The 112,556-nt window shown below is 69.8% G+C and carries 104 protein-coding genes and 3 pseudogenes (2 of these 107 cut by a window edge); 42 read left to right on the forward strand and 65 right to left on the reverse strand.

Annotated features, from left to right (window positions below; genetic code table 11):
* The 5 genes from OG303_RS19010 to OG303_RS19030 form a co-directional block, all read right to left on the reverse strand.
* Window positions 1-422: the start of an ABC transporter permease gene (locus OG303_RS19010; RefSeq protein ID WP_405869592.1), read on the reverse strand. 559 nt of this gene lie to the left of the window's left edge; the window shows 422 of its 981 coding nt (coding positions 1-422); it begins with the start codon at window positions 420-422; the stop codon falls past the left edge of the window.
* A 92-nt stretch (window positions 423-514) separates the two neighbouring features.
* Window positions 515-2,320, reverse strand: coding sequence for an ABC transporter substrate-binding protein (locus tag OG303_RS19015; RefSeq protein WP_405869593.1), 1,806 nt, complete (start codon window positions 2,318-2,320; stop codon window positions 515-517).
* An 86-nt stretch (window positions 2,321-2,406) separates the two neighbouring features.
* Complete coding sequence (locus tag OG303_RS19020; RefSeq protein ID WP_405869594.1) at window positions 2,407-3,441, reverse strand: ABC transporter permease; 1,035 nt, start codon at window positions 3,439-3,441, stop codon at window positions 2,407-2,409.
* Window positions 3,442-4,082: 641 nt separating this feature from the next.
* Window positions 4,083-5,990, reverse strand: coding sequence for a translational GTPase TypA (typA, locus tag OG303_RS19025; protein WP_405869595.1), 1,908 nt, complete (start codon window positions 5,988-5,990; stop codon window positions 4,083-4,085).
* Between the two features lie 137 nt (window positions 5,991-6,127).
* Window positions 6,128-8,248, reverse strand: coding sequence for an ABC transporter family substrate-binding protein (locus tag OG303_RS19030; RefSeq protein ID WP_405869596.1), 2,121 nt, complete (start codon window positions 8,246-8,248; stop codon window positions 6,128-6,130).
* A gap of 334 nt (window positions 8,249-8,582) precedes the next feature.
* Between OG303_RS19030 and OG303_RS19035 the strand changes: the two genes are divergently transcribed.
* From OG303_RS19035 to OG303_RS19050, 4 genes are read left to right on the forward strand one after another with little or no spacing between them, the layout of a single operon-like run.
* The gene (locus OG303_RS19035; protein WP_405869597.1) at window positions 8,583-8,873 is read left to right on the forward strand and encodes a hypothetical protein; all 291 of its coding nucleotides are present in this window, start codon (window positions 8,583-8,585) and stop codon (window positions 8,871-8,873) included.
* Between the two features lie 19 nt (window positions 8,874-8,892).
* Complete coding sequence (locus OG303_RS19040) at window positions 8,893-9,714, forward strand: hypothetical protein (RefSeq protein ID WP_405869598.1); 822 nt, start codon at window positions 8,893-8,895, stop codon at window positions 9,712-9,714.
* Complete coding sequence (locus OG303_RS19045) at window positions 9,714-11,657, forward strand: fumarate reductase/succinate dehydrogenase flavoprotein subunit (protein WP_405869599.1); 1,944 nt, start codon at window positions 9,714-9,716, stop codon at window positions 11,655-11,657. Before OG303_RS19040 ends, OG303_RS19045 begins: the two co-directional genes overlap by 1 nt.
* Window positions 11,654-12,424: a succinate dehydrogenase/fumarate reductase iron-sulfur subunit gene (locus OG303_RS19050; RefSeq protein WP_405869600.1), complete on the forward strand. Its 771-nt coding sequence runs from the start codon at window positions 11,654-11,656 to the stop codon at window positions 12,422-12,424. The genes OG303_RS19045 and OG303_RS19050 overlap by 4 nt, the downstream gene beginning before the upstream one ends.
* Here OG303_RS19050 and OG303_RS19055 read toward each other — a convergent pair.
* A complete protein-coding gene (locus tag OG303_RS19055) occupies window positions 12,405-12,746 on the reverse strand; it encodes a hypothetical protein (RefSeq protein WP_405869601.1) in 342 nt (113 codons plus the stop codon). The two genes, OG303_RS19050 and OG303_RS19055, sit on opposite strands and share 20 nt — an antisense overlap.
* A gap of 91 nt (window positions 12,747-12,837) precedes the next feature.
* Window positions 12,838-14,151, reverse strand: a complete 1,314-nt coding sequence (locus tag OG303_RS19060; protein ID WP_405877352.1) for a hypothetical protein — start codon at window positions 14,149-14,151, stop codon at window positions 12,838-12,840.
* A gap of 674 nt (window positions 14,152-14,825) precedes the next feature.
* Between OG303_RS19060 and OG303_RS19065 the strand changes: the two genes are divergently transcribed.
* The gene (locus OG303_RS19065) at window positions 14,826-16,334 is read left to right on the forward strand and encodes a hypothetical protein (protein ID WP_405877354.1); all 1,509 of its coding nucleotides are present in this window, start codon (window positions 14,826-14,828) and stop codon (window positions 16,332-16,334) included.
* Here OG303_RS19065 and OG303_RS19070 read toward each other — a convergent pair.
* The 6 genes from OG303_RS19070 to OG303_RS19095 form a co-directional block, all read right to left on the reverse strand.
* Window positions 16,317-19,094: a SpoIIE family protein phosphatase gene (locus OG303_RS19070; RefSeq protein WP_405869602.1), complete on the reverse strand. Its 2,778-nt coding sequence runs from the start codon at window positions 19,092-19,094 to the stop codon at window positions 16,317-16,319. The genes OG303_RS19065 and OG303_RS19070 overlap by 18 nt on opposite strands.
* A 306-nt stretch (window positions 19,095-19,400) precedes the next feature.
* Window positions 19,401-19,799 (reverse strand): ATP-binding protein, encoded by a 399-nt coding sequence (locus tag OG303_RS19075; protein ID WP_405869603.1) that lies wholly within the window; start codon window positions 19,797-19,799, stop codon window positions 19,401-19,403.
* Between the two features lie 156 nt (window positions 19,800-19,955).
* A complete protein-coding gene (locus OG303_RS19080) occupies window positions 19,956-20,408 on the reverse strand; it encodes a (deoxy)nucleoside triphosphate pyrophosphohydrolase (RefSeq protein ID WP_405869604.1) in 453 nt (150 codons plus the stop codon).
* Between the two features lie 30 nt (window positions 20,409-20,438).
* Window positions 20,439-20,639: an SPOR domain-containing protein gene (locus OG303_RS19085; protein ID WP_405869605.1), complete on the reverse strand. Its 201-nt coding sequence runs from the start codon at window positions 20,637-20,639 to the stop codon at window positions 20,439-20,441.
* 352 nt (window positions 20,640-20,991) lie between these two features.
* A complete protein-coding gene (locus OG303_RS19090; RefSeq protein ID WP_405869606.1) occupies window positions 20,992-21,744 on the reverse strand; it encodes a GntR family transcriptional regulator in 753 nt (250 codons plus the stop codon).
* A 147-nt stretch (window positions 21,745-21,891) separates the two neighbouring features.
* Entirely contained in the window at window positions 21,892-23,094 is a 1,203-nt protein-coding gene (locus tag OG303_RS19095; RefSeq protein ID WP_405869607.1) for a DUF4190 domain-containing protein, read from the reverse strand.
* A gap of 126 nt (window positions 23,095-23,220) precedes the next feature.
* Between OG303_RS19095 and OG303_RS19100 the strand changes: the two genes are divergently transcribed.
* A complete protein-coding gene (locus OG303_RS19100) occupies window positions 23,221-24,402 on the forward strand; it encodes a serpin family protein (protein ID WP_405869608.1) in 1,182 nt (393 codons plus the stop codon).
* A gap of 75 nt (window positions 24,403-24,477) precedes the next feature.
* Here OG303_RS19100 and OG303_RS19105 read toward each other — a convergent pair whose 3' ends face one another.
* Window positions 24,478-26,703, reverse strand: a complete 2,226-nt coding sequence (locus OG303_RS19105; protein WP_405869609.1) for a DEAD/DEAH box helicase — start codon at window positions 26,701-26,703, stop codon at window positions 24,478-24,480.
* A gap of 82 nt (window positions 26,704-26,785) precedes the next feature.
* Entirely contained in the window at window positions 26,786-27,616 is an 831-nt protein-coding gene (locus OG303_RS19110) for an oxidoreductase (protein ID WP_405869610.1), read from the reverse strand.
* Window positions 27,617-27,783: 167 nt separating this feature from the next.
* Here OG303_RS19110 and OG303_RS19115 point away from each other — a divergent pair, with 167 nt between their 5' ends.
* Both OG303_RS19115 and OG303_RS19120 read left to right on the forward strand, forming a co-directional pair.
* On the forward strand, window positions 27,784-28,692 hold the full coding sequence (locus OG303_RS19115; RefSeq protein ID WP_405869611.1) for a LysR family transcriptional regulator: 909 nt from the start codon (window positions 27,784-27,786) through the stop codon (window positions 28,690-28,692).
* A 95-nt stretch (window positions 28,693-28,787) separates the two neighbouring features.
* On the forward strand, window positions 28,788-30,482 hold the full coding sequence (locus tag OG303_RS19120; RefSeq protein WP_405869612.1) for an APC family permease: 1,695 nt from the start codon (window positions 28,788-28,790) through the stop codon (window positions 30,480-30,482).
* On the opposite strand, the gene OG303_RS19125 is transcribed toward OG303_RS19120, so the two are convergent.
* Genes OG303_RS19125 through OG303_RS19135 form a run of 3 tightly spaced genes read right to left on the reverse strand, consistent with a single transcriptional unit; the run spans window position 30,463 to window position 33,552 of the window.
* Window positions 30,463-32,211, reverse strand: coding sequence for a hypothetical protein (locus OG303_RS19125; protein ID WP_405869613.1), 1,749 nt, complete (start codon window positions 32,209-32,211; stop codon window positions 30,463-30,465). The two genes, OG303_RS19120 and OG303_RS19125, sit on opposite strands and share 20 nt — an antisense overlap.
* Window positions 32,208-33,236: a hypothetical protein gene (locus tag OG303_RS19130; RefSeq protein ID WP_405869614.1), complete on the reverse strand. Its 1,029-nt coding sequence runs from the start codon at window positions 33,234-33,236 to the stop codon at window positions 32,208-32,210. The genes OG303_RS19125 and OG303_RS19130 overlap by 4 nt, the downstream gene beginning before the upstream one ends.
* Window position 33,237: 1 nt before the next feature.
* Window positions 33,238-33,552, reverse strand: coding sequence for a hypothetical protein (locus OG303_RS19135; RefSeq protein WP_405869615.1), 315 nt, complete (start codon window positions 33,550-33,552; stop codon window positions 33,238-33,240).
* A 246-nt stretch (window positions 33,553-33,798) separates the two neighbouring features.
* Between OG303_RS19135 and OG303_RS19140 the strand changes: the two genes are divergently transcribed.
* A complete protein-coding gene (locus tag OG303_RS19140; protein ID WP_405869616.1) occupies window positions 33,799-34,785 on the forward strand; it encodes an NADPH:quinone reductase in 987 nt (328 codons plus the stop codon).
* A gap of 6 nt (window positions 34,786-34,791) precedes the next feature.
* Here OG303_RS19140 and OG303_RS19145 read toward each other — a convergent pair whose 3' ends face one another.
* Window positions 34,792-35,061 (reverse strand): hypothetical protein, encoded by a 270-nt coding sequence (locus OG303_RS19145; RefSeq protein WP_405869617.1) that lies wholly within the window; start codon window positions 35,059-35,061, stop codon window positions 34,792-34,794.
* Window positions 35,062-35,995: 934 nt separating this feature from the next.
* Here OG303_RS19145 and OG303_RS19150 point away from each other — a divergent pair.
* Together OG303_RS19150 and OG303_RS19155 are read left to right on the forward strand one after the other, a co-directional pair.
* Window positions 35,996-36,262, forward strand: coding sequence for a type II toxin-antitoxin system Phd/YefM family antitoxin (locus tag OG303_RS19150; RefSeq protein WP_405869618.1), 267 nt, complete (start codon window positions 35,996-35,998; stop codon window positions 36,260-36,262).
* Entirely contained in the window at window positions 36,255-36,518 is a 264-nt protein-coding gene (locus OG303_RS19155) for a type II toxin-antitoxin system RelE/ParE family toxin (protein ID WP_405869619.1), read from the forward strand. The genes OG303_RS19150 and OG303_RS19155 overlap by 8 nt, the downstream gene beginning before the upstream one ends.
* Window positions 36,519-36,735: 217 nt before the next feature.
* Here the strand turns inward: OG303_RS19155 and ychF are convergent, their stop codons facing one another.
* A complete protein-coding gene (gene ychF / locus OG303_RS19160; protein WP_405869620.1) occupies window positions 36,736-37,824 on the reverse strand; it encodes a redox-regulated ATPase YchF in 1,089 nt (362 codons plus the stop codon).
* A gap of 200 nt (window positions 37,825-38,024) precedes the next feature.
* Here ychF and OG303_RS19165 point away from each other — a divergent pair, with 200 nt between their 5' ends.
* Window positions 38,025-38,621: a DUF6542 domain-containing protein gene (locus OG303_RS19165; protein WP_405869621.1), complete on the forward strand. Its 597-nt coding sequence runs from the start codon at window positions 38,025-38,027 to the stop codon at window positions 38,619-38,621.
* Here the strand turns inward: OG303_RS19165 and ppgK are convergent, their stop codons facing one another.
* Together ppgK and OG303_RS19175 are read right to left on the reverse strand one after the other, a co-directional pair.
* Window positions 38,622-39,365 carry a polyphosphate--glucose phosphotransferase gene (gene ppgK / locus OG303_RS19170; RefSeq protein WP_405869622.1) on the reverse strand — a complete coding sequence of 248 codons (744 nt, stop codon included), beginning with the start codon at window positions 39,363-39,365 and terminating at the stop codon, window positions 38,622-38,624.
* A 29-nt stretch (window positions 39,366-39,394) separates the two neighbouring features.
* The gene (locus OG303_RS19175; protein WP_405869623.1) at window positions 39,395-40,405 is read right to left on the reverse strand and encodes a 4-hydroxy-3-methylbut-2-enyl diphosphate reductase; all 1,011 of its coding nucleotides are present in this window, start codon (window positions 40,403-40,405) and stop codon (window positions 39,395-39,397) included.
* 105 nt (window positions 40,406-40,510) lie between these two features.
* On the opposite strand from OG303_RS19175, the pseudogene OG303_RS19180 reads away from it, so the two are divergent.
* From OG303_RS19180 to OG303_RS19195, 4 genes and pseudogenes are all read left to right on the forward strand, one after another.
* Window positions 40,511-41,889 (forward strand): annotated as a pseudogene (locus tag OG303_RS19180) (APC family permease).
* Window positions 41,890-42,083: 194 nt separating this feature from the next.
* Entirely contained in the window at window positions 42,084-43,292 is a 1,209-nt protein-coding gene (gene xseA / locus OG303_RS19185) for an exodeoxyribonuclease VII large subunit (protein ID WP_405869624.1), read from the forward strand.
* Window positions 43,293-43,301: 9 nt separating this feature from the next.
* On the forward strand, window positions 43,302-43,535 hold the full coding sequence (locus tag OG303_RS19190; RefSeq protein WP_405869625.1) for an exodeoxyribonuclease VII small subunit: 234 nt from the start codon (window positions 43,302-43,304) through the stop codon (window positions 43,533-43,535).
* Window positions 43,536-43,679: 144 nt separating this feature from the next.
* Window positions 43,680-44,270, forward strand: a complete 591-nt coding sequence (locus OG303_RS19195) for a malonic semialdehyde reductase (protein WP_405869626.1) — start codon at window positions 43,680-43,682, stop codon at window positions 44,268-44,270.
* A gap of 104 nt (window positions 44,271-44,374) precedes the next feature.
* Here OG303_RS19195 and OG303_RS19200 read toward each other — a convergent pair whose 3' ends face one another.
* Window positions 44,375-44,896 carry a DUF4245 domain-containing protein gene (locus tag OG303_RS19200; protein WP_405869627.1) on the reverse strand — a complete coding sequence of 174 codons (522 nt, stop codon included), beginning with the start codon at window positions 44,894-44,896 and terminating at the stop codon, window positions 44,375-44,377.
* 127 nt (window positions 44,897-45,023) lie between these two features.
* On the opposite strand from OG303_RS19200, the gene glpX reads away from it, so the two are divergent.
* Window positions 45,024-46,058, forward strand: coding sequence for a class II fructose-bisphosphatase (gene glpX / locus OG303_RS19205; RefSeq protein ID WP_405869628.1), 1,035 nt, complete (start codon window positions 45,024-45,026; stop codon window positions 46,056-46,058).
* 79 nt (window positions 46,059-46,137) lie between these two features.
* Here the strand turns inward: glpX and OG303_RS19210 are convergent, their stop codons facing one another.
* Together OG303_RS19210 and OG303_RS19215 are read right to left on the reverse strand one after the other, a co-directional pair.
* Window positions 46,138-46,515 carry a WhiB family transcriptional regulator gene (locus OG303_RS19210; RefSeq protein ID WP_405869629.1) on the reverse strand — a complete coding sequence of 126 codons (378 nt, stop codon included), beginning with the start codon at window positions 46,513-46,515 and terminating at the stop codon, window positions 46,138-46,140.
* A gap of 174 nt (window positions 46,516-46,689) precedes the next feature.
* Complete coding sequence (locus tag OG303_RS19215; protein WP_405869630.1) at window positions 46,690-47,391, reverse strand: DUF1707 domain-containing protein; 702 nt, start codon at window positions 47,389-47,391, stop codon at window positions 46,690-46,692.
* Window positions 47,392-47,555: 164 nt separating this feature from the next.
* Here OG303_RS19215 and OG303_RS19220 point away from each other — a divergent pair, with 164 nt between their 5' ends.
* From OG303_RS19220 to OG303_RS19230, 3 genes are all read left to right on the forward strand, one after another.
* Complete coding sequence (locus OG303_RS19220; RefSeq protein ID WP_405869631.1) at window positions 47,556-49,223, forward strand: fumarate hydratase; 1,668 nt, start codon at window positions 47,556-47,558, stop codon at window positions 49,221-49,223.
* Window positions 49,224-49,403: 180 nt separating this feature from the next.
* Complete coding sequence (locus tag OG303_RS19225) at window positions 49,404-49,982, forward strand: SH3 domain-containing protein (RefSeq protein WP_405869632.1); 579 nt, start codon at window positions 49,404-49,406, stop codon at window positions 49,980-49,982.
* A gap of 226 nt (window positions 49,983-50,208) precedes the next feature.
* Complete coding sequence (locus OG303_RS19230) at window positions 50,209-51,000, forward strand: DUF2690 domain-containing protein (RefSeq protein WP_405869633.1); 792 nt, start codon at window positions 50,209-50,211, stop codon at window positions 50,998-51,000.
* Between the two features lie 88 nt (window positions 51,001-51,088).
* On the opposite strand, the gene OG303_RS19235 is transcribed toward OG303_RS19230, so the two are convergent.
* Window positions 51,089-51,592 (reverse strand): hypothetical protein, encoded by a 504-nt coding sequence (locus OG303_RS19235; protein ID WP_405869634.1) that lies wholly within the window; start codon window positions 51,590-51,592, stop codon window positions 51,089-51,091.
* Window positions 51,589-52,104, reverse strand: coding sequence for a SigE family RNA polymerase sigma factor (locus OG303_RS19240; protein ID WP_405869635.1), 516 nt, complete (start codon window positions 52,102-52,104; stop codon window positions 51,589-51,591). Before OG303_RS19240 ends, OG303_RS19235 begins: the two co-directional genes overlap by 4 nt.
* A gap of 137 nt (window positions 52,105-52,241) precedes the next feature.
* Between OG303_RS19240 and OG303_RS19245 the strand changes: the two genes are divergently transcribed.
* The 3 genes from OG303_RS19245 (at window position 52,242) to OG303_RS19255 (ending at window position 56,781) form a co-directional block, all read left to right on the forward strand.
* Entirely contained in the window at window positions 52,242-53,627 is a 1,386-nt protein-coding gene (locus tag OG303_RS19245) for a class II fumarate hydratase (protein WP_405869636.1), read from the forward strand.
* A gap of 72 nt (window positions 53,628-53,699) precedes the next feature.
* Window positions 53,700-54,401 carry a DUF402 domain-containing protein gene (locus tag OG303_RS19250; RefSeq protein WP_405869637.1) on the forward strand — a complete coding sequence of 234 codons (702 nt, stop codon included), beginning with the start codon at window positions 53,700-53,702 and terminating at the stop codon, window positions 54,399-54,401.
* A gap of 310 nt (window positions 54,402-54,711) precedes the next feature.
* Window positions 54,712-56,781, forward strand: coding sequence for a SpoIIE family protein phosphatase (locus tag OG303_RS19255; protein WP_405869638.1), 2,070 nt, complete (start codon window positions 54,712-54,714; stop codon window positions 56,779-56,781).
* A gap of 86 nt (window positions 56,782-56,867) precedes the next feature.
* On the opposite strand, the gene OG303_RS19260 is transcribed toward OG303_RS19255, so the two are convergent.
* Window positions 56,868-59,237, reverse strand: a complete 2,370-nt coding sequence (locus OG303_RS19260) for a transglycosylase domain-containing protein (protein WP_405877356.1) — start codon at window positions 59,235-59,237, stop codon at window positions 56,868-56,870.
* A 256-nt stretch (window positions 59,238-59,493) separates the two neighbouring features.
* Here OG303_RS19260 and OG303_RS19265 point away from each other — a divergent pair, with 256 nt between their 5' ends.
* The 5 genes from OG303_RS19265 (at window position 59,494) to OG303_RS19285 (ending at window position 64,390) form a co-directional block, all read left to right on the forward strand.
* On the forward strand, window positions 59,494-60,411 hold the full coding sequence (locus OG303_RS19265; RefSeq protein WP_405869639.1) for an SPFH domain-containing protein: 918 nt from the start codon (window positions 59,494-59,496) through the stop codon (window positions 60,409-60,411).
* Window positions 60,408-60,665, forward strand: a complete 258-nt coding sequence (locus OG303_RS19270; RefSeq protein ID WP_405869640.1) for a hypothetical protein — start codon at window positions 60,408-60,410, stop codon at window positions 60,663-60,665. The genes OG303_RS19265 and OG303_RS19270 overlap by 4 nt, the downstream gene beginning before the upstream one ends.
* A gap of 187 nt (window positions 60,666-60,852) precedes the next feature.
* Window positions 60,853-61,377, forward strand: a complete 525-nt coding sequence (locus OG303_RS19275) for a PadR family transcriptional regulator (protein ID WP_099934379.1) — start codon at window positions 60,853-60,855, stop codon at window positions 61,375-61,377.
* A complete protein-coding gene (locus OG303_RS19280; RefSeq protein WP_405869641.1) occupies window positions 61,374-62,060 on the forward strand; it encodes an ABC transporter ATP-binding protein in 687 nt (228 codons plus the stop codon). Before OG303_RS19275 ends, OG303_RS19280 begins: the two co-directional genes overlap by 4 nt.
* A complete protein-coding gene (locus OG303_RS19285; RefSeq protein ID WP_405869642.1) occupies window positions 62,057-64,390 on the forward strand; it encodes an ABC transporter permease in 2,334 nt (777 codons plus the stop codon). Before OG303_RS19280 ends, OG303_RS19285 begins: the two co-directional genes overlap by 4 nt.
* 54 nt (window positions 64,391-64,444) lie before the next feature.
* On the opposite strand, the gene OG303_RS19290 is transcribed toward OG303_RS19285, so the two are convergent.
* From OG303_RS19290 to OG303_RS19320, 7 genes are all read right to left on the reverse strand, one after another.
* Window positions 64,445-64,873: a hypothetical protein gene (locus OG303_RS19290; protein WP_405869643.1), complete on the reverse strand. Its 429-nt coding sequence runs from the start codon at window positions 64,871-64,873 to the stop codon at window positions 64,445-64,447.
* Window positions 64,874-64,877: 4 nt separating this feature from the next.
* The gene (locus OG303_RS19295) at window positions 64,878-65,264 is read right to left on the reverse strand and encodes a roadblock/LC7 domain-containing protein (protein ID WP_405869644.1); all 387 of its coding nucleotides are present in this window, start codon (window positions 65,262-65,264) and stop codon (window positions 64,878-64,880) included.
* Between the two features lie 34 nt (window positions 65,265-65,298).
* Window positions 65,299-66,123, reverse strand: a complete 825-nt coding sequence (locus OG303_RS19300) for a MarR family transcriptional regulator (protein ID WP_405869645.1) — start codon at window positions 66,121-66,123, stop codon at window positions 65,299-65,301.
* 160 nt (window positions 66,124-66,283) lie between these two features.
* Window positions 66,284-67,633: an AI-2E family transporter gene (locus OG303_RS19305; protein ID WP_405869646.1), complete on the reverse strand. Its 1,350-nt coding sequence runs from the start codon at window positions 67,631-67,633 to the stop codon at window positions 66,284-66,286.
* Between the two features lie 139 nt (window positions 67,634-67,772).
* Window positions 67,773-68,462 (reverse strand): transglycosylase SLT domain-containing protein, encoded by a 690-nt coding sequence (locus OG303_RS19310; protein ID WP_405869647.1) that lies wholly within the window; start codon window positions 68,460-68,462, stop codon window positions 67,773-67,775.
* Window positions 68,463-68,881: 419 nt separating this feature from the next.
* The gene (locus OG303_RS19315; protein ID WP_405869648.1) at window positions 68,882-70,207 is read right to left on the reverse strand and encodes a PhoH family protein; all 1,326 of its coding nucleotides are present in this window, start codon (window positions 70,205-70,207) and stop codon (window positions 68,882-68,884) included.
* Window positions 70,208-70,543: 336 nt separating this feature from the next.
* A complete protein-coding gene (locus OG303_RS19320) occupies window positions 70,544-71,317 on the reverse strand; it encodes an isoprenyl transferase (protein WP_405869649.1) in 774 nt (257 codons plus the stop codon).
* A gap of 844 nt (window positions 71,318-72,161) precedes the next feature.
* Between OG303_RS19320 and OG303_RS19325 the strand changes: the two genes are divergently transcribed.
* On the forward strand, window positions 72,162-73,325 hold the full coding sequence (locus OG303_RS19325) for a winged helix DNA-binding domain-containing protein (protein ID WP_405869650.1): 1,164 nt from the start codon (window positions 72,162-72,164) through the stop codon (window positions 73,323-73,325).
* Window positions 73,326-73,354: 29 nt separating this feature from the next.
* On the opposite strand, the gene OG303_RS19330 is transcribed toward OG303_RS19325, so the two are convergent.
* The 5 genes from OG303_RS19330 to OG303_RS19350 all read right to left on the reverse strand — a co-directional run bounded on the left by OG303_RS19330 (window position 73,355) and on the right by OG303_RS19350 (window position 77,172).
* Entirely contained in the window at window positions 73,355-74,158 is an 804-nt protein-coding gene (locus OG303_RS19330; RefSeq protein WP_405869651.1) for a methyltransferase domain-containing protein, read from the reverse strand.
* Between the two features lie 71 nt (window positions 74,159-74,229).
* Entirely contained in the window at window positions 74,230-74,868 is a 639-nt protein-coding gene (locus OG303_RS19335) for a nucleoside deaminase (protein ID WP_405869652.1), read from the reverse strand.
* Window positions 74,865-75,737, reverse strand: a complete 873-nt coding sequence (locus OG303_RS19340; protein WP_405869653.1) for an LLM class flavin-dependent oxidoreductase — start codon at window positions 75,735-75,737, stop codon at window positions 74,865-74,867. Before OG303_RS19340 ends, OG303_RS19335 begins: the two co-directional genes overlap by 4 nt.
* A 41-nt stretch (window positions 75,738-75,778) precedes the next feature.
* The gene (locus OG303_RS19345; protein WP_405869654.1) at window positions 75,779-76,357 is read right to left on the reverse strand and encodes a dihydrofolate reductase family protein; all 579 of its coding nucleotides are present in this window, start codon (window positions 76,355-76,357) and stop codon (window positions 75,779-75,781) included.
* A 62-nt stretch (window positions 76,358-76,419) separates the two neighbouring features.
* The gene (locus OG303_RS19350) at window positions 76,420-77,172 is read right to left on the reverse strand and encodes a prepilin peptidase (RefSeq protein ID WP_405869655.1); all 753 of its coding nucleotides are present in this window, start codon (window positions 77,170-77,172) and stop codon (window positions 76,420-76,422) included.
* Between the two features lie 123 nt (window positions 77,173-77,295).
* Here OG303_RS19350 and OG303_RS19355 point away from each other — a divergent pair, with 123 nt between their 5' ends.
* Window positions 77,296-77,673, forward strand: a complete 378-nt coding sequence (locus OG303_RS19355) for a DUF192 domain-containing protein (RefSeq protein ID WP_405869656.1) — start codon at window positions 77,296-77,298, stop codon at window positions 77,671-77,673.
* Between the two features lie 140 nt (window positions 77,674-77,813).
* On the opposite strand, the gene OG303_RS19360 is transcribed toward OG303_RS19355, so the two are convergent.
* The 7 genes from OG303_RS19360 to OG303_RS19390 all read right to left on the reverse strand — a co-directional run bounded on the left by OG303_RS19360 (window position 77,814) and on the right by OG303_RS19390 (window position 85,785).
* Window positions 77,814-78,344: a hypothetical protein gene (locus OG303_RS19360; protein ID WP_405869657.1), complete on the reverse strand. Its 531-nt coding sequence runs from the start codon at window positions 78,342-78,344 to the stop codon at window positions 77,814-77,816.
* Window positions 78,341-79,177 carry a hypothetical protein gene (locus OG303_RS19365; protein ID WP_405869658.1) on the reverse strand — a complete coding sequence of 279 codons (837 nt, stop codon included), beginning with the start codon at window positions 79,175-79,177 and terminating at the stop codon, window positions 78,341-78,343. The genes OG303_RS19360 and OG303_RS19365 overlap by 4 nt, the downstream gene beginning before the upstream one ends.
* Window positions 79,174-81,195: a Flp family type IVb pilin gene (locus OG303_RS19370; RefSeq protein ID WP_405869659.1), complete on the reverse strand. Its 2,022-nt coding sequence runs from the start codon at window positions 81,193-81,195 to the stop codon at window positions 79,174-79,176. The genes OG303_RS19365 and OG303_RS19370 overlap by 4 nt, the downstream gene beginning before the upstream one ends.
* A 321-nt stretch (window positions 81,196-81,516) precedes the next feature.
* Window positions 81,517-82,113 (reverse strand): hypothetical protein, encoded by a 597-nt coding sequence (locus OG303_RS19375; protein WP_405869660.1) that lies wholly within the window; start codon window positions 82,111-82,113, stop codon window positions 81,517-81,519.
* Between the two features lie 175 nt (window positions 82,114-82,288).
* Window positions 82,289-82,729 carry a hypothetical protein gene (locus tag OG303_RS19380; RefSeq protein WP_405869661.1) on the reverse strand — a complete coding sequence of 147 codons (441 nt, stop codon included), beginning with the start codon at window positions 82,727-82,729 and terminating at the stop codon, window positions 82,289-82,291.
* A 7-nt stretch (window positions 82,730-82,736) separates the two neighbouring features.
* Window positions 82,737-83,465: a hypothetical protein gene (locus tag OG303_RS19385; RefSeq protein WP_405869662.1), complete on the reverse strand. Its 729-nt coding sequence runs from the start codon at window positions 83,463-83,465 to the stop codon at window positions 82,737-82,739.
* Between the two features lie 19 nt (window positions 83,466-83,484).
* Window positions 83,485-85,785, reverse strand: a complete 2,301-nt coding sequence (locus OG303_RS19390; protein WP_405869663.1) for a Tox-REase-5 domain-containing protein — start codon at window positions 85,783-85,785, stop codon at window positions 83,485-83,487.
* A 543-nt stretch (window positions 85,786-86,328) separates the two neighbouring features.
* Here OG303_RS19390 and OG303_RS19395 point away from each other — a divergent pair.
* The 3 genes and pseudogenes from OG303_RS19395 to OG303_RS19405 all read left to right on the forward strand — a co-directional run.
* Window positions 86,329-86,574 (forward strand): annotated as a pseudogene (locus OG303_RS19395) (Scr1 family TA system antitoxin-like transcriptional regulator); the annotation flags it as partial.
* Between the two features lie 109 nt (window positions 86,575-86,683).
* A complete protein-coding gene (locus tag OG303_RS19400) occupies window positions 86,684-86,947 on the forward strand; it encodes a Scr1 family TA system antitoxin-like transcriptional regulator (RefSeq protein WP_405869664.1) in 264 nt (87 codons plus the stop codon).
* A 13-nt stretch (window positions 86,948-86,960) separates the two neighbouring features.
* The gene (locus OG303_RS19405) at window positions 86,961-87,152 is read left to right on the forward strand and encodes a hypothetical protein (RefSeq protein WP_405869665.1); all 192 of its coding nucleotides are present in this window, start codon (window positions 86,961-86,963) and stop codon (window positions 87,150-87,152) included.
* 106 nt (window positions 87,153-87,258) lie between these two features.
* On the opposite strand, the gene OG303_RS19410 is transcribed toward OG303_RS19405, so the two are convergent.
* The 14 genes from OG303_RS19410 to OG303_RS19475 form a co-directional block, all read right to left on the reverse strand.
* Window positions 87,259-87,906: an OmpA family protein gene (locus OG303_RS19410; protein WP_405869666.1), complete on the reverse strand. Its 648-nt coding sequence runs from the start codon at window positions 87,904-87,906 to the stop codon at window positions 87,259-87,261.
* Window positions 87,907-87,914: 8 nt separating this feature from the next.
* On the reverse strand, window positions 87,915-88,493 hold the full coding sequence (locus OG303_RS19415) for a hypothetical protein (protein ID WP_405869667.1): 579 nt from the start codon (window positions 88,491-88,493) through the stop codon (window positions 87,915-87,917).
* Between the two features lie 31 nt (window positions 88,494-88,524).
* Window positions 88,525-89,139, reverse strand: a complete 615-nt coding sequence (locus OG303_RS19420; RefSeq protein WP_405869668.1) for a pilus assembly protein TadG-related protein — start codon at window positions 89,137-89,139, stop codon at window positions 88,525-88,527.
* On the reverse strand, window positions 89,139-89,372 hold the full coding sequence (locus OG303_RS19425; protein WP_266520909.1) for a hypothetical protein: 234 nt from the start codon (window positions 89,370-89,372) through the stop codon (window positions 89,139-89,141). The genes OG303_RS19420 and OG303_RS19425 overlap by 1 nt, the downstream gene beginning before the upstream one ends.
* A gap of 253 nt (window positions 89,373-89,625) precedes the next feature.
* Window positions 89,626-90,579 (reverse strand): response regulator, encoded by a 954-nt coding sequence (locus tag OG303_RS19430; protein ID WP_405869669.1) that lies wholly within the window; start codon window positions 90,577-90,579, stop codon window positions 89,626-89,628.
* A gap of 46 nt (window positions 90,580-90,625) precedes the next feature.
* On the reverse strand, window positions 90,626-92,311 hold the full coding sequence (locus OG303_RS19435) for a sensor histidine kinase (RefSeq protein ID WP_405869670.1): 1,686 nt from the start codon (window positions 92,309-92,311) through the stop codon (window positions 90,626-90,628).
* 19 nt (window positions 92,312-92,330) lie between these two features.
* Entirely contained in the window at window positions 92,331-93,218 is an 888-nt protein-coding gene (locus OG303_RS19440) for a DUF5936 domain-containing protein (RefSeq protein ID WP_405869671.1), read from the reverse strand.
* A 32-nt stretch (window positions 93,219-93,250) separates the two neighbouring features.
* Window positions 93,251-94,195 (reverse strand): type II secretion system F family protein, encoded by a 945-nt coding sequence (locus OG303_RS19445; protein WP_405869672.1) that lies wholly within the window; start codon window positions 94,193-94,195, stop codon window positions 93,251-93,253.
* A 74-nt stretch (window positions 94,196-94,269) separates the two neighbouring features.
* A complete protein-coding gene (locus OG303_RS19450) occupies window positions 94,270-95,607 on the reverse strand; it encodes a CpaF family protein (protein WP_405869673.1) in 1,338 nt (445 codons plus the stop codon).
* A 31-nt stretch (window positions 95,608-95,638) separates the two neighbouring features.
* Window positions 95,639-95,998: a TadE/TadG family type IV pilus assembly protein gene (locus OG303_RS19455; RefSeq protein WP_405869674.1), complete on the reverse strand. Its 360-nt coding sequence runs from the start codon at window positions 95,996-95,998 to the stop codon at window positions 95,639-95,641.
* 1 nt (window position 95,999) lies between these two features.
* Window positions 96,000-96,386 carry a pilus assembly protein gene (locus tag OG303_RS19460; protein ID WP_405869675.1) on the reverse strand — a complete coding sequence of 129 codons (387 nt, stop codon included), beginning with the start codon at window positions 96,384-96,386 and terminating at the stop codon, window positions 96,000-96,002.
* A gap of 2 nt (window positions 96,387-96,388) precedes the next feature.
* On the reverse strand, window positions 96,389-97,645 hold the full coding sequence (locus tag OG303_RS19465; protein WP_405869676.1) for a CpaE family protein: 1,257 nt from the start codon (window positions 97,643-97,645) through the stop codon (window positions 96,389-96,391).
* 9 nt (window positions 97,646-97,654) lie between these two features.
* Complete coding sequence (gene cpaB / locus OG303_RS19470; RefSeq protein WP_405869677.1) at window positions 97,655-98,365, reverse strand: Flp pilus assembly protein CpaB; 711 nt, start codon at window positions 98,363-98,365, stop codon at window positions 97,655-97,657.
* A 129-nt stretch (window positions 98,366-98,494) separates the two neighbouring features.
* Window positions 98,495-99,304, reverse strand: coding sequence for a hypothetical protein (locus OG303_RS19475; protein ID WP_405877358.1), 810 nt, complete (start codon window positions 99,302-99,304; stop codon window positions 98,495-98,497).
* Between the two features lie 399 nt (window positions 99,305-99,703).
* Between OG303_RS19475 and OG303_RS19480 the strand changes: the two genes are divergently transcribed.
* The 8 genes and pseudogenes from OG303_RS19480 (at window position 99,704) to OG303_RS19515 (ending at window position 106,397) form a co-directional block, all read left to right on the forward strand.
* Complete coding sequence (locus tag OG303_RS19480) at window positions 99,704-101,221, forward strand: hypothetical protein (protein WP_405869678.1); 1,518 nt, start codon at window positions 99,704-99,706, stop codon at window positions 101,219-101,221.
* Between the two features lie 20 nt (window positions 101,222-101,241).
* Window positions 101,242-101,796, forward strand: coding sequence for a hypothetical protein (locus OG303_RS19485; RefSeq protein WP_405869679.1), 555 nt, complete (start codon window positions 101,242-101,244; stop codon window positions 101,794-101,796).
* Window positions 101,797-101,798: 2 nt separating this feature from the next.
* Window positions 101,799-102,230 (forward strand): DUF3592 domain-containing protein, encoded by a 432-nt coding sequence (locus OG303_RS19490; RefSeq protein WP_405869680.1) that lies wholly within the window; start codon window positions 101,799-101,801, stop codon window positions 102,228-102,230.
* A complete protein-coding gene (locus OG303_RS19495; protein WP_405869681.1) occupies window positions 102,230-102,625 on the forward strand; it encodes a hypothetical protein in 396 nt (131 codons plus the stop codon). Before OG303_RS19490 ends, OG303_RS19495 begins: the two co-directional genes overlap by 1 nt.
* 208 nt (window positions 102,626-102,833) lie before the next feature.
* Window positions 102,834-102,902 (forward strand): annotated as a pseudogene (locus tag OG303_RS19500) (helix-turn-helix domain-containing protein); the annotation flags it as partial.
* A 208-nt stretch (window positions 102,903-103,110) separates the two neighbouring features.
* Window positions 103,111-104,106, forward strand: a complete 996-nt coding sequence (locus OG303_RS19505) for an RNA-guided endonuclease InsQ/TnpB family protein (protein ID WP_405869682.1) — start codon at window positions 103,111-103,113, stop codon at window positions 104,104-104,106.
* Between the two features lie 429 nt (window positions 104,107-104,535).
* A complete protein-coding gene (locus tag OG303_RS19510) occupies window positions 104,536-105,048 on the forward strand; it encodes a SigE family RNA polymerase sigma factor (protein ID WP_405869683.1) in 513 nt (170 codons plus the stop codon).
* 107 nt (window positions 105,049-105,155) lie between these two features.
* A complete protein-coding gene (locus OG303_RS19515; protein WP_405869684.1) occupies window positions 105,156-106,397 on the forward strand; it encodes a hypothetical protein in 1,242 nt (413 codons plus the stop codon).
* A gap of 45 nt (window positions 106,398-106,442) precedes the next feature.
* On the opposite strand, the gene OG303_RS19520 is transcribed toward OG303_RS19515, so the two are convergent.
* The 4 genes from OG303_RS19520 to OG303_RS19535 all read right to left on the reverse strand — a co-directional run bounded on the left by OG303_RS19520 (window position 106,443) and on the right by OG303_RS19535 (window position 111,712).
* Window positions 106,443-107,783 (reverse strand): Nramp family divalent metal transporter, encoded by a 1,341-nt coding sequence (locus tag OG303_RS19520; protein WP_405869685.1) that lies wholly within the window; start codon window positions 107,781-107,783, stop codon window positions 106,443-106,445.
* A 43-nt stretch (window positions 107,784-107,826) separates the two neighbouring features.
* Entirely contained in the window at window positions 107,827-108,309 is a 483-nt protein-coding gene (locus OG303_RS19525; protein ID WP_405869686.1) for an ATP-binding protein, read from the reverse strand.
* A gap of 91 nt (window positions 108,310-108,400) precedes the next feature.
* On the reverse strand, window positions 108,401-109,312 hold the full coding sequence (locus OG303_RS19530) for an anti-sigma factor RsbA family regulatory protein (RefSeq protein WP_405869687.1): 912 nt from the start codon (window positions 109,310-109,312) through the stop codon (window positions 108,401-108,403).
* 48 nt (window positions 109,313-109,360) lie between these two features.
* On the reverse strand, window positions 109,361-111,712 hold the full coding sequence (locus OG303_RS19535; RefSeq protein WP_405869688.1) for an ATP-binding protein: 2,352 nt from the start codon (window positions 111,710-111,712) through the stop codon (window positions 109,361-109,363).
* Between the two features lie 354 nt (window positions 111,713-112,066).
* On the opposite strand from OG303_RS19535, the gene OG303_RS19540 reads away from it, so the two are divergent.
* On the forward strand, window positions 112,067-112,556 hold the 5' end (the start) of the coding sequence (locus OG303_RS19540) for a M14 family metallopeptidase (RefSeq protein ID WP_405869689.1). It continues 854 nt past the right edge of the window; the window shows 490 of its 1,344 coding nt (coding positions 1-490); the start codon lies at window positions 112,067-112,069; the stop codon falls past the right edge of the window.

The following is a 112,556-nucleotide window of genomic DNA, read 5'->3' on the forward strand; positions in this document are numbered from 1 at the left end:
TCCAGCAGCGTGCCCCGCCTCCAGGCGGCGATCACGCCGGTGCCGAGACCCACGATCAGGAAGACCACCGCGCCGCCCAGGGTCAGCGAGATCGTGATGGGCAGCCGGTCCATGAGCGTGGCCCAGACTTGGTCGTTGGTGTGGTACGAGTACCCGAAACAGGGGGCGGGGCAAGGGCCTTGGGCGAACTGGCTGCTGCCGAAGAGAACGTTGTGCAGGAAGATCCCGTACTGCTCGGGGATCGACTTGTCGAGGCCGAGCACATGGTGGATGTTCGCGAGGCTGGTCGGGTTGCACGTCTTGCCGCACATCAGCAGCGCCGGGTCACGCGGCATCCCGAAGAACAGCAGGAACGTCACGATGCTCAGCAGGAAAAGGATGACGACGGCACCGAGGAACCGGCGGAAGAGGAAGCGCAGCATGACAGGGGCAGCTCTCTGACGTCGACGGGCCGGGCGGTACCCGGTGCGCCCGCCCCGCGGGGCTCACACACCGGGTACCGGTCGGACACGGGCTACTTGATGAACAGACGACGCGGGTCGACGCCGCCGATCACGTCGTCGTAGACGAAGCCGCCGACCTTGGAACCGGCGATCTGGGTCTGCTTGTAGTACGCGGTCGGAACCTCGTTCACCACCTTGGTGAGGAGGTACTTGTCGAGCTTCTCCCACTCCGCCGCGGACTTGACCGGGTCGGTGATCTTGTTGATGCGGTCGATCTCGCTGTTCACGTGCTCGTCGTTGACCTGCGAGTAGTTCGACGAGCCGTCGGCGATCAGCCTGCCGTCGTACAGCGGCGGGATGACGGTCGAGGAGGACGGCCAGTCGGCGCCCCACGCGGTGTGGAAGATGTCGTAGTTGTTGTTCACCTTGCTGACCTGGTCGTAGTACGACTCGGCCGGGATCTCCTGGCGCTGGACGTCGAAGCCGGCCTTCTTGAGGCCCGCCGCCATGGCCGTGGAGTACTGCTGGCCCTCAGGGGTGTTGATGTAGCCGAAGGTCAGCTTCATGTTGAGCTTGCCGGCCTTCTTGAGCAGCGCCTTGGCCTTGGCCGGGTCGCCCGCGGGCTTCTTCTTCTTGCCGTACGGGTCGAATTTCGCGTCGTAGCCACTGACGGTCGGGCTGATCAGACCGCCGGCGACCTCCATGGCGTCGGTGCCGCCGTAGGCACGGACGAACGGCGTGACCGGCAGAGCGTAGGCGATGGCCTTGCGGATGTTGATGTCCTTGAGCTCGGGCTTGTTCAGGTTGATGTTCATCTGGCCGACGTACGACTGGTAGCCGGAGATCGTGCGGGCCTTGAGCTTCGGATCCTTGAGGACGCTGGACAGGTTGCCCGCGTCGACCTGGTTGCTGAGGCTGATGCCGGCCTGGTCGGCGCCGCTGTCGGCGAGGAGCGCCTTGGTGGACTGCTCGAACTGCTGGTTGAACGTGAAGTCCCACTGGTTCACGTACTGGTTGCGGATCGGGTCGCTCTTCGGGTCCCAGTTGGTGTTCTTGACGAGCACCATCGACTTGCCGGACTTGAACGACTGGATCTTGTAGGGACCGGTCGTCACCGGGTTCTTGTCGTACTTCTCCTTGGTGTCGCCCTTGGCCGACACGACGGAGTAACCGGCCATGGCCAGCGCGTACGGCAGGTCCGGGTGCGGCGACTTGAACTTGAAGACGATGGTCTTTTCGTCCGGCGTCTGCAGGACGCTGTCCGGCAGGTGCTTGCCCTTGTACGGGCCGTCCGGCAGCAGCTTGCGGTACTCGGTGCCGGAGGTGTTGGCCAGCCACTGCTGGATGTAGGTCGGGCCCTGGTTGATGAAGGACGCGAACTGCCGCTCGAAGGTCTGGCGGACGTCCTTGGACGTGATCGCGGTGCCGTCCGCGAACTTGAGACCGTCCTTGAGCGTGTACTTCCAGGTCTTGCCGCCGTCCGTGGTGGTCCCGGAGTCGGTGGCCAGGTCGCCGACGACCTCGTGCACCTTGCCGCTGTCGCTGGCCTTGTAACCGGTCAGGCCTCTGTGGATCAGCTGCGCGACCGCCATCTCGTCGGAGACATAGATCTGCGCGGGGTCGAGGTGGGCGAAGCTGTCGCGCTGCAGCACCTCCATCGTGCCGCCCGACTTGGCGCCCTTCACGGCAGCAGCGGGCCCCTGGGAATCCGCCGCGTCGCCGAACTTGATCGACGACTGCTGCCGCTTGGCGTTCTCCTGGTCCTGCTTGTTGTTGTCGCTCGCGTCGCTGCCGCCCTTGCTGCAACCGGTGAGCACGAGTGCCCCGGCCGCGAACACGGACAATGCGGCGTATGCGTGGCGTCCGCTCCTACTCATCACTCAGTTTCCACCCATCTGTGTGTCACCAGTGCAAATCAGGAATGGCCGTGCGGATCCGGGCGAGACGCCCTCGAACTGTCCGGTCAGCGCGACGACTTGGGATCGAAGGCGTCTCTGACCGAGTCCCCGAGCAGGTTGAACGCGACGACGAAGATGATCATCGAGATGCCGGGGAAGAACATGTAGGTGATGTCGTTCTGCAGCACGAGCTCGGTGGAGGCCTTGGCGAACATCTGACCCCAGTCGGGCGTCGGTTCGACGATCCCGACGCCGAGGAACGACAGACCGGCCTCGATCGTCACGAAGTTCGGCAGCAGATACGTGGACTGCACCAGCAGCGGTGTCACCACGTTCGGCAGGATCTCCTTGCGGATGATCCGCCAGGGCGACGCCCCGCTCACCTTGGCCGCTTCGATGAACTCCCGTTCTCGCAGGGCGAGCGTCGTGCCGCGCAGAATGCGGGCGAGGCTCATCCAGCCGAGGACCCACTGCACCACGATCAGCGCGAGCACCCGTACATACGTCGGCGTCTCGTCGCGCGGACTCACGAACAGCGAGACCACGACCGGCATGCTGGCGATGAAGAACAGCTGCGAGGGGAAGGCGAGCAGGAAGTCGATGACGCGGCCGATGGCGTAGTCGGTCTTGCCGCCCGCGTAACCCGCCGTCACTCCGAGGAGGATGCCGGTGACGACGACGGCGAGGGTGACCGCGACGGAGATCATCAGCGAGGTGCGGATGCCGTAGATCAGCTTGGTGAACACGTCGTAGCCGTTGCCCGGTTCGAGGCCGAACCAGAACTCGCCGCTGATGCCGCCGTTGGGCTGCACCGGCACACCCGCGCTGTCGAACAGATCCGGGCGCTCGTCGGCGTACACGGTGTAGGGGTTCTTGCCGTACGCCTTCGAGATCAGCGGAGCCGCCGCCGCGACCAGGAAGAAGAAGATCACGACACAGGCCGAGATCACGCCGGTGCGGTCGCGCTTGAAGCGGATCCACATCAACTGGCCGGGAGACCGGCCCTCCAGCGCCTTGGCCTCGGGTGTCCCCGGAGGCCGTGCCGCGCCGTCGACCACGACCGACGTACCGCCGCCCTCGACGTCGATAGGACTTGTCACAGTTCGCCCATTTCACAGGTGTGGGTGTGCCGAGCCGGCGACCGGCGCAGGGTGTGCGCGATCGCGGACCGGATCATGAAGAAGCGTCAGGGCACCCGAGGATGGCGGGAAACCCGCAGCCGGACGCGCGTAGGCGTAAGCCCGCACTGAGCGGCCGGCTATTTCCTCAGACTGAACCGCCGTATGCGGGAGGGCAGTTGCGTGCTACGGACGGCGTGACCCACCTGGTGTTCGTGACACCGCGCATGGGGCTCCTCCTCATGACTCCACGTGTTCACCAACAGGAGGGGGCACGTGTCTGCCCTCCGACACCCCTGACGGAGGGTCAAACGCCCCCTGGTGCTCGTGAGTCGGCGCTGTCCCCACAGCGCGAGACCCATTGACCCGAGCGCTACGCGGCTAACTATCTGCCATGAGCCAGGTACCGACCACCGTCTTTAAATCTCAATTCAGTCACAGCTGGCTCCTACACCTTCCAAAACTTGGACAAACTGTTCGGGAGGAGAAGGCCACGAAACGGACGTGTTACATGGCTATCGGGCGCGAGGGTCCGCATTACGGACACAGGGCGCCAGAAAATGGGTTGCAAAAAGCCCGGGCACCCCCAAGATGGGGGCGCCCGGGCCTCAAATGGCTTGTTGTCAGCCGTGCTTGGCGCGGCTCGCGGAGCGACCGCGCTCCTTCTGGTCGAGGACGACCTTGCGGATGCGAACGGACTCCGGGGTCACCTCGACGCACTCGTCGTCGCGGCAGAACTCCAGGGACTGCTCCAGGGAGAGCTTGCGCGGCGGCACGATCGCCTCGAACGAGTCGGCGGCGGCCGAGCGCATGTTGGTGAGCTTCTTCTCCTTGGTGATGTTCACGTCCATGTCGTCGGAGCGCGAGTTCTCGCCGACGATCATGCCCTCGTACACCTCGGTGCCGGGGTCGGTGAACAGCACACCGCGCTCCTGGAGGTTCGTCATCGCGAACGCGGTGACGGCGCCGGCGCGGTCGGCGACCAGCGAACCGTTGTTCCGGGTCGTCAGCACGCCGAACCACGGCTCGTGGCCCTCGTGGATGGAGTGCGCGATGCCCGTGCCGCGCGTACCGGTCAGGAACTCGGTACGGAAGCCGATGAGACCGCGGGACGGAACGACGAACTCGAGGCGGACCCAGCCCGAGCCGTGGTTGGACATGTTGTCCATCCGGCCCTTGCGGACGCCCATGAGCTGCGTGACCGCGCCCATGTGCTCCTCGGGCACGTCGATCGTCATGCGCTCGACCGGCTCGTACGTCTTGCCGTCGACCTGCTGGGTGACCACCTGCGGCTTGCCGATGGTCAGCTCGAAGCCCTCGCGGCGCATCTGCTCCACCAGGATGGCCAGCGCCAGCTCACCGCGGCCCTGCACCTCCCAGGTGTCGGGGCGCTCGGTCTCGAGCACGCGGAGCGAGACATTGCCGATCAGCTCGCGGTCCAGGCGGTCCTTGACCTGACGGGCGGTGACCTTGCGGTCCTTGACCGCGGCCTTCGCGCTGGCGCCCTTGCCGGTGCCGCCGCGGCCGACCAGCGGCGAGGTGTTGGTACCGATGGTCATCGAGATCGCCGGCTCGTCGACCGTGATCAGCGGCAGCGGGATCGGGTTCTCGGGGTCGGCGAGCGTCTCGCCGATCATGATGTCCGGGATACCGGCCACGGCGCAGATGTCACCGGGGCCCGCCATCTCGGCCGGCTTGCGGGTGAGCGCCTCGGTCATCAGCAGCTCGGTGATGCGGACGTTGGACATCGTGCCGTCACGCTTGATCCACGTGACGGTCTGGCCCTTGCGCAGCTCGCCCTGCTCGACACGGAGCAGCGCGATACGGCCGAGGAAGTTGTCGGCGTCCAGGTTCGTGACGTGCGCCTGGAGCGGGGCCGCCTCGTCGTACTCGGGAGCCGGGACGTGGGACAGGATCGTGGAGAAGAACGGCTCCAGGCTGTCGCTGTCGGCCGGGACGGTGCCGTCCTCCGGCTTGGTGAGCGAAGCCACACCGTCACGCGCACAGGCGTAGACGATGGGGAACTCGATCTGGTCCTCGTCGGCGTCGAGGTCGAGGAAGAGGTCGTAGGCCTCGTTGACGACCTCGTCGATGCGCGAGTCGGGGCGGTCCGTCTTGTTGATGCACAGGATGACGGGCAGGCGGGCCTGCAGCGCCTTGCGCAGCACGAAGCGGGTCTGGGGCAGCGGGCCCTCGGAGGCGTCGACCAGCAGGACCACCGCGTCCACCATCGACAGACCGCGCTCGACCTCGCCACCGAAGTCGGCGTGGCCCGGGGTGTCGATGATGTTGATGGTGATGACGTCGCCGCCATCCTTCGGGTGGTACTTCACGGCCGTGTTCTTGGCCAGGATCGTGATGCCCTTCTCACGCTCCAGGTCGTTCGAGTCCATCATGCGGTCGTCGAGCGACTCGGCGGCGTGCGCCGCGAAGGCACCGGCCTGCTTCAGCATGGCGTCGACAAGGGTCGTCTTGCCGTGGTCGACGTGGGCGACGATGGCGACATTGCGGATGTCGTGGCGCGTGGCCATATTGCGGCGTACTCCCGGAGTGTGAGGAAGGCCTGTGCGTACGTCCGTGTGACGCGGCCTTGCCGGGCTTGACACGCCACGGCCTTACCCCATGGTACGTGGCCCTGGGAGAGGCAGCCTCCGCAGGGCCACGCGGCTCAGTCTCCGGACGGGCTCGCGGAGGGCTTCGCGCCCTTCTTCAGGAAGCCGATGTCCTCGTAGAGCGGGGTCTGGAAACCGAAGGATCCGGCGTTCACCAGGTCTTTCTTCGTGGCCGTCAGCTGGGGGCGCTGGTAGAGCGGGATGGAGCCGGCGGCCGCCCAGATCCGGGAGTCGGCCTTGCGGAGCAGGGAGCGGTTCTCGTCGCCGTCCAGGGTGGCGGCGGCCTGGTCGAAGAGCTGGTCGACCTGGTCGGTGCCGATGCGGGTGTAGTTCTGCTCGACGTCGAGCGAGCCGTCGGCGGCCGGGACCGGCTTGGCGTAGACGGGCCGGGAGTCCGTGGCGGGGAAGGCGGAGGCGGGCCAGGAGTACAGGGCGAGGTCGAACTGACCGGACGCGATGTGGTCCTTGAAGTAGCTCTCGTCGGAGACCTTCTTGATCTCCGTGCTGATGCCGACCCGCTGCAGCATCCGGCTGATCCGGTCGGCCACGGTGCGCAGGACTTCCGAGCCGGCTCCCGACGGGAGCACGAAGCGGAGGCTGAGCGGCTTGCCGTCCTTGGCGAGCGCACCGGCCGCGGCACCCGCCGGGGCGGCGGTGCCCTTGGGGGCGTAGGCGCCGGGTGCGCCGCCCTGCTGCAGCTGCTGCTCGGCGTACTTGCCGTCCGCGAGGTGCTTGCCGCCCTCCTCGCTGCCCTTCCTCTGGTGGTCCCGGGGGTCCTTGTCGTCCTCCCCCTTGTTGTCCGCCTTGTTGTCCTCGTTGGCCTCGCCGACGATGTACGTCCCCTCGTCGCCGCCCTCGGACTCGTCGTCGGTCTTCCTGCCCTCGGCGCCGGCGGCCTTCTCGCCCTTCTTCGCCTGCTCCTTGACGGGACCGCCGCGCACCCACCCGGCGTCCGCGAGCAGTGCCTGCGCCTCCTTGGTGTCCTGACCGCCGAGCGCGCCGCTGTTGTCGGCGTAGACGGCCTGCCCGGACAGCGCGAGGTGGCTGCCGACGGGCACCGCGGGCAGCCCGAGCGGCTTGAGGACGACCTCGGCGAGCGCCTCGCGGTCGAGGGCACGGGCGACGGCGCGGCGGACGCGCTCGTCCGCGAGGGCGCCCTGGGAGCCGTTGAGGGCGAGCTGGGTGTAGGCCGGCTCCAGCGACTTGCGGACCACGAGACCGTTCAGGGCCTTCGCCGCGGTGCGCCCCGCGCCCGGGCCCATGAGCGGCGTGGCCGTGCCCTTGGCCCGGTCGGCCACGGCGATGCGCTGGGCGTCGGAGGGGTCGATCTCGGCCAGGTCGATCTTCCCGTCGGCCAGCGCGGTGGCCCGCTTGTCCAGCGGTACGGCCTTGAAGTCGATCTCGGTGAGCTTCGCGGGCCGGCCCCACCAGCGCGGGTTGCGGACGAGGGAGACCTGCTCGTTCTTGCGGTCGACCTGCTTCAGCGCGAAGGGCCCGGCGGTGACCTTGAGCTTGGTGCGCGCCCCGTCGTTGAAGGCGTCCGGCGTCCCCATGACGTCCTTGGGGTACAGCGGCGAGAACAGCGACTTCCAGTCGGCGTACGGCCGCGCGAAGGTGACCTTGACCTCGAGGTCGTTGGCGCCGCGCTCGATCTTCTCGATGCGGTCGTAGCCGGCGTTGCGGGCCGTCCAGTACGAGCTGTCCTTGCCGGACAGGGCGCGCCACTGGGCGACGAAGTCGGGGGCGCCGATCTCGCGGCCGTCGCTCCAGACGGCCTGCTGGTCGAGCTTGTAGAGGACGACCTGCTTGGGCTCGGTCTTCACGACCTTGGCCGACTCCAGGTAGTCGGCGTTGCGCTGCGGCCGCCCGTTGACGTCCAGCCGGTACATGGAGGGCAGGACGGCCTGCGCGATGCGGCTGGTGGCCGCGTCGGCGTCCGACTGGAAGGTGTTCAGGGTGTCCGGCATGTCGTCCACGGCCCACCGCAGCGTGCCGCCGTCGACGACCTGGCCACGGGCGGCTGGGGCGATGTCCTGGCCCGCGAGGGGCTTGCCCGCCTTGTCCTCGGAGGCGCAGCCGCCGAGTGCGGGCACCACGAGCACACCCGCGGTGAGGAAGGCGACCGAGCGCATGACCGCGCTGCGACCGGGCCTGGGGCCGACGCCGTGGTGGGACATCTCTGCTACCTCCGGGGAGCCGCTCCCGCCGGTGACATGGGTGGGGGTCTGATCACATTTGGCGGTATTTTGGAGTTGATCAGATCTACGGCACCACTGAAGAGGAAAGGGTTCGCCTACCGGGAGCGACACGGCGACAGGCGCGGGGAAGCTCACCCGTGCGGCGCAACACGCGCCCCCGGCGCACACAGAGCGCTTGCGGGCGTGCACTGGAGGCGTTCAATCCGCCAATCGCTGCACATCCCTTCCCACCGGCAGGTGTGACGCGCAACACTCGCAGGCGCATGAACGTTGCCACCTGGGGCCTGACGGCCCATGGAAGTGAGGTCACGTCATGTCCGTGCAAGACGACCTGACGACAATGCAGCGCTGCCTGGACGACCTGTCCCGGTCCGTGGGCCGCCTGGAGAAGCAGCTGGGCAGTGGCGGGCTCGACATGCGCCGCGTCCGTGCCGACGCCGATCACCTGCGGGAGAGCGTCGCGCTCCTGCGCGACGCGGCATCGACTCCGGCTGCGCCCCGCAAGCCGGAACTCGTCACCATCCCCGACACCCCCTACGACCCCTCCCTGTGGGTCGACACGGACGACGAGGGACTCGGCGCCCGCGACCGCCACGCCCCCTGAACCCGACCGGAGTCATGAGTTGGCCACTGGTACGGAACCACATCTGAACAGCGGCGGCGTACGGACCGGTACGCGCGCCGCGATCGACGCCCCGCATCTGCGGACCGACCGCTGGTGGCTGGCCCCGGCCGCCACCGCGGCCGGTCTGCTGGCCTTCATCGTGTACTCGACGTGGCGGGCCTTCGCGAATGCGGACTACTACTCGGCGCCGTATGTCTCGCCGTTCTACTCGCCGTGCCTGGCGGAGAACTGCAAGAACATGCCCTCGGGCCCGAACGCCGACCTCTTCGGCAGCTGGTGGGCGATCTCCCCGGCGATCATCATCCTGATCTTCCCGCTGGGCTTCCGCCTGACCTGCTACTACTACCGCAAGGCCTACTACCGCGGCTTCTGGGCATCGCCCCCGGCCTGCGCGGTGGCCGAGCCGCACAAGAAGTACTCCGGTGAGACCCGCTTCCCGCTGATCCTGCAGAACATCCACCGGTACTTCTTCTACGCGGCCATCCTGGTCGCCGGCATCCTGACGTACGACACGGTGCTGTCCTTCCGGGACACGGACGAGAACTGGGGCCACATGGGCCTCGGCACTCTCGTGTTCCTGGTCAACATCACGCTGATCTGGGCGTACACGATCTCCTGCCACTCCTGCCGGCACATCGTCGGCGGGAAGCTCAAACACTTCTCCAAGCACCCCGTGCGCTACCAGGCGTGGCAGTTCGTCGGGAAGCTGAATGCCCGTCACATGCTGCTTGCCTGGGCGTCGTTGGTGAGCGTGGCGCTCGCCGACTTCTACGTCTATCTGCTCGCTTCAGGCGCCTTCGACGATCCGAGGTTCTTCTGATGTCCGTGGTCGACCGCCAGGAGTGGGACGTTGTCGTGGTCGGCGCCGGGGGCGCCGGACTGCGTGCGGCCATCGAGGCGCGCGAGCGCGGCGCTCGTACGGCCGTGATCTGCAAGTCGCTGTTCGGCAAGGCGCACACCGTGATGGCCGAGGGCGGCATCGCGGCGGCGATGGCCAATGTCAACGAGCACGACAACTGGCAGGTCCACTTCCGCGACACCATGCGCGGCGGCAAGTTCCTCAACCAGTGGCGGATGGCCGAGCTGCACGCGCAGGAGGCCCCGGACCGGGTGTGGGAGCTGGAGACCTGGGGTGCCCTCTTCGACCGTACGAAAGAGGGCAAGATCTCGCAGCGCAACTTCGGCGGCCACGAGTACCCGCGCCTCGCGCACGTCGGCGACCGCACCGGCCTCGAACTCATCCGCACCCTCCAGCAGAAGATCGTGTCGCTCCAGCAGGAGGACAAGAAGGAGACCGGTGACTACGAGTCGCGTCTGAAGGTCTTCCAGGAGTGCACCATCACGCGGATCCTCAAGGACGGCAGCCGGGTCTCCGGTGTCTTCGGATACGAGCGTGAGACCGGCCGTTTCCTCGTCCTCGAAGCCCCGTCCGTGGTCATCGCGACCGGCGGCATCGGCAAGTCCTTCAAGGTGACGTCGAACTCGTGGGAGTACACGGGCGACGGACACGCGCTCGCGCTGCTGGCCGGGGCGCCGCTGCTGAACATGGAGTTCGTGCAGTTCCACCCGACCGGGATGGTCTGGCCGCCGTCGGTCAAGGGCATCCTCGTCACCGAGTCCGTCCGCGGTGACGGCGGGGTACTGCGCAACTCCGAGGGCAAGCGGTTCATGTTCGACTACATCCCCGACGTCTTCAAGGAGAAGTACGCCGAGTCGGAGGAGGAGGGCGACCGCTGGTACGAGGACGCGGACAACAACCGGCGTCCTCCGGAGCTGCTGCCCCGCGACGAGGTGGCCCGTGCGATCAACTCCGAGGTGAAGGCGGGCCGCGGCTCCCCGCACGGCGGCGTCTTCCTGGACGTGTCGACGCGTATGCCGGCCGAGGTCATCCGGCGCCGACTGCCGTCCATGTACCACCAGTTCAAGGAGCTGGCGGACGTGGACATCACCGCGGAGGCGATGGAGGTCGGGCCGACCTGTCACTACGTGATGGGCGGCATCGCGGTCGAGTCGGACACCGCCGCCGCGCGCGGGGTGCCGGGGCTGTTCGCGGCCGGCGAGGTGGCCGGCGGCATGCACGGCTCCAACCGGCTCGGCGGCAACTCGCTGTCCGACCTGCTGGTGTTCGGGCGCCGGGCGGGCTGGCACGCGGCCGAGCACTCGGCGGCCCTGGCCTTCGAACGCCCCGCCGTCGACGAGGTCCAGGTCGACACGGCGGCCGCGGAGGCGCTGCGCCCCTTCTCCGCCGAGGGCCCCGCGCCCGGCGCGGACGACGGACGCCCGCCGGAGAACCCGTACACCCTCCACCAGGAGCTCCAGCAGACCATGAACGACCTCGTCGGCATCATCCGCCGCGAGGCCGAGATGGAGCAGGCACTGGAGAAGCTGGCGAATCTCCGCGTACGGGCCCGCCGGGCCGGCGTCGAGGGGCACCGCCAGTTCAACCCCGGCTGGCACCTCGCCCTGGACCTGCGCAACATGCTGCTGGTCAGCGAATGCGTGGCCCGGGCGGCCCTGGAGCGCACGGAGTCCCGCGGCGGCCACACCCGCGAGGACCATCCGACGATGGAACGCGAGTGGCGCCGCCTCAACCTGCTGTGCCAACTGACCGACCCCACGGGCGGTTTGGCGGCCACGGACCCCGTCCGCGGCCAGATCGCCCTGACCCGTGAGACCACCGACCCCATCCGCGCCGACCTGCTCGCCCTCTTCGAGAAGGAGGAGCTGGTCAAGTACCTCGCCGAAGAGGAGCTGTACGAGTGAGCAGCTACGAGGCCCGTTTCAAGGTGTGGCGGGGTGACATCAAGGGCGGCGGCCTGGAGGACTTCAAGGTCGAGGTCAACGACGGTGAGGTGGTCCTCGACATCATCCACCGCCTCCAGGCCAGTCAGGCTCCCGACCTCGCCGTGCGCTGGAACTGCAAGGCGGGCAAGTGCGGTTCGTGCTCGGCGGAGATCAACGGGCGGCCGCGGCTGTTGTGCATGACGCGCATGTCGGTGTTCACGCGGGAGGAGACCATCACCGTCACGCCGCTGCGCGCCTTCCCCGTCGTACGCGACCTGGTGACGGACGTCGGCTTCAACTACACGAAGGCGCGCGAGGTCCCGGCCTTCGTCCCGCCGGAGGACCTCGGCCCCGGCGAGTACCGGATGATGCAGGAGGACGTGGACCGCTCGCAGGAGTTCCGCAAGTGCATCGAGTGCTTCCTGTGCCAGGACACCTGCCATGTCGTCCGCGACCACGAGGAGAACAAGACGGCGTTCGCCGGCCCGCGCTTCCTGATGCGGGTCGCGGAGCTGGACATGCACCCGCTGGACGCGGCCGCCGAGGACGGACTCGACCGCAAGAAGGCCGCCCAGGACGAACACGGCCTCGGCTACTGCAACATCACCAAGTGCTGCACGGAGGTGTGCCCCGAGGGCATCAAGATCACGGACAACGCGCTGATTCCCTTGAAGGAGCGGGCAGTCGACCGCAAGTACGACCCGTTGGTGTGGCTGGGGTCGAAGATCAGGAGGCGGTCTTCGTAGGGCGCTGACCAGGGTCTTGAGGGGTGCGGCCCCGGCGGTAGGACAGCCGTTGCAGGGACAGGCCGACGAAGGCCACGGCCATGCCGGCCATCGAGGGCAGGAAGTGGGCGGTGGCCGGGCCCTGCAACGGGCCGAGGTAGAGGAACGTCCCGAACCCGGCCATGGTGGTCAGGGTGCCGTACCCCCACACCCGGGGCCGGAGCACCTTGGCGCGCCCCGCCCCCGGGGGCAGCCAGCCGATGGTGATCGCGAGGACGCCGAACACCACGCCGGCCGTCACGACGACGGCACCGACACCGCTCAGCAGATGCAAGTTGCTCACGAGCCCCCCTCATGACCGCGCCCGGAGCCTCGTCCGCACGCCAGGGGCATGATGGCACGCGAACCTGGGTGCCCCGCTTGCGGCGAGTCCTTTAGTGCACCCAGTCGTCCCGGTACGCCGTCCAGTCCGCCTCCGTGGCCGCGAAGTCGACGTAGAGCGCTACTCCGAAGCGTTCGCGGTCCGCGTCCGTGCGGGACAGGCCGAGGCGGACGCCGCGGACGGCGGCGGGGACGGTCTCCGCATGGTTCCAGTGGCCGAACCGGTTCTCGTGGTAGAAGGGCAGGCCCATCAGCAGGTCCGTCGACTTCGGGGTGACCTCCAGGGCGAGTGAGGTCTGCTGGGCCACGTAGCCGCCGTACAGGCTCTGCAAGGGCTGCATGGTGTCGTACGACATCACGGCGATCTGGTCGACCCGGCGGGCGACCTGGCCGAAGAACTTCTGCGACCACCACTTCGGGTGTCCGGCGACCGTGCCCCAGAAGGAGTGGAACCCCGGGAGCGGGTCTATCTGGTGGGCGGCCACGGACAGCTGGGCGTGGTGCGCGCGGGTGACGGCGTGGAGCGAGTCGAGGAGCGTGAGGTAGTTGCGGTCGCCGGAGTGGAGGGGCTCCAGGTCGAAGTGGGCGCCGTCGAAGCCGGTGGCCAGGATCTGGCGGGTGGAGGCGACGACGGCCGCGCGGGTCGCCGGGCGCTCCAGGCGCATTCCGGTCGGGCTCTCGGTCGCGAGTACGTCGCCGAGCCAGGCCTGGACTCGGATTCCGGGGGCGGCGCGGTGTACGGCGGCTATCAGCCAACGGGCCTTCGGGTACGCCGACTTGGGGAGTGTGCCGTTGTGTTCCAGCGGGCCTGCGTGGACGTACAGGTCGCGGATGCCGGTGGTTTTCAGGCGGTCGGCGAGGGCGGTGACGTCGGCGTCGGTCTTGCGGCCGTCGACCCAGGCGTGGCCGAGCCAGATGGCGTCTCGGTTTCTGGTGTAAGTGCCCTGTTTCGGGTCGCCGGTGTAGTTCAGGCGGAGGGCGGATTCTGCGGTGAGGGTGGGGAGGAGGAGGGCCAGGAGGAAGGTGAGGGTGAGGCGTCGCAGCCGGCGTCGCCCGGGTGGGGGCTTTGTCGCCTCGGCTTCGCCATCGGCTTTGTCGTTCCCACCCGCACCACCTGTACTGCCTTCGTCGTCGGGTGCGGGTGGCCCCTGCGGGGGATCCTCACCATCGGCGACTGCGGGTCCTCGCGTGCGAGCGGGGGCATCTTCGGCGCCGGACGCGGGGGCGTCCTCTGCGCCGGGCGCGGGTGGCGGGTCCTCCGCGCCGGTTCCTTCGGGGTTCGTACCCGCCGCGCCGGTTCCTTCCCCGGTCGTCCTCTCCGCGTCGGCTCCTTCGGGGGTCGCGCCCTCCGCGTCGGCTCCTTCCATGGACGCCCCCTCCATGCCGGTTCCTTCGGGGGTCGCCCCCTCCGCGTCGGCTCCTTCGACCGCTACCCCCTCCGTGCCGGCCCCTTCCATGAGCGCTCCCTCCATGCCGGTTCCTTCGGGGGTCGCCCCCTCCGCGTCGGCTCCTTCGACCGCTACCCCCTCCGTGCCGGTCCCTTCCATGAGCGCTCCCTCCGTGCCGGTTCCTTCGGGGGTCGCCCCCTCCGCGGTCGCCGCCTCTGCGGTCGTCCCCTCCGCGGGCGCTCCCTCCGCGGGCGTTCCCTCCCCGCCGGCGCCCTCCGAGTCGGCCCGTTCCGCACCGAGCCCTTCCGCACCGGCCCCCTCCCCGCCGATCGCCCCGTCGCCCATTCCGCTCCCCGCCTTGGCCCTCTCCCCCGTCCGCCCCTTCCCCGCATCCGCTCTCATCTGCCCCGCCCGTTCCATCCCCGCTCCCCCCTCGTCCGTCCCCGTACGGCCCAGTCCGCTTCGTGCGCCGCTTCTCCCCCACCCCTGCCGCGCCCCGGTCGCGCGGCCGCATTCCTGCTCATACGCTCCGAAATGTGACGTCATCCTTGATCCGGGGCCGGCCGCGGCGCGCCACCTCTCGCATATCCGTGCGCGTGCTGCACACCCTGGTGGGCGGGCTGGCCGGGGTGGTGTGGCTCGTGTTGCCGTGGATGACGATCAACACAGACATGCCGGTTCCGGTCACCCGTGCGCATCCGGCCGCCGCGAGCGCCGCCTCGGCACAGCAGGACGGGACGTCGGCCGCCGACCTGGTGCTGCCGCTCGCGGTGGTGGCCGTGGCGGGTGTGCTCGCGGGGTACGGGTATGTGCGGCGCACGCGGCGGGCCAGGACGCGTACGACACCGGGCGGTGCGACCGTCCCCGCCGGGACTGCCGTACCACCGCTGTCCGAAGTCGACGAACGGGCGCGGGCGTTGCTGGTCGAGGCCGACGACTGCGTGCGCACCAGCCGGGAGGAACTCGGGTTCGCCGAGGCGCGGTTCGGGGCGGAGGCCGTGGAGCCCTTCGCGCGGGCCGTGCGGGACGCCGCGTCCGAGCTGTCGGCCGCCTTTCGGATGCGGCAGCAGTACGACGACGGCGTGCCCGAGGACGAGACGTCCCGGCGGCACACGCTCGCCGGGATCGTCGGGCGGTGCCAGGAGGCGGGGCGCCGGCTGGACGCGGAGGCCGCGGGGTTCGACCGGCTGCGGGCGCTGGGGCAGGGCTGTCCGGACGGGGCGCTGGAACTCGCGGAGGCCCGCTTCCGTGAGCTGACCGGGCGCACAGCGGTCGCGGAGGCGACACTGGCCGACCTCGGCAAGCGGTACGGCTCCCCCGCGATCGGCACCGTCACCGGCTACGCCGAACAGGCCAAGGACCGCCTGGTGTTCGCCACGACCCGTCTCAACCAGGCCCGTCAGACGGCCGACTTGGGGGAAGGGGAGGGTGCGGTACGTCATCTGCGGGCCGCCGAGGGTGCGACAGCCCAGGCCGCCGTGTTAGTGAGCTGTGTCGAACGGCTCGCTGCCGACCTGCGCGCGGCCACCGCCCTGGTGCCGGCCGCGCTGACCGGGGCGGAGGCGGAGCTCGCGGGCGTGAGGGCCGCCCGCGCGTCGGCCTTCCCCGACCTCCCCGCCGGTGAGCTGCACGCCCTCGCCGCGCACGCCGACCTCGTCCTGGCCGCCGTACGAGAAGAACTGAGCTCCGGGCCTTACGACCCGCTCGACGCCCTGCGGAGGATCACGCGGGCGATCGCGCCGGTCGCCGTGGGGCGGGGCGGTGTGCTGCCGGTGGCCGCGCTGCTCGTCGCGCGCGGTGCCGTCGCCGCCGCGGACGGTTTCGTCACGACGCATCGGGGTGCCGTGGGCAGTGCCGCCCGCACCATGCTGGCCGAGGCGGAACGGCTGCTCGCCGCCGAGCCGCCCGACGCCCTCGCCGCCGACGCTCTGGCCCGGCAGGCCCACGGGCTCGCCACGCAGGACGTACGGGTGCACGGCAACCCGGTCGCCGGTGCGGCCGAGCACGCGAGCGGAGCCGCCGGAGCGGTCCTCGGTGGAATCCTCCTGGGCTCGGACCCGGACGACGGCCCACCCGTGAGCTTCGGCGGGCCGCACACCCGGGCCCGCCGGGCGGAAGTCCCCGGGCAGAACTCCGGGTGGGCGTCAGAACAGGCTCAGTAGTGCCTCCGCCGGATCCGCCAGCCCCGTCTCCCCGTCCGGCAGCGGGAGTTCGAACCACACCGTCTTGCCACGCGGCGTCCGGCGGGAGCCCCAGGCCGCGCTCAGGAGGCCGACGAGCTGGAGGCCACGGCCGCCCTCGTCCGTGTCGCGGGCGCGGCGGCGGCGGGGCTGGACGAGGCCCGAGTCCCAGACCTCGCAGACCAGGGTGCGGTCCAGCAGGAGCCGCAGTCTGATCTCGCCCTCGCCATAGCGCAGGGCGTTGGTGACCAGCTCGCTGACCAGCAACTCCGTTGTGTCGACGAGGGGTTCGAGATCCCAGGACAGCAGCTGGCCGCGGGCGTACTCACGGGCCCGGCCCACACTGCGCGGCTCGCGCGGCAGCGTCCAGTCACCGACGGAATCGATGGGCAGGCCCTGGACACGTGCCATCAGCAGGGCGATGTCGTCCTCGCCGTGGTGGGAGTCGAGGGTGGACAGGACGTGGTCGCAGACGTCCTCCAGGGGGAGGGTGGGGTCGGTGAGGGCTCCTACGAAGGCCTGGAGGCCCTCGTCCAGGGGATGGTCGCGGCTTTCGACCAGTCCATCCGTGTAGAGCGCCAACAGTGCGCCTTCGGGTAGTTCGACCTCCACCTCCTCGAAGGGCTCACCGCCGACGCCGAGCGGCATGCCGGGCGGCACGTCGAGCATCAGCGCGTCCTCGCCGGGTTCGACCAGGACAGGGGGCAGATGGCCCGCGTTGGCGAAGGTGCAGCGGCGGGTGACGGAGTCGTAGACGGCGTACACACAGGTCGCGAGGTACACCTCGGAGAGGTCCGCCTCGCGGGGGCGGCGGGCCGCGCGGGTGGCCTGCTGGACGCCGCCCGGCGCGCCGAGACCCCGCGCGATCTCGTCCAACGCGCTGAGGACTTCGGCCGGTTCGAGGTCCAGGAGGGCAAGTGTTCTGACCGCCGAGCGGAGTTCGCCCATCGCCACCGCGGCGCGCAGGCCGCGGCCCATGACGTCGCCGACCACCAACGCCGTGCGGTGGCCCGGCAGTTCGATCACGTCGAACCAGTCGCCGCCGACCTCGCTGGGACGGTCGGCGGAGGAGTTGCCCGGCAGATAGCGGCAGGCGATGTCCAGGCCGGAGGCCACCGGGTCGCCCGGCGGGAGCAGCGACCGCTGCAGTATCAGGGCGCGTTCGTGCTCACGGCGGTACAGGCGCGCGTTGTCGATGCAGACGGCGGCCCGCGCCGCGAGCTCCACCGCCAGATCCCGGTCCCGGTCCCCGAACGGCTCACTGCCCTTGGCACGGGCGAACTGCGCGAGTCCTACGACGGTGTCGTGGGCGACCATCGGCACGGCCAGCGTGGACTGGACGAGGCCGCCCTCCTCGGCGGGGACGAACTGGGTGCGGGCGGTGCGCAGGGCGTCCGCACAAGGGGAGTTGAAGGGGTAGTGGTGGACGGCGCCCACTGCCACAGGCGCCCCGCCCCCGACGAACGGCGCGTCGGAGACCGCGCTCGCGAAGGCGACCCGGCGCAGCTCCGCGCTGCCGTCGGCGAGGCCCGGCGGGGTCTCGTCGCCCGCCAGCAGACCCTGGTAGAGGTCGACCGTCGCGAGGTCGCAGAAGCCGGGGACGACGACGTCGAGGAGTTCGCGGGCCGTGGTCTCCAGGTCGAGGGAGTTGCCGATGCGGGCGCCGGCCTCGTTGAGAAGGGCGAGATTGCGCCGTGCCGCGGCGGCCTCGCGGGCGGCGGCGCGACGGGAGGTGATGTCGGTTCCGAGCCATGCGACGCCGATGGGGCGGCCGGAACCGCTGTGCACGCGGTAGAGGTTGATGGACCAGTGGCGGCGGCCCTCCGAACCCGGCACGAAGCCCGTGACGTGCATGTCCGTGATGGAGTCGCCGGTCTCCAGGACCCGGCGCAGCGTGGCCGCGACCCGCTCGGCCTCGGACCGCTGCAGGTAGTCGTGGACACCGCGGCCGCGGTGGTCGTCGGGCGTACCGCCGAAGGTGGTGGCGAACTGCTGGTTGGCGCGGCGGATCCGCAGATCGGTGTCGATCAGCAGGAAGCCGAAAGGAGATTGACCGAAAATCGACTGCGATGCGGCAAGGTCGGTCTCGATGCTGCGCAGCGTGCGAACGTCCACGACGATGCAGACGGCGGCCTTCTCGCCGCCCTCGGTCCGCGTCGGCATGACGTAGACCTCGGCGAGGCCCTCCCGCCCGCTCTCCCCCTCTGCCGCCCCGGGCGCCCGGAACGGGACCACACCGGTCCACTCCCGCCCGTCCAGGATCTCGGCCATCTTGCGCTGACCCTGCTCGCGCAGGTCGGGGTCGATGAACGCCTCGATGGGGTCCATGCCGACCGCGTGCTCGGCGCGGATCCCGAAGAGCTGCTCGGCGCGCAGGCTCCACTGGTCGACGAGACCGTCGGGGCCGATGGAGAAGGACGCGACCTTGATGTAGTCGTAGATGGAACCGGGCGGACTGCTCTGCCACATGCCGTCACCGGGGGGCATGTCACCGAAGCCGATGTCCCGGGGCCCCGCGCCGGAAGAGTCCCGCGTCCCCGTACCGGAGGAATCCCGGGTCCCCGTACCGGAGGAATCCCTCATCCCCGCACCGGAAGTGGAGCGCCCCCCACCGGTGGAGGACAGGCCCGTCCCACCCGCCGTCCCGCTCGTCACGTCGGCCTCGGCATCACCCGTGGCCTCCGCCCTCGCGCCGTCCGACGGGTCCTCGGACTCCGTGGCCTTCGCTGGTATCTCGCTCACGCGAACCGTCCCCTCCAGCTCACCGCATCCGGCACCGGTCACCGGGGGCGGCTGCCCGCAGTATCCAGCACTACGGCGCCGCACAACACGGTGTTCACGATCACAGCACGGTCCCGACGGTTTTCGGTCCCGGCTGCGACAACACTTCCAGTCTTCTAACCAGCCAACACCTCCTCGAATCACGCCCGCCGAACACTGCCACTGGCCTGAACCAATCGGTCGACAGGGCGGAGGGCCACGTACAGCGCCCCGCGGGCACGCCCTGACCGGACGTACAGCGTCGGACGGACCGGGAACGGACCCGGCTCAGCCCGGTACGGCGAGCTCGAACCACACCGTCTTGCCCGCCTCGCCGGGCCGCGTTCCCCAGCGGCGCGAGGAGTGGGCGACCAACTGCAGTCCGCGGCCGCTCTCGTCCTCGGGTTGGGCGACGCGCTCGCGGGGCGGGTCCGGGAGCGGGTCGGAGACCTCCACCAGCAGGACGTCGATGAGGCCCACGGGGCGCACGAGGCGCACGCCGATGGGTCCGGTGGCGTGCCGCAGGGAGTTGGTCACCAGCTCGCTGACGAGCAGGACCGTGAGATCACCGAGGGCGTCGAGCTCCCAGTGGTGCAACTGGCCGCGGACGGCGGCGCGGGCGTTTCTGACAGCGCCCGGTTCCGCAGGAAAGCTCCACTCGGCGCAGTCGCCTTCAGTGTCGATCACGGTCGATCACGCCGATCACTTCCCAGGCCAGAAGCCCACCCATGTCCGGTTTCATGGGGTTAATGGGCACATACCCGATATCCAGCGCCCAGTACCGTCGGGGGCGGCGCACTGTGGCGCGAACGGCGTAGGCGCTGCGCCGGGTGCGCCGTGCGCCTAACGGCTCGGGAGGTGTGGCGGCCGGGCGGCCCCGGGTCCGTTACGGCCGGTCGCGCCCCAGTGGGCGGCCACCTCCTTGACCGCCGGGACGTCCTGGTCCAGCCAGTCGACGTGCCAGAGCTCCTCGGGCCCCAGCCACCGCAGTTCGTCGTGGTCCTCGAGGGGCTCGGGGGTGGCGGAGGTGGGGAGCAGCCGAGCGGTCCAGACCTGGAGGACGTACGGCGGCTTCAGGGGCCACTCACCCGCTACGCGAGCGACGGCCTCGGCATCCACGCCGAGTTCCTCGCGCAGTTCACGCACGAGGGCCGCGTCGGGGGCCTCGCCCTGCTCGACCTTGCCGCCGGGCAGTTCCCAGCGTCCGGCGAGTTCCGGAGGTGCGCTGCGGCGCGCGGCGAGCAGGCGGCCGGCGTCGAAGAGGGCGGCCCCCACCACCACGATCCGTTCCGTCATGCGCGGGAGCCTAGCGGGGGCCCGCGGGGGTCAGTTGACCGAGGGCGTTCCGTTCTGCCCGTTCTGGCCTATGCGCTCGACCCAGTACAGCTGCTTGTGTCCGCGGTCGTCGAGGCTGTCCGCGATCTTCTGGGCCTCGGCCCGGGTCGCGTACCTGCCCACGCGGTAGGTGTTGCCGTTGTCGTCCTGCCTTATGACGAGCCAGGGAAGAGTGATCGTGCCGTCGTTCATCCCGCCCCACCGCTCCTTCCCACCCCGGCCCGACCGCTGCCCGCCCGCGGTTCGTGCCGTGCCCCGCCCACTAAGGAAACCGCAATCCGCATATGCCCGAGCCTACGCCTAACCTTCACGCAGCGAATACGCGTTTTCACAAAGAGGTACGCAACCGGCCAGACCGAGGGGGGCGCACAACCTCGAACACGCCGTCCGGACACGTCGACGCATCCGGTCAGCGGCATGGTGAAGACGCGTGGGGCGACCTGCGAGAACGGCCAGATTCCACCGGCGGACGGGCAGGCTCCGAGACTGCCCAGAGGGGGCCCCGGGCGAGGCCGCCCGGGGTCAACTGCCGTAAAGGTGTGCGCTACTTCACTGGCAGGTGGTACGCGACCCGGTAGCGGTCGGCGGGGATGACGACGTCGGCCGTCTCGACGGGGCGGCCCGAGGCGAAGAAGGTGCGCTGGACGACCAGGACGACATGGCCGGGGACGCCGCCCAGGGCGAGCAGCTCCTCGGCAAGGCCGGGGCGGGCGCCGACCTCCTCGGTGACGTTGTCCACGATCACGTCGATCGCCGCCATGCGTTCGACGACGCCCATGCCGCCGAGCGGGCCCTCCTCGGGGAGCATCACGGGGGTGCGGCCGGTGACCGCGAGGGGCTCCCAGGAAGTGGAGAGCATCATCGCCTCGCCGGCCTCACGGAAGACGTATCTCGTGCACATCACGCGGTCGCCTGGCTTGATGCCGAGCCGCTCGGCGACACTGCTGCTCGCCTCGGCCTGCGCGCTGCTCGACTCCCAGGTGCCGCGCCCCTCGCCGTCGGCCTGCTCCTGACGGAAGGGTGTGGCACCGCCGGCCGGGCGGTAGCCGGAGCGGGCGACGCTGCGGGGCACCGGGCGCTCGCGCACATACGTCCCCGACCCGGAACGGCCCTCCACCAGGCCTTCTGCCATCAGCACCTTGCGCGCCTCCAGCGCGACGGTGTCCGAGACGCCGTACTCCTCGCGGATTCTGGCCTGGGAGGGCAGACGGGTGTGCGGCGGCAGCGAACCATTGACGATCTTCTTGCGGAGATCACCCGCGACGCGCAGGTACGCCGGCTGCTCACCGAAAGTCACTGGCCGCTCCCATCAGGTTGTACAGACAGCTACAGCCTGGCAACCGTGGGTTGTGCGGTGCAAGCAAAGGCCAGAGAATCACTCGATGTGATGACATGTGCCTGGGGAAGCCTTTACGCAGGCACTTTCTCCCCGCTATGGCCGCGCTCACACCTCGAGCGCCGAGCCGCTTCCGCCGCCGCCTCCTCCGCTGTCCCGGTCCTCGGACGAGGGCGGGGTCGTGGCCAGGCCCAGAGCCTTGCGGGCGGTGACGGCGGTGTCCGGGTTCGAGAGCACCATGGCGCGGTCGTAGGAGTCGTAGTAGCTGTTCGCGTCGTCGGCCGCGGCGGCCCGCGCCCACTCCCGCCGTACCGCCTCGACCTGCGCGACGACCTTGGCGACCGGCTTTTTCGCACCGGCCGGCCACGGGTGGTCGCGCAGCTTCGCGGCCTCCTCGGTGAGCGCTCCCGACATCTGCGCGGCCCACTCGCGGCTGCCCCGCAGGTCGTCGTCGGGGCTGTCCACGGGCTGCCCGTCCATGGCGGCGTTCTCGACATTGACGGCCTTGAGGTAGGCGACCTGGTCGGCATCCAGCGTCCGGCCGTCGTTGCGCAGCGAACCCTTCAGACCGGCCTTCTCGTGCGTGTTGCCGAACAGGCAGGTCACCTCGCGGTCGCCGAGCCGCCAGCTCTGCCGGGTCGGCGTCAGGAAGTACACGTCGACGTCCTGCGGCACGGCCCAGGCGTCCATGGCGTAGTCGTACCGGAGCGCGTAGCACCTGGCGTCGGCGGCTTCCGTGACCTTGCCGTCCCCCGGGTAGCCGACGCCGCCCGTCAGCTTGAACGCGGCGAAGACCTCGGCGTCGTGCTGACGGTCGCAGGGCACCTTGTCGACGTCGTAGGTCACGCCCCCCAGGGACCCGCTCGGGGAGTCGAAGCACTGGCCCTTGGTGAGGGAGTAGGCGCTGCCCTTGTCGCCCGCGGCGTCCCTGAAGCCGGACCAGACGTCGAGCAGGGCGCCACTGGCGAGCGCCGCCACCCACAGCGCAAGGCCGAGGGACGAGAGGACCGCACCGGTGACGGCCATGCTCCTGCCCCGCTCGCCGTTCCTCCTGATCTGACCGAGCGCGATCAGCCCCAGCACCAGCCCGGCGGCCGGAAGGAGACAGAGGATGCCGAGGACCAGGGAGGCGACGGCGACCCCGTTGACGGGCGCGGGGCGGTTGTACGGGCTGTATCCCTGACCCCAGGGCTGGTACGGGTACGGTCCGGGAGCGGCGTGGGGCCCCTGCGGGTCCCCGTACTGGCCCTGCGGATACGGCCCTTGGGGGTCCTGGGGCCGGTGGGGCCCAGGGGGCGGGGGTGCGGACACGGGTACCGTGCTCCTGGTTCAGGGGTGGCGCGCAGGCTGCGCGGAGGCGTGCTCGGACGTACGCGCTGACGTGCTGGATCCGCGTACGACTGGGCGCATCGTAAGCACGGGGTGAGTGGGGGCGGAATGGGGATCACGGATTGGACGATCCGGGCGGTGAACGACCTGACCGCGAGGTGGGCCGGGGCGGCGGACGGCGGCACGGTGTTCTCGGCGGCGGGGGTGTGGCCGCTGCTGGCGTTCCTCGCGGACGGGGCGCAGGGCGCGGCGCGGGCGGAGCTGGCTCAGGCGCTGGGAGTGCCGGCGCATCAGGCGGCCACCGGGGCAAGGGAGTTGCTGGCCTCGATGGAGTCCACGCCCGGCCTGGAGTCCGCTCTCGGGCTGTGGACCGACCGTGCGCTGGAGCTCCGGGAGGAGTGGCTGACGGGGCTTCCCGCTGAGGCGCACGGGGTGCTGACCACCGATCTCGAGGCCTCCCAGGAGGCGCTGGACGCGTGGGCGGCGAAGCGGACCGGCGGGCTGGTCGAACGGATGCCGGTCACGTTGACCGAGGACGCCCGGATGGTCCTCGCCACCGCACTCGTCCTGCGCACGGACTGGCCGCGGCCCTTCACGGAGGTGATGCAGAGCCCGGACACCGGTCCGTGGCAGGGCCGGCGCCTGCTCGGGCTGTGGCGCAGGGGCGTCCGGCCGGACCGGCTCGGCGTGACGAGCACGCCCGAGGGGCACGTCACGGCGCTGAAGGTGCCCGGCGACAACGGCATCGACGTCCACCTGCTGCTCGGCGAGGAACGGATGGCCCCCGGGCAGGTACTGAGGGCGGGCGTCGGCGTCCTGGAGGGCGCACTGCCGGTCACCGGAGGCGGTCAACTCCCTTACGGGCACGTGGGACCGGGCCTGCGCGTGGAACGGATACCGGCGGTCGCTCCGGAGCCGGTCAGCCTCGACGTCAGCACCGTGGCGTTCGACGTGCGGGCGGACCACGACCTGCTGCGGCTGCACCGCCTCTTCGGACTCACGACGGCACGGGACACCTCGCAGGGGCACTTCCCCGGCATCAGCGCCGCCCCGCTCGCCATCGGGGGCGCCGGGCAGTCCGCCGTGGCGCAGTTCGGCGCGCTCGGCTTCCGGGCCGCCGCGGTGACGGCCGTCATGCCGGTGGCGGCGGGCGGCGTCCCCGAGTTCCGGTACGAGAACACTGTCGTCCGGGCGGTGTTCGACCGCCCCTTCGGCTTCCTCGCCGTACACCGGGAGACGCGCCTCGTACTGACGGCGGGCTGGGTCACGGACCCGACGCCCTTCCGCTAGGACGCGTAGGAGGCGTAGGAGGCCAGGACGTGTAGGACAACCCAGGACACCGTGCGGGCGGACAGCGCCCGACGGTCAGGTCTTCGTCGCCTTCGTCGCCTTCGTCGCCTTCGTCGCCTTCGTCTTCTTCATCGCTTCTGCCAGTCTCCGCTGCTCCTCCTCCACGATGCGCCGCGCGAGGCTGCCGTCCGAGACGTCGACCGCGTCCGGGGTGGCCTCGGCGGTGTCGCTGCGGCGGGCGTAGGCGTCGAAGAGGCGGTCCTTGTTCTTGAGGATGCGCAGCAGGCGTTCGTCGACGCTGTCCGTGGCGAGGAGGCGGTGCACCTGGACCGTGCGGATCTGGCCCATGCGGTGGGCGCGGGCCACGGCCTGGTGTTCCAGGGTGGGTTTGACCTGCGGTTCGCAGAGGATCACCACGGACGCCGCCTGGAGGTTGAGGCCGACGCCGCCGGCCTCGATCTGCGACAGCAGCACCGCGTGTCCCTCGGCGGCCGTGAAGTCGTCGACCAGGCGCTGGCGCCGGGCGGCGGGGACGGAGCCGGAGATCGGGCCGAAGGCGCCTTCGCCCAGGGCCTGTTGGACGGTGGTGAGGACGTCCCGGAAGTACGAGAACACCACCACCTTCAGGCCGTTGTCCGCCGCCTCCGCGACCAGTTCGCGCAGCCGCTGCAGCTTCGCGGACTTCTCGGGGTCGGCGTACGCGGCCCTGCGCATCGCCATGAAGTTCCCCTCGGCGACCGCCGTGCGGTACGCGTCCTCGTCGGCCGCGCTGAACTCCTCCCACTCGTCGACCTGCAGCAGCGCGGGCAGTTCGGTGAGCACGTCCTGCTGGTTGCGGCGCAGGTAGGCGGGCGCGACCGATCTGCGGAAGACGTGCGGACCGGCGACCGCCGCGCTGTCGCGTATCTCGGGGACCAGCTCCGGCCGGAGGTAGCGGACGAGGGTGCGGAACTCCTCGACGCGGTTCTCCATCGGCGTGCCGGTGAGGAACAGGACGCGGTCGGCCGTCTTCGTCCAGGCCGCGATCGATCTGGCGCGGCGGGTGTCGGGGTTCTTCACGTAGTGCGCCTCGTCGACGACGAGCATGCCCGGCTTGGTGCCGTCCGGCGCGGGCAGGGTGTGCAGCAGGTCGAAGGTGGTGAGGGCGACGCCGCCGTGCTCGCGCCACTCGGCGTACGCGTCCTGCCGGTCCGGGCCGTGCACCGGCACCGCGCGCAGGGCGCTGCGCGAGCGGATCTCCCGCGTCCAGTTGATCAGCACGCTGGCGGGGCACACCACGAGGAAGTGGCTGTGCCCCTCGGCCGCGAGATGGGCGAGCGCGGCGATGGCCTGGACGGTCTTGCCGAGCCCCATCTCGTCGCCGAGGACGACCCGGCGCTGGGCGAGGGCGAAGCGGGCGCCGAAGGACTGGTAGCCGCGCAGCGAGACCCGGCGGTGCGTGTCGTCGAGCGGCTGGGCGTGCACCCGCTCGGCCACCTCCGAGGGCAGGAACCCCTCGGCGGCCGCCTCGTCCGTACGGTGCTCGGAGACCTCTGCGAGCTGGCTGTAGTACTCGGCGGAGCGGAGCTCGAAGTCGACCCAGGCCTCGATGTCGGAGGCCGGTTCGCGCAGCAGGTCGGTGGCGGCCTGGGTCAGCTGGAGCCGGGTGCCCTTGGCGGCCGCCTCCGCCGTCAGCGCGCGCAGCTGTGCCGTCGCCGCGAGGGCGGCCTCCTTGCGGCGCCGTCCGGTGAGCGCCAGACGCAGCCGGCCGGTCGCCGGACGGGCCGCAGGCAGCAACTCGCGCAGGCGGCGGTCGAGTTGCTCGGCCGTGTCCACCGCCCGGCGCAGCTCGGGCCCGGCCTCGACCAGTCGGTGCAGCGCCACGACCAGCGCGGCGGTCCGGGGTTCGGGGTGGTCGACGTCGATCCGGACCGAGACGGTCTCCTCGACCGCCCGCGCGATCTGCCGTGCGGCGGCCAGGGCCTGGTCGGCGGTCTGGGCGCCGACGCCGGGGATCTGCCGCAGCTCGTACCGGCTCGCCTCGTACACCGCGCGCACCGAGGAGAGCCCGGCGGCCTCGACGGCCGTCAGGCGCAGCCGGCCCTCGGTGGCGTCCTTGAGCCGGGCGACCGGGATGGACTCCAGCTCCTTGGCGACGAGTTCGTCCCTGAGCGGGGCCAGCGCCGAGCGGACCGCTTCGAGGGCGCGGGCGTGGTCGGCGAGTACGGTGCGGGCGGCGTCGTACAGCCGCAGGCCGTCCGCGCACAGGTCCCGGGCCCGCCGCCCCACGGGCGGCAGCTGCACCTCCCCGACGTCCACCATGCCGCCCCTCACGTGCCGTCCACCCCACTACGCACATCTTTGCACCGGGGTCTGACAACGGGGGGCGCACCGGGAGCGGAGCTCAGTCGTCGAAGGCCGTGGCGCGGGTGCGCTTCTCCCAGGCCGCGATCTCCGTGCGCACCTGGTCGAGCTTGCCGAGCACGGCGTCGACGCCGTCCTCGCCGAGCGGCAGGTGCAGCGGGGTCTCTTCGGCGTCGAGGGCGGCGAGGACGAGGGCGGCGGCCTTGGCCGGGTCGCCGGGCTGGCTGCCGTCGCCGCCGGCGATGGCGCCACGGGTCTCGCTCACCTTGGCGTACACGCCGCTGTCCGCGCTGACCCCGGCGCGGCTGCTGTCGAACAGCGAGGTCCGGAAGGAGCCCGGCTCCACGATCAGCACCTTGATGCCGAAGTCCCGCACCTCGTCCGCGAGCCCCTCCGACAGGCCCTCCAGCGCGAACTTGGTTCCGCTGTACGCCGAGAAGCCCGCGAAGGACATCTGCCCGCCCATGCTGCTCATCTGCACGACCGCCCCGGAGCGCCGCTCCCGCATGTGCGGCAGCACCGCGCGCGTGAGGGCCACCGGCCCGAAGACGTGCAGGTCGAAAAGTTCGCGCAGTTCGGCGTCGGTGGTCTCCTCGAAGGCGCCGACGTGGGTGCGGCCCGCGTTGTTGACCAGGACGTCGATCCGCCCGTGCCGCGCCACCACGTCCCGTACGGCCGCCTCGGCGGCAGCGGTGTCGGTGACGTCAAGGCGCAGCGCCTCCACCTGGTCGGGGTGGGCGGCCACCAGGTCGTCCAGCGCCTCGGGCCGGCGGACGGCGCCGACGACCACGTCCCCCACGGCGAGGGCCGCCTGCGCGATGGCCCGCCCGAAGCCGCTGCTCGCACCGGTGACCAGCCAGACCTTGTTCATGACTCCTCCTGTGTTCTCTCCGTGCCGTGTTCTTTTCGTGCCGTGTTCTCTTCGTGCCGCGGTCTGTCCGTGCCGCGGTCTGTTCCTCGGCACACCAGGTCGTCCGCACACCAGGCTGCCGCCGGTCCCTGTTGCCCGTCCAAGACCTTTGGTGATAACCGATGGGCATGACCACCGACGTACACGTGCGTGCCCTGCGCTACTTCGTCACGGTCGCCGAGGAACTGCACTTCACGCGCGCGGCCGAGCGGCTCTACGTCTCGCAGCCCGCGCTGAGCAAGCAGATCCGGGCGCTGGAGCGGCAGTTGGGCGTGGAGTTGTTCCGCCGGGACCGGCAGGGCGTGCGGCTGACTCCGGCCGGCACGGCGCTGCTGCCGCACGCCCGGCGGGTACTGGACGCGTGGGCGCAGGGCGCGTCCGCGGTGGAGGAGGCCCGCGCGGCACAGCGCAGCACGCTGGTGGTGGGTATGAGCACCAGCCCCGGCCGCGGCGGACTGCTGCCCGCGGTCCGCTCCCGCTTCACGGCCGCGCACCCCGAGGCCGCGGTCCGGCTGCGCCAGGTGAGCTGGGAGGACCCGACCGCGGGCCTGGCGGACGGCGACGCGGACGTGGCCTTCGTCTGGCTGCCCCTGCCCGACCAGGACCGCTACGCGTGGACGGTCGTCGCCGAGGAACCCCGCCTGGTCGCCCTCCCCGACACCCATCCCCTCGCGCCCCGCACCGAGATCGACTTCGAGGATCTGGCCGACGAACCCTTCCTCGCCCTGCCCGAGAGCGCGGGCCCGCTGCGGGACTACTGGCTCGCCCTGGACGAACGCGCGGGCCGCCCGCCGCGCATCGGCGCGGAGATCGCGAGCACCGAGGAGACGTACGAGGCCCTGGTCGCGGGGCTCGGCGTGTGCCTGGTGGCGGTGGGCAACGTCCCGCTGATCACGCTGGGCGGCGTGGTGACCCGTCCGGTGCGCGGGGTGACGCCCAGCCGGTACGTCCTGGCCTGGCGCAAGGGAGACCGCAGACCGCTGGTGCGGGCGTACGCGGAGGCGTGCGGGGCGGCGGCCGGCGCCGGCCCGAACTGACAATGCGATCAACCCAAGCGCAACAGAAAGCCCTCGCTGTACCCTGTCGCCACTGTGCGTGAGGAGCTGCCGACGCTACGCGGGGGATAGGGCGGATGAGTCTCCGGGCATTGCCGTTCGAGGACGAGGACGAGCAGCGACGGCTGTCGATGTTCCATCTGGTCGGTCTGGCGGCCGGCGGTGCGATCGGTTCGGGCTGGATGCTGGGCGCGAACGACGCGTTCCTGAAGGCCGGTTCCGACGCCTATCTCGCCTGGCTGTTCGGTGGCCTGCTGATGCTGCTGATAGCCGGAGTCATGGTCGAACTGGGCACCGCGGCGCCCAAGACCGGCGGGTTGATCTTCCTGCCGCTGCAGAGCAGCGGCGCGCTGGTGGCGACGGTGGCCGCGGCCGGCCTGTGGCTCGTCTACGCGATCAACCTGGCCAGCGAGGCGGTCGCGATGACCAAGGGCCTCTCCTGGAAGGTCCACGGGCTCCTGGACTCCTCCGACGCACTGACCACCAAGGGCTGGTACTACGCGCTGGTGTTCATGGCGGCGATCTCCGCGGTGAACCTGATCGCCCCGCGGATCTTCTTCAGGATCAACTCCTGGCTGACGGTACTGAAGGTCGTCATCCCCGTCCTCACCGTCGTCCTGCTGATCGCGGCCGGCTTCGACCAGCACGGCCTGCGGGCGAGCGACGACAGCAGCGGAAAGGGCGCCGCCGCGGCGCTGAGCGCGGTGGTCGGCAGCGGCGTGATCTACGCCTACGTGGGCTTCCAGGGGCCCCTGGACTTCGCCGGGAACGTCAAGCGGCGCGGGATCGGCGAGGCGGCCCGGCTGCGTCGCGCGGTCTTCGGGACGATCGCCGGCTCGATGGTGCTGTACACGGCGCTCCAGGTGGTCTTCAGCAGGTATCACGAGTACGGCTGGAGCGCCGACAACATGGCGTCCTCGCCCTACGCCCACTTCGCGTTCGCCGCCTCACTGTGGTGGCTCGGGTGGCTGCTCAGGATCGGTGCGGTGGTCTCGCCCATGGGTGCGGGGCTCGTCTTCGCCCATTCACTCACCCGCGAGGTCGCGGCACTCAGCCGCGCCCATCTCACGCACCGGGGGCTGCAGACCGCCCGTAAGGCATCCCTGAAGCGGCGCTACGACGTCTACTGGCTGGTGCTGGTGGTCGACCTGGTCGTCGCGGCGATCGCGTTGCGGGCGGTCGGCGGCAGCTGGACCACCCTCGTCGCCGTCACCGGAGTCCTGACCCTGGTCGTCTACGCCGTTCCCGGCGTGGCCCTGGTGTCGCTGCGCGATCACCTGCCCGGCTACTCCCGCCGGCGCCGCGACGCCCACGAGGTCCTGGCCCGGTCGAGTTTCGCCCTGATCGCGCTGATTCTCTACGGGGCGGGCTGGGGGCCCCTGTGGCGGGGCATGACGGCCCTCGCCGTGGGTTGCGTCCTGTTGCTGTGGCTCCCGAGCCTGGCCCGGTGGCTGCCCGCATTCGGGCGAATATACGACGCCAAGGTGCATGTGACGCTGTTCCGCGAGTGGCGCACCAGCCCCGCGGCCCAGGCGGCGCTCTGGCTGATCGGTCATCTCACGGTGCTGGTGCTGCTGACACTGCTGCTGGGCGACTCGCCGGTCGGTCTCCACAAGAAGTTCCTGGGCGGCTTCCTGGCCGTCGCGGCGGCGCTCGTCTCCTTCGAGGGGCTGGTCAGGGCATCCAAGCGCCACATGACCGAAGTGGCACCCATGCTGCCGACTCCGGGCACGGGCGGTCCCGCCCCGGTCGTCAGCGCAGCGACCGAATGACCTCCCTGGCCTCCGCGTCGAACCCCTTCCTGCTCAACTCCTCGACCGCCTCTTCCCGGCGGTGTGCGTCGGACCAGCGCCCCACCGTGGCCCGCAGCAGGAAGTGCCGGTCCTCCTCCTGCATCACGTGCCCTTCCCGCGCCGCCTCCCCTTCTCGCACCGTGTCGGCGCGCAGCCGGTCGACGATCGACGCCACCTCCTGCGGGGTGACCCGCTGCTCGTTCTCCAGGCAGCGTTCGAGCAGGTCCCAGCCGTCGCGGCCCAGACCCACGGCGTACAGACGCGCCGCGATCTCGGCGATGACCGCACCCGACCCCTCGGGCGGCCGCACGGGGTCGGACGGATCCGCCAGCTCCTTGCAGGACAGATAGACGGCCTCGGCGCGGCCGGAGTCGCGCAGCCCCCTGACGTACTCGACGAACACGTCGGCTTCGGCGCCGTCTTCGAGGACGCGTGCGGCCAGTCTCCGGGCGATCGTCTGGGCCGCGCGGTTGCGGTCCCGCGGCCGCTCGACCTTGTCCAGCAGGGCCACCAGGTCGGCCCCGGGACGGCCGTCGGTGTGCACCGCGGCGGCGATGCGCAGCAGGCGTCTGCATTCCGGCGGGGCGTTGACGTTGCTCAACGCCGTGTCCAGGCGGTCGAGTTCCTTGGGGGAACGCGGTCCGGCGTCCTGCGCCGTCCCCCTGGCCACGATGTCCGCGAGCAGTTCCCTGGTCGTCCTGCTGAGGGCGTCGGACTCGTACCAGATCCTGACGATCTCGGCCAGGTCCTCCATCTTGTCGCGCGACGCGGCGTGCCGACGGATCGCCGCGCACTTCTCGGAGTACGGCGGCTTCGTCAACTGGCCGCATATTTCCGCGATGTCGTAGCGGCTGCGCCTCTTGCCGACGTGTTCCACGAGGGTGTCGGGGCTGTCCGTCCTGGTGGCGATCAGCTGCGCGATGATCCGTCTCGTGTCGTGCACGTAGTCGTCGTGCTGCAGCTGTGCGTCGACCCACTCCTCCAGGATCCGCTCGGAGGGACTGAGGTGGTGGAGCGCTCCGGCGAGATCGTGGAACTCCCTCGGTACGGTGTCCGACGCCTGCAGCGAACCGTTCCGGGTGATCGCGACAAGGGCCTGGCGGAGGAACTCGGCCGCCTCCTCGGCGCACTTCTCGTCGCGCAACGCGATGTAGAGCAGCGCCTTGTCGAGGTTGGTGCGCCCCGAGCCCGGTTCGGTGAACGCGCTCATCGTCCGGTCCACCAGGTCGCGTTTGCCGGCTCGACGGCACTCCCGGATGAACACGGCGACGTCCAGGACCGTCCGCTGGCACGCGATGTCGTGGATGACCCCGTCGGTGAGCCGGGGACGCTCGTCCTCGCTGTCCCGCTCGGCGTCCCACTGCCTGATCGCGAGGTCCGCGGCCTGCATGATGTTCCGGGCCAGCGCCGCCGTGGCCAGCACGTTGGCGGCGTCCCGGTAGTCGAAGTACCGCGCGGATTCGATGAGTTGGTCGATGGGGCGCCTGACGGCGAAGGCGTGCAGGACTCGGATCGCGGTGGCGGGCCGCGGCTTCTCACCGCCCTCGGTGCCCTGGTCCTCGCCCTCCCGCATGGCCTGGACGCGCTTGACGAAGGCATCGACCCGGCAGGTGGTCACCCACTCGTAGCCGAAGCTCCATGCCTCCCCGTCCTCGCTCTCGGAAGCGTTGAGCGTGTCGGAGCCTCCGGCCGTGTGACCGTCCGTCATACGCGCAGTGCCTTCTCCACCTGGTTCCAGTAGCGGGCGAAGGCATGGGGCTCGCTGAACGCGTTGTTGGCCCTGGCGTCTATGTGCCGCGCGAGGTGCCTGCTGGCCTCGTCCGGCCTGGAGCTGAGGATGGCGACGACGTCGCCGGTCTTGCGCTCGTCCCTCAGCAGGTCGTCGAGACGGGAGTCCCGGTCCAGCATCAGGGTCCTGATCCAGTCCTCGGGGTCGACCGGGAGCCGCGGGGGCAGGTCGCGCCGGGTGGGCTCCATGCGGTTGGTGAACAGCGGTGTACCGTCCCGGGCGTCGTTCAGCGACATGCGCGGTACCTGGTGCCGGGCGGCGGCACAGCTGTCCATCTCCCTCTTCACGGCCTCCCGCAGGAGTCCGATGGTGAGGCGGGAGTCGTGGTCCTTCGTGCCGTCCTGCAGTATGCGCAGCAGATGTCCGCTGAAGGGCGTGCACCGCGAAAGGTCCCCGGGAAGCGCCGAACAGCCTTCGGCGGAAGCGAAGTTCGCGTTCTTGACGGCCGTGAAGACGCAGGTGCCCTCGTCCAGCTCGCCCAGCACTCCGGGCAGGACCGGCTCCTCCCCCAGCTGCGGCAACAGGTTGGAGTAGCAGCAGTCGGCGATCAGGACCTTCAGCTTCGCCCTGGCCCTGCGCATGACGCGGTAGACATACCAACTCGACAGCCACGTCCAGGGTTTGTCCTTGTGCGAGGACCCCACGGAGAAGTGGACCTGGGCGCCGGGAAGGTCGCTCCAGTACTGACCGTGGCCGACGTAGACCACCAGGAAGATGTCCTCGGGCTCCGTGGCGTCCGCGGCCTCCTGCAGCGCCTTCATGACGCCGTCCGCCGTCTGGACCTCGTCCTGCCCGAGGACACGGCGGCTGTCGGCACCCCACATCGCGTCGCCGGCCAGGACGTCGCCGTACATGCGCGCGCTCTCGCCGATCGACGGATGACTGTCGATCCCCGAATGCACGCCGTACGTCGCCGGTCCGATCACCACTGCCCTGGATGCCATCTCAGCCGTCCAAGTCTTCCGAGTCGGGTACGGGCTCCGTGTCGACCGAGGTGTCCAGCGGATCCAGCCGCTCGCTGCGCCACCGCTCGACGACCTGCTTCACGGCGTCCACCGCGGCCGAGACGGTCATCTCGGTGGCCTTGCCGACCACGGCCACGATGATGATCTCGACGATGCCGCCGGTGAGGACACCGTCCTCCTCCACCTCCTGCGGGCTCCACGACAGACCGGTCTCCGTCTCGAGCTCGCCGAGCATACGGTCCGGATCGTCCAGCCCGATCAGCCCTTTGACGGACACCGAGATCTTCGTAGCCATGCCAACGCCCCCGCGTCCAGGTCAGGATCCGACAACGGACGCCGCAGCCGGTTCCACCATCTCCCCCGCTCAACGCCCCTACCAGCGTACCCACTTGGGCAAGCCCCACCCCGGCCTGCGGTTCGATCGTCGGGGGTGCTCAGGCACGGCAGGCGTACGCCCGGGACGAACGCCGCCGGCCGAGCGCGCCGCCGGAAGTGCGGTGCCGAACCCGCGGGCCGGCGGCCCTGCCGGTACGGTCGCGTCATGAAAGCCGTCTGGTTCGAACGCAAGGGTCCGGCCGCCGACGTCCTGACGTACGGCGAGATGGACGACCCGCGGCCCGCTCCCGGCGAGGTGCGCCTCCGCCTCGCCTTCTCCGGCATCAACCCGGGCGATGTGAAGAAGCGGTTGGGCACCTACCAATCCGCCATGGCCTTCCCGCGGATCATTCCGCACACCGACGGTTCCGGCACCGTGGACCAGGTCGGCGACGGCGTCTCCCCCGACTGGATCGGCAAGCAGGTCTGGTGCTCCTACGCGCAGACCTACCGGCCCTTCGGCACCGCCGCCGAGTACACCACCGTCCCCGTGCACTGCGTGGCCGAGGCACCGCAGGCCCTCGATCCGGCTCAGGCCGCCTGCCTGGGCATTCCCGGCATCACCGGGCACCGCGCGGTCTTCGCCGACGGGCCCGTGACGGGCCGGACGGTACTCGTCGTCGCCGGCACCGGGGGCGTCGGCCGCGCCGCTGTGGTCCTGGCCAAACGCGGCGGCGCCCGGGTGATCGCCACCGTCTCCAAGGAGCACCAGCTCACCGAGGCGCTCTCGGCGGGCGCCGACCACGCCCTCCTCGCCGGCGACCACCTCGCCGCCCAGGTCAAGGAGATCGTCCCGCAAGGGGTGGACCGCATCATCGAGGTCGCCTTCAGCGACAACATCCACCAGGACGTCGAGATGCTCGCCATCGGCGGCACGGTCGTCAGCTACTCCAGCCGCGACGACCGGCCCCACATCCCCTTCCGGTCCATGGTGTTCAACAACCTCACCGCCCGCATGATCGGCTACGACGACTTCCCCGCCGACGCCGTCAGCGCAGCCATGAAGGACGTCACCGCCGCTGCCGCCGCCGGCGACCTGACCTACCCGATCGGGAAGACCTTCCCTCTCGAACAGACCGCACAGGCCGAGCAGGCCCTCGAAAACCGGTCCGTCCCGGGCCGTGTCGTGGTCGCCGTGCAGCACGGCCACTGAGCAGGCTCAGGTCTGGCACTGCTTCGTGGATGCGGGGGACCAGCCGCTCCAGGCGGCACCGTCGGCCTTGGCATGCACGCGGATCTCGACCCTCACGGGGGCGCACACCCGGGTCGCGCTTCCCACTTCGACAGGACCGATCTCCTGGCCTGCCCCGACGTAGGCACGACCGGAGCCCACCTTCGCCCAGGAACCACCCTCGGGACGTGAGAACGCCTCGTAGGCGACGTTCAATCCCCGCGCTCCCGTATTGCGCGCCTTGATGTACGCCGTCACCTCTCGCGAGGGGAGTCGGCCCACCGACCCCCGCTCGGCACTGATGCAGCCATTGATGGCCACCCGCCCGCTCGACACACCCCCACCACAGGCGACCCCCGCAGCGTGAGCGTTGGTGGGGATGGTCAGCATGCTGAGCGCAACCGCGCCCAAGATCGTCCCGACGCGCCTCAAATACAAAGCCCCGTCCCTTCTTTGAGTCCCTCTACTTCCGATTACTCCGAAGAGATCGTGACTCAGCACGGGGCATTGCACGTGATTTGGTAGATTTTTCACCTGGATGGGTTCTTATGTCCCATCGGCGCGGTGCAGGTCAGACGTTGAAGCGGAACGTCGAACACAGAGCTCCCACCTGCGGAAACGCAATTTTTGAGGGGAGTCTCCCAGCACGGTCCCAGCACGGGAGCGTCATCCCGGGCACCATGCGACTCAGAAGCCCATCGCCTTCCTCGTAGAGCCCGGTTCGGGCCCGTAGCCTCCGGGGCCGGTATGACTCGTTGCCCCTGTCCTTGATGATCCGGGGGCTGTCGCCGGTCGCCGGTCCTGGCGGCACCGGATGGTCGCTGATGGAAGCGTGTCCGCCGACAGGCACCAGGGCCCACTGCGCGAGGTGCGCGTCGTCTCGGTGACACGTCGATCTCCTCCCGACCTCGCCAGCCGCGTTCACTGCGGAGATCTCATTTTCCCAGGTCAGCGACGTGGTGGAGTTCATGCACTGAACGGGAACACCTACTGCAGAGCTGCGACCTGCGGAAACATAGCTTTCCATGATCACATCCAGCGCCGATCCGGTACGGGAAAGACGAACCAGCACCCCACGGCGGCATCGCCGCCGACCAGGAGCGGCGCGAGCCTCACCGCACCCAACAGGGGCCCGGAAGGGAGCGTCCAATCACCATTGTGTACACATGAGACATCCGGTACCATTGAGCGCATGACGCAGATGCCCATAGAGTCCATCCGCGACGTCCGCGCACACCTTGCCGAAGTCGTCGAGCGGGCCGATCGCGATGACCAACCCACCGTGATCACGCGACGAGGAAAAGAAGTCGCCGCCGTCGTCTCGATCGATGTCCTGCGCAAGTACCAACAGTGGGAAGAGCTCGAGATCAATCGCATCATCGACGAGCGGATGGCGAACCGCTCAGCCGGCGTCCCCATTGAGGACATCATGAAGGAGACCCTGGCGCGCAGTGAGTGAGTACCGCACCGTGTTCCGGCCCGAGGCGCAGGGCGAGCTTCGGAAAGTCCCCCGCGACATGGCACTGCGCATCCTGGCCAAGCTGACGGAACTGGAGAACGACCCGCTCGGAATCAGCACCACGGCGCTCGTGTCCCAACCCGATCGCCGTCGCCTCCGGATCGGCGACTACCGGGTCATCTACACCATCGACAACGGCGAACTGATCGTGTGGGTGGTTCATGTCGGACACCGCTCCACGGTCTACGAGACGTGAGGTCCCGTCCACAGCTCGCCGCGAACTGTCGCCAGCCCATCTCCTCCCAGCACGGGACGAATGAAGAGAGGTGACGTGGGGTGCCGGTGAGTGATGCCAGGCCCGAAAAACCAGCACCCATCCAGCACGGGAAATAACCAGGGCCTCGACTCCGAAGAGTCGAAGCCCTTCTGACCTGCATTTTTGCCAGATCAGCGATGCAGTGTCGCGTCACCCTCTACACATTGAAGCGGAACTCCACCACGTCCCCGTCCTGCATCACATAGTCCTTGCCCTCCATGCGCGCCTTGCCCTTCGCGCGGGCCTCGGCGACCGACCCCGTCTCCACCAGGTCGGTGAAGGAGATGACCTCCGCCTTGATGAAGCCCTTCTGGAAGTCGGTGTGGATGACTCCGGCGGCCTCGGGGGCGGTGGCGCCCTTCTTGATGGTCCAGGCGCGGGATTCCTTGGGACCGGCCGTGAGGTAGGTCTGCAGGCCGAGGGTGTTGAAGCCCACGCGCGCGAGGGTGGTGAGGCCCGGCTCCTCGGCGCCGACGGACTCCAGGAGCTCCAGGGCGTCCTCCTCGTCGAGCTCGGCGAGGTCCTGCTCCAGCTTGGCGTTGAGGAAGATCGCCTCGGCGGGGGCGACCAGGGCGCGCTGCTCGGCCTTGAACTCCTCGTCGACCAGTTCGTCCTCGTCCACGTTGAAGACGTAGAGGAAGGGCTTCGTCGTCAGGAGGTGCAGGTCGTGCAGGAGTTCCTCGTTGCCGGAGTCCTGGACGATGCCCGCGGAGAACAGGGTGTCGCCCTTCTCCAGGATCTCCTTGGCCTCCTCGACGGCCTTCACCTTCGGACCGATGTCCTTCTTGATGCGCGACTCCTTCTGGAGGCGCGGCAGGACCTTCTCGATGGTCTGGAGGTCGGCGAGGATCAGCTCGGTGTTGATCGTCTCGATGTCGTCCTTGGGCGAGACCTTGCCGTCGACGTGCACGACGTTCTCGTCCTTGAAGGCACGGATGACCTGGCAGATCGCGTCGGACTCACGGATGTTCGCGAGGAACTTGTTGCCCAGGCCCTCGCCCTCGGACGCGCCCTTCACGATGCCCGCGATGTCGACGAAGTCGACGGTCGCCGGGAGGACACGCTGGGAGGAGAAGATTTCGGCCAGTTTCGTCAGCCGGGCGTCGGGGACGCCGACCACGCCCACGTTGGGCTCGATGGTGGCGAACGGGTAGTTGGCCGCGAGCACGTCGTTCTTGGTCAGGGCGTTGAACAGGGTCGACTTGCCGACATTCGGCAGACCGACGATTCCGATCGTGAGCGACACGTTGCGACTTCCCGTACGTGAGAGACATCAGGGGACTGGGGCTGTGGGCCCGGTCCTTCTTCGGATGCGCGGGCGGGCCGATCCACCAGTCTACGGCGTGCCGGTCCCCGTCCGGGCGCCCCGTCGAACGCATGGCCAACCTCTTCCCATCGGCGTGTCTGACGGGCGATTGGGCACATAAGCCGACCTAAGTTGGTCCGGTGGAGCAACACAGGACGCGACCCCCGCACGACGGTACGCAACGCGGCACGCCCCCGCTGCCCCCACAGGCGAAGCGCGGCACGGGCGGCGGTGGCGCGGCGGATGCTGCGCGACCCGCACAGCGCCCTGCGCCGGCCCGTCCGACGGACCGACCGTCGGGCGTACGGCGGCCCGGGGCGCCGCTGGTCGAGGCCGTGCGGCGGATGCCCAATCCGCGGCTGACCGGGCTTGGCGGGGGCCTGTTCTGCGGGGCGCTGATGTTCGTGCTCGGCTGCCTGGACCAGCTGCTGCTGGGGGCGTCGCTGACCGTGTACGGCGTGCTGTTCCTGCCGGTGTGCCTGCTGACCGCGATCTGGGTGCGCAAGGGCGACCTGGTGACCGCGCCCGTCGTCGTACCGATCGCCTTCGCGGTGGGTCTGCTCCCCGTGGCCGACAGCAGCGGCGGGCTGCTGGGCCGGCTGATGGGACTGGTGACGGCGCTGGCCACGCAGGCCGGATGGCTGTACGGGGGGACGCTCGTCACGGGTGTGATCGTGACCGTGCGGAAGGTCAGCCTGATGCGGCACCGCGCCGACCGGCGCCGTCCGTCTGCCTGACTAGCCCTCCGCGGCGTGCATCGCCGCCCCCACGATCCCCGCGTTGTTCTGCAACTGCGCCGGGACGATCTCCGCCTTGATGCCCTCGATGAAGGGCAGGAACTTCTGGGACTTACGGCTGACGCCGCCGCCGATGACGATCAGTTCGGGCGAGAACAGCATCTCGACGTGGGCGAGGTACTTCTGCACCCGGTGTGCCCAGTGCTCCCAGGTCAACTCGCCGTCTTCCTTGGCCTTGCTGGAGGCCCGCTTCTCCGCGTCGTGGCCGTGCAGCTCCAGGTGGCCCAGCTCGGTGTTGGGCACGAGGGTGCCGTCGACGAACAGGGCGCTGCCGATGCCGGTGCCGAAGGTCAGCAGGATGACCGTGCCCCTGCGGTCCTTGCCCGCGCCGAAGTGCATCTCGGCGACGCCCGCCGCGTCCGCGTCGTTGACCACCGTCACCGGGAGGCCGCCCAGCCGGTCGCTGAACAACGCGCGCGCGTCCGTGTCCACCCAGCTCTTGTCGACGTTCGCCGCCGTGCGGATGGTGGATCCGCCGGTGACCACGCCGGGGAACGTGAGACCGACCGGGCCGGTCCAGCCGAAGTGGTCGACGACCTCCTTCACGCCGTCCGCCACACCGTCGGGCGTCGCCGGGTTGGGAGTGAGCACTTTGCAGCGCTCCTCCGCCAGGTCGCCCTTGTCCAGGTCCACAGGGGCGCCCTTGATCCCGGATCCGCCGATGTCAACACCGAAGATCTGCATGGCTCTACGTTACGACGGACGACTGACAGTCACTCGGCCGAGGTACCCCTACGTTCCGCGATCAGGGCCGCCGCTTCCTCGCGGAGGTCGCGGCGCAGCTCCTTGGGCAGCGAGAACGTGATGGACTCCTCGGCCGCCTTGACGAGCTCGACGTCCTCGAACCCGCGCTGCGAAAGCCACTCCAGGACCTGCTCGACCAGGATCTCGGGGACGGAGGCGCCGGAGGTGACGCCGACCGTGGACACGCCCTCGAGCCAGGCCTCGTCGATCTCGTCGGCGAAGTCCACGAGGTAGGCCTCGCGGGAGCCGGCGAGCTTGGCGACCTCGACGAGCCGTACGGAGTTGGAGGAGTTCTTAGAGCCGACGACGATCACCAGCTCGGCCTCGGCGCCCATCTGCTTCACCGCGAGCTGACGGTTCTGCGTGGCGTAGCAGATGTCGTCGCTGGGCGGGGAGATGAGCTGCGGGAACTTCTCCTTCAGCGCGTCCACGGTCTCCATGGTCTCGTCGACCGAGAGGGTGGTCTGGGACAGCCACACGATCTTCGACGGGTCGCGGACCTCGACCTTGGCGACGTCCTCGGGCCCGTCGACGAGCGTGATGTGGTCGGGGGCCTCGCCGGAGGTGCCGATGACCTCCTCGTGGCCCTCGTGCCCGATCAGGAGGATGTCGTAGTCCTCCTTGGCGAAGCGGACCGCTTCCTTGTGGACCTTGGTGACCAGCGGGCAGGTCGCGTCGATGGTGGCGAGACGGCCCTGCTGGGCCTCTTCGTGGACGACGGGAGCCACCCCGTGCGCGGAGAACATGACGATGTTCCCCTCGGGGACCTCCTCCGTCCGCTCGACGAAGACGGCGCCCTTCTTCTCCAGGGTCTGCACGACGTACTTGTTGTGCACGATCTCGTGCCGGACATAGATCGGAGCCCCGTACTGCTCCAGGGCTTTTTCGACGGCGATCACGGCGCGGTCCACACCCGCGCAGTAGCCCCGGGGAGCGGCGAGCAGGACACGGCGGCCAGGCGAAGCAGTCATGCGAACCATCGTAAGGCCGTGTCCGGCGAGTCAAAGATCGCGCCCTGGGGAGACTGGCCGGATAGCGGGAGGGGTGGGGAAGGACACTACGGGCGAGGCACTGGCGGAGGCATGATGTCCGGCACCGGCACGGCGGCGCGCACCACCGACGAGCGGGACGACCTGCGGCGCAGCCTCGGATTCCGGGATCTGGTGGTCTACGGGCTGCTTTCGTCGCCCCCATGGCGCCCGTCGGCGTGTTCGGCACCCTGGACGCCAGGTCGCACGGTGCCGTCGCGCTCGTCTACCTCGTCGCCACGGTCGCGATGGCGTTCACCGCGTTCAGCTACGCGCAGATGGTGCGTGTGATTCCGCGGGCGGGGTCGGTGTTCGCCTACGCGCGCGTGGCGCTCGGGAAGGAGGCGGGCTTCGTCGCAGGCTGGATGGCGATGCTGGACTATCTGCTGATCCCGGCGGTCGCCTATCTCTTCTGCGGGATCGCGATGAACTCCCTTGTGCCGGAGGTCTCCCGGTGGGCCTGGACGGCGCTCGCGGTCGTCGTCACGACGCTGCTGAACCTGTGGGGCGTGCGCGCGGCTGCCCGGGTGGGCTTCCTGGTGCTGGCGATGGAGATCGTGGTGCTGGTGGTGTTCGCCGTGTCCGCGGTGGTGGTGCTGGCGCGGGACGGGGCCGAGCGGAGCTGGCTGTCGCCGCTGTCGGGGGACGGTACGCAGGGGGCGTTCGCGCTGTCGGCGGTGATCGGCGCGGTGTCGGTCGCCGTGCTGTCGTATCTCGGCTTCGATGCCGTCGCCACGTTCGCGGAGGAGGTCACGGGCGGGTCGGAGAAGGTGGCGCGGGCCGTGCTGTTGTGTCTTGCGCTGGCGGGGGTGCTGTTCGTGGCGCAGACGTATCTGGTGGCGCTGCTGGAGCCGGCGACGTCCGCGCAGCTGGCCGCCGATCCCGGGAAGCAGGCGTCCGCGTTCTACGACGCCGTGGACGTGTCGGTCGGTACGTGGCTGCACGATCTGGTGGCAGTGAGCAAGGCGATCGGGGCGGCGTTCGCGGCGCTGGCCGGGCAGGCGGCGGCGGGGCGGTTGCTGTTCGCCATGGGGCGGGATCGGCGGTTGCCCCGGGGGCTGGCGAAGACGGATGCCGGGGTGCCGCGGGTGGCGCTGCTTTGTGCGGCCGTGATCACGATGGTGGCGGCGGTGTGGGCGGCTCGGCGGGACGACGGGATGGATCGCCTGGTGTCGGTGGTCGACATCGGGGCGCTGACTGCCTTCACGTTGCTGCACGCGAGCGTGGTGGGGTGGTTTGCGGTGCGGCGGGCCGGGGGGCCGGTGGTCTGGTGGCGGCTTGTGGTGGTGCCGGTCACCGGCGCGGGCATCACGGTTGCGGTGATCGTGGCGGCGTCCGGGGCTGCGCGGGTGGTGGGGGTGGTGTGGTTGGTGGTGGGGCTTGGGGTGTTGGTGTGGCAGCGGGGACGGCCTGGGGGTGGGGGTGTTGTGGGGTGACGGTCCGGGGTTGGTTGCGGGTCCTCGGCCTTTCCCCGCCCCCGCCCGATCGGCCTGAACGGCCTCGCCCCCAAACGCCGGACCAGCTGATGGATCCTGCCGACCGACGCCAAGAGACCCCCTCTCGTCCTCACGCCCCCGACCGACCGGATCGGCCGGCCTGCGTTGTCAGTCGTGGCCGTTACTCTCGCGGCATGGCTCTCAACACGTCCGCAGAAGCTCCGCTGCCCGTTGGTGAGGTCTCGCGGCTCATCGGGGGGTGGATCGATCGGCTGGGGGCCGTCTGGGTCGAGGGGCAGATCACTCAGTTGTCTCGGCGGCCCGGTGCCGGTGTCGTGTTTCTGACCTTGCGGGATCCGTCGTACGACATCTCCGTCAGCGTCACGTGCTATCGGCAGGTCTTCGACGCCGTGGCCGACGTGGTGAGCGAGGGTGCGCGGGTCGTCGTACTCGCGAAGCCGGAGTGGTACGCGCCGCGGGGGCAGTTGTCCCTGCGGGCCACCGAGATAAAGCCCGTGGGGGTCGGTGAACTGCTCGCCCGGCTCGAGCAGTTGAAGAAGACGCTCGCCGCCGAGGGGCTGTTCGCGACCGAGCGGAAGAAGGCCCTGCCCTTCCTTCCCCAGCTCATCGGGCTCGTCTGCGGCCGCGCCTCCGCCGCCGAGCGGGACGTCCTCGAGAACGCCCGGCACCGCTGGCCCGCCGTCCGCTTCGAGGTGCGCAACGTCGCCGTGCAGGGCGTACACGCCGTCCCGCAGGTCGTGCAGGCCGTGAAGGAGCTCGACGAGACCGGCGACGTGGACGTCATCATCGTCGCGCGCGGCGGCGGGAGCGTGGAGGATCTCCTTCCCTTCTCCGACGAACAGCTCGTGCGCGCCGTGGCCGCCTGTCGTACGCCCGTCGTGTCCGCCATCGGGCACGAACCGGACAATCCGCTGCTCGACCACGTCGCCGACCTGCGGGCCTCCACCCCCACCGACGCCGCCAAGAAGGTCGTACCGGACGTCGGGGAGGAGCACGAGCGCGTCGAGCAGTTGCGCCGTCGCGCGCGGCGGTGTGTCGAGGCCCTCATCGAGCGGGAGGAGCGCGGGCTCGCCCACGCGCTGGCCCGGCCCTCGATAGAGGATCCGCACCGGATGATCGACGAGCGGGCAGATCATGTCGCATCGCTGGTCGACCGTTCGCGGCGCACGCTCCGGCATCTCCTCGACCGCGCCGACTCCGAGCTGACGCACACGCACGCACGCGTGGTGGCCCTCTCCCCCGCCGCCACCCTGAAGCGTGGATACGCCGTACTGCAGAAGGCCGACGGGGAAGTCGTCCGCGCGCCGGACGAGGTGACGGCGGACGAGACGCTGCGGGCGCGGGTCTCGGAGGGTGAGTTCGTGGTTCGAGTCGATGCATAGGGTGGGCGGATGACCAGCAAGGTGGATGAGGCGCTCGGCTACGAGCAGGCGCGGGACGAGCTGATCGAGGTAGTACGGCGGCTCGAGGCGGGCGGTACGACGCTCGAGGAGTCCCTCGCGCTCTGGGAGCGGGGCGAGGAGCTGGCCAAGGTCTGCCGGCGCTGGCTGGACGGGGCGCGGGCCCGGCTGGATGCGGCCCTCGCGGAGGAGGAAGCCGAGGCAGGCGACGGCGACAGCGAGTAGCCGGCGCGGTGAGCCGATGTGAAGCGGATCACCACGCACCGGTTTTTGTTGAAGGTTGAACCTTCCTTCGCGTACCTTCATGTGGTCAGCCGATCCGGACCGCGGTCCGGTACGGACCCAGGCGCACCCCGAGGAAGTCCACGCATGTCTCTCGTTCTTGACCCCGCCGCCCAGGACCTGCTGTTCCGCGAGGCGCGCACCGCGAACACCTTCACCGACGAGCCGGTGACCGACGAGCAGGTGCAGGCGATCTACGACCTGGTCAAGTACGGGCCGACCGCCTTCAACCAGTCGCCGCTGCGCATCACCCTGGTCCGCTCCGCGGAGGCCCGTGAGCGCCTGGTGAAGCACATGGCCGAGGGCAACCAGCCGAAGACGGCCACCGCCCCGCTGGTCGCGATCCTCTCCGCGGACAACGAATTCCACGAGGAGCTGCCGGCCCTCTTCCCGCACTTCCCGGCCGCCAAGGACGTCTTCTTCGCCGAGCGTCCGGCCCGTGAGGGTGCCGCCGGCCTGAACGCCGCCCTGCAGGCCGCCTACTTCATCATCGGCGTCCGCGCCGCCGGTCTCGCCGCCGGCCCGATGACCGGTCTCGACTTCGCGGGTGTCCAGAAGGAGTTCCTGGACGGCGACCACACCCCGCTGATGGTCGTCAACATCGGCAAGCCGGGCGAGGACGCCTGGTTCCCGCGCTCCCCGCGTCTGGAGTACGACGAGGTCGTCACCACGGTCTGATCGGCCCCCGTGCGAGGAAGGCCCCCCGGCGGCAACGCCAGGGGGCCTTTCGCATACACAGGTCCCGTACGCAGATCCAGGACGCGGATCCCGTACACGGACGCCTAAGCGAGCTTCAGCGCCCGCGCCATCTCCGTCAGCTGCGTGAACGAGCCCGTGCCCGCGACCACCGTCGTCGAACTCTTGCCCGGGAGCACGAGGGCGTCGTAGCGACCGCCGGTGTAGCGCGTCCAGGTGCGGCCGTCGATCTCCTGGGTGGCCTTCGTCGCCTTCGCGCCCTGGCTGGCCTCGTCGATGAACGTCGACGCCTTCTGAGTCGACTGCTCGATCTGTACGTACTGGTCGTCGGGGCTGTGGAAGCCCAGGTGCCAGGCGTCGAAGGCGTCGCCCTGGAAGCGGACCGAGGTCGCCTTCCAGTCCTTGGACAGGCCCTCGGGCGCGGCCACCGGGTAGGACGCGGCACGGCGCGCCGTGAGCAGCTCGACGCGATAGTCGACCGGCTTGATGTCCGGAGGCGAGTCGTCGTGCGGGATGAAAACGTAGATGAGTGCCGCCGCGATCCCGATGAGGCCCAGGGAGAGAATCATGTCCCGGACCGTCTTCTGCTTACCGTTCGAACCTGCCACGCCCCCTATCGTCGCAGGTGCGCGGTCCGCTCATCCGTGGGGTCCCCTGCTCATTTTGTCGGACTGACGATAGAGTCGTGGGTCGAACCCTCATCCGGCCGTCGTCGTATCAGAAAGGTGCGTTCCGATGACCGAGAATCACCACTTGCCGTCCGAGCTCGAAGTCCCCAGCGAGGCCCCCGACCGCAACCTCGCCCTGGAGCTCGTCCGGGTCACCGAAGCAGCAGCGATGGCCGCGGGCCGCTGGGTCGGGCGCGGCGACAAGAACGGCGCCGACGGTGCGGCGGTGCGCGCCATGCGGTCCCTCGTCTCCACCGTGTCGATGAACGGCGTGGTCGTCATCGGGGAGGGCGAGAAGGACGAGGCCCCGATGCTCTTCAACGGCGAGCGCGTCGGTGACGGGACCGGGCCGGAGTGCGACATCGCCGTCGACCCGATCGACGGGACGACGCTGACCGCCAAGGGCATGCCGAACGCCATCGCCGTGCTGGCCGCGGCCGACCGCGGCTCGATGTTCGACCCGTCCGCCGTCTTCTACATGGACAAGCTGGTCACGGGCCCCGAGGCCGCCGACTTCGTCGACATCGACGCGCCCGTGTCCGTGAACATCCGCCGGGTCGCCAAGGCGAAGCGCTCCACGCCCGAGGACGTGACCGTGGTGATCCTCGACCGGCCTCGGCACGAGGGGATCATCAAGGAGATCCGGGAGGCCGGTGCGCGGATCAAGCTGATCTCCGACGGCGACGTCGCCGGTTCGATCTACGCGCTGCGCGAGGGCACCGGCGTCGACATGCTGCTCGGCATCGGCGGTACGCCCGAGGGGATCATCTCGGCCTGTGCGGTGAAGTGCCTGGGCGGGACGATCCAGGGCAAGCTGTGGCCGAAGGACGACGAGGAGCGGCAGCGGGCGATCGACGCAGGGCACGACCTCGACCGGGTACTGACGACGGACGACCTGGTGTCCGGGGAGAACGTGTTCTTCGTCGCCACCGGTATCACCGACGGCGAGTTGCTGCGGGGTGTGCGGTATCGGTCGGAGACCGCGACCACCGACTCGATCGTGATGCGGTCGAAGTCGGGGACGGTTCGGCGGATCGACTCCGAGCACCGGCTCAGCAAGCTGCGGGCGTACAGCGCGATCGACTTCGATCGCGCGAAGTAGCGCCTGAACACTCGCCCGGCGTCAAAAGGGGCGCCCCCTGGTGCGGTAGGGGGCGCCCCTTTTGTGCGCGGGTGGCGGGCTAGCCCGCTGCTGCTATGCGGTCCGGTGTGTGGGCCGCCTTTTTCAGTTCCATGTCGCGGCGCCGGCGCCGGGCCAATACGACTCGGCGTTCGGCGGCCGTGAGGCCGCCCCAGACTCCGTACGGTTCGGGTTGCAGCAGCGCGTGCTCGCGGCACTCGACCATGACCGGGCAGCGGGCACAGACGCGCTTGGCCGCCTCCTCGCGGGAGAGCCGCGCGGCGGTGGGTTCCTTGGAGGGTGCGAAGAACAGGCCGGCCTCGTCGCGCCGGCACACCGCCTCGGTGTGCCATGGAGCGTCTTGGTCCCTGTCCCGCACTGGCACCCGCTGGGCCGGAACGGCAGCTACCTGCAGGGACGAATGCGGCGGTTGCAGCACGGTCTACTCCTGACGACGGCTTCGCGAGCGAGCGACGATGCAGCAAGGCCTACCCGCTGTGCGCGTGCCTATGCACTGAGTTCCGAACCGCTGGATTTCGGGTGCGTGTGAGCGCCTGTGGACCCCGACCGCGGGTGGACCAATTCCCTTCGGACGCGGCCGGATTCACAACCGTCAACGATCCAGGTGTTTGCGCAAAGTCTTGTCGACCTTGTGCTGAACGCGATCGAGAATGTCCGCGACGAGCTTGCCCCGCTTCGGCCGCGCCTCCACGTTGCCCAGGACGGCCCACCCGTCGACATAGACGACCGGGGCGTCCGGATCGGTCGAATCGAGGGTGTCCACCTCGAAGTTGCCGAGTACGCCGCCGCCGGTGCCGCGCAGCGACACGTTCTCCGGGACGCGGACCTCGACGTTGCCGAAGACCGAGATCGTCTTGATCACGACCTGCTGGTACTCGAAGAGCGCCTCGCTGAGGTCGATTTCCACGGTGCCGAAGATCGCGTACGCGTGGATACGGCGCCCGGCGCGCCAACGGCCCTTGCGGGCGGCGCTGCTGAACACCGCCACCACGTTGTCGTCCGGGTCCGCCGGGATCGCGCCCACCGTGGGGCGGTTCGGGGCCGCGGCGAACGCGGGGGCCGCGCGGTACTGATGGGCGGCGGGCAGGTCCCGTATGAAGACCTCCAGCTCGCCGACCGTCTTGGCGGCGAGCACACCCTCCACGCGCTCGGCGTGCTCGTCGGCGGTCAGGCGCCCTTCGGCCAGGGCGTCGCGCAGGATGTCGGCGATGCGGTCACGGTCGGCGTCCGAGGCGCGCAGTTCGGAGACGCGCGGTGCCGGGGCCTGTTGCTGGGCGCTCTTCTGAAGGTCCACGACAGCAGCGTACCGAAACGCGATAGATCGCGACTAGGGGTGTGGACAACCCGCGCGCGGCGAACTGAGCCTTACCTCACAAGCCCGCCGCCGGTGGCAGGTTCTACGCTGGTGAGCGCCGCCAATGGAGGCGGCCGCTGTCTGTCGAGTGAGGAATGGGCGAGATGCCTGAGTTCGCGTACACCGATCTGCTCCCCATGGGAGAGGACACCACCCCGTACCGGCTGGTGACCTCCGAAGGTGTGTCCACCTTCGAGGCCGACGGGCGGACGTTCCTCAAGGTGGAGCCGGAGGCGCTGCGCAAGCTGGCCGCGGAGGCCATCCACGACATCCAGCACTACCTGCGCCCGGCCCACCTGGCCCAGCTGCGCCGCATCATCGACGACCCCGCGGCGTCGAGCAACGACAAGTTCGTGGCCCTCGACCTGCTGAAGAACGCGAACATCGCGGCCGCGGGCGTCCTGCCCATGTGTCAGGACACCGGCACGGCGATCGTCATGGGCAAGCGCGGACAGAACGTGCTCACCGAGGGCGGCGACGAGGCGGCCCTCAGCAAGGGCATCTACGACGCCTACCTGAACCTCAATCTGCGCTACTCGCAGATGGCCCCGCTGACCATGTGGGACGAGAAGAACACCGGCTCCAACCTGCCGGCGCAGATCGAGCTGTACGCGACCGACGGCGGCGCCTACAAGTTCCTGTTCATGGCGAAGGGCGGCGGCTCCGCCAACAAGTCCTTCCTGTACCAGGAGACGAAGGCCGTCCTGAACGAGTCCTCCATGATGAAGTTCCTGGAGGAGAAGGTCCGTTCGCTGGGTACGGCCGCCTGCCCGCCGTACCACCTGGCGATCGTCGTCGGCGGCACGTCCGCCGAGTACGCGCTGAAGACCGCGAAGTACGCCTCCGCGCACTACCTGGACGAGATCCCGGCCGAGGGTTCCGAGCTCGGCCACGGCTTCCGGGACAAGGAGCTGGAGGAGAAGGTCTTCGAGCTGACGCAGAAGATCGGGATCGGCGCGCAGTTCGGCGGTAAGTACTTCTGCCACGACGTGCGCGTGGTGCGGCTGCCGCGGCACGGCGCCTCGTGCCCCGTCGCGATCGCCGTGTCCTGCTCCGCCGACCGGCAGGCCGTCGCGAAGATCACGGCGGAGGGCGTCTTCCTGGAGCAGCTGGAGACGGACCCGGCGCGGTTCCTGCCGGAGACGACCGACGAGCACCTCGACGAGTCCTCCGACGTCGTGCGCATCGACCTCAACCAGCCGATGGACGACATCCTCGCCGAGCTGACCAAGTACCCGGTGAAGACCCGGCTTTCGCTCACCGGCCCGCTGGTCGTGGCCCGTGACATCGCGCACGCCAAGATCAAGGAGCGGCTGGACGCGGGCGAGGAGATGCCGCAGTACCTGAAGGACCACCCGGTGTACTACGCGGGCCCGGCGAAGACCCCGGAGGGCTACGCGTCCGGTTCCTTCGGCCCGACCACGGCCGGCCGCATGGACTCCTACGTCGAGCAGTTCCAGGCCGCCGGCGGTTCCAAGGTCATGCTCGCCAAGGGCAACCGCAGCAAGCAGGTCACGGACGCGTGCGACGCGCACGGCGGCTTCTACCTCGGCTCCATCGGCGGCCCGGCCGCCCGCCTCGCCCAGGACTGCATCAAGAAGGTCGAGGTCGTCGAGTACGAGGAGCTCGGCATGGAGGCCGTCTGGAAGATCGAGGTCGAGGACTTCCCGGCGTTCGTCGTGGTCGACGACAAGGGCAACGACTTCTTCCAGGATCCCGCGCCCGCGCCGACGTTCACGACGATTCCGGTGCGCGGGCCCGGGCTGGCGTAGCGTCCCGGGATGCCGTACGACATCGCCGTACGGCATCGGTGAATGTGTTGAAGCCCCTGGATGCCGTCCCACTTCGTCCCAGGAACGGGTGGGACGGCATCTTTGTGAACTTCGCCGGAAACGCTCCGTGCTGACTGGATCACAGCCCGTGATCCGCAGGTCAACTCGGAGGGACATCCCATGATTCGACGCACACTGCGCGGTGGTCTCGTGGCCGCGATCGCGGTCGTCGCCGTCTTCCCGGTGGCGGCCGTAGCCTCCGCCGGGCCGGCCGCGCAGGCCCACGCCTGGAACTCCACTCCCCCGCAGGTCTCCGCGCCCGGGTGGCAGCCGGCCGGCGCGCCGGCCGCGCTGCCCGGCGTGCCGACGGCGCAGAAGCGCCACGGCCACCACCACGCGTGCCACCACGCGAAGACCCACGCCCGCCGCCACCACCTGAAGAAGCACGCCCGGCGGCACACCGTCACCCGCTCCGGCTACTACCGCCGCCTCCCGTACCTCCACGGCATCCGGCACATCGTCACGACCCACACCTGGGGCAACGTCACCACCCGCCACCTGCGGCTGAACGTCCGGTCCGGGCCGGGCACCGGCTACCGCGTCGTCGGCTCGCGGCCGGCCGGCGGCAGTGTGGCCCTCACCTGCAAGGTGCTGGGTTCGGGCGTCCGGGGCAACCAGCGCTGGTACCGGCTCCCCCACCACAAGGGCTACGTCTCCGCCCGCTACGTGCACAACCGCAGCACCGTCCGCTGGTGCTGACGGCCCCTCGACCGCACCACTGATGATCACCGGTACCTTCCGGCGGGCCACGGAAAGCCCGCCGGGAGGTACCGGCAGGTAAATCGGCCGATCACACCTACGGATGGCGTAACCGCAGGTCAACTCCCCTTCATATTCCGGTGATCGCGGTATGGCCGGGCACCGCCGCCGGGAACACATCAGGGCGGCCACCCCGGTACGGCGAGGGAGCGAGATGGAGAGCCACGTGACGGTCAAGAGGCAGCCGCTGCCCGACGCGTCGCAGGACGAAGGGCGGCTCCTGACGGAGCGGCTGGGTGCCCTCAAGCAACGGACGGGGCTGAGCCTGGCCGCACTGGCCACCGTCACCCCGTTCAGCAAGTCGACCTGGCACCGCTATCTGCACGGCGACCAGTTCCCGCCCCGGGCGGCCGTCATGGCGCTCGGCCGGCTCGCGGAGGCCGACCCCGGCCCGCTGCTCGCCCTGTGGGACTCCGCCGCCCGGGCGCAGGCCTGCGAGGCGACCACCACGAAACGGGAGCCGGTCCCGCCCGCGCCGCCCGCCGCCGTACGGTCCCGCCGCGTCCGCCGGCCGAGCCGCGCCGTCGTCGCCCTCGCCACCATGGCCGCCACCGTGGCGGTCACCGCCGGCGCAGCGGACGTACTGGAGCCGACAGCGGCCAGAACGGCCGCCTCCTGCCACGGTGGCGACTGCCAGGGGGAACTGCCGACCTCCGAGACCTGCGGCCGCGACGCGCGCACGGAGAGCAGCGCCGTCAGGGCCGGCGAGGTCGTGCTGCTGCGGTTCTCTCCCTCCTGCGCCACGGTCTGGTCCGAGCTGCGCACGCGGGCGGGCGGCGCGCGGGAGATCTCGATCAGGTCGGGCCAGGACGAGCTGTCCGCGGAGTACCCGGGCCACCGGTCGGACGGGTACAGCAGCCCGATGCTGGCGGCGTCCGACCCGCGCGGGGCGCAGGCGTGCGCCGAGGTGGCCCAAAAGCCCGCGTGCACCGAACGGTTCGGCGTTCCTGGCCACTGACGGGCCCGAGGTGAGTGCGGGCCGCCACCGCCCCTTCCGGCAGCGCTACCGGGAGGGGTGGCCGTGTCTCAGGGCCGGTTCAGCCGGTTCAGCCGGCGCAGATCGTCAGGTTGACCGTGTCGCCGGGCTTGACGATCTTCGGTGTGTGCGGGTCCAGGCCGACCACCGACCCCGGCTTGCAGCCCTTGACGGCCTTCTTGCTGACGGTGCCGAGCTTCGTCTGCGTCTTCAGGAGGTACGACTTGGCGCCTTCCAGGTCGAAGTTCGAGAAATCGATCGGGAAGGGACGGCCCTCGGAGAAGCCGTACAGCATGGTGGTGGCGTCGCTCGAGACGGCCGTGCTGCTCGCGGCGGGCCGTGCCCCCTGGTGCGTGCCGCCGGTCATGGAGGCCAGGGCCGTCCCCCCGCCTGCCACGACGATCGCGGTGGCGACGGCGGCAATGCCCACCGCCCGTCGGCGACGGGTGCGGCGCACCATCGCGGGCGCGTCGAACTCGGGCGAGTCGGCGGAGTCGGCGTAGCTGTTCATGGCGTTCATCAGTTCCTCTTCGAAGGGTGTGCAGCCGGAGGGCCGCGCATCGTACGAAGTCATCGGGTTCCTCCCTGGGGCTGCCGCGATGAAGGGTCGGAGAGTGCGGGGAACTGGCCTCTGAGCTTCTCGATCCCCCGGGCCAGCTGGGAGCGCACCGTGCTCGGCGAGATGTCCAGGTCGGCGGCGATCTCGGCGTCCGAGAGGTCGTGGAAGTACCGGAGCACCACCACCGTCCGCATCCGCATGGGCAGTTGCTGCAGTGCGCGCACCAACTGGTCCCTGCTGTCGACCTGTCCGTACTCGTCGCCCGGGGCGGCCCGCTCGGCGCCGTCCGCCTCCGGGACCGTGCGGCGGAAGCGGCGCCAGCGGTCGTTGGCAAGGTTCACCATGATCCGCCGCACATAGGCGTCCGGGGCGTCCTTGGCGGAGATCGTGCGCCACTTGCGGCAGGCCCGCTCCAGGGTCTCCTGGACCAGGTCCTCGGCCGCGTCGCGGTTTCCCGTCAGGACGAGGGCCCCCCGGAACAGCGCGGCCGACCGGGCGGCGACGAAACCGTGGAAGTCGGTCTCCACACGCTCCTCCCTTCCTGTCACCCCTCCTCGACGTGGACGCACCCTCATCTGCTGCACGCCCGCGATGAGACCTGGGTCACAGCCCCGGGTGGAGCACAGCGCGGAACAACCCCACCCTTCCGATCGCTGTTACCGGCATGAGCGAATACCGGATCGAGCACGACTCCATGGGCGAGGTACGCGTCCCGGCCGACGCCAAGTGGCGGGCCCAGACCCAGCGCGCCGTCGAGAACTTCCCCATCTCCGGGCAGCGCATCGAGCGGGCCCACATCGAGGCCCTCGCCCGGATCAAGGCGGCCGCGGCGAAGGTGAACGCACGTCTGGGGGTGCTCGACAAGGACATCGCCGAGGCCGTTCAGGAGGCGGCCGGGGAGGTAGCCGAGGGGCGGTGGGACGAGCAATTCCCCATCGACGTGTTCCAGACCGGGTCCGGCACCTCGTCGAACATGAACACCAACGAGGTCATCGCCACCCTCGCGAGCGAGCGGCTCGGCAGGGACGTACACCCCAACGACCATGTGAACGCGTCCCAGTCGTCCAACGACGTCTTCCCCTCCTCCATCCACATCGCCGCCACCGCCGCCGTCACCCGCGACCTCGTCCCGGCCCTGGAGCATCTCGCCGCCTCGCTGGAGCGCAAGGCCGAGGAGTTCGGCGACGTCGTGAAGTCCGGGCGGACCCATCTCATGGATGCCACGCCGGTGACCCTGGGGCAGGAGTTCGGCGGATACGCGGCCCAGGTCCGGTACGGCGTCGAGCGGCTGCGGGCCTCCCTCCCCCGCCTCGCCGAGCTGCCCCTCGGCGGCACCGCCGTCGGCACCGGCATCAACACCCCGCCCGGTTTCTCCGCCGCCGTCATCGAGGAGGTCGCCCGCGCCACGGGCCTCCCGCTCACCGAGGCCCGCAACCACTTCGAGGCGCAGGGCGCGCGGGACGGGATCGTCGAGACCAGCGGGCAGCTCAGGACCATCGCCGTCGGACTGACCAAGATCGCCAACGATCTGCGCTGGATGGCGTCCGGGCCGCGGACCGGGCTCGCCGAGATCGCCCTGCCCGACCTCCAGCCGGGCTCGTCCATCATGCCCGGCAAGGTCAACCCGGTGATCCCGGAGGCCGTGCTCATGGTCGCCGCCCAGGTCGTGGGCAACGACGCCACCGTCGCGACCGCCGGAGCCGCCGGGAACTTCGAGCTCAACGTGATGCTGCCGGTCATCGCCAGGAACGTCCTGGAGTCGGTCCGGCTGCTCGCCAACGTCTCCCGGCTGCTCGCCGACCGGACCGTCGACGGGATCACCGCGAACAGGGAGCGGGCGCGCGAGTACGCCGAGTCCTCGCCCTCCGTGGTCACTCCGCTCAACAAGTACATCGGGTACGAGGAGGCCGCCAAGGTCGCCAAGAAGGCTCTGGCACAGCGCAGGACGATCCGCCAAGTCGTCCTGGAGAGCGGGTACGTGGAGCGCGGCGACCTCACGGTGGAACAACTCGACGAAGCGCTGGATGTCCTGCGGATGACGCATCCGTAACCTTTTGCCGCGCCGCCGCGAACCGTGACGCGCGCCGCAGCGTCGTATGCCTATGGCACCTAATATCTGTGCATGGCAGAGGGTGGAGCGGTGAGAGCGGAAGTGGCAGCGGGCCGGCCGGCGGGACCGGGCTTCTGGGCGCCCGGGACACAGATCCTGTGGCGCTACCGGGAGAACGCCGGCGAGGGCATCCACATCGCGCGCCCCGTCACCGTCGTCCGGGACGACGAGGAGCTGCTGGCCGTCTGGCTGGCGCCCGGGACCGAGTGCGTGAAGCCCGTCCTCGCCGACGGCACCGCCGTGCACGTCGAACCGCTCGAGACCCGCTACACCAAGCCCCGCACCGTCCAGCTCGACCGCTGGTTCGGCACGGGCGTGCTGAAGCTCGCGCGGCCCGGTGAGCCCTGGTCGGTGTGGCTGTTCTGGGAGCCGGGCTGGCAGTTCAAGAACTGGTACGTGAATCTTGAGACGCCGCTGGTGCGTTGGGGCGGCGGGGTCGACTCCGAGGACCACTTCCTCGACATCTCCGTGCACCCGGACCGCAGTTGGCACTGGCGCGACGAGGACGAGTTCGCGCAGGCGCAGCGGGACGGTCTGATGGACGCTTCGGTCGCCGAGCAGGTGCGGGAGGCGGGGCGGTCCGCGGTGGAGGTGATCCGCGCCTGGGGCCCGCCGTTCTCCGACGGCTGGCAGCACTGGCGCCCGGATCCGTCCTGGGCTGTACCGTCTTTGCCGGAGGACTGGGACCGTACGCCCGCGCACGTGTCCACATGAGACCCTTGCTGCGCCCCCGGTCCACAACCGTAGGATCGTCCTCCGCAAGGGCGCGCAACGGCAACTCCCGGAGCATGCGCTGGGCTTGACCGATCGTCACCGAGGGGCGGCAGGACGTGAGCGAGGGGTACGAGGGCAGCATCGGTACGAACCGCAGACGGTTCGCCGGTGGCACAACAACAGCCTCTGACCACGCGGGAATTCCGTTCCGGGGACACGTATTCCGGGTATCGGGATTCCTGCGGGACGAACTGCGCTCACGATGCGCAGCCCCGGACGGACGGATTCGACACGCGTGACGGAGCACCCCATGTCCTTCGAGCGCCCGCAGCCGGGCGCCGACCCCGCGGACCCCCGCGGGGCGCTCCTGCACACCCCGACGCCGGTGCCCCCGTCCCCCGCGGCCGCCTTACCCGCACAGGGACGCACCGGGGAGACACCCTCGACGCCGGGTACGGCCACGCCGTGCGGCAAGGGAAAGGATCCGGCCTCGCCCTCCTCCGACATCACCGGCCCCGAGCACTCGCAGCCCGCAGCCGTCGAACCGGGCACGCATCGCCCTCGACCCGTGCCCGAGGCCGTCCCGGACCGGGCGCAGGACACCGGCGGCCAGGAGCGCCGCACCGGGCAGGGAGTGGCTCCCGGGCAGCCCACGCCGATGCGGCGGGACGGCGACCGGCTGCGGTTCGTGGGCGCCGCGACGCGGCGGATCGCCCGCGGCATCGACCTCGACGAGATCGTCATGGGGCTGTGCCGGGCGACCGTGCCGACGTTCTCCGACGCGATCCTCGTTTATCTGCGCGACCCGCTGCCCGTCGGCGACGAGCGGCCCACCGGACCGCTCCTGCTGCGTCTGCGGCGCACCGACCGGATCCCGGCGGAGCGGGACACCGAGGGCGGGTTCTCGCCCGGCCTCCAGCCGGAGCCGTCGGAGATCTCGGAGCTCGACGCGGTCGGCGCCGAGCTGTGCGAGGTGCGGCCGGGCAGCGCGCTGGCCGAGGTGCTGCGCGGGGTGCGCCCGGTGTTCACCGACTCGCCCGCCGCCCATGCCGCCCTGCCCGAACTCCTGGGCGAGGGTGGCGAGTTCCTCGTACCCGGCGGGCAGCGCGCGATCCTCGCCCCGCTGCGCGGCCGGCGCCGCGTGATCGGTGCCGCGCTCTTCCTGCGCCGCCCGGAGCGCATCGCCTTCGAGGCCGACGACCTCCTGGTCGCCGCCCAGCTCGCCACGCACAGCGCGCTCGGCATCGACAAGGCGGTGCTGTACGGCCGCGAGGCGTACATCGCCGACGAACTCCAGCGCACGATGCTGCCGGAGACGCTGCCGCGGCCCACGGGCGTGCGCCTGGCGTCCCGCTACCTGCCCGCCGCCGAGACCGCGCGGGTGGGCGGCGACTGGTACGACGCGATCCCCCTGCCCGGCAGCCGGGTCGCGCTGGTCGTGGGCGACGTGATGGGCCACTCCATGACGTCGGCCGCCATCATGGGCCAGCTGCGCACGACCGCGCAGACCCTCGCCGGTCTCGACCTGCCCCCGCAGGAGGTCCTGCACCACCTCGACGAACAGGCGCAGCGCCTCGGCACCGACCGCATGGCGACCTGCCTGTACGCCGTCTACGACCCCGTCTCGCACCGCATCACCATCGCCAACGCCGGCCATCCGCCGCCGGTCCTGCTGCACCTGGGCGGCCGCGCCGAGGTGCTGCGGGTGCCGCCGGGGGCGCCGATCGGGGTCGGCGGCGTCGACTTCGAGGCCGTGGAACTGGACGCGCCCGCCGGGGCCACCCTGTTGCTGTACACGGACGGCCTGGTGGAGTCCCGGCTGCGGGACGTGTGGACCGGCATAGAGCAGCTGCGCGAGAAGCTCGCCGCGACCGCGCAGCTGACCGGACCCGACCATCCGCCGCCCCTCGAGGCCCTGTGCGACGAGGTGCTCGACATGCTCGGCCCGGGCGACCGGGACGACGACATCGCGCTGCTCGCCGCCCGCTTCGACGGGATCGCGCCGAGCGACGTGGCGTACTGGTTCCTGGAGCCCGAGGACGCGGCACCGGGGCGGGCGCGACGCCTCGCCCGGCGCGCGCTGTCCCGCTGGGGCATGGAGGACCTCAGCGACTCCGTGGAGCTGCTCGTCAGCGAGGTCGTGACGAATGCCGTGCGCTATGCCACCCGGCCGGTCACGCTACGGCTGCTGCGCACCGACGTGCTGCGCTGCGAGGTCGGCGACGACGTGCCGCAGCTTCCCCGGCTCCGGCAGGCGCGGGCCACGGACGAGGGCGGCCGTGGGCTGTATCTGGTGAACCGGCTGGCCCGGCGGTGGGGGGCGACCCGGCTGAGCACCGGGAAGGTCGTGTGGTTCGAGCTCGGCAGAGGTGCGCCGTAGGGGCGAGCCCCGCTTCGGAACTGCCAAGGGCGCCCGGCATCTCGCCGGGCGCCCTTGGCAGTTGTCCGTCCCTACCTGTTCGGGTACTACCTGTTCGGGTCGAGCGGATCCACCGGATCCTCGCCGTCCGTCGGGGTCGAGGTCGGGGTCGAGGTCGGAGTCGTCGGTGTCTGCGTGGGCGTCTGCGTCGGTGTCTGCGTCGGCGTCTGCGACGGCGTCTGCGACGGTGACTCGCTCGTCGGTGTCTGGCTGGGCGTCTGGGTCGGTGTCCTGGTGACCGCCGGCGTCCAGGTCGGCTGGACCGCCGCGCCCTGGGTGGTCTCCAGGTCGAACTTGGTGTTCTTCGCGGAGACGCCGAAGGTGTACGCCGCCCAGATCTGCGCCGGGAAGCCACCACCGTTGACGCGGGGCTGTCCGCCCGCCTTGTACATCGAGACCTGGGCGCCGGACTTCTTGGACTCGCCGAACAGGCCGACCGAGGTGACCAGGTCGGGCGTGTAGCCGGTGAACCAGGCCGACCGGTTCTCGTCGGACGTACCCGTCTTGCCGGCGACCTTGCGGCCGTCGCGGTTGACGTTGTCCCGCACCGACACCTTGGCCGTACCGTCGTCGACCACGCCCGTCAGCACCGAGGTGACCGTGTCGGCGGCCTCGCGGCTGACGATCTGGCCGCCGATCGGGTTCGGCAGGGTGACCTCGCGCTTGCTGTTCTCGACCGACTTGATGATGGTCGGGGTGACCTGCCTGCCGTGGTTGTCCAGGGTCGCGTACACGCCGGCCATCTGCAGCGGGCTCGCGCCCATGGTGCCGAGGGTCTGCGCGGGCACCGACTTGAGATCAGCGGTGTCCATGCCCATCTGGCTGGCGACCTTGAGCACCTTGTCCATGCCGACGTCGACGCCCAGCTGCGCGAAGACGGAGTTGACCGACTTGTTCATCGCCGTCTGGACGGTGATGTTGCCGTAGTTCTGGTCGTCCTCGTTCTCCGGGGCGAAGCCGACCTTGGTGCCATCGTCCACGACCGGGCGCTTGCTGGTGCCGTCGTAGATCGTGTTCGCCGTGATGGCCTTGCCGGCCTGCGTCTTGGCGTCCTCGTCCAGGGCGGCGGCGAGGATGACCGGCTTGAACGTCGACGCGGGCTGGTAGTCCGTGCGGGTCGCGTTGTTGCGGTAGTGGTCGTAGTAGCTCTTGCCGCCGTACATCGCGACGACCGCGCCCGTCTTGGGGTTCACGGACACGGCACCGGCCTGGACGTCCGCGTCGACCGAGCGCTTCTTCGGGTCGAGCTTGCTGGTCAGCTGCGACTTGGCGGACTTCTCCAGCGCCGCCTGCTTCTTCTTGTCGATGTTGAGCGTGATGGTCCAGCCGCCGGCCTTGACCATCGTCAGGGCGTCGTTGATGTTCTCCGCGGTGCCCTGGGCGACCAGCCGCTTGGCCAGCTGGTTGTTGGCCGCGTCGACCAGGTAGCCGGTCTGGCCGGCCATGCCGGGCGCGGCCTTGGGTGCCTTGGGGGTCGGGAACTTCATGTCCGCGCGCTTGGCCTTGTCCAGCCAGCCCTCCTCGACCATGTTGTCGAGGACGTAGTTCCAGCGCGCCTTCACCAGCTCCTTGCCGGTGTCGGTGGCGATCGCCCAGTCGTACTGGTTCGGCGCCTGCAGCAGCGCGGCGAGGTAGGCGCCCTGCTGGACCGAGAGCTTCTGGGCGTCGACGCGGTAGTAGGCCTGCGCGGCGGCCTGGATGCCGTACGCGCCACGGCCGTAGTAGCTGGTGTTGATGTAGCCCGCGAGGATGTAGTCCTTGGACTTCGTGCGGTCCAGCTTCAGCGAGATGACCAGTTCCTTCAGCTTGCGCGTGACGGTCTGGTTCTGCGTCAGGTAGTAGTTCTTGACGTACTGCTGGGTGATCGTCGAACCGCCCTGCGCGCCCTTGCCGGACAGCGTGTTGAGCAGACCGCGGGCGGTGCCCTTCAGGTCGACGCCGTTGTCCTTGTAGAAGGTCTTGTTCTCGGCGGCGACGAAGGTCCGCTGGACCGGCTTCGGCACCTTGGACAGGTCCACGATCTCGCGGTTGCGCTCACCGTCGCGGGTCAGCAGCGAGCCGTCGCTGTACTTGTAGACGTTGCTCTGCAGCGTCGCGTCGGCGTTGCCCTTGGGTATGCCGATCATCATGTACAGGGCGACGAACGCGCCCATGCCGAGGAGGCACACGGCGAAGAAGGACCCGACGATCTTCTTCCAGGTGAACAGCCGGCGTATGAAGCTCTTGCCGTCCTTGCCACCCTTGGCGTCCTTGCCCCGGCCCCTGCCCTGGGCCGCCCGGCGTGCGGCGGCCCGGCCGCCGACGACCGTGACCGGCTCCTCCGGGGAGATGGTGGATACCCCTGCCGCGGACGAGCGCGTGGGCGCCGCGCGGCGCCCGCCGCGCTGTCGCGCTCGTCTGTCTTCCGCCCGTCCCATGAGTCCGATCCGCTCCGCTTCGTTCATGTGTGCTCACACGTCACACAGGTTCGCCGCTCAGGTCAGCTCAGAAAGCTAACACCGGGAGATGTGGCAAAGGTCCACCGATCCGGCCTTTTGCGGACGTGACAATGAGCACCCGCTTCAACGGAACCGACGATCGGGAGGGGTTCAGGGTTGCCCTGCCGGGTAAAGTGATATCACTTAGCTAGACAGGCGCTTTCACAAGAAGGCGCTACGAGAACGGGGGCCACCCATGTCCATACCCGACTCCACAGCCACCGCCGACGTACCGGAGATGCCCGCGCCGCGGGTGCGGGAGACCACCGCGCACAGCATCGGTGGCGCGCTCGCGCTGCTGCTCGGACTGCTCGGACTCCTGGTCGCCGTCGTCCTGTTCGCGGCCGCCTCGGTCAACCCCCTCTTCGCCGTCGGCGGGGTCGTCGTCCTCATCGCGGCCCTCATCTCGCTGCGCGGGCTCAACACCGTGGCGCCCGGCGAGGCGCGGGTCGTGCAGCTCTTCGGGCGCTACCGCGGCACGATCCGCCAGGACGGCCTGCGCTGGGTGAACCCGTTCACCTCGCGCACAAAGATTTCCACCCGCGTACGCAACCACGAGACCGCGGTCCTCAAGGTCAACGACGCCTACGGCAACCCGATCGAGCTCGCCGCGGTCGTGGTCTGGAAGGTGCGCGACACCGCGCAGGCCACGTTCGAGGTGGACAACTACCTCGAGTTCGTCGCCACACAGACGGAGGCGGCGGTCCGGCACATCGCCATCGAGTACCCCTACGACGCCCATGACGAGGGCGGACTCTCGCTGCGCGGCAACGCGGAGGAGATCACCGAGAAGCTCGCCGCCGAGCTGCACGCGCGCGTGGAGGCGGCCGGTGTGCAGATCATCGAGTCCCGCTTCACGCATCTCGCGTACGCTCCCGAGATCGCCTCGGCGATGCTCCAGCGGCAGCAGGCCGGCGCGGTCGTCGCGGCCCGGCGGCAGATCGTGGACGGAGCGGTGGGCATGGTCGAGGCGGCCCTCGCGCGGATCTCCGAGCGGGACATCGTGGAGCTGGACAACGAGCGCAAGGCGGCGATGGTGTCCAACCTGATGGTGGTGCTGTGCGGGGACAGGGCGCCGCAGCCCGTGCTCAACACCGGGACCCTGTACCAGTGACGGTTCCCTCCGGGGGGTCGGACCCCCAGCGTCGGCCGCAGCAGCGCAAGCAGGTGCTGCTGCGGCTGGACCCGTCGGTGTACGAGGCGTTGGCCCGGTGGGCCGGGGACGAACTGCGGTCCGCGAACGCGCAGATCGAGTTCCTGTTGCGACGGGCTCTCGCCGACGCGGGGCGGTTGCCCGGGGAGGCCGGGCCGCTGCCCCGTCGTGGCCGACCCCCCGGGGGCTCCGCCCCCGGACCCCCGTCGGCCTGAACGGCCTCGTCCTCACACGCCGGACGGGCTGGGAGTTGCCGTACGGCCTCGAAAGGCGACCGGTCGGGCTCGGCGGCTGTTGCAGAACCATGACAATCGGCCCCCACCTGCGCACTCCCACACCCGGCCATGATCTACACACAGTGCGTATACACGAGGCGTATACACCGTGTGTAGAGTGCTCCGCATGTCCATCGGTCACACCCTTCTAGGGCTCCTGGAGTCCGGGCCCCGCCACGGTTACGACCTGAAGCGGGCCTTCGACGAGAAGTTCGGTCACGATCGGCCGCTGCACTACGGCCAAGTCTACTCGACCATGTCCCGCCTGCTGAAGAACGGCCTCGTCGAGGTCGACGGCATAGAGGCCGGCGGCGGGCCCGAGCGCAAGCGGTACGCGATCACCGACGCCGGGATCACCGACGTGGAGCGGTGGCTCGCGACGCCGGAGGCGCCCGAGCCGTATCTGCAGTCCACGCTGTACACCAAGGTCGTCCTCGCGCTGCTCACGCACCGCGACGCGGCAGACATCCTGGACACCCAGCGCTCCGAGCACCTGCGCATGATGCGGATCCTCACCGACCGAAAGCGCAAGGGTGATCTGGCCGACCAACTGATCTGCGACCACGCCCTGTTCCACCTAGAGGCCGACCTGCGCTGGCTGGAGCTCACCGCCGCGCGCCTCGACAAGCTCGCGGAGGCGGTGGCCAAGTGACTCCCGCAGGTTCTCTGCTCGTCGCCGACGGGCTGCACAAGGTGTACGGGCCGACCACCGCGCTCGACGGTGCCGATTTCTCCATCCACCCCGGTGAGGTCGTCGCCGTGATGGGCCCCTCCGGGTCCGGCAAGTCCACGCTGCTGCACTGTCTCGCCGGGATCGTGACGCCCGACTCGGGGTCGATCACGTACAACGGGCGCGAGATGGCGACCATGCCCGACGCCCAGCGCAGTGCGCTGCGCAGGTCCGAGTTCGGGTTCGTGTTCCAGTTCGGGCAGCTCGTGCCGGAGCTGACGTGCGTCGAGAACGTCGCCCTTCCGCTCAGGCTGAACGGCACCTCCCGCAAGGAGGCCGAGCGGACCGCGCTCACGTGGATGGAGCGGCTCGAGGTCGACGACCTGAGCAAGAAGCGGCCCGGTGAGGTCTCCGGCGGCCAGGGGCAGCGCGTCGCGGTCGCCCGGGCCCTGGTCACCAACCCCCGCGTGCTGTTCGCCGACGAGCCGACCGGCGCGCTCGACTCGCTCAACGGCGAGCGCGTGATGGATCTGCTCACGGACGCCGCCCGGTCCACCAACGCCGCCGTCGTCCTTGTCACGCACGAGGCACGGGTGGCCGCGTACTCGGACCGCGAGATCGTCGTACGGGACGGCAAGTCGCGGGACATGGAGCGCATCGTATGAAGGTGCGGCAGTGGGCCAGGGATCTGGCCATGGGGGTTCGGTTCGCCTTCACCGGCGGACGCGAGGGCTGGGTCCGGGCCCTGCTGACGGCCGTCGGCGTCGGGCTCGGGGTGGCGCTGCTGGTGCTCACCACGGCGATACCGAACGCGCTGTCCGAGCGCGACCGCCGCGGAAGCTCCCGGGACGACTTCACGTACAGCGGGAAGGTGCTGCCGAAGGCGGACGACACGCTGGTCGTCGCCCGTACCGACACGACGTTCCGCAGCAAGGACGTACGCGGCCGGTTCGTTGAGCCCGAGGGCACGCGGGCGCCGCTGCCGCCGGGGGTGGAGAAGTTCCCCGCGAAGGGCGACATGGTCGTCTCGCCGGCGCTCGAGGAACTGCTCAAGTCCGACTCCGGCAAGCTGCTGCGCGAACGCATCCCCTACCGCGTCGTCGGCACCATCGGGCACTCCGGACTGATCGGGCCCGCCGAACTCGCCTACTACGCGGGCGCCACGGGGCTGGAGGACCACCTGGCCGGTGGCAGCGTCGAGCGCATCAACTACTTCGGGCCCTCCTCCAGGCAGCAGCAGGACGAGCTGGACCCGACCCTGATCCTGCTCATAATGATCATCTTCGTGGTGCTGCTGCTGCCGGTCGGCGTGTTCATCGCGGCGGCCGTGCGCTTCGGCGGCGAGCGCCGGGACCGTCGGCTCGCGGCGCTCAGGCTGGTCGGCGCGGACGGGCGGATGGCGCGCCGGATCGCGGGCGGAGAGGCGCTCGCCGGGGCGCTGCTCGGGCTCGTCTTCGGCACCGGCTTCTTCCTGGTGGGGCGTCAGCTGGCGGCCCTGCTCGACGTGCGGGACATCAGTGTGTTCCCGAGCGACCTCAACCCGTCGCCCGCGCTCGCCGCGCTCGTCGTCGTCGCCGTGCCGGCCGCGGCCGTCCTGGTGACGCTGTTCGCGCTGCGCGGGGTCGTCATCGAACCGCTCGGCGTGGTCCGTACGGCGAAGCCGCCGCGGCGCCGGCTGTGGTGGCGGCTGCTGCTGCCGCTGGGCGGCCTCGCGCTGCTGTACCCGATGATCGGCCAGGGCAACAACAACGGGAACTTCAACCAGTGGATGGTGATCGGCGGCACCGCACTGCTGCTGGTCGGCGTCACCGCACTGCTGCCGTGGATCGTCGAGGCCGTGGTGGCCCGGCTGAACTCCGGCTCGGTGTCCTGGCAACTGGCCGTCCGCAGGCTGCAGTTGAGCAGTGGCACGGCCGCCCGCATGGTCAACGGCATCGCGGTCGCGGTGGCCGGGGCGATCGCGCTGCAGATGCTGTTCGCCGGGGTCGAGCACGACTACACCAAGGAGACGACCAACGACCTGAACCGGGCTCAGATGGAGGTCTCCGTGAGCGGCGACGTACCGCTGGCCGAGGCCGGCCGGCGGCTCGGGCGGACCGAGGGCGTGCGCCGTGCGTCGGCCGTCACGCTGACCTCGGTCGGAGAACGGGCGAAGGAGCCCCAGACCGAGCTGGAGGTGGCCGTCGGCACCTGTGCGGAGCTGCGCGAGGTGGCGCGGCTGCCGTCCTGCCGGGACGGCGACATCTTCCGGATCCTCGGCGGCGAGTACGACAGCGAGACCAAGAAGGTCACCGAGCCGGGCGGCACCCTGTACTTCGACCCGTCGTACAGCGGGACGACGAGCCACCCGGTGGCCTGGAAGGTGCCCTCCGGCATGAAGACGGCGGGGCACCGCGAGGATCCGACCGGCTATGAGCGCAGCGGCCTGCTGATCACCTCGGGCGCGCTCCCCGCGGGCGCGTCGGCCGACGTGAGCCAGAAGGTGTTCCTCTCGCTCGACCCGTCGGTACCGGACGCAGCCGACTACGCGCGCAACACCGCCGCGCGGCTGGATCCGATGGCGGACGTGTTCACCTTGGCGGCCAGCACGCAGACGCAGGAGTTCCGGTCCATCCGCACCGGGCTGTTCGTCGGCGCCACCTGCGTCCTCCTGCTGATCGGCGCGAGCCTGCTGGTCTCCCAACTGGAGCAGCTGCGCGAGCGCAAGAAGCTGCTGTCGTCGCTGGTCGCCTTCGGCACCCGGCGCCGCACGCTGAGCATGTCGGTGCTGTGGCAGACGGCGATCCCGATCGCGCTGGGGCTGCTGCTGGCGTCGGCCGTCGGACTGATGCTGGGCGCCGTGCTGCTGAAGATGGTCGGCGCCACGGTGAGCGTGGACTGGGCGAGCGTGCTGTCGATGACGGGCATCGGCGCAGGCGTCGTCCTCGCCGTGACGTTCCTCAGCCTGCCCCCGCTGCTGCGGCTGATGCGCCCGGACGGTCTGCGCACCGAGTAGACCGAGCAGGCCGTACGAGGGCCCCTCCCCAGGACGGGGAGGGGCCCGGTGCGTTCAGAGGCTGTACTCCCGCACCACCCGCCGTACCTGCGCGAACAGCATGCCCACGTTGACGGACTTGCGGCAGACGACGACGGCGACGACGTCCTGCTGCTCGTTCATCCGCACGAACAGGTGGGTGAGGTTCTCGCTGTTGACCAGGATCTCCTGGAAGAAGTGGTTGTCGCTCGGGATCCCGCGGCGCTCCTTGAAGACGTCCTCGATCATCACGACCGTGCGCCCCTGGAACAGGTCGAGGGTCGCGCCCGCCAGCAGGTCCAGGACCTCGGGCGGATGGTTGTCGACGGTCTCGTACGACAGCAGCATGCCGGTGGACATGTCGACGACGCCCGAGGCGACACAGTCGGGGGCATCGGTACGGAGAGACTTGACCAGGCCCATCACCTGGTCGGAGAAACCTGGGGTCATACGCTTCGTCGCCATCCCTTCAGACTCCTTCTGATGTCTTGTTCATGAGGATCGAGCCGATCCGGTCGAGGGCGGGCTGCGTGGCCCGGTGCAGCCGGTCGACGTCCATGCCCTCGTCGCCCAGGACGACCATCAGGGCGGTGTCGCCGACGGCGTAGAAGGCGGCACAGCCGTGGCTTCCGTACGTCACGGTCTGGCGCAGGGTGCCGCGGGCGGTCGCCTGCGCGGTGCGCCGGGCGAGGCCCAGGCCGGCCGCGGCGAGGGCGGCGAGGCCTTCCGGATCGATCGAGTCGGCGGTGTCCGCGGCGATCAGCAGCCCGTCGGACGCCGCGACCGCGGTATCGGTGATGCCGGTCACCTGCTCCCGCAGGCCGCGCATTTCGAGCGCCAGGGCTTCGTGGTCCATGTAGGCAACTCCCTTGTCTTTCCTGGGGATCGGTTCATCTCGGGGTTCCGTGCCGGAGCCGGAAGAAGCCGCCCGGCCTGCGGCGGGGCAGGTCGACGGGCGGGGCCGGTTCCGGCGGGGGCGGGGCGGGAGGCAGTGGCGTGCGGTGCCGGATGCCGTCGGGAGGCGTACGGACCGGGATCGGCGCGGGCGCCGGGGCGCACTCCAGCAGCCCCTCGCCGAGCATGCGGCCGAGTTCGACGGTGACGGTGTAGACCCCACGCCCGGTGCGGAAGGCGAGGTCGCGGGCGGTACGGCGGCCGTCGGCATGGGCGAGCAGATCGCGCCGCAGCTCGGTGAGAGGACCCTCGAACTCCCGGGTGGGGAGGGGCCGTTCACGGTCGGGGTGGACCGGGTGGGGCAGGGCGGCGAGGGCGGCGAGCTTGCGGGCCGCGTCCTCCAGCAGCCGCGCGGGGGGCTCGCCGACGGGCACCGGGGCGGGCGGCTCGATGCCGTGCGCGGCGCGCTCGCACCCCTCCACGCGGCCCGCGACAACGGCGAACGCCGCGTCCTGCAGCGCCATCACACACACCACCCGCAACTGGGCGGCCCCGGCGTACCCATGGGCGATCAGCCCGGCGGCCGGCCAGCGCGCACCCCCGGCCTCCCGCACCAGCGCGGCCCACTGCTCCCCGCTCACCCGGCCGGAACGCAGCAGCAGCGCCTCCGCCCCCGGCGCCCCGGGCGACTCGACGCAGACGACGAGTCCGTCTCTGAGGTGCAGGATGCCGCCGGGCGACCCGGACACGCGCAGGAGGCCGGTCCATCCCTCGCGCCCGCAGGCGTCGAGGGCCCGTGCCAGCAGGTCGTAGCCAGACATCACGCCCCCTGTCGCGTAGCGCTGAGGGGGGAATGTGTATCAGGCCGAACGCATATTCCGGCCGCAGATTTCCGACCTGTCCCCAGGTGACGGAAGTTGAGCCACGAGCCCGTTCAAATCGCTTTGTTCGGCGCTCATTTGACCGATTCCGGAACGGATTTCAAGCATCACGGGGGCCTGCGTCCGCAGCCCCTCCGGCGCCCTCGACGGCCTCGACCGCCTCGTCCTCCGGACCGGCCGGCGGTGGCTGATCGGCGCGGGTCAGTTCCTCCGAGTACGACTTCAGATAGCTCACCACCGTGTTCGTCACCGCCACCAGCGGTACGGCGACCACTGCGCCGCCGATCCCGGCCACCATGCCGCCCGCCGCGACCGACAGAACCACCGCGAGCGGGTGGACGCGTACCGCACGGCCGAGGATGAACGGCTGCAGGATGTGGCCCTCGATCTGCTGGACCGCGAGGACCACGGCGAGGGTCATCACCGCGGTGAACACGCCCTGGGTGACCAGCGCGACGACCACCGCCAGCGCGCCGGACGCCACCGCGCCGACGAGCGGGATGAAGGAGAACAGGAAGATGAAGACGGCCAGCGGGACGGCCATGGGGACGTCGAGGAAGTAGATGCCGAGGCCGATGAAGGTGGCGTCGATCAGCGCCACCAGCACCGTGCCGCGCACGTAGGCGGTCAGGGTGCGCCAGGCCCGCGGGCCCGCTCCGGCGACGCCCGGCCGCGCGGCGGCGGGAACGAGCTTGAGCGTCCACTCCCAGATGCGCCGGCCGTCGTACAGCAGGAACAGGGTGGAGAAGAACGTCAGCAGGATGCCGGTCAGCGCCTCGACCACGACCTGTACGCCCTCGAGGCCCGCGGAGGTGATCTGGTCGGTGTTCGCGCCGACCGCCTCGCGCAGGTTCTTGGCGATCTGGTTGATCTGCTTGTCGGTGACGTGGAAGGGGCTCTTCAGCAGCCAGTTGCGCAGGTCGTCGATGCCGCTCTGGATCTGGTCGGAGAGGTTGTCGATGTTCTCCATGACCTGCCAGGTCACGAACCAGCCGATCAGTCCCATGACGACGAAGCCGAGGATCGCGGTGAGGGCGGTGGCGAGGCCGCCCGGCACGCCGTGGCGCTTCAGGCGGGCCACCGTCGGCTGGAGCAGCGCCGTGATGAGCAGGGCGACGACGAAGGCGAAAACCACGAGTTGTACGGCGCTGATGACCCGCATCAGCACCCAGACCGTGCCCGCGAGCACCAGCAGGCGCCAGCCGGCCTCGGCCGCGACGCGCACACCCCACGGCACGGCCTGCGCGGGGTCGGGGCGGACGGCGGCGGGCGGCGATGCCTCGGCCGGGCGCTCCGTGGGCGGCTGAGTCGTCCCGGTCCTGCGGGGCGGAGCGGGCGGGTCGGTCTCGGCGGACTCCCGTTCCACCTCGGCGCGGCGCTCGTCCAACCGCTCACTCACCTCGGTCAGTCCGGCGCCGATCCGGCCGAGCCACGCTGGCACTCGCGACATGATCCGTCCTCTTCCCCCGTCTTTCCCCACCACTCCCCCCTGGAGTCGTCGCGTCCGACCGTACAGGGCGAAAGCCCCTCCCCCTATGACGGGGAGGGGCTGCGCAAGGTTGAGAGGTGAGGCCCTGGACCTCGACGGCTCAGTACCAGCTGTTGGCCTGCCAGAACGACCAGGCGTCGCACGGGCTGCCGTACCGGCTGTTCATGTAGTTCAGGCCCCACTTGATCTGCGTGGCCGGGTTCGTCTGCCAGTCGGAGCCGACGGACGAGTACTTGGAGGCGGGCAGGGCCTGGAAGAGGCCGTAGGCGCCGGAAGAGGCGTTGACCGCGTGGTAGTTCCAGCTGGACTCGTGGTCCACGATGTTGCTGAAGCACTGGAACTGGCCGCTCGGCACCATCTGCCGTGCCATCGACTGGATCGCGGCGACGGAATACGAGCTCTGGACGGGGAAGTCGGACGAGTCCTTGCTACGGCTCGCCGCAGCCTTGGCCTCGGCGCGCTCCTTGGCCTCCTTGGCCGCCTTCTCCGCCGCGTCCTTCTTGGCGATGGCGGTGTCGGCTGCAGCCTTTCGGGCCGCCTCCTCGGCGTCCTTCTTGGCGCTGGCGTCGGCCTGGATGGCCTGGGCGTCGGCCTGCTGCGTCAGCGAGGCGGTCTGGACCTGGGCCTGCTGGCCCGCGGGTATGTCCGCCAGGAGCGTCGCGTCGCTTGCCGTCGCCTCGGCGTCGTTGGGCTGGGCGGTGCTGCCCGAGGCAACTCCGACAACGCTTCCGACGGCGGTGACCGCGGTGGCCGAGGCCACTGCGAATCCCCGGACCGAAATCCGGCTCACACGGTTTCCTTCCAGCATCGCCCGCTTCGGTGACCCTGGCGGACGCAATCGTGCCCCTGGCGCTGGCCTCCCAACTGCATGGTCACGGGAGGCACGGGCCCGGTGGGCAACTCCCGCGAGGGGAGCGCCGCGTGGTGCGCGGGCGGCATACGACGACGCTGTGGAATTAGCTGTGATGCTTCTGTGGTGCCGTACCGCTGGGGGTACAGATGTGTCGTATGCGGGGCCTGACAGGAGTGAGACTCTGCCGCACCTGGACGCCGGGTGGCAATTCTGAGTTGCGTGTGAAAGCTCACATCCCGTTTGACCCAGGGGATTTCGAGAAACAGCAACACGCGAAAGCGCCGCCCCGCTAGGCTCTCAGCCTTTGCGAGACGGCGCCAACTGACGCGTAACCGGCCCTAATTGGGTCTCGGCTCTCAGATCTGCCCGTCTTCGAGCATTTCGGTCACAAGCGCTGCGATCTGGGACCTCTCGGACCTGGTCAGCGTGACATGCGCGAAGAGCGGATGCCCCTTCAGCTTTTCCACGACGGCGACGACACCGTCGTAGCGACCCACGCGCAGATTGTCCCTCTGTGCCACGTCATGGGTGAGAACCACCCGTGAATTGGCGCCGATTCGGGACAGAACAGTCAGGAGCACATTGCGCTCCAGCGACTGCGCCTCGTCCACGATGACGAACGCGTCGTGCAGTGAGCGTCCGCGGATGTGGGTGAGCGGAAGGACTTCGAGCATCCCGCGCGCGGTGACCTCTTCGATGACCTCGCGGCTGGTGACCGCGGACAGTGTGTCGAAGACCGCCTGCGCCCAGGGGCTCATCTTCTCGGACTCGGAGCCGGGCAGATAGCCGAGCTCCTGGCCGCCGACCGCGTACAGCGGCCGGAAGACCATCACTTTCTGGTGCTGGCGCCGCTCCAGCACCGCCTCCAGTCCCGCGCACAGCGCGAGCGCGGACTTGCCGGTGCCGGCCCGGCCGCCCATGGACAGGATCCCGACGTCCGGGTCGAGGAGCAGATCGAGCGCGATCCGCTGTTCCGCACTCCTCCCCTTGATACCGAAGGCCTCCCGGTCGCCGCGCACGAGGCGGATGTTGCCGTCGGCCGTGACCCGGCCGAGCGCCTTGCCCCGCTCGGACTGGATCGTCAGCCCCGTGTGCACGGGAAGGTCGGACGCTTCGGGCACATACACATGCCCTTCCTCGAAGAGGATGTCCACCTGCTCGCCGGGCAGGGTCAGTTCGGACATTCCGGTCCAGCCGGAGGAGTCCGTGATGGCGAGTTCCGCGCGGTACTCCTCGGCAAGGAGACCGACGGACGAGGCCTTGATCCTGAGCGGCAGGTCCTTCGACACGACGGTGACGTCGAACCCCTCGGCCTGCAGATTGCGGGCGACCGCGAGGATGCGGGAGTCGTTGTCCCCCAGGCGATAGCCGGTCGGCAGCACGCTGGGGTCCGAGTGATTGAGCTCGACACGCACAGTGCCGCCGAGTTCCCCGATCGGGATGGGGGCGTCGAGGCGACCGTGCCGGACCCGGAAGTCGTCGAGCAGGCGCAGGGCCTGACGGGCGAAGTAGCCGAGTTCGGGATGGTGCCGCTTGGCCTCCAGTTCCGTGACCACGACGATCGGGAGCACGACCTCGTGCTCGTCGAAACGGGTCAGGGCGTTCGGGTCGGCCAGCAGGACGCTGGTGTCGAGAACATAGGTGCGCCTGTCTGGCATGCGGCGCTTTGTGCTGGTCACCACGGAAGGACGTACCCCCTCGGATGAGGTCGGGGAGCGACGGAGTGGAGCTGGACCGGTTGACGGCCGCATTGCACGGGCCGAGAACCGGCCCTCCGCCTTGTCGTCCGTGCAGTGACCGCACGATCGGGCTGGTGCAAAGGGCCTCCCGGGCGGACGGCCCCGTGCCGCCCGCTGAGATCCGACACCCGTGGTTCGGGCATCGACCTGACTGGCTTATGCCCTCGAACATGCGGTGCCATGCCAGCGCATATGACGGCGCCCTGGTGAACTCCTTGTTACTTCCGCCCCAAAACGGGGTAGTCCAGGCGCCCCTCGCAGGAGTGCGCCGGTCAGCGATCAGCCGCCGTAGCGGCGGTGACGCTCGGTGTAGTCACGCATGGCACGCAGGAAGTCGACCTTGCGGAAGGCCGGCCAGAAGACCTCACAGAAGTAGTACTCCGAGTGCGCGGTCTGCCACAGCATGAATCCGGACAACCGCTGCTCACCGCTGGTACGGATCACGAGGTCGGGGTCGGGCTGGGCCCCTGTGTAGAGGTGCCGGCCGATCATGTCGATGTCGACGGCCTCGGCGAGGTCCTCCATCGACGTGCCCTTGTCCTGCGCGTCGAGGAGCATCGAGCGCACCGCGTCGGCGATCTCCTGGCGGCCGCCGTACCCGATGGCGACATTGACCAGTATCCCGTCGATGCCGGCGGTGGTCTCCTCGGCCTCCTTGAGGGTGGTCTGCATCTGCTGCGGGAGCAGGTCGGGGGTGCCGACATGGTGCACGCGCCAGCGGCCGTCCGTGGCAAGGGTCCGTACGACGTCCTCGATGATGCCGAGGAGCGGGCCGAGCTCGTCCTGGGGCCGGTCGAAGTTGTCCGTCGACAGCAGCCAGAGGGTGACGACCTCGACGTCCGTCTCACTGCACCAGCCGAGGAACTCCTCGATCTTCTCGGCACCGGCGCGGTGGCCGTGCACGGTGCTGGAGCCCGCGGCCTTCGCCCAGCGCCGGTTGCCGTCCATGATGACGCCGATGTGCTTGGGCACCTGAGCGTGGTCCAGGTGACCTTCCACCCGGCGTGCGTACAACCTGACCAGCAGGCTGCGCAGCTTGTCGCGCAGGTTCACGTGATTGTCAGCCCCTCCGTACGGATCGGACAGGCGCGGCCCGGGCTCGGCGGCTCGGCCGAGGGCGGGCCCTGTCCGTATGGCGGTCCGGGATCTCCGTATGACGGTCCCCGGAGGCGAAGCCTACCCCTGCCGTACGGGCGCGCCGCCAACGGGTGCCGGGCGTAAGGGCTTCCACCGGCCTCCACCTCGCGGCCGCTCGAACTGCCCACAGATCGTCAGATACGTCGGGAGGAACCGCCCGGCGGCCCCGGGCCCGCGGAGGGTGCACTGACCCCGGGCACAAAAAAACGGGCCGGTCCGTGGGGGGGATACGGACCGGCCCGAGGGGGGGTTTCCACCATAACCCTTCGTAAGTGATGCTGCGTGCATCGGCGTGCCACAACTACTCTCCGGAATCGAACGGCGACGCGCCGATGGCCGCGGAGCGGGTCTCTCATGGCCGACTCATGGCCGAATCACAGCGGTTTCCCAGGGAAAACGGGCGGAAAGTGGAGCGATCCGGAGGGTTTGACGTGTCTTGTGGTTCGCTCGGCGAGTTGTCTTCGCATCCCCCAGCCGGGTGACGCGGACTGCAACGCCAAATTGACGTAAAAACAGCACCGCGCAGCCCCCTCCACTGCGCGGTGCCGACCGCGCAGCTTTGCTCACGCGAATTACCTTGGTCTGAACTTACGCGAGTCACAGGGCGGAAACGAGCCGACCTCGATAACAATGTGGAAACCCTGCCGCGCCTGCGAATGTGCGGTCGGGATCTGCCCTTGATGCGCATTTTGTCTGGTACGACGAAGCTGCGCGGCGATAGCGGACAGTATTCGACCTAGTTCGGGCCTACCGTCGCCTCATGACCCAGACGATCACGTGGAACGAGGCGAGCGCGCGCCGACTGCAGCGGCAGTTCCTGGCCACGCCCGCCGAGAGCGCTACTCCGGTCGCCGATGTCGTCGCCACGATGCTCGGCGCGCATGCGCAGGTGCTGTCCGCGGCGGAGGTGTCGGTGGGCGTACGGGCCGAGGGCGTGACCCGGGCCGACGTACGCGCCGCGCTGTGGGATACCCCCGCGCAGGCCTCGCTGGTGAAGACGCACGGCCCGCGCGGGACGGTCCATCTGCTCCCCGCGCGTGAACTGCCGCTGTGGTGCTCCGCGTTGCCCGCGGTGCCGTCCGGGGCAAGCCCGTTCGCACCGGACGTACGGGTCACCGAGGAGCAGGCGCGGCAGATCGTGGCGGCGATCGGGGACGCCCTCGACGGCGTGTGCCTCACCGTCGACGAGCTGGGCGCGGAGGTCGTGGCCCGCACCGGTTCCTGGGCCGGCGACCGGGTCATGCCCGCGTTCCAGGACCTGTGGCCGCGCTGGCGGCAGGTGATGCACCGGGCCGGCCAGTCCGGCGCCCTGTCCTTCGGCCCGAACCGGGGCCGCAAGGTCACGTACACCCGCCCGCCCCACTTCACTCCGCTGCCGGCCGAGGAGGCGGTACGCGAACTCGTCCGCCGCTATCTGCACGCGTACGGGCCCGCGACACCGCAGAACATCGCCAAGTGGCTTGCGGCGCCGGGTGGTTGGGCGGCGGAGTTGTTCGGGAGGCTGGCCGGGGAGGGCGAGATCGAGGAGGTCGTGTTCGAGGGGGCGACGGGATGCTGGCTCGTGGCCGGCGACACGGAGTTTCCGGAGGATCGCGTCCGCGGGGTCCGTCTGCTGCCGTACTTCGACGCGTACGCCATTGCCGCGCAGCCCCGGGAGTCACTGTTCCCGGGCGCCGCGTACCGGCGGGCACTGGCGGGCGGCCAGGCGGGCAACTACCCGGTGCTGCTGCTCGACGGCGTGGTAGCGGGGGTCTGGCACCAACGGCGCCAAGGACGTCGTACGACCGTCACCGTGGAACCGCTCGGGCGGCTGACGGCGCGGCAGGAACGGGAGTTGGGCGATCAGGTGGAGCGGGTGGGCGAAGTGCTGGAGGCGAAGGCGGAGTTGGTGGTGGGGGAGGTCGCGTCGGGACCGCATGCGTAGAACTCACCGGGGGTGCACGCCCGTTGGGCTCACCGGTGGTGGGGCTTGCGGGCCTCGAAGAGGTGGCGGGTGCTGTGCGCGACGAAGGGGCCGTCGGCCTCGATCCGCGCATGCAGGGACCGGAGCCGGTCCGCGTACGCGTCGACGGTGAAGCCGGGGACCATCCAGATCACCTTGCGGAGGAAGTGGACGACGGCTGCGATGTCGTGGAACTCCATACGGAGCCGCTCGGCGCGCAGGTCGACGATCTCGAGGCCGGCGACTACGGCGTCGGCGCGTTCGCGGTCGGGGTGGCGGGCGCTTCGGGACCGGTCCGGTTGGGGTCCGAGGAAGTACTCGACGAGGTCGAACGCGCTGCCCGGGCCGACGTGTTGGGCGAAGTAGGTGCCGCCGGGCTCCAGGACGCGGGTGATCTCCGCCCAGTTCGGGGACACCGGGTGCCGGCTGCTGACGAGGTCGAAGGCGCCGTCCGCGAAGGGAAGCGACGCGTCCTCGGGCGCGGCGACGACCACGGTGCCGCGCGGGCGCAGCAGGGCGGTGGCCTTGGCGACGTTCGGCGGCCAGCCCTCGGTCGCGACGGTGAGAACCGGAGCCGCGACTGCCCGCCCGAGGGCGAAGTCCAGGACCTCCCCTCCCCCGGTCTGGACGTCCAGTGCGGCGGTGGCCCCGGCCAGCCGGCCGGCCAGGGCGAGGGCGTATCCCCAGGAGGGCCGCTCCTCCGTGGCCCGGCCCCCGAACCAGGAGAAGTCCCAGCCCTCGGTGGGAACGGCAGCGCCCTCGGCTACGAGGTCGTCGTAGCTGCGGGGTTCTTTTGGGGGTTCCTCGTGGGGCATGGGGTGATCGTGGCAGGGCGTTGGCGGTCGGCGCCGCCGATTTTCTGCGGTGAGCGGGTCAGAGATGGGGGTCAGAGATGGGGCCGGACCAGGTCGTACGCCGTCTGGGCCGTCGGGGCGTCGAGGAGGCCGTCGGCGGCGGCGAGGCAGCGGCGGACGGTGCGGGTGGCAGCGGGGTCGGCCCGGTCCGGGGTGTGCAGCACGTCCCACAGCTGCATGAGCAGTGCGCCGAACACGGCGAGCGGCCCGTCGACGGGCCCTTCCCGTCGCGCCCAACGTTCCGCGATCGGCCCGCCGACTCCGGGCACGTCCTCGATGCCGCGCCACATCGGGTCGGGGGCCGCGTAGACCACATGCCGGACGTGGCTGTGGATGAGGGCGCTGCTGCACAGCAGGCAGGGTTCGAGAGTGGTGTAGAGCCGGTACCCCTCGCACCGGCCGCGGGCCGGGAGTTGGGCCAGGGCGTTGATCTCGGCGTGGGCGATGTTGGTGCCGGCGAGCTGTCCGGGCGGGGCGGTGGGTTCCTGACTGCGGTTGCGGCCGGCGGCGACGAGCTCCCCGCCGGCGTCGAGGACGACGGCACCGATGGGCCGGCTGCCGGCCCGAAAGGCTTCCCAGGCGAGCTCGAAGGGGAGGCGCCAGGGGGTGGGGAACGATTCGGTCGACTCGTCGGGTTCATCCAGCTCGTTCAGCTGGTTCTGCTGGTTCACGGCACGAGTGGCCTGACCTCGTCCGCAACGAACCGTACGAATCCCTCTGGGTCGGGCTCGTCCCCCGTCGGTTGGAGGATCACCCTGTCGGCACCGGCCTCGGCGAGGCGCTGTACGGCCTTGGCGACGGCACCGGCGTCTCCGGCGACCCCGAGATCGGGAGCGGACTCGAGCCCCTCGGCGACGAGTTCGGCGCGCAGCCGGGGAGCGGCGTCGGGTCCGGTGGCGGCGAGGAGGTAGACGACCACCTGATGCGGATCGGTGCGCCCGGCCGACTCCCGTCCCTGGTCGATGAGTTGACGTGCTTGGCGTACCCCGTCGGCCGTGGTCGACGCGGTGAGGACCGTGCCGTCGGCCGCCTCTCCGGCCAGCCGCAGCGAACGCGGCCCGGTGGCGCCGGCGAGAACGGGCACGGGCCCGGCGGGCGGCCAGTCGAGCGCGACGTCGTCGAGCCGGACGTACCGCCCCTGCGTCGTCACCCGCTCGCCGGCCAACAGGGCCCGCAACGCGAGAAGATGCTCCCGAAGCAGCGTGACGGGCGACTCGACGCGCGCCCCCACCTGCCCCATCCAGTCCTGCACGCCATGCCCGACGGCGACAACCGCGCGCCCCGGGAACATCCGGTGCAGCGCGGCGGCTTCCATGGCGGTGACGGCGACGTTGCGCAACGGCACGGGCAGCAGCCCCACCCCGACCCGCACCCGCTCGGTCCAGGCGAGGGCGGCAGCGGCGGTGGAGATCCCGCCCTCCCGGAAACAGTCCTCCCAGAGCCAGAGCTCCTCGAGCCCGCTCCCGTCCGCGAGGCGGGCGACGTCCCGCAGCCGCTCGGGAGGCAGTTGGGGTCGGAACACAGCACCGAGTCCAGTCATGGCTTCTTCCTACCCGGGCGGGAACGAACCGGACAACACCTTTACGAGCCGTCGGCCCTGTCGCCCCGCTCGTACCGCAGGAGGACGACGCCGTTGCCGAAGACATGACTCTCGACGAGCCGAAGGGACGCGGCGATGTCGGCCTCCGGGAAGAGCCGCGTGCCGTGCCCGACCAGTGCGGGATGCACGTACACCCGGAACTCGTCCACCAGCCCGAGCCGCAGAAACTCACCGGCGACCTCCGCCCCACCGAGCCCGAGATCCCCACCCGCCTGCTCCTTGAGCGCCCTGACCTCTTCGGGTACGACATCGCGCACGATGGTGGCGTTCCACTCCGCGTGCTGAAGCGTCCGCGAGTACACGACCTTCGGGATCTCCCGCCAGATCCCGGCGAACTCGGCGCCGGTGGCGGAGATGTCGGGGTCCGCATCCGCGGTGGGCCAGTAGGCGGCCATGAGCTCGTAGACACGGCGGCCGCTGAGGTGGACGCTGAATCGTCCGACGACGTCGTTGAAGTGCTGGTGCAGTTCTTCGTCCACCTGGTGCCAGGAGATGTCGTGGTCCGGGCCCTCGATATAGCCGTCGAGGGAGACGGACATCATCAACACGATCTTCGGCATCGGCTACCTCGTCCTGATTCGTCCCTCAGCGGTCATCGTTACCGTACGCGGTCCTCGCACCGTCACGTCGCCGCGAACGCCCCCAGCAGCAGTCCCGTGAACGCCCCGCCGATCATGAAAGGCCCCAGCGGAATCGCCGACTTGCGGCCCGCTCGGCGTACGGCGACCATCCCGAGGCCGTACAGCGCGCCGTAGAACAGACCCGCGAAAGCACCCGTCAGGAGGATCTGCCAGCCGTACCACCCCAGGGCCGCGCCCAGGGCGAGGGCCAGCTTCACGTCGCCGAAGCCCAGGCCAGAGGGGTTGATGAGGAAGAGGAGGAGGTAGGCGGTGCCGAGGGTCAGGCCGCCGAGGAGGGATCTGGGCCAGGAGCCCGTGGTGGCGGGCAGGGCGGCGGTGATGCCGAGGAGGGTGGCGGTGCCCGCGGCCAGCGGGAGGGTCAGGGCGTCCGGGAGGCGGTGGACTCGGTAGTCGACGAGGGCCAGGAGGACCGCGACGGGTGTGATGAGAAGCCAGACCAGCGCTTCGGGGTGGGGACCGGTCGCGGCGGCGAGGGCGGCGCAGACGAGGGACGTCGACGTGGTCACGGCCACTGTGCTTGGGCCGTACGAGCCGCACTCTCCGGCTGCCTCCCCTTGCCCGCAGCGTGCTCTGCCCAGCCAGCCGGCGCATGCGCCCCTGATCGGGTGGCCTCCCGGACAGCGGTCGCTCCACGGTTGACCCGAGTCGACCGAGAAGCGGTGGGCGGCGCGAGGCAGGAGCAGGCCCGTTCCCGCGCCCCACAGGGCCGCCACGATCGTGAGGAGTATGCGCACGGCGGGAATGTATGCCCGTCGTGGACGGGACGGCATGGGTCCCTGGGCCCATGTGGGGCCTACTTCCCTGCGGATACGTTCAGTTCGCGAGACCGACGACGGCGTAGTGGGAGGTGGCCTGGCATGGGGCGGCAATGGCGGGACGGGCGGGGGAAGTTGGTTGTGCATGCGGCGGGTGAGGCGGGAGTCTGTGCCGTTCCGCTGGAGATCGCTACGTCCTATCGAGCCCGTACCAAAGGGTTGTTGGGGCGTGACTCCGTCGACGGGGCGATCCTGCTCTCTCCCGCCAACAGCGTTCACACCTTTCGTATGCGCATCCCCATCGATGTCGCCTATCTCGACCGCGGCCTCAACGTCGTCGCCGTACACACCATGAAGCCGTGGCGGCTGGGTCTGCCCCGGTTCCGTTCCCGGCATGTGGTGGAGGCGGAGGCCGGGGTCATGGCGGGGTGGGGGCTGCGGGTCGGGGCGCGGGTGGAGGTGATGGCCGACGGGGGGTAGGCGGTCCGACGGGTGCGTAGGCGGCCCGACGGTGGGTAGGCGGCCTGACGGTGCGTAGGCGGTCCGTCCGGTCCCTACGGGGGACTACGAGGTCATCCCCCTCGGGCGACCGTCGGCTGCCGCCTCGCGTCGCGTCACCGTCAGCCGACGCTGCGGCCGGACTGGTTCTCCCGTTCCCAGCGCCGCATGTCCTCGGCGTTTCCGATTCTGATGCCGAAGGTCCAGGTCGGGTCGAAGAAGAGCCAGTAGCGGGACTCGAGTTCGAGGGCGAGGCACTTGATGACTCCCTCTGCGGGGTTCGAGCCGGCGTCCGTGTACGGACGGACGGTGGTGCAGCGGAGCCGTGACCAGCCATCCCCGAAGAGCTGTTCGCCCCAGGAGGCGTGGGCAAACTCGAAGTCCGTCTCCTCCTCCCTGACGCGTTCGAAGAGTTCGACGCCGTCGAGGGAGACGGAGTCCACGACACGGGCCGCCAACTGGTCGTGGTGACCGGCCGACTCGAGCCGCAACGCTCCCTCGTCGAGCAGGACGTGTACGACGACCGGCTGTGGACAGAACTCGGGGACCGGTTCCTCGTCCCGGTCGATCCAGCCGGGGACGAGGACGTCGGTGACGTAGCGCCGGCGCAGGACGTCCTCGACCTCGCTCCAGGGATTCACGAACGGGTTCACCAGGGGATCCTCGCAGGGCTCCGGTCCCACCACCAGCGTTCGGTCTCCGTGTGGGTGCCGGGCTCGGTCCAGGTGCGGAAGTCGGCGTCCAGGTGTGCCAGGACGGTTCGCAGGTCCTCCGCATGCTCGTCGTCGACCTCGGTCACGAGCTGCGACAGGTCGTCCCGGGCCCGAAGGTCGCGTTGGAAAAGGTCCTCGCGGTAACGCCCGGAGGGGCCCCATTGAGCCTTCGCCAGACGACGCACCAGCCGTTCCCAGACCTGCAGGCCGTAGCGGACACGCCCTTCGACGCTCGCCGCCGTGCCCGTCGGGTACGTGGCCAGAAAGGCGTCGGAGAGCGGTGTCTCGACGGGTTCGTGATCGAGGACCTCGGAGAGGATCTCGACCTTCGCGCGAGGGAGATCGGGCACCGCCTCCTCCACCGCGTCGACCCGGTACGTCGTGTCCTCGTCGGAGTCGATCGCTTCCAGGCGGCAGCGCGCGGCGCGTCCGTCCGACGCGGCCGCCACCCAGTACGCGCTGTCCAGGTCGAGGTCCAGGGCGGGGTAGAGGACCGAGGTCGCCGTGCGGACCGCGAGCCCCTGTGCGAGGGCTGCCTCCGTGAGGGCGCCGGCCGTCCCGTCGTCGACCTGGATGTCGAGCTCCAGCGCCAGGTCACCTGGCGGCAGCACACGGTATGTGCACAGGACGGGCGAGTCCCAGCGGCGCGCTTCCTGGTCTCCGTCCGTGTCGGCGACGTCGACCGCTTCGGGCGCCACGGACAGCAGTTTCGCCAGTGCCTCTCGGAGGCTCGACGGCTCGAGTTCCGCGACGGTGAAGAGATTCGCGATCACTTGTACGTCCCGTCGTACACCTGCTTGGCCTTCGCGACCTTGTCCGGGTTGTTGACGAACTTGGGATCGCGCTGCAATTGCTGCGACTTGCTGAGGTCGCCCTTGTTCCGCGCGATCTCCTTCAGAGCAGCGTATTCAATTCGGTCCATGTCGACCAAGCCCGGGCCGGAGACCGGGAAGACCGTCCCCGTGTCCTCGACGCGGTACTGGCGACCGTTGATCTCGTAGGTGTTTCCGTCCGGCAGCAGGTCGGCTCGGCCCTTGGCGATTCCCTCGATGTCCGCGCGGACCAGGTCCTCGTTCCCGCGGAGGATCACCGTGTTGCGTTCCTTGACCTGCCCGCTGCCCGATCCGCCGACGGTGTGGCGCTTGTTGGGGAACTTCAGCGTCTTCCCGGCCGCCGGGCCGGCAACATCGTCTCCGGCCTGCCACCGATCCGCGGCCTTGTCGGCCTCGTCTGCCTGCTTGCGGGCCTCCTCGGCCTCCTTCTTGGCGTCCTCGTCGCAGCCGTCGTCGGCGAGTACGACGTACGGGGAGCCGCCGGCGGCCAGCACGGTGGTGCCCGTGCCGGAGGAGCCGGTGAGGGTGTTCCCGTCGTCCGGGACGGCGCCGTCGTAGGGAATCCGGCGGCCCGGTGCGGAGATGGTGCAGCCGGACTCCTTGGCCTTCTTCTCCGCTTCCTCGGCCGCGTCGTCGGCCTCCTTCGCGGCCTTCTCGGCGCCCGCGACGTCACCGGCCTTGGCCGCCTTCTTGGCGTCCTCGGCCGCCTTGCCCGCCTTCTCCGCGAGCTTGCCCAGCTTGCCGAGTTTGCCGAGTACTCCGACCTTTTCGACGACCTTGCCGACGTCGTAGCCGGGGATGAAGAGCGAGCCGACGTTCCAGAGGACGGTCGTCACGGCGCGCGTCTTGTTGCCGTTGTTCCACTGGTCGGCCACGTCGTCGCCGATGAACATGTCGTATAGAACGGTCCCGCCGGTCTTCAACGACGCGCCGCCCCAGCCCAGGACCGCGCCCAGGTAGTCGCCCTTGGACCACTTGTCGCGGGCGTCCTTGGAGTTGTCCATCCAGTCGCTGCCCAGCTGCTTGCCGTAGTCGCCGATGCCGCTGAGCGTGTCGAGAGGGTGGCGGACCATGTCGTAGATGCCGGTCAGGTCGCCCCAGATACCGTCGACGAACAGCCCCTGGCCGACCTGCTTGATCTGGTTGCCCGCGCAGCCGAAGAAGGCGCCGAAGCCTGAGAAGCAGCCGTCGTCCTTCTTCTCGTCGCCGTCCTTCTTGCCGTCGTCGTCGGCTTTCTGGTCCGGGTTGTCCGAGCCGTTGCCGTTGTTGTCGGCGGTCCGGGTGTCGTCACCGTTGCCGTTGCCCGCAGTGGTTCCGCCGCTGCTGCCCTGAGTGTTGTCCTGGCCGTCGCCGTTCCCTGCCGTGACGTCCGTGCCGCCGCCCGACGGGGCCGCGCAGCCCATGCCGGTGACCTTGCAGACCTGGGCCTCGATGCCGCCGTAGATCTGGGTGCCGAGACCGCTGACCAGCAGCGCCGTGACGAGGGCGACGACGATCGCGACCAGGCCGGCGTACTCGACCGCGGTCTGACCGTCGTCGCGGCGCCAGCGGATCATGCGGGCCGGCGAGAAGGGGCGGCGCTCGACGCGGTCGAGCTCGGGGAGTTCGTACCAGCGGCGGCTTTCCGGGCGGAGGAGGAAGAGGAGGGTGAGGACGGGCACCACGAGTTGCATGCCGCCGCGGGCCGATCCGCCGGCGAGGTTGGCGACGGCAGTCAGGATCAGCCAGACCTGTACGGCGACCAGTCCCCGCCAGACCCGGACCCCGCCCTCCCAACTCCGCCGGGCCAGCCACCAGCCGACGGTGCCGGGAGCGGCGGCGTAGGCGACCAGGGCGAGTACGGCGCCGTCGAGGTCGTCGTACGAGGACGCGGTGAGCAGCAGGCTGACGCCGCCCACGATCGTGATCGCGAACAGGGTGTGGACGAGGACGAGGGCGGAGGTGAGAGGGGTGGGCATGTTCCGGCGCCCGCCGTGGCCTGTGGGCCACGCTGCCTCCGACCCCGGCACTCCCCCGATCGACGCCATGCCCGCCCCTCCTCGACTGCCCGCGGTCCCCCGCTGTTGGTCCCCCGACATCGCCAGAGAGTAGGGAAGGGCGGCCTGCCCGAGATGGGCCCGTGGGCCCAACTCCACGCCCAATCAGCCCGATCGCGTCTTGGGACCGGTGTTGGGCAGGGCCGAAGCGAGGGCGGCGCGGTCAGCGGGACGAGCCGGTGGACCGTGGCGAGTGGTGGGCGGCGGGCGGTGGGCGGTGGGCAGATGAAAGGTCGGGACTCTTCAGAACTTGCCCATGTGTTCGTCCGTACGGTGTCCCAGCTGCCTGCCCAACTCGGCGATGAAACCGTCCGCGAGCGGCGGCCAGCCCCAGAAGTCGAAGGCGAGGGCGCCGAGCGCGAAGCCGGAGCCGAAGGCCCACTCCGTGACGGGCACCAGGACATCGCAGGACGGGCAGGTGACGCTGCCTTCGCCCGTCTCCTTCCAGGTGGCGATGGCATCCTCGAACGGCCGCCACACCTCGTCGTCCCGTTCGAAGGACTCGGGGTAGTCGATGATCACCGTCCGCGCTGTGCAGCGGGGGCAGATGGCGTGGTCGGCCTCGTCCGCCCCCTGGCCCCCGACGTAGTAGTCCCGCCCCGCCATGACCGCCACCGGGCCGGGAAGCCACCCCAGTTCGGGAGAACCGGCAATCGCGCGGGACCAGTTGGGGCCAGGGCGATACCCCTCGAGAGTGCTCGGGCTGTACACCCCGTCGCGCGACAACTCCCGCGTGATCAGCTCCTCCCCGACCATCCACTCCACCATCCGCTCCGCGAGCGGCCCGGCTTCCTCGGCACTCACCTCGACATCGACGATCCGCTGGAAGTAGTCACCCATCGCCTGTCCTCTCAGTGCATGACGCAGTGCATGACGCAGTGCATGACGCAGTGTGTGACTCAGTGCTTGGGTCGATGCGTGAGCCAGTGCGTGATGTCCATCGGCGCCACCATGTCACCGCCCGCCGACAACCGGCCGACGTCGCCGGCCTGAGCAGAATGCGACAGCGCCGCGGTCACTCGGGAAACCCCTCGGCGGAGCCGGTCACCGCCGCGAACAGGATCACCGGCTCCTCCTTGTCCTCGTGGCCGACGCTCGCGGCGACGACGCGGTCGCCGGTGCGCCAGTACAGGAGGTCGCCGAACCAGCCCTGTTGGACGAGTTCGCGGAAGAGGGGCGGCGCAAGGTTGTCGTCCTCGTCGTCCGGGTCCAGGTAGGCGTAGTCCTCCATCGACATCTCCTTGCGCCTGCCCCAGCGGGCGTCCAGGGTGGTCGCCAACGCCCGCAGTTCGTCCTCGAACTCCCCGCTGACGCGCATGAGTTCGTCCCAGTCGTCGTCCGCGTCGGCCGAGGAGAAGTCTCGGCTCTGGTGCAACTTCACCAGGTGGAATCCCTCGTCGGGGAGGCGGCGGGTGAGGAGGTCGTCGATGGTGGAGACGTACGTGTTCGTGGGCATGCGGCGCTCACAACTTGGGGCGCGTGGCCGGAACGGGCCGCGGTTCCAGGGCCCCGGAGTCCGCCAGCGCTTTGTGGGCGGCCAGGACCGTTTCCGTCGTGGGGGTCCCGCCCGGAACGTCCGCGAGGTCGAGGACCAGGCCGTCGTGGTCGGCAGGGAGGCGGCGGGCGGGGAAGTCGGCGGGGATGCGGGCGACTCGAGATGCGGAGAGGAAGACGGACCAGCCCGTTCGGGGTCGGCTCGCCGGGAGGCCGTACTCGCGCTTGACGGCCTTGAACAGCTCACGGTCGTACACCAGACCGGTGTCCGCGTCCCACGCACCGGCCGTGGCCGCCAGCACCTCGGCGAGACGGTCGGCCAACGGGGCGCCGGACCGCCCGGTGCCGGGGAAGAGATTCAGCACGGCGAAGAACGGGCTGTGCCCGTTCGAACCGCCCGCCTGGATCCACAGGCGCAGATATCCGCCGTCCGCCCGGCGACCGACCGCCTGGGCCGACCAGCCGATGATGTCGACGTCGTCGTCCGTGTTCGCTTCCTGCAGCGCCGCGGCGAGGGCGGCGGCGTCGGCCGGTACGAGGGGGCCGGGCTCGTCCCCCTCGGTGTCCCAGCGCCAGTCGCCCAGCTCGCCGCCCGAGAGGTCGGTCAGCCGGGTGAGCAGGTCCAGCCAGCGGTCTGCCTGCTCCCGCGGCGTCTCGGGCCTGGGACCCCACTGCACGGCAACCGTCACCGCACTCATGATGTGTGCTCCTGTCCGTTCATTTCTCCCACGGCGTGTACTTGACGACGACGTCCACACCTGCCGCGTCGAAGGCCTCCTCGGCCGCCTCGGCCGCCGCCTGGTTGGAGAAGTGCCACTCGACCGGCTTGTTGCCCGCGGCACGCAGCTGGCGCTCCGCCTGCTTGACGAACTTCTGTGCCTGGGCCGGTTCCAGAGAGCCGTCCGGGCGTACCTTCGCGCCGTAGCCGAACTTCGCCTCGACGTAAGTCTGCCGTGACGAGTCCCAGCCGTCGAAGTCGACGTCCCGGCCCGTCTCCGGGTCCTTGACCGAGTACTCCTTGCCGCGCTTCACCTTGGAGACCTGCTCCTGGTAGCGCATCCAGCGCTCCTGATTCGGCCAGTACGCCACCGACCTCTTGGACTTCCACGCGCCGTCGCCACCGTCCTTGAAGCCCTTCCGCGGGTTCTTCAGGTCCTTGTACCACGAGGGCTTCTTCCACTTGCCGACCTGCTTGCGGCTGGCCTCCTTCTTCGCCGCCTTCTCGGCTTCCGCCGCCTCGTCCGCCTGTTTGCGGGCCTCGCCGGCCTGCTGCTTGGCGTCCTCGTCGCAGCCGCCTTCGGCGAGTACGACGTACGGGGAGGAGCCGGCCGCCAGGACCGTGGTGCCGGTGCCGGAGGAGCCCGTGAGACCGCCGGGCGGGGTGTCGTCGTACGGGGTGCCGTCGTACGGGAGCCTGCGGGACGGAGCGGAGATCGTGCAGCCGGACTCCTTGGCCTTCTTCTCGGCCTCGTCCGCCGCGTCGTCGGCATCCTTCGCGGCCTTTTCCGCCGCCTCGGCGTCGCCCGCCTTGGCCGCCTTCTTGGCGTCCTCCGCCGCCTTGCCCGCCTTCTCCGCGAGCTTGCTCAGCCTGCCGAGCTTCCCGAGTTTGCCCAGCTTGCCGATCTTCTCGGCGATCTTGGCCTCGCCGTAGCCGGGGATGAAGAGGGAGCCGACGTTCCAGAGGACCGTGGTGACGGCGCGGGTCTTGTTTCCGTTGTTCCACTGGTCGCGGACCTCGTCGCCGACGAACATGTCGTCGAGGATCTTGACGCCGGAGTTCACCGTGGCGCCGCCCCAGTCGGTGAGGGCGTCCAAGTAGTGGCCGTCGGACCACTTCTTGCCGGCGTCCTTGGCGTCCTGCGACCACTGGTCGGCGATCGAACTGCCGTAGTCCTTCAGGCCCTTCAGGGTGTCCATCGGGTGCCGGACGATGTTGTACATGCCGGTGAGGTCGCCCCAGATCCCGTCGACGAACAGACCCTGGCCGACCTGTTTGATCTGGTTGCCAGCGCAGCCGAAGAAGGCCCCGAAGCCGGAGAAACAGCCGTCGTCGCCCTTCTTCTCGTCGCCGTCGTCGGCCGCCTTCTCGTCGTCCTCCCAGCCGGGTTCGCCCTCCGCGGCGACGTCCTTGTCGTCGTCGGTCTCGTCCGCGTAGTCGGCGTTGTTGCCGGTGCCTGCCGGGTCGTCGCGGGAGGCGGAGGGGTCGTCGGAGTTGCCGGCGTCGGTGCCGTGGTCGCTGTCATCGGCGTTGCCCTCGTCCTCGCCGCTGCCGCTGTTCTTCCCCGTGCCGGTGCCGTCGTTCGCGTCACCTCTGCCGTCGCTCCCGGGCCCGTCGCCGTCGCCCTTCCCCGCCGTCACGTCCGTGCCCTCGCCCGACGGAGCGGGGCAGGCAGCGCCCGTGACCTTGCACACCTGCGACTGGATGCCGGTGAAGATCTGCGTCCCCAGGCCGCTGACCAGGAGGGCGACGATGATGGCGGCCACGACCGCGATCAGTCCCGCGTACTCGACCGCCGTCTGTCCCTCGTCCCGGCGCCAGCGGATCATCCGGGACAGGGAGAACGGGCGGCGTTCCTGCCGGCCCTGGTCCGGGAGGCGGAACCATGCGCGGCTCTCCGGACGGGTCAGGAAGCACAGGATCAGGATGGGGACGAGGAGTTGGGCGAAGCCCCTGGGTGAGCCCTGCACGATGTTGCTGACCGAGGCGAGGATCAGCCAGACCTGTACGGCGACCAGTCCACGCCAGACCCGAACCCCGCCCTCCCAACTCCGCCGGGCCAGCCACCAGCCGAGGGTGCCGGGAGCGGCGGCGTAGGCGATGAGCGCGAGTACACCGCCGTCGAGGACGCCGTACGAGGATGCGGTGAGGAGTAGGCCGAGGCCGCCGACGATCGTGACGGCGAAGAGGACGTGGACGACGATGAGGGCGGAGGCGAGAGGGGTGGGCATGTTCCGGCGGCCGCCCCCGCCCGAGGGCCACACTGCGTCGAACTCCGGCACTCCGCCGATCGAAGCCATGCCCGCCCCCTCTTCAACTCCCTGAGCGGGGGGGCGCGTTCACGCCTTTCCGCGCAACTCCCGCCGATTCCCCCGCCGTTGGTTCACGACAGGGTTCGACGGTAGGGAGGGGGCGTTCGGGCAGCATGGGTCCGTGGGCCCAAATCGGTGCCCAATCACCCGAGGCCCAGGTGCGGCGAAGATGCCAGCAGGCAGGTGACGCTGCCTTCGCCCGCCGCCTTCCAGGTGGCGATGGCGTCCTTGAAGGGGACGCCACACCTCCTCATCGGGTTCGAAGGGCTCCGGGTAGTTGATGATCGCCATTTGTGCGGTGCGGAGCGGGCACGTTGTGTGGTCGGCCTACCGGTGTGTGGTGTCCGTCGAGGCCACCAGGCCAGCTCCCACTCACAACGGGGCTGACTCACTGCGTGGCGACGCCGGCTGGACCGTACGAAGGTGTCCAACATGGAGGCGGGGATCCGCGCCACGTCACCCGAGCGCATCCGGATACTCGCCAGCAACTACGACTGCGGGGACCAGGCCTACATCGACGGTCTGGCTGCCATGGCCGACTCGCGCAAGCGGGGTTGGTGGGAGCAGTACCGTGGCAACCTTCCCCAAGGCCTGCTGGATGTTGCCGAGTTGGAGTGGTTCGCCACACGGCTGCGAACCCTGCAGACCGTGCACGTGCCCGGGCTACTACAGCTGAGCGGATACGCCCGCGCGATCTTCGACTCCGCGCTGCCGCCGCTTCCCAAGTCGGAAATCGAACTGCGGGTGGCGCAGCGCATGCAGCGGCAACAGGTCCTGGAACGCGAGACGCCCGTCGAATACGTCGCATACGTCCACGAGTGGGCGCTGCACATGCAGTTCGGGGGGGCGGCGTACGACTCGGGAGCAGCTCCAGTACCTGTGCGAGATGTCGGAGCAGGAGAATATCGACGTACGGGTCCTCACTGTCGACGTGGGCGCCTTTCCCGGGGCCGGGCACGCGGTGCTGTATGCCAACGGTGCCGTCCCCCAGCTGGACACTGTTCAACTGGACTCGGCCCATGGCGGCGAGTTCACCCACGCCGAGGCACAGCTCTCCAAGTACCGGGCTCACATGGACTGGTGGCATGCCAAGTCACTGGACCCGAAAGCCTCACAAGACCTCATCCACAGCATCGCCCGCCAACTCTGAGGAGGCAGCCACCATGGCCGAGATCACCTGGGAAGAGCCCTTCTGCGCCGAAGGCAACAACTGCTTCCGCATAGGCACCGACCCCGAAGGCAACGCCTACATCGCCGTCGCTGGTCAGGAGGAGCACTTCGTCGCCGACAGCCGCGAAGCTCTTCGTGCCCTGATCCTGGAGATCAAGGCGGGCAAGGCGGACCATCTGCTGTAGGCGTACCGGGAGTACGCGCCGCGTGTGCACCCCGTGCCGACTTGGACATCGGCCCGTCCCGTCGGTGTTCGTGCGGAACGGGCCCACGGCGTCCGAGAGTTGTTGATCAGCTCTCCGTGCGCGGGAAGCTGACCTCCACCCGGCGGTTCTTCTTGCGGCCCGCCTCCGTCGAGTTGTCGGCGATCGGGTACTGCTCGCCGTAACCGCGTACCTCGAAGGTGACGTTGGAGTCGTTCAGTTCCTCGGCCAGGACGTCCTGTACGGCGTTCGCGCGCTGCTTGGACAGGACGTCGCCGTGGGCGGAGGAGCCCAGGTTGTCCGTGAAGCCGAAGACGCGGACCTTCGTCCCGTTCTGCTTCTTGATCTCGTCGGCGATGGCGCCGATACGGCCCTTCGCCTCGCCGCTCAGTTTCGCGCTGTCCTTGCCGAAGAGGACCTCGGCCTGGAGGGCGAACTTGACGTCGGTGTTGGTGTCCTCGCGGCGTTCGTCGCCGCTCTCGTCCTCCACGACCGACTTGATGTCGAGGACCTTGGGGTCGGCGAGGGTGGCGCCCTCGGGGAGCTTGAGGTCGGGGTCGTTGGCGTCGACCTTGACAGGAGCGGAGGCGGAGGCCTCAGTGCCTGGTGGAACGCTCGGGCTTTCGTCCGCATGGGCCACCACTGCGCCATAGATGTTCGTGGCGACCATGACGGTGGCGGCAGCGACCACCAGGGCGAGGCGCGGGGGCGCTGTCCGGGTGTGGGTACGGGTCATGGCCGGCCTCACCCGGAGATCTTGATCGTGCCGCTGGAGAACGTCGGGACCTGAAGGGTGACTTCAGTCGTGCTCGTCGGCGGGGCCGGGAACTGCATGAAAACCGGCAGGGTTTGCCCGGCATCGAGGGTCGAGAGGCCAGTCGTCGTGAGCGGGCGGCCCTCGGTGTCGCGCAATACGTAGTAGCGCTTCTTCCCCTTGGAATCCACAAGCGTGGCACCACCTAGCGAGGGACCGTGCGCGATCACTTCGGTCTCGTCGCCGCTGAGCTGAGCTGGAATGGCCACCGACTTGGCCCCGTCGTTTTTGAGGCTCCCATTCACCGTGACAAACCCGCCCGAATCCCTCTCTGCAGAGGCGATTTGGAGGAGCAGTCCCTCCGTGCCCTTGAGCTCGGCCAGAGGCGTCTCCGACTGCCCCTCCTGAGCACTCGGGTTGGATCCGCCGTCCTTGGAGGCGGAGGCCGAGGCATCCGGCTTCTTGTCGTCGCCGCCACCGCCGCAGCCGGCCACACCGAGGGCCAGACCGGCCGCAACGGTCAACGCGACCATCCCCCTGCGGGCCTTCGTAGTGATCCGAATGCTCATGCCTCTGCTTCCTTCGCCACTCGTCGTTCGCTTATTGGTCGGCCAGATGGACGTCGAAGAGGTCTTCGGGTCCTGGAAGATCGGTGAGATCGTCCGGGTTCAGGTCCCAGTCCCCCCTGCCCTTGCAGGAGAGCCGCGGCAGCACATCGCCCCCGGCGTCTTCGGCCGGGGGCTTGAACGTGCAGAGCGGTTCGATCACGGCAGTGGCGTGCGCGTGCGCGTACTTGTTCTCCGTGCCAGGAACGACGGACTCCCCAACTGGCTTGTCGGCCTTCACATGGACCGTGTAGCTCAGAGGCAAAAGGCTCGACTCGCAAGCGCCGGTGGGGCCATCCACGCGCGCGTCGTTCTGCGACGCGAGTTGGTATGCGCGCCAGCAGCCGTTGAGCACTGCCTCGTTGCCGTTGAGAATGTCCTTCCACTTGGTCGGGTCGAGTACGTTCGCCACCCACTTGCCGGCAAGTTGATCCCGGGTGTCCTGGGCCGCCGCGAGTGCCGCCGCGTCGGCGGCCGTCTGGGCGCCGTTCCGATTCGCCGCGGCCTGGCCGACCGCAAAGTAGGCGAACGCAAGGAAGAGCAGGCCCCCCACCACCGTGATGTAGATGGGGAAGGCCTGCCCTGCGTCGCCGTACCGGCGACGTCGCATCAAGGAGCGACCTTGGCGATCTGCGCCTGAATCTTCGTGAGAATCGTCTGACCGAGGTTGGTGCCCGTGATCGCCAGGACGATCGCCACGACCACCGCGATGATGCCCAGGTACTCGACCGCGGTCTGGCCCTTGTCGCCGGCGCGGCGCTGCATGGCTTCGACCGTGGTGTTCTTCCAGCCGTTCACGCGGACCTTGGTCGCAACGGCGGTCTTCAGCATCAGGTCGCTCATGGTGTTCCCCTCCGGGTTCGGCCGGCCGATGACCGGCCGACTGCTGCGTCTCTGTGCCGTTCGCGTTACCGGCTTCCTCCTTGCCGGTGCCGCTTTCGACACGAGAAACGTACGGCGGAACACCCGGTCCGCCAGAGGGTCCCAGGGCCCAATCACGGGCCCAATCCGAGGCCCAACCACTGCTGTGGGACAGCACGTTGGCGGCCTGGGCCTCCGGGCCCAGCTTCCCACTCCCCCGTAGCTTCACCGCAGGTCACCCCACCCCTCGACCCGAACCGGGAGCCGTGCCGAGCCACTTGGCGGCTGCCTCCGAGCGACTGGTGCTGTGGAGTTTCGCGAAGATGCGGTTGATGTGGTTCTTGACCGTCTTCTCGCTGATGAAGCAGGTGGCGGCGATCTGCTGGTTGTTCATGCCGGACGCGATGAGGTCCATGATCTCCGCCTCCCTCGTGCTCAGTTGGAACTGCGACCTGTCGGGAGCGACCGGACGGCCACTCATCCATCCTGACGACGACTGTCCCACATCCGGTTGCACTTGCGAAAGGTTTTCTGAAGAATTAGTGGAGACGCCATGGCCCGGGTAGGTGAACTTACCTTGTGGGATGGGTACTTCGGAGTGCATTTGCAATGAAGATGGTGTTGCAGCACCGTGTGCAGTCGCATCCGCCTGGCCCAGCCCCTCGGGGAGGGACGGGCCGCCGCCCGGTCCCTGGCCCTGACGTAGCTGCGCCAGCAAAGCGCCCGCCGCCGTCGGGGTGAAGTGGGCCCTGCCCTCCTTGATGTCCCGTACCGCCGCCACCAGTTGGTCCGCGGTGAACTCGCCGTGCACCAGGTAGCCGCCGGCGCCCCGGCGCAGGGCTTCCTGGACGATCTCCGACTCCCTGCTGTACGTGAGCATCACGACCGGGGCGATCGGGACAAGGTACGGGAGCGCCGAGATGCCGTCCACGCCCGGCATGCGGACGTCCAGGAGGACGACGTCGGGGTGGGTCTGGATCGCGGCCTCGTAGGCCTGGCGGCCGTCTGCCGCTTCCGCCACCACCGTGATGTCGGCGCGGCCCGAGAGGAGGGCCGTGAGGCCCGCGCGGACTACCGGATTGTCGTCTGCTACCACGACCTTGAGCGGTGCGGGCGACGGGAACGCCTCGAACGGGTCGTGCGGTGGCGGCTGCTGAGGGCCGGGGTGGGGAGTTGTCTGGTCCGGCATCTGGGGGCGGCCTCCTCTCTTGTCGTGGGGGACGTGTACGGCGTACTCATGCTGTCGAGGGCGCGGTCGATGTCGTCAGGGCCGCCAGCGGGAGTTCCAGGCGGACTTCCGTGCCCTGGGGGTGAGCGCCGCGGCCGATGCGGATGCGGGCGCCCACCGACGCGGCTCGTTCGACCATTCCGACCAGGCCGAAGTGGCCTGCTCTGCGGAGTTGTTCGAGGGTGGTGCCGGAGGGCAGGCCACGGCCGTCGTCGTACACGCTGATGCGGAGGAGGTCTCCGTGGACCCCTGCACGTACGTCCACTCGGGTCGGGCCCGCGTGGCGGTGGGCGTTCTCCATGGCTTCCGTGGCGATGGTGAGGAGCTGACGGGCGACAGCGGGCGGTACGGGCGGGACGGCGTGCTCGCCGGTCGGGCGGTAGGCCGCCGTGAGGCCGGTTCGGGTGCTGAAGTCACGGGTGCGGGCGGCCAGTTCGACCAGGACGTCGGTGGCGTGCTCGGGGTCCGATTCGCGACGCAGGTCGGCCAGGAGTTCGCGGGATTCGGCTGCGGCCCGGCGGGCCGAGCGGGCGACCAGTTCGGCTTGATGCTTGATGAGCTTCGCGTCCATGTGGGAGGCGCCTGCCGAACCGGCCAGGCCGTCCGCGGCCAGGGCCACGCCGTGGAGGGTCTTGGCCACGGAGTCGTGCATCTCCCTTGCCAGACGGGCTCGTTCGGCGCTGACCGCCTCCGTCACCGCCAGGCGGGCCTGGACCGTGGTCAGGGCCTGGGTTGCGGCGCCGAAGCGGAGCATGAGGTTGCGCAGGGCCGAGCCGACCGCGCCCGCGACGACGCAGAGGCCGGGCAGGAGCAGGGTCTCCGCAGGGGCGGCGTGCAGGTTCTTGGACGTCGCGTAGACCAGGAAGAGGATCAGGGACTGGAGGGACGCGAAGGCCGCGGCTCCTCGCCAGCCGTAGACGATGCCGGCCAGGAGCGGGGTGCAGACGCTGACGTAGGCGAGGGTGGTGTCCGGGCCCGCGGAGATGAGGAGCAGTGAGCCGAAGAGGGTGTCCAGGGCCAGGAGGGTGGGGTGGCGGAGGAGGAGGGGGCCGAAGCGTTCCCAGTCCCTGAAGAGGACGTAGGAGCCCATGAAGGTGACTACGACGGCTGCGCCCACAAGGCGGGTGGCCAGGCCCGGGGAGGCGTTGAGGAGGGCGGCTGGGGCGGCCAGGGCGATCATGGCCAGGCGGAAGCCGAAGACCTGGCGGCACATTGCCTGTAGCGCGTTGACCTGGATGGGGATCGTCGGCGAGGTGGGTGACTTGGGGGCAGCGGAGGCCGCGGTGGGTGGGGAGGCCGTGCGGCTTTCGTTGCCGGGTGCGGGTGGGCCCTGCGGGGGCTGGGCGCCGTCGGCCGTCGCGGGGACAGGCACCGCGGAGACCACCGGGCCGTTGGTCCGCCCGCCTCTCCGTGTGATCCGTATCGTCCGCTCCGGCGGCCCCCCGGTCGCGGTGCCGGACGGCCACGCCTGTCCTCGGGGATCGGGCTGCGCCGGCATGCCCGGCAGGTGCGCATCCGCCGGCTCCCACCCCGGTGGCAGTGCCGGTGTCGCCGACGTCACGGGGATGTCGGGGGCGCCCGTGCGGACGTGAGGGGGGAGGACCGTGCCCGCGGGTGGGGTGGTGATCTCCGGGGTTTTCGGGCGTCGTCGTAGCAGGCCCGTGCGTTCCGTGCGTTCCTTTGTCGTCGACATGGCCGTCGTCACCCCGTTCCTACTTGCCCGTGATCGAGCCGAAGTCCGTACCGGAGCCGAGGATCAGGCCGGCGCCGAGGAGGATCATGGTGGCCGGGACCATGAAGGTGGTGATCATCATGGTGGCCTTGGGGACCGCGCGGGCCGCCTTGCGGCGGGCGTTCTGCGCGTCCGTGCGGCGCATGTCCTTCGCGAGGGACACGAGGGTGTCGACGATCGGCGCGCCCAGTTCCTCGCCCTGCTGCAGCGCCGTCACGAACATCGCCACCTGTTCGGAGTCGTTCCTCCGACGCAACTCCGCGAAGGCCTGGCGACGGCTCATGCCGAGGTCCATCTGGCGCAGGGTGATGCGCAGTTCGTCCGCCCAGGGGCCCTCGTACTTCGAGGCCACGCGGTCCAGGGCCTGACGGAAGCCCAGACCCGCGCTCACCACGACCGCGAGCACGTCCAGGAAGTCCGGCAGCGTGCGCTCGATCACGTCCTTGCGGATGCGGATCGCCGACCAGATGCCGACCTCCGTCCAGAACGCGCCGAACGCGAACAGGATGAGGGCCACGACGAAGCTGCCCTTCATCAGGAACACCAGGCCGCCGACGCCGCCCAGGAAGCCGTAGACCGCCCGGCGGGCCGCGTAGCGGTCGATGGTCAGACCGCCAGGGTTGCCCGCGAGGTCGATCTTGCGGCGGTACTTGGCGACCATCTTGGGGCCCATCAGGCGCAGCACCGCGGGGGCGTAGCGCATGCCCAGGCGGTCCACGAGCGAGTCGACCGCGCCGGTGCGGGTGGAGCCGACCTCCAGCGCCAGTGCCAGGTCGCCGGGCAGTCGGGCGTCCGCCCGGTACATGCGGATGCCGGCGAACATGCCCCAGATACTCAGGCCCATCACCAGTGCCAGCAGAAGTCCCATGGTCGTCCTCCCTCCAGAACCTGTCGTGCTGCTCAGACGTCGATGCGGGACATGCGGCGGATGAGGATGAAGCCGACCGCGTAGAGCGAGAAGGCGATGATCACCGCGGCCTGGCCGACCGGGGAGCCGGTCATGCGCTCCAGGGCGCCGTCCTTGACGCCGTTCATGAGGAGCAACGAGCCGACGCCCAGGACGGGGACGGCATACGACGTCATGCTGACCTGCGAGAGCTGCGTCCGCACCTCCCGCCGCGTCTCCTTCCGCTCCTCCAACGTCTCCGTGAGGTTGCGCAAGGCGCTGACCACCTGGCCGCCCGCCCGGTTCGACAGCACCAGCGTCGTCACGAGGACGACCAGTTCACGCGAGGGCAGGCGCTCCGCCAGTTCCCCCAGTGCGTCGTCCATCGACGCGCCGATCGCCAACTGGTTGGCCACCTTGCCGAGTTCCTCCCCGGCCGGCGCTTCCAGCTCCTCCGCCGCCATCCCGATCGCCGTACGCAGCGCCAGTCCCGCCTGCGTCGCGTTCGCCAGGATCCGTGCCATCTCGGGCAGTTGGTTGATGAACTTCTCGATCCGCTTCTGCCGCTGCCAGTTGAGGAACTGCAGTGCCACCCAGACGCCCAGCAGCCCGGCCAGCGGCCCGAAGAAGGGGGCCAGGGCCGCCTGACCGATCAGCCACAGGCCGACCACCGTGGCGACCATGTAGGCGAAGAACTCGCCCGGCGTGATGTCCAAACCCGTCGCGGCCAGCCGCAGTTCCAGCTTCTTGCCCAGCTTCGTACGGCGCAGCCGGCGGTCCAGGTTGCGGAAGCGGCGCCGTCGGCCGCCGATCTGGATCTGGCCGGTGGCCGAGAGGCGGTCGACCAGTGCCTGGCGCTGGGCCTTGCCCATGGCGTAGGCGTGCAGGCCCATGACGGCCAGGACGCAGGTCAGCAGGGTGATGCCGGTGGTGAGCGTGACTAGGGTTTGCAGATCCATCGGGCGGTTCCTACCTGGGTTCCATGGTTCCTGGGGACGGTTCCTGGCGGGCTTTCACGGGGACGGGTTCCTGCCTACCTGGCTTCTCGGACGGCGAGTTGGTCTGCGGACTGGGCGACGCCGAACGCCTGGGGGACGGGCTGGCTCGCCATGTAGAGGCGGTCGGCGGTACGGCGTGGGAGCGGGAAGTATTCGAAGGCGCCGTAGATGCGGCCGTCGGCGGCCATCGGCTGGGCGTTGAAACGGGCCATCGTCGCCAGGCGGTACGGCTCGCTGCCGTGGCTGTCCAGGACCGCGATCTCGGTGATGCGGCGGGCGCCGTCGGCGAAGCGGGTGAGCTGGATGATCACGTCGATGGCGCTGTTGATCTGGTCGTGCAGCGCCTCGAAGGGGATCTCCACCTCGGACATCGACGCCAGGGTCTTCAGACGCATCAGCGCGTCCTCCGCGCTGTTCGCGTGCACGGTGGCGAGGGAGCCGTCGTGGCCCGTCGACATCGCCTGGAGCATGTCGAGGGACTCACCGCCTCGGACCTCACCGACGACGATCCTGTCCGGGCGCATACGGAGCGAGTTGCGGACCAGGTCGCGGATGGTGACCTGGCCCTTCCCCTCGACGTTCGGGGGGCGGGATTCGAGGCGGATCACATGTGCCTGCTGGAGCTGGAGTTCCGCCGAGTCCTCGATGGTGATGATGCGTTCGCCGTCGGGGATGAGGCCGGACAACGCGTTCAACAGGGTCGTCTTTCCGGTGCCCGTCGCGCCGGACACGATGAGGTTGAACTTGCCCTGCACCAACCCCGCCAGCAGGTACAGCATGTGCTCGTCCAGCGAGCCGAAGCCGATCATCTCCTGGAGCGTGAAGGAGCGGGGGAAGCGGCGGATCGTGAGCGTCGCGCCCGTCAACGACAGCGGAGGGATGATCACGTTCACACGCTCGCCGGACGGGAGGCGTGCGTCGACCATCGGGTTCGACTCGTCCACCCGCCGGTTGACCGTGGAGACGATGCGTTCGATCGTCTGCATCAGCTGGTCGTGGGACGGGAAGCGCAGGGGCAACTGCTCGACCCTGCCGCCTCGTTCGACGAAGATCGCGTCCGGGCCGTTCACCATGATCTCCGTGATCGACGCGTCTTCGAGGAGCGGTTCGAGGATGCCGAGGCCCAGTGCCTCGTCGACGACCCTGCGGATCAGCTGCGAGCGCTCGACCGTCGACAGCACCGGGCCCTCGCGGCTGATGATGTGCCCGAGCACCCGCTCGAGGCGGGCGCGGCGCTCGGCCGCGGCCAGCGCGCTCATCTCCGCGAGGTCGATCTCCTCCAGGAGCTTGGCCCGGTACGAGGCGACCATGTGGCCGTCCTCGCTCCGGTTGCCGTTCTCCTCGGGGGAGTTGATGCGTGCCCGCAGGCTCATGGTCCGGTGCTCCTGTCGTGCCTGAAGTTCCTCAGTGGTCGAGCGGCATGGTGGCGGTCTTGTGGGCGTCTCCGAAGCCGTCCCAGAAGGGGACGACGGACGGGATGTGAAGGGTGGCGTCGACGGTGACCTCGTCGCCGGCGCGGGCGGGTGTGCAGGTGGTTTTGCCGGACAACCAGCCGCTGACCGCGTCCTTGCAGGCCTGCCCGGCGTCTCCGTCGAGCGACGCACTGCGTGCCCCGGCCCGCGCCGCCGTCCCGGCCTGCTGCGCCACGTACGCGATCAGCCCGAGCTGTACGGCCGCCATCCCGACGAGCAGCAGGATCGGCAGGAACCCCAGATATTCGAGGGCGACTTGACCACGATCGCGGCTTTTACGCTCGTACGACATCTCAGTTCTTCGCCTCCTCGACGGCGCCCGCGTGGCCCTTCACGGTGAACGGGAAGTTGATCGTGCCGGGAAAGAGGACCGGGACCTTGATGCTGACGTCCGAGGTGATGTAGCCGGTGCCGGATCCACCGCACCCCGCTGTCGCGCCCTCCTTCCACGCACCCGACAGCTTGTCCAACCCCGCCTGCTCGCACTTCGCCTCGCGGTCGTACTCCGCCGCCGTCCCCGCCCGCACCGCCTCATCCGCAGCATTCCCCGCAAGGGAGAACGCGTACCCCACGAGCACGAGCTGCCACAGCACGACCAGCGTGACGATGATCGTCGGCGTCATGCCGAGGAACTCGATCGTGACCTGACCCTTGTCCCGGTCTCCTGCCAAGGCCCGCATCCCTATCCCCCACCCTCCCGACGCCGCCGAAAACTCACCGACCCCCGATCGCCACGCATCCGCCCGCCACCCTTCTGCGCCCCCTCGACGGCCTTCACCAGCCCCAGCTCCCCCGCCAGCCCCCAAAGCGCCTGCTTCACCACGCTCTTGCTGTCCAGTTCGTGGATGCGTCCCGCGTCCACCGCGCCCTGCAACTCCTTGAAGTTGGCGGGGATCGCGGTGCCGGCGACCGGCGTGCCCGTGATCTTCTGGATCAGCGGTGGCTGGATCTCCGTGCCGCGCGTGTGCCGGTTGACGACCACCGTCGTCTCCTCCGCCTTGCGGATCTGCAGCCGGTCCCACATCCGCACCGTCCGCTTGGCGCCGCGTACCGCGACCACGTCCGGTGTCGTGATCAGCAGAGCCCGGTCGGCCATCTCCACCGCGGCCGCGCCCGCCCCGCCCAACTGGGCGCCGCAGTCGATGACGACGACCTCGTAGCGGGAGCGCAGGGCGCTGACGATCTGGCGGGCCGCCCGGTCCGTGACCTCCTCGCCGCGTTCGCCCTCCCCGGGCGCGAGCAGCAGCGCGAGGCCCGTGTCGTGCCGGAAGACCGCATCCGCGAGCACCCTCGGCGAGATGTCCGTGATCGCGGCCAGATCCACCACCGACCGGCGGAACTGGACGTCCAGGTACGACGCCACGTCCCCCGCCTGCAGGTCCATGTCCACCAGCGCCGTGCTCCGGCCCGACGCCTGTGCCGCCAGGGCCAGTTGGATCGCGGCCAGCGTCGCCCCGACGCCGCCCTTCGCCCCGCTCACCGTGACGACCGTGCCGCCGACACCGGTGAAGACATCGCCACCGGAGCCCAGATGACGCCGTACGCCCACCGACCACTGCGCGACGGCCTGGACGCGGCTGGCCAGCTCCTCGTAGCTCAGGGGGAGGGCCACCAGCCCGCGCGCCCCGTAGTCCATCGCGGCCTGGAACAGCCCGGGACTCGCGTCCGAGGTGACGAGGATGACCCCCACCGCCGGGAAGCGCAGGGCGACTTCACGGATCAGCTCCAGGGCCGGGACCGGGCCGATCCGCTCGTGCACCACCACGACCTCGGGCAGCTCGTCGACCGACTCGGCGGCGAGCCGCGCGAGGGTGTCGATGAGCTGGGTCGAGTCGACGACCGGGGCCACCGGCTCGGCGTCGGGGAGCTGACTGAGCAGTGTCGTGATGGACCGGACCGCGTCCACGTCACCGACGGCCGGGAGGATCCTCGTGGGCATGCGGGCCTCTCACTTGTCCTTCGCGAGCTGGTACGTCCGGTCCTTGTCGGGGACCGTGGTGTCGCTGCCGGGCGCCACCAGCGCGAGCCGGACCCGTTGGGCGAACGACTCCGCGTACGTGATGCGCTGGGCGTCGAGGGTGGAGAGGGCGAAGGTGATCGGGACGGCGTCGGTGGGCTGCTGCTGGTTCTTGTTGTTCTCGCTCGGGTCGAGCGCGGTGATCCTGCCGACGTCGATGACCTTGGCATTGGTCACGATGATCTTGGACTGGGCGGGGTCGCCCTCCCGCTCGCCCGCGAAGGTGGCGTACACGTTGACCGTGGAGCCCGGCGTGATCTTGCCGGCGACACCGGTCGCGGCATCGATCATGATGGCGACCTCCTGCTGCCCGGGCTGCAGGGCGGGCTGGTTCACGATCATGTCGCTCTGCAGCAGGGAGCCCGCACGCAGAGTGGTGACGGCGATCTTGCCCTGGATCTCGCGCAGATTGGTGATGGCGTTGTCCGACAGCCAGCGCTTGGGCATCTTGACCTTCTCGAACTGGCCTGTGCTCAACTGGGTGTAGGGCGCCACATCGGACTTGACCTGGTAGGCCGTCACTTCGGGACCGACCTTGGACTTCACGTCGCTTATGACGGACAGGACGCCGGCGAACGCGCCGAGGGCGCAGACGACCGACAGGAGCAGGAGTAGCACGCCGCGGCGCTGACGGGAGTTCATGAACCGTACAACCTCATTGGGGATATCGGTCGAGCGGAATCGAACGGTCTCGGTTGGTGCGGGCGGTGGACCGGGCGGCGGTCCGGGCGAAGGGGGCCCAAGTCCCGCCCGCGCCCTGTGATTCAGGACTCACCCGGCGGGGATTTGGTTCTCGAGAAGCGGTGGCGTGGCGGAGCAGAAGACGCAGCGGTCGCCGATGACGTCGATGCCGCACCAGTGGCAGATGCCCTGCCGTACCGACGTGACCAGCTGATACAGCACGGACAGGTCGGGGAGGTAGGCGGCGAACTCGATCAGCTTGCCCGTTCCCCACCAGAGCGACGACTCGGCCGGCAGCGGCGCCTCCCGCAGCCCCTGGACGCTCCACTCCTTGGCCAGGGTTCCGGTGACCCAGTCGGACTGCAGCTGCCCCTTGGCGACCAGCATCCAGGTGCCGAACTCGGGCCCGGTGAGCGTGACTCCGGGCCCCATCTTCACCAACTGCGGCTCGGGATGGGCGAGTACGCCGAACTGACTGCCCGGCACCCAGGACTTGGCGTGCGACTTGAGACCGACGGGGACGCGGTCGAGCCGGGCGACGGAGCCGAGCAGCGCACCGGAGTGGATGTAGTGCGTGAGCAGGCGGCCCGCCGAGGCGAGGACGCCGGGACTCAGATCGCAGGAGGCCAGCTGCCTCAACTGGCGGGCCAGGACGGCCAGTCCGAGTGGGGGCAGATCCGGGCGGAACAGGGCGATACGGTCGCTCTCCAGCAGGGAGCGGATCGTGTGCAACCGCCGCTCCACTCCACGGGAGACGGCCTGCGAGCACACCACGATCACATGCCCGTGCTGGTCGATCAGGCCCTGCAGGCCGGCCAGCGCCTGCTCGAGCGGCTGTTTGTCCAGGTCCGGCAGGACGATGGCAGGCAGGGTCCGCTCGTCCTGCGGTGGCAGCGCCATGTCGGCACTGGTCACGGCAATGGCAGTTGGCACGCGCAGCTCCCCGTGTTACGCCGTCGGCCCACCGGCGTAACTCCGGTGCACCGAGATGACTTCACTGCGTGACTACCTCAGCACTGTATCCAGGCCTCTGTGACCGGAGAACAGCGTTTCTGTAGCTGGTCGGCAACTGCTGTTTCACAAGACACGCCAAAACGGGGCAGGTTGAGCATCTTGCCGGTCCCATTTCGACTCTGGGCCTCCGTTTGGGCCCTCGGACCCACGCCGCCCGGCCACCCCCGCACCTACTGTCGCCGCATCCACAGGAAGACCGTCGGCGGAGGAGGGGTGCGCATGTCTCGCGGGGGAGGCATACGACCACGGGAACGAGGGACGTACAGAAACGAACGACGGACGTACGTGTACGACGACCGCGGCGCGACCGGCACCGAGTACCTCGGGATGGTCGTCGTCACCGTCGCCATCGTGCTCGGCGTCTCGGCCACCGGCATCGGGCAGACCATCGCCGACAGGATCGCCGCCCAGATCTGCAAGGTCGCCGGCGGCGGCAACTGCGGTGCCGGCGACCCGAATCCGGGCAAACCCCTCACCGACGCCGACTACGAGCCGGCCCTGTGCCAGGTCTCCTCGGTCACCGACAAGGCGGGCTCCAAGGCGAAGATCCTGTTCTGGGAGATCGGCAAGGAGTACGGCTTCCAGGAGCAGCGCCTCAAGGCGAAGACGGACGTCAACCACGACGGCAAGGTCGACGACAAGGACGAGCTCGTCTACCTGACCTTCACCGACGCCGCGTCCGTCGCCGCGAAGAAGGACTTCAAACCGGGTATGAAGGTGGGCAAGTTCGGCACCGACAAGGTCGAACTCGGCCTCGGGATCAAGGTCACCAACGGCGACACCTGGGTGTTCGAGAGCCCCGACGAGGCCAAGCAGTTCCGGGACGACATCGAGAAACTGCAGATGTACGAGATGCGGCGCACGATGCCCGGCGGCGCGGAGGCCAGTCTCGGCGACAGCATCGCGTACCTCTTCGGGACGGGCCCGCTGAAGGACGAGGAGGACACCGAGAACCGGGTCAAGGACCACCTCGGCGACAACCGCAAGATCACCTACGGCAAGGTGGGCCTGGAGGCGTCCGCGTCCGCGGGCATCAAGATCTCCGCGGCCGACGAGAAGAAGCTCAGCGCCACGCTCGGCGGCAACTTCAAGTACTCCCCCGACGTGACCTGGACGGACAACGCCTACAAGAACACCAAGTCGTACACGTACTCCTCGTCGATCGAGTACGGCACCAAGGCCGGCTACGAGGCCGGCCCGGTCAGCGGCGAGTACTCGGCCTCCCGCACCCAGACCGGCACCATCACCGTCACGTACGACAAGGGGACCGGCAAGCTGGTCCGCATCGACATGACCCGCACGGTCGAGGACGGCGGCCAGAAGGACGGCGTCAAGGTCGGCGGCGACAACGGCAAGGACAAGAAGGACAAGCGGGGCGGCAGCGTCGGAGAGAAGGGCACCGACAGCTCCACCGGCATCGAGATCGTCACCAACTCCGTCAGCTTCGACCCCACCGCCGCGGGCGACAAGGACCGGGCGATCGGCGAGCAGTGGCTCGACAGCAACAACGAGCAGCTCGCCACGCCGTTCCAGTACATGTTCGACGACCACGCCCCGACCGCCCGCCCCGGCGCCGACGATCCCTTCGGGCAGCTGATGTTCGACAAGGGGAGGTCGAGCAGGATGAATTACACGGGCGAGGTCAACGCCGCCGAGTACGGCTTCGAGCTGAACCTGGGCCTCAGCCTCGGCCTGTCCGTCAGCACCGAGAAGAAGTCCGAGACGCTGACCGACGCCCAGTTCCTGGGCGCCCCTCGCGGCAACAGCCGCTCCTACGTCCCCTACAGCTACTGTGCGAACTGACGAGAGGGGAGTTCCCGCTGATGAAGACCCGCCGTACGTTCCTGGCCGCCGGCCTGCTGACCGCGTTCCTCGCCGGGTGCGGAGAGGGGAACGCGAACTCCGCCTCGGTGCCCGACGGGTGGGGCACGCTGAAGACGAAGGGCGTCGACGTGTCGTACCCGAAGGGGTACGAGAAGCAAAGCGCGGCCGAGCGCGGCAAGTACAACGCGGCGGCGGCCGTACGCACGGAGAGCGGGAGGACCGTCTCCCTCGTCACCGTCCAACTCGACTTCACCCAGGCGAACTCGGCGGAGCAGGCCGCCATCGCCGCCGAGGCCGGCATCCAGATGGGCGCGAGCGTCAAGGGCGACAAGGACGTGAAGCTGACCGGCACGGACGAGGCCAAGCGGATCGACTTCACCTTCAAGTCGACGGGCCAGGACGACGATCCGCCGAAGGGCACACCGGTCGAGGGCGTGATCCTGACCGGCTTGGACTCCTCCGACAAGACCTTCGCGATCCGCGTCGACTCGGCACGGGGCAAGCTCTCGGACGCCGACCTGAAGAAGATCGTCGAGTCGGTGGAGGTGCACTAGCCGTGCACGTACCGGGCGGTGGTTACCTCGTACTGGCCCTGCTCGTCGCGCTCTTCGGCGCGATCGCGGTCAAGTACGCGAGGCGTCTGGTGACGGTGGCGCGGGTGCTGCGACGCGGTGTCCGGGCGGAGGGTTCGTGCGTTCGCGTGGAGACCGAGCCGTACAACCGCTCGGACGCCACGCGTCACTTCTTCGCCTTCCGTACGGCCGACGGCACGCAGGTCGAGTTCGAGGACCTCGCGAGCTGGTCGACCGACGAGGGCACCCCGGTCACCGTCACCTACGACCCCCGTGATCCGCAGAGGACGGCGACCGTCGCGGGCCGGGGCCGCTGGTCCCCGGTCCTGCAGGCCCTCGCGTTGACGGCGGGCTGCGGCCTGGCGGCGCTGGGCTTCACGATCCTGCTCGCATACGAGGTCTTCGGAGGCGACTGATGGCTCTCATGCGTTCCTGGGCAGTGGGCATCCTGGTCCTCGTCGTCACTGAGTATCTCCAGGTCAGGGTGGTGTACGACAACCTGGTGGGCCCCGAGGGAGTCGGCTCCTTCGGTGCGGCACTGGCGTTCGTCCACGTACCGAACCTGCTCTGCGTGCTCCTCGCGACCTGGGCGGCCGCGCGGGTGCATCCGGAGCCGTGGCGCCAGATGCCCACGCGCCACGTGGTGGCGGCGTGCGCGGTGCCGGCGGCGGGGCAGTTGCTGACGGTGTCGCTGCGTCCGGAGCTGGCAAGCATGTCGAGTCTCGCTCTGTGGATGTCGACGGGGGTGCTGCTGGCGGGATGTTCCATGGGCCTGCTGCTGGACAAGTGGTGGGAGGGCCGGGAGGCGTAAGGGGCACTGTTCTTTCAGGTGCGGCAGCGCTACCGGCTTCGTCCAGGAAACTAGACCGATCTCGCGGCCAAGGTGCGGAGCTCAGCGAGTGCCTGCCGAGCGAGGTCAAACGACGAGAAACATCAAAGCGTTACGCGAATTCGCTGGATCGGATGAAGAGAAGGGAAGTCATCTTCGGGGAAGGAACACCTGTCTACGCTGCGATGTCATGCAGTTGCGGTACTCCTTCCGGCTTGAGCCGACGCCCGCCCAGCGTGAGTTGCTGGCACGGACATTCGACTGCGCGCGCGTGGTCTTCAACGACGCGCTCGCGATGCGCCGTGCTGCATACGCGGCGAAGGAGCCGTGGATCAGGGCCGGGGACCTGTCCAAGACAGTGATCACGACAGGGAAGCGGAGGGCGGAACGGGCCTGGCTGGGTGAGGTGTCCGCCGTGGTGCTCCAGCAATCCTTGCGGGACCTGGAGGCCGCCTACAGCGCCTTCTTTGCCCATCGTCGAGGCCGAGCGCAAGGGCTCGCCGGTCGGTCCGCCCGCCTTCAAGTCCCGCAAGGACAAGCGGCAAGCGGTGCGGTTCACCGCCAACGCCCGCTGGAAGATCACCGAGAAGGGCAGGCTGCTCCTGCCGAAGATCGGCGCGCTGCGGGTGCTCTGGTCCCGTACTTTGCCCTCCACCCCGGCCACCGTCACCGTGATCAAGGACTCGGCCGGCCGCTACTTCGCGTCGTTCGTGATCGAGACCGATCCGGACACTGACGCACAGCACTGGCCCGTGGGAGAGGTAGCGGGGCGCGAGGTCGGCCTCGACATGGGCCTGACCCACTTCGCCGTTCTGGACAACGGAGAGAAAGTCACCTCGCCACGGTTCCTACGGCGGGCCGAGAAGAAGCTGAAGAAGCTCCAGCGCGAGCATTCCCGCAAACAGAAGGGCTCGAAGAACAAGGAGAAGTCGAGGCTGCGGCTGGCCCGCCAGCATGCCAAGGTCGCCGACGCCCGGCACGCCTTCCACCACCAGCTCTCATCCAAGCTGATCCGCGAACACCAAGCGGTCCACGCCGAGACGCTGAACGTGAAAGGCCTTGCCCGGGGGAAACTAGCGAAATCCATCCACGACGCGGGCTGGTCCAGCTTCCTGGACATGCTCAGCTACAAAGCCAAGCGGTACGGCAGGGATTTCCAGCGCACCGGCCGAAGGTTCCCGTCTTCCCAGCGCTGTTCGAACCCGGCCTGCCACCACATCGACGGGCCCAAGCCCCTAAATATCCGCACCTGGGCCTGCCCCGCCTGCGGAACCATCCACGACAGAGATACGAACGCAGCCCGCAACACCCTCCAAGAGGGACAGCGGATGCGAGCCATGGTCGCCGAGGGACGCGCGGAGACCGAAAACGCCTGCGGAGCGCCGGTAAGACCAGGGACCCAGTCCCGGCACAGCGCGATGAAACAGGAAGCCACGGAATCCCACACAAGCCGTGCTGCATAGCAACACAGCACCGTGAGGGAAGGCCAGAATCCTTGAGTTCAGCTCAAGGAGCATGTCAATGGCAGAACTTCAACAACCGTGTGCAGCTGTACGAAAGGCGGGCCCTCGCTCAGCTCCAGGGCTTGCGGCCGGATTGTTTCCCCGAGTGATCTGCCGCGGGATTCGCCGAAGCCCCACGTACCGTCGCAGGCTCGGCAGACGCAGGACCGAAGTCCAGGTGTGACGTCCGCGTGTGGACCGTCGTGCCGCCGTCCTGGATGAAGGGCTACGGTCCGAGGGCGGGGCTGCCGCTTTCCGAGGTGTCGTCCCGGATAGCCCCCCAGAACGGCCGGTCGGCCGCCTCTGAAACATTTCCCCCGCCCCACCGCGTCAAAGAAGTGAGAACGTGTGGACGGTGCCGGGCACGGCACGGTGGGCAGGGGGACGCGGATGAGGCAGGCACGCGCGGACGAGTACGCGGAGTTCGCCGCGGCGCGCGCCGGGCATCTCTATCGGTCCGCCTGTCTGCTGACCGCCGGTGACACGTATCTCGCCGAGGATCTGGTGCAGGAGACCCTCGGGCGGCTCTACGTCAGCTGGCGGCGTGTGTCGCGGGTCGGGAATCCTGCGGGGTACGCACAGACCGTTCTCCTGCGTACGTTCCTCACTCATCAGCGCAGACGCAGCAGCACCGAGCGCGCCACCGACGTCCTGCCCGACCTGCCCGACGCCGGCTCGGGCGGTGACATGCCGCTGCGGCTGACCCTGCTGGAGGCCCTCGCCCGGCTGCCCGCCAAGGACCGGGCCGTGGTCGTCCTGCGGTACTGGGAGGACCGCTCCATCGAGGAGACCGCCCAGGTCATGAACGCCAGCTCGGCCGCCGTGCGCACGCGGTCCGTCCGTGCCCTCGGGCGGCTGCGGGAGCTGCTCGGCGAGGACCTCGGTGAGTACGCCCGTCCCTGAACGTCCCCGAACGCACCTGCCCCCGACGCAACCCGTCTGAGCACTCGTCCCAGCACCCGTCCGAGCACCCCCCTTCTTCCATCCGCCTCGCGAAACGGTGGTCCGTCATGCCCTTCGAACAGCACAGCGATCCCTTCGAGGAACGGCTCTCCGCCGGCCTGCGCCACGCAGGGTCCGCCTTCGAGACCGACCGGGCCGCGCTCGTCACCGCCGGCGCCCTCAAAGGGCGGCGACGCCTGCTGCGACGCAGGACCGCCGTCGTGGGCGGGGCCGCCGGGCTCGCGCTCGTCGGTGTGGGCGGGGCGGTGCTCCTGCCCGGCACCGGATCCGCACGGCAGGACGGGGCCTCCGTCGGCACCGGGCACACCGCCACTGCCACCCCCGCCCCCACCCCCGTCTCCGGCGACGCGTTGATCCGTACGCTCGAAAAGCTGCTCCCCGACGGCAAGTTCAGCGGGGCTCAGGCGCGGGGCACGGGCGAGAAGCTGGGGCCGTACGCGCATCTCGTCTTCGACGACGGCAAGGGCGCGGCGGCCGTGGAGGTGGGCCTCGGTCGGGTCGAGCCGGGGAGCGACGAGGCGCGGCAGGTCACCGAGTGCCCGGGCAAGGCGTTCACGCACTACGACTCCTGCAACACCACCCGGCTGTCGGACAGTTCGGTGCTCATGGTTCTGCAGGGGTACGAGTACCCGGACCGGCGCGTGGACACCAAGTGGTGGACCGCCGAACTCCTCACACCGCAGGGTCAGCACGTCAGCGTCAGCGAGTGGAACGCCGCAGCCGAGAAGGACGCGCCCATCACCAGGGACCAACCGCCCCTGTCTCCCACCCAGTTGAAGCACGTCGCCGCCGCGTCCGCCTGGCGGGACGCCATCGACGCAATGCCTTCGGAATCGAAGAAGCCGACCGCGCAACCGAGCGCGACCGCGACGGCCGCCGAGGTGCCGATCGCGCCGACCCTCAAGAGCCTTCTGCCGAAGGGCCTCACCGTGTCCGAGGCCAGCGGCGACGATCCCGGGTTCGGCTACGTCGTCGTCGACGACGGCAAGGGCAAGAGCCTCGTGCAGATCAACGTCCAGGCCGACATGTCGGACGTCGCGGGTGAACTCTTCGGCTCCGATGCGGAGACCCTGCCCGACGGGACGAAGGTCGCCACGCATCAGGGGCCCGGCGAGAAGGGCGGTGCGGGTGTCGTGATGTGGACCGTCGACACCATCAGGACCGACGGGAGGCGGGTGGTGATCAGCGCCTTCAACTCCGGCGCCCAGGACACCGCCGCCAGCCGCAAGGCCCCCGTTCTGACCATGAAACAGCTCCGCGAGATCGCCCTCAGCCCCAAGTGGCTGTAGAGACCCGAAGGGAGCTGAAAGGAACCGAAGGGAACCCGGCGCGGCTCAGAAGAAGTCCGCCCACGGCTGGTCCCAGATCTGCTTCACGCACAGGACCAGGAACAGCAGCCCCGCGAGGGCCAGCATCGCGTTGCTCAGGAGTCCGTTGCGCCACTCGCGGGGTGTGCGGGAGGAGTTGAGGAGCCAGACCAGGGTCAGGGCGAGGAAGGGGAGGAACGCCGCGCCCAGCACGCCGTAGAGGATGATCAGGCGGAAGGGCTCGCCCTGGAAGAGGAGCACGATCGGCGGGAAGGTCAGCCACAGGAGGTACGCCCGGAAGGGCCATGACCGCTCGCGTTCGCCCGACGCCACCCTCTCGCCCGACGCCACCTTCTCGCCCGTCGATTCCCCCTTGCTGCGGTACCGCGCGACGAAGTCCGCGAACATCAGGCTCACTCCGTGCCACACGCCGATCAACGACGTGAAGGACGTCGCGAAGAAGCCGATCAGGAAGAACTTCGCCGTCGCCGAGCCGTGCTCGTTCTCCAGGATGTCGGTGAGCTGGATCAGGCCCTTGTCGCCGCTCGCGATGGACACGTTCGCGGAGTGGAGCAGCTCCGCGCCGACGAAGAGCATGGCGATGACGAAGATGCCGGTCGTCGCGTACGCGACCCGGTTGTCCAGCCGCATCACCTTCATCCAGCCGGTGTTCGTCCAGCCCTTCGCGTTGACCCAATAGCCGTACGCGGCAAGGGTGATGGTGCCGCCGACGCCGCCGATCAGGCCCAGCGTGTTGAGGATCGAGTCCTTCTCGTCCGGGAGGACGGGGAGCAGGCCGGCCAGTGCGTCGGGCAGGTTCGGCGTGACCCTGATGGCCAGGTACACCGTCACCACGAACATGACGCCCACCAGGACCGTCATGACCTTCTCGAAGACCTCGTACTTGTTGAACCAGACGAAGCCAAGCCCGACCAGGCCGCAGGCGACGGCCCACGCTTTCAGGTCCATCACGTCCGGGAACAGTGCCTGCAGGGGCAGCGCGCTCGACGACATCGCCGCCGCGCCGTAGACGAAGCCCCAGATCACGACGTAGACGACGAAGAAGTACGTCGTCCAGCGGCCGAGGCTCGCCCAGCCGTCGAAGAGGGTGCGGCCGGTGGAGAGGTGCCAGCGGCCGGCCGCCTCGGCGAGGGAGATCTTCACCAGGCAGCCGACGATCGCGGCCCAGAGAAGGGTGTAGCCGAAGTTGCTGCCGGCGATGAGTGTGGCCACCAGGTCTCCGGCGCCCACGCCGGTCGCGGCCACGACGATGCCGGGTCCGATGTACCGCCAACTCGATCGGCGGGAGGTGCGGTTCGTGTCGGATGGTGCCTCGGTGTCAGTGGGGTTTCCCGTGGTATCCGCCATGAAGGTCAAGAAACCCCAAAGAAGCCGAACGGACAAGAGGGCGCTACGGCTGTCGCCGACCGCAGCCGTCCGCCCCGCACGTCCCCAACTCGAACCACACCGTCTTGCCCGACCCGTCCTGGTGGCAACCCCAGCGCCGGGCAAGCGCGTTCACCAGGAACATCCCGCGCCCGCTCTCCGACGCACCGGCCTCCAGGACCTGCGGGGTGCGGCGGCCGCCGTCGTGCACCTCGCAGCGCAGGACTCCGTGTGCGGCGGACAGGGTGAGCCGGAAGCGGCTCGCGGAGTGCAGCAGGGCGTTGGTGGCCAGCTCGCTGACGAGCAGTTCGGCCACCTCCACCAGGTCGGTCCGGTCCGTCAGACCCCATGCCTCCAGCTGTCTGCGGACCTCTGCGCGGGCCTCGCGGACGGCGGTGGGACGGGGGTCGTACTCGACGCTCAAGTTGCCTGCCCTCAAAGGCGGTTGGGGGTACGCGGCGTATTGAGGGTCGGGGTCCGGGAGGGGGGTCCCGGAGAGATCCAGCATGGTTTGAGGGTGTCCTCCCCGGCGCTGCGGCACACGGGGAGGACTACCTGTCTCCCTACCTGTGTACGGCCACGGGTACGACCGCCGACGGCTATCCGTACTGCAGCCGTACGGTCGCCCCCGCCCCGTCGTCCCGGACGTCGACGTAGGCGCACACCTGACGGGTGAACCAGAGTCCCTGGTCCGGTTCCAGTTCGGGGGTGGGCGGTGGGACGAAGCCCGCGAGCGGGTCGTCGACCCGACGGGAGGTGCGGAGTTCGCAGACGCAGCCGGGCGCCTGGCCCCACAGCCGGGCGATGGTGACGGGGCCGAGGGCGGCGGCCGCGGCGGTGACCGCCTCGGTGAACAACTCCGCGTCCGCCAGGGCCAGTCCACGGGCGGCCGCCGCCCTGCGTACGGCCTCCGGGTACGGCTGTGTGAGCAGCTCCGCGTCGGCCGGGGGCAACGGCAGCGGCGTGGAGTCCAGTTCGGCGGTGAGGCGGGGCGGATCCTCGTAGACGGCCGTGTCGGGGTGGGCCCGGCGGGCCGCCTCGACGATGGCGATACCGGCGGTGCGGATGTCGTAGGCGCACAGCGCCGTCGTCGCCATCGGGGCGAAGAGGAGGTTGGCGAGGGCCTCGTAGCGGATCCACTCGGTGGTCTCCCGGACGGAGCGTCCTGCGCGACCGTTCCAGACGGGTTCCATGAGGAGGTGGATACGGCCTCCGGGGCCGGCGTGCGCGGCGAGGTAACCGGCGGCCTGGGCCACGGCGTTGGCCGCCGAGCCCGTGTACCAGTCGGTGTGCGGGACGAGGACGGCGTCCTTCGCGTCGGCGCCGAGGGCCTCGCGCAGGAGGTCGAGCTTGTCGGGGGCGGCGATGGCCACGGGCGGGGGTTCGCCCAGGGCTCCGAGGCCTTCGGCGAGGAACGGCAGGGTGGCGGCCACGAACTCGTCGTCCGCGCCGTACACGGCCATGCGGTGGTCGAACGGGGTGGGGGCGGGGGCGTGTCGGGTGCTGGTCATGGTTCTCCTCTGGGTCGGTGTGGTCCGGGAGGGGAGCCTGGACGTGGCTCAGCGCTGGGCGGTCACCCAGGCGGCGATCTGGCTGCGGTTGCTGAAGCCGAGCTTGCTGAGGATGCGTTCCACATGGCCTTCGGCGGTGCGGCGGGCGATGACGAGTCGGTCGGCGATCTGCTGGTTGGCGAGGCCCTGGGCGACGAGTTCGGCGACCTCGGCCTCGCGGCGGGTGAGCGTGGGCCCCTGGGGTGGCGTGCCGCGGGAGCCGCGGCGGCCGTTGATCCTCCTTGTGGGGGTGGGGTGTTGGGGCTGTTCGTCGTCGGTGGCGTAGGCGACGATCTCCGCGAGCCCGAGGGCGCCGCCTTTCCCGTACGACCGCTGGAAGGCGGCCTGTCCCAAGAAGGTCAGCGCTCGCTCCTCGCTGCTGCGGCGGAGGGAGTTGAGGGCGGTCGAGCCCCAGCGGTTCCGGTCGATGTCGGCCCAGGTGCGGTCGGCGCCGCCGAGCAGGGCGGCCGCGTGTTCGTGGGCACCCGCCCGGGTCGCGATCTGGGCCAGCAGGTCGAGGGTGAGGGCGATGCCGATGCCGTCGTGGACGGCGAGTTTGAGACGCAGGGCCTCGCGGGCGTGCGCTTCGGCCTCCTTCCAGTCCTGTTTCACGGTGTGGGCGAGGGCCAGCATCCGCAGGACGTACGACCGCACCCATTCCTCGCCGTGCTCCTCGCAGAGCCGGCGCGCCCGCTCGCAGACCTCGACGGCGCGGTCGGCCTCGCCCAGGAAGCCCAGGGCGCAGGCGAGTTCGACCTGGTCGAGGCCGTGCAGGCTGAGGTGCTGGCCGGGGACGCGGCCGCGGGCGACGGTCGCCTCGAAGTGCTCCAGGGCGGCCGGGAGTTCGTTGTTGAACAGGCGCAGGACGCCGATGACGTAGTCGGCGTGGGCGGCCTCCGCCGTGTCGCCGAGACGGCGGGCCAGGGCGTGGGCCTCCCGTGCGCGCCGCAGGCCTTCGGTCATGTCCTGGGTGGCGGCCGCGAGGAGGCCGGCGACCCACAGGCCGCGGGCCCGCTCACCGGTCGGTTCGGGGTTGGCGTCGAGGGCCCGTTCCAGCCAGTGGCGGCCCTCGCGGGGCGCCCCGCAGGCGTGCCAGTAGAACCACAGGGTGCCCGCGAGGCGCAGTCCGGCGAGGCGTTCGCCGGGGGCGGTGAGGCTGAAGTCGAGGGCGGCGCGCAGATTGTCCTGGTCGGCCCGCAGCCGGGCGACGATCTCCCGCTGGCCCGGCCCGAACCAGGCGCGTTCGCAGTCGGCGGCCCGTCGCTGCATCCAGTCGCGCCGGCGGCGCCGGGTCGCGGTCTCCTCGCCCGCCAGCTGCCGCAGCCGGTCGAGGCCGTAGTGCCGCAGGGTGTCGAGCAGCCGGTAGCGCACCCCGTCCGGTCCGGTCTCCCTCCCCAGTACTGACTTGTCGACAAGCCCGGCGACGGCTTCCAGGACCTCCTGTGGCCGCACCCGCTCGGCGTCCGCGCACACCGCCTCCGCCGTCTCCAGGTCGAAGCCGCCCGCCAGGACGGAGGCCCGCGCCCACACCAACTGCTCCTGTTCGGTGCAGAGTTCGTGGCTCCAGTCGACGGCGGCGCGCAGGGTCTGGTGACGGGGCAGGACCGCGGTGGAGCCGGCCGTAAGAAGGCGGTAGCGGTCGTCGAGGCGTTCCAGGAGCTGTTCGACGCCGAGGACGCGCATGCGTACGGCGGCCAGCTCGATGGCGAGCGGGAGGCCGTCCAGGCGGCGGCACAGACGGGCCACGGCGGCCCTGTTGTCGGCGGTGAGGCGGAAGCCGGGGACCACGGCGGCGGCGCGGTCGGCGAAGAGCGCGAGGGCCGGGTGGCCCTCGGCCGCGCTGAGGTCGCCGTCCGGGTCGGGGACGGGTAACGGCCGTACCTCCATGAGGTGTTCCTCGGTGAGCGCGAGGCGGTGCCGGCTGGTGGCGAGGACGCGGACGCCGGTGGTGCCGCGCAGGAGGGCGGCGGCGAGGTCGGCGCAGGCCTGCAGCAGGTGTTCGCAGTTGTCCAGGACGAGCAGCAGGCGCCGGTCGCGTACCTGCTCGACCAGCGCGTCCAGCGGCGGCTGCGCGGAGTGGTCGTGCAGGCCGAGCGCGTCGGCGACGGCGAGGGGGACGAGCGCCGGGTCGTGCAGTCCGGCCAGGTGCACGAAGCGCACGCCGTCCGGGAAGGCACGCTCGACGCGGGCCGCGACCCGTGCGGCGAGGCGTGTCTTGCCGACGCCGCCCGGTCCGGTCAGCGTCACCAGGCGCGCCCTGGCGAGCAGCTCGCGGCCTTCGGTCTGTTCGCCGCGCCGGTCGACGAAGCTGGTCGTCTCGACCGGCAACCGACGGTCCCGTCGCGGCGCTGATCCGCCCATGATCAGCCAGTCCTCTGGGGTGTGGTCCCTCTGGGGTGTAGTCGAGGATCCGGAGCGCCCGAATCCCCTTGCGCGAACCTTCACTCTGCTCGGGATTCGGCATATATGCACGTGCCGCTCACACCCGCGAGTGCACTTTGCCGGAGGCCATTGCGGGGGAATGGGGCGCGCGTACACTGCGCGGCCGATTTCCGAGGGGTTCACGCCCGGCCACCTTGGCGTGCCCTTGACCTGTCCATGCCATTCCCTGACGATGGGCGGCACCCGCACCAGCACGTCGCTGAACGAACCACCCCCCAGCTCCACTCCCCGCTTCCGGAGACCCCGGAATCCCTGGAGAAACAAGGAGACTTCATGCGACTTCGGATACGAGGCTCGGGCGCCCGCAGCGGAAGACGTACCGCCGCGCTCGCCGCCCTTCTCGCCCTCGCCCTCGCGGCACCCGTCTCGGCCACCGCCAGCAGCAGCCAGAAGGCGGCGCCTTCGGCCGACGACGTCCGGCAGTACGAGATCCACGTCGACCACAACACCCCCGTCACCCGCACCGCCATCGCGGCGGCCGGCGTGAGCGTGGACGAGTCCGACGAGGAGACGGTGGTCGTCTCCGGGCGCGCCGAGCAGATCAGGAAACTGCGCCAACAGGGCTACGAGGTCTCGCCGTTGGGTTCGGCGCCGGACCGCTCCTCGGGCTCGGACGACCTACGGCTCTACGACTTCCCCTCGGCCGACTCGAGGTACCACAACTACGCCGAGACGAACACGGAGATCGACCAGCGGCTCGCGGCCTACCCGAACATCATGAGCAAGCGGGTGATCGGCAAGTCGTATCAGGGGCGGGACATCG

Source organism: Streptomyces sp. NBC_00005, assembly GCF_045160215.1.
Classification (GTDB): domain Bacteria; phylum Actinomycetota; class Actinomycetes; order Streptomycetales; family Streptomycetaceae; genus Streptomyces.

Excerpts from the sequence above, each read along its gene's own strand:
- OG303_RS19015 (WP_405869593.1), bottom strand. The coding sequence starts at position 2,320 with ATGAGTAGGAGCGGACGCCACGCATACGCCGCATTGTCCGTGTTCGCG.
- typA (WP_405869595.1), bottom strand. The coding sequence starts at position 5,990 with ATGGCCACGCGCCACGACATCCGCAATGTCGCCATCGTCGCCCACGTC.
- OG303_RS19030 (WP_405869596.1), bottom strand. The coding sequence starts at position 8,248 with ATGTCCCACCACGGCGTCGGCCCCAGGCCCGGTCGCAGCGCGGTCATG.
- OG303_RS19035 (WP_405869597.1), top strand. The coding sequence starts at position 8,583 with ATGTCCGTGCAAGACGACCTGACGACAATGCAGCGCTGCCTGGACGAC.
- OG303_RS19045 (WP_405869599.1), top strand. The coding sequence starts at position 9,714 with ATGTCCGTGGTCGACCGCCAGGAGTGGGACGTTGTCGTGGTCGGCGCC.
- OG303_RS19060 (WP_405877352.1), bottom strand. The coding sequence starts at position 14,151 with ATGGAAGGAGCCGACGCGGAGGGCGCGACCCCCGAAGGAGCCGACGCG.
- OG303_RS19065 (WP_405877354.1), top strand. The coding sequence starts at position 14,826 with ATGACGATCAACACAGACATGCCGGTTCCGGTCACCCGTGCGCATCCG.
- OG303_RS19080 (WP_405869604.1), bottom strand. The coding sequence starts at position 20,408 with ATGACGGAACGGATCGTGGTGGTGGGGGCCGCCCTCTTCGACGCCGGC.
- OG303_RS19085 (WP_405869605.1), bottom strand. The coding sequence starts at position 20,639 with ATGAACGACGGCACGATCACTCTTCCCTGGCTCGTCATAAGGCAGGAC.
- OG303_RS19100 (WP_405869608.1), top strand. The coding sequence starts at position 23,221 with ATGGGGATCACGGATTGGACGATCCGGGCGGTGAACGACCTGACCGCG.
- OG303_RS19105 (WP_405869609.1), bottom strand. The coding sequence starts at position 26,703 with ATGGTGGACGTCGGGGAGGTGCAGCTGCCGCCCGTGGGGCGGCGGGCC.
- OG303_RS19110 (WP_405869610.1), bottom strand. The coding sequence starts at position 27,616 with ATGAACAAGGTCTGGCTGGTCACCGGTGCGAGCAGCGGCTTCGGGCGG.
- OG303_RS19115 (WP_405869611.1), top strand. The coding sequence starts at position 27,784 with ATGACCACCGACGTACACGTGCGTGCCCTGCGCTACTTCGTCACGGTC.
- OG303_RS19120 (WP_405869612.1), top strand. The coding sequence starts at position 28,788 with ATGAGTCTCCGGGCATTGCCGTTCGAGGACGAGGACGAGCAGCGACGG.
- OG303_RS19125 (WP_405869613.1), bottom strand. The coding sequence starts at position 32,211 with ATGACGGACGGTCACACGGCCGGAGGCTCCGACACGCTCAACGCTTCC.
- OG303_RS19130 (WP_405869614.1), bottom strand. The coding sequence starts at position 33,236 with ATGGCATCCAGGGCAGTGGTGATCGGACCGGCGACGTACGGCGTGCAT.
- OG303_RS19135 (WP_405869615.1), bottom strand. The coding sequence starts at position 33,552 with ATGGCTACGAAGATCTCGGTGTCCGTCAAAGGGCTGATCGGGCTGGAC.
- OG303_RS19140 (WP_405869616.1), top strand. The coding sequence starts at position 33,799 with ATGAAAGCCGTCTGGTTCGAACGCAAGGGTCCGGCCGCCGACGTCCTG.
- OG303_RS19150 (WP_405869618.1), top strand. The coding sequence starts at position 35,996 with ATGACGCAGATGCCCATAGAGTCCATCCGCGACGTCCGCGCACACCTT.
- ppgK (WP_405869622.1), bottom strand. The coding sequence starts at position 39,365 with ATGCAGATCTTCGGTGTTGACATCGGCGGATCCGGGATCAAGGGCGCC.
- OG303_RS19175 (WP_405869623.1), bottom strand. The coding sequence starts at position 40,405 with ATGGTTCGCATGACTGCTTCGCCTGGCCGCCGTGTCCTGCTCGCCGCT.
- xseA (WP_405869624.1), top strand. The coding sequence starts at position 42,084 with ATGGCTCTCAACACGTCCGCAGAAGCTCCGCTGCCCGTTGGTGAGGTC.
- OG303_RS19190 (WP_405869625.1), top strand. The coding sequence starts at position 43,302 with ATGACCAGCAAGGTGGATGAGGCGCTCGGCTACGAGCAGGCGCGGGAC.
- OG303_RS19195 (WP_405869626.1), top strand. The coding sequence starts at position 43,680 with ATGTCTCTCGTTCTTGACCCCGCCGCCCAGGACCTGCTGTTCCGCGAG.
- glpX (WP_405869628.1), top strand. The coding sequence starts at position 45,024 with ATGACCGAGAATCACCACTTGCCGTCCGAGCTCGAAGTCCCCAGCGAG.
- OG303_RS19220 (WP_405869631.1), top strand. The coding sequence starts at position 47,556 with ATGCCTGAGTTCGCGTACACCGATCTGCTCCCCATGGGAGAGGACACC.
- OG303_RS19225 (WP_405869632.1), top strand. The coding sequence starts at position 49,404 with ATGATTCGACGCACACTGCGCGGTGGTCTCGTGGCCGCGATCGCGGTC.
- OG303_RS19235 (WP_405869634.1), bottom strand. The coding sequence starts at position 51,592 with ATGACTTCGTACGATGCGCGGCCCTCCGGCTGCACACCCTTCGAAGAG.
- OG303_RS19245 (WP_405869636.1), top strand. The coding sequence starts at position 52,242 with ATGAGCGAATACCGGATCGAGCACGACTCCATGGGCGAGGTACGCGTC.
- OG303_RS19250 (WP_405869637.1), top strand. The coding sequence starts at position 53,700 with ATGGCAGAGGGTGGAGCGGTGAGAGCGGAAGTGGCAGCGGGCCGGCCG.
- OG303_RS19255 (WP_405869638.1), top strand. The coding sequence starts at position 54,712 with ATGTCCTTCGAGCGCCCGCAGCCGGGCGCCGACCCCGCGGACCCCCGC.
- OG303_RS19260 (WP_405877356.1), bottom strand. The coding sequence starts at position 59,237 with ATGGGACGGGCGGAAGACAGACGAGCGCGACAGCGCGGCGGGCGCCGC.
- OG303_RS19265 (WP_405869639.1), top strand. The coding sequence starts at position 59,494 with ATGTCCATACCCGACTCCACAGCCACCGCCGACGTACCGGAGATGCCC.
- OG303_RS19275 (WP_099934379.1), top strand. The coding sequence starts at position 60,853 with ATGTCCATCGGTCACACCCTTCTAGGGCTCCTGGAGTCCGGGCCCCGC.
- OG303_RS19285 (WP_405869642.1), top strand. The coding sequence starts at position 62,057 with ATGAAGGTGCGGCAGTGGGCCAGGGATCTGGCCATGGGGGTTCGGTTC.
- OG303_RS19290 (WP_405869643.1), bottom strand. The coding sequence starts at position 64,873 with ATGGCGACGAAGCGTATGACCCCAGGTTTCTCCGACCAGGTGATGGGC.
- OG303_RS19295 (WP_405869644.1), bottom strand. The coding sequence starts at position 65,264 with ATGGACCACGAAGCCCTGGCGCTCGAAATGCGCGGCCTGCGGGAGCAG.
- OG303_RS19300 (WP_405869645.1), bottom strand. The coding sequence starts at position 66,123 with ATGTCTGGCTACGACCTGCTGGCACGGGCCCTCGACGCCTGCGGGCGC.
- OG303_RS19305 (WP_405869646.1), bottom strand. The coding sequence starts at position 67,633 with ATGTCGCGAGTGCCAGCGTGGCTCGGCCGGATCGGCGCCGGACTGACC.
- OG303_RS19325 (WP_405869650.1), top strand. The coding sequence starts at position 72,162 with ATGACCCAGACGATCACGTGGAACGAGGCGAGCGCGCGCCGACTGCAG.
- OG303_RS19330 (WP_405869651.1), bottom strand. The coding sequence starts at position 74,158 with ATGCCCCACGAGGAACCCCCAAAAGAACCCCGCAGCTACGACGACCTC.
- OG303_RS19340 (WP_405869653.1), bottom strand. The coding sequence starts at position 75,737 with ATGACTGGACTCGGTGCTGTGTTCCGACCCCAACTGCCTCCCGAGCGG.
- OG303_RS19345 (WP_405869654.1), bottom strand. The coding sequence starts at position 76,357 with ATGCCGAAGATCGTGTTGATGATGTCCGTCTCCCTCGACGGCTATATC.
- OG303_RS19355 (WP_405869656.1), top strand. The coding sequence starts at position 77,296 with ATGGGGCGGCAATGGCGGGACGGGCGGGGGAAGTTGGTTGTGCATGCG.
- OG303_RS19370 (WP_405869659.1), bottom strand. The coding sequence starts at position 81,195 with ATGCCCACCCCTCTCACCTCCGCCCTCGTCCTCGTCCACACCCTGTTC.
- OG303_RS19375 (WP_405869660.1), bottom strand. The coding sequence starts at position 82,113 with ATGGGTGACTACTTCCAGCGGATCGTCGATGTCGAGGTGAGTGCCGAG.
- OG303_RS19380 (WP_405869661.1), bottom strand. The coding sequence starts at position 82,729 with ATGCCCACGAACACGTACGTCTCCACCATCGACGACCTCCTCACCCGC.
- OG303_RS19385 (WP_405869662.1), bottom strand. The coding sequence starts at position 83,465 with ATGAGTGCGGTGACGGTTGCCGTGCAGTGGGGTCCCAGGCCCGAGACG.
- OG303_RS19390 (WP_405869663.1), bottom strand. The coding sequence starts at position 85,785 with ATGGCTTCGATCGGCGGAGTGCCGGAGTTCGACGCAGTGTGGCCCTCG.
- OG303_RS19400 (WP_405869664.1), top strand. The coding sequence starts at position 86,684 with ATGTCGGAGCAGGAGAATATCGACGTACGGGTCCTCACTGTCGACGTG.
- OG303_RS19405 (WP_405869665.1), top strand. The coding sequence starts at position 86,961 with ATGGCCGAGATCACCTGGGAAGAGCCCTTCTGCGCCGAAGGCAACAAC.
- OG303_RS19410 (WP_405869666.1), bottom strand. The coding sequence starts at position 87,906 with ATGACCCGTACCCACACCCGGACAGCGCCCCCGCGCCTCGCCCTGGTG.
- OG303_RS19415 (WP_405869667.1), bottom strand. The coding sequence starts at position 88,493 with ATGAGCATTCGGATCACTACGAAGGCCCGCAGGGGGATGGTCGCGTTG.
- OG303_RS19420 (WP_405869668.1), bottom strand. The coding sequence starts at position 89,139 with ATGCGACGTCGCCGGTACGGCGACGCAGGGCAGGCCTTCCCCATCTAC.
- OG303_RS19425 (WP_266520909.1), bottom strand. The coding sequence starts at position 89,372 with ATGAGCGACCTGATGCTGAAGACCGCCGTTGCGACCAAGGTCCGCGTG.
- OG303_RS19430 (WP_405869669.1), bottom strand. The coding sequence starts at position 90,579 with ATGCCGGACCAGACAACTCCCCACCCCGGCCCTCAGCAGCCGCCACCG.
- OG303_RS19435 (WP_405869670.1), bottom strand. The coding sequence starts at position 92,311 with ATGTCGACGACAAAGGAACGCACGGAACGCACGGGCCTGCTACGACGA.
- OG303_RS19440 (WP_405869671.1), bottom strand. The coding sequence starts at position 93,218 with ATGGGACTTCTGCTGGCACTGGTGATGGGCCTGAGTATCTGGGGCATG.
- OG303_RS19445 (WP_405869672.1), bottom strand. The coding sequence starts at position 94,195 with ATGGATCTGCAAACCCTAGTCACGCTCACCACCGGCATCACCCTGCTG.
- OG303_RS19450 (WP_405869673.1), bottom strand. The coding sequence starts at position 95,607 with ATGAGCCTGCGGGCACGCATCAACTCCCCCGAGGAGAACGGCAACCGG.
- OG303_RS19455 (WP_405869674.1), bottom strand. The coding sequence starts at position 95,998 with ATGTCGTACGAGCGTAAAAGCCGCGATCGTGGTCAAGTCGCCCTCGAA.
- OG303_RS19460 (WP_405869675.1), bottom strand. The coding sequence starts at position 96,386 with ATGCGGGCCTTGGCAGGAGACCGGGACAAGGGTCAGGTCACGATCGAG.
- OG303_RS19465 (WP_405869676.1), bottom strand. The coding sequence starts at position 97,645 with ATGCCCACGAGGATCCTCCCGGCCGTCGGTGACGTGGACGCGGTCCGG.
- cpaB (WP_405869677.1), bottom strand. The coding sequence starts at position 98,365 with ATGAACTCCCGTCAGCGCCGCGGCGTGCTACTCCTGCTCCTGTCGGTC.
- OG303_RS19475 (WP_405877358.1), bottom strand. The coding sequence starts at position 99,304 with ATGGCGCTGCCACCGCAGGACGAGCGGACCCTGCCTGCCATCGTCCTG.
- OG303_RS19485 (WP_405869679.1), top strand. The coding sequence starts at position 101,242 with ATGAAGACCCGCCGTACGTTCCTGGCCGCCGGCCTGCTGACCGCGTTC.
- OG303_RS19495 (WP_405869681.1), top strand. The coding sequence starts at position 102,230 with ATGGCTCTCATGCGTTCCTGGGCAGTGGGCATCCTGGTCCTCGTCGTC.
- OG303_RS19510 (WP_405869683.1), top strand. The coding sequence starts at position 104,536 with ATGAGGCAGGCACGCGCGGACGAGTACGCGGAGTTCGCCGCGGCGCGC.
- OG303_RS19515 (WP_405869684.1), top strand. The coding sequence starts at position 105,156 with ATGCCCTTCGAACAGCACAGCGATCCCTTCGAGGAACGGCTCTCCGCC.
- OG303_RS19520 (WP_405869685.1), bottom strand. The coding sequence starts at position 107,783 with ATGGCGGATACCACGGGAAACCCCACTGACACCGAGGCACCATCCGAC.
- OG303_RS19525 (WP_405869686.1), bottom strand. The coding sequence starts at position 108,309 with ATGCTGGATCTCTCCGGGACCCCCCTCCCGGACCCCGACCCTCAATAC.
- OG303_RS19530 (WP_405869687.1), bottom strand. The coding sequence starts at position 109,312 with ATGACCAGCACCCGACACGCCCCCGCCCCCACCCCGTTCGACCACCGC.
- OG303_RS19535 (WP_405869688.1), bottom strand. The coding sequence starts at position 111,712 with ATGGGCGGATCAGCGCCGCGACGGGACCGTCGGTTGCCGGTCGAGACG.